At 64.3% G+C, this 115,343-nt stretch carries 98 protein-coding genes and 7 tRNA genes (2 of these 105 running past the window's edge); 37 read left to right on the top strand and 68 right to left on the bottom strand.

Annotated features, from left to right (window positions below):
• The 4 genes from L1F06_RS09425 to arcD form a co-directional block, all read right to left on the bottom strand.
• Positions 1-1,072, bottom strand: partial view of a TolC family protein gene (locus L1F06_RS09425; protein WP_129483356.1) — the 5' portion only. 329 nt of this gene lie to the left of the window's left edge; the window shows 1,072 of its 1,401 coding nt (coding positions 1-1,072); it begins with the start codon at positions 1,070-1,072; its stop codon lies off the left edge, out of view.
• On the bottom strand, positions 1,059-1,358 hold the full coding sequence (locus tag L1F06_RS09420) for a hypothetical protein (protein ID WP_003243744.1): 300 nt from the start codon (positions 1,356-1,358) through the stop codon (positions 1,059-1,061). The genes L1F06_RS09425 and L1F06_RS09420 overlap by 14 nt, the downstream gene beginning before the upstream one ends.
• 74 nt (positions 1,359-1,432) lie before the next feature.
• A complete protein-coding gene (locus L1F06_RS09415) occupies positions 1,433-1,837 on the bottom strand; it encodes a hypothetical protein (protein ID WP_129483355.1) in 405 nt (134 codons plus the stop codon).
• Between the two features lie 68 nt (positions 1,838-1,905).
• On the bottom strand, positions 1,906-3,333 hold the full coding sequence (gene arcD / locus L1F06_RS09410; RefSeq protein ID WP_129483354.1) for an arginine-ornithine antiporter: 1,428 nt from the start codon (positions 3,331-3,333) through the stop codon (positions 1,906-1,908).
• A 163-nt stretch (positions 3,334-3,496) separates the two neighbouring features.
• Here arcD and L1F06_RS09405 point away from each other — a divergent pair, with 163 nt between their 5' ends.
• From L1F06_RS09405 to L1F06_RS09365, 9 genes are all read left to right on the top strand, one after another.
• Positions 3,497-4,474 carry an alpha/beta hydrolase gene (locus tag L1F06_RS09405; protein ID WP_129483353.1) on the top strand — a complete coding sequence of 326 codons (978 nt, stop codon included), beginning with the start codon at positions 3,497-3,499 and terminating at the stop codon, positions 4,472-4,474.
• Positions 4,475-4,612: 138 nt separating this feature from the next.
• Complete coding sequence (locus tag L1F06_RS09400) at positions 4,613-5,299, top strand: hydrolase (RefSeq protein ID WP_003243736.1); 687 nt, start codon at positions 4,613-4,615, stop codon at positions 5,297-5,299.
• 97 nt (positions 5,300-5,396) lie between these two features.
• Positions 5,397-5,975: an antibiotic biosynthesis monooxygenase gene (locus tag L1F06_RS09395; protein ID WP_041773087.1), complete on the top strand. Its 579-nt coding sequence runs from the start codon at positions 5,397-5,399 to the stop codon at positions 5,973-5,975.
• Complete coding sequence (locus L1F06_RS09390; RefSeq protein ID WP_129483352.1) at positions 5,972-7,954, top strand: amidohydrolase; 1,983 nt, start codon at positions 5,972-5,974, stop codon at positions 7,952-7,954. The genes L1F06_RS09395 and L1F06_RS09390 overlap by 4 nt, the downstream gene beginning before the upstream one ends.
• Position 7,955: 1 nt before the next feature.
• Complete coding sequence (locus L1F06_RS09385) at positions 7,956-9,584, top strand: MFS transporter (RefSeq protein ID WP_129483351.1); 1,629 nt, start codon at positions 7,956-7,958, stop codon at positions 9,582-9,584.
• Positions 9,585-9,614: 30 nt separating this feature from the next.
• Positions 9,615-10,385, top strand: a complete 771-nt coding sequence (locus tag L1F06_RS09380) for an alpha/beta fold hydrolase (protein WP_129483350.1) — start codon at positions 9,615-9,617, stop codon at positions 10,383-10,385.
• Positions 10,372-13,425: a sensor histidine kinase gene (locus tag L1F06_RS09375; protein ID WP_129483349.1), complete on the top strand. Its 3,054-nt coding sequence runs from the start codon at positions 10,372-10,374 to the stop codon at positions 13,423-13,425. The genes L1F06_RS09380 and L1F06_RS09375 overlap by 14 nt, the downstream gene beginning before the upstream one ends.
• Positions 13,422-14,063 carry a response regulator transcription factor gene (locus L1F06_RS09370; protein WP_012018906.1) on the top strand — a complete coding sequence of 214 codons (642 nt, stop codon included), beginning with the start codon at positions 13,422-13,424 and terminating at the stop codon, positions 14,061-14,063. The genes L1F06_RS09375 and L1F06_RS09370 overlap by 4 nt, the downstream gene beginning before the upstream one ends.
• An 86-nt stretch (positions 14,064-14,149) precedes the next feature.
• A complete protein-coding gene (locus tag L1F06_RS09365) occupies positions 14,150-14,716 on the top strand; it encodes a helix-turn-helix transcriptional regulator (RefSeq protein WP_096826695.1) in 567 nt (188 codons plus the stop codon).
• Here L1F06_RS09365 and L1F06_RS09360 read toward each other — a convergent pair whose 3' ends face one another.
• Together L1F06_RS09360 and L1F06_RS09355 are read right to left on the bottom strand one after the other, a co-directional pair.
• Entirely contained in the window at positions 14,717-15,319 is a 603-nt protein-coding gene (locus L1F06_RS09360) for a glutathione S-transferase family protein (RefSeq protein WP_090428332.1), read from the bottom strand. It lies immediately after the preceding gene.
• Between the two features lie 105 nt (positions 15,320-15,424).
• On the bottom strand, positions 15,425-16,582 hold the full coding sequence (locus L1F06_RS09355) for an aminotransferase-like domain-containing protein (RefSeq protein ID WP_129483348.1): 1,158 nt from the start codon (positions 16,580-16,582) through the stop codon (positions 15,425-15,427).
• Positions 16,583-16,665: 83 nt separating this feature from the next.
• Between L1F06_RS09355 and L1F06_RS09350 the strand changes: the two genes are divergently transcribed.
• From L1F06_RS09350 to L1F06_RS09335, 4 genes are all read left to right on the top strand, one after another.
• Positions 16,666-17,187, top strand: coding sequence for a MarR family winged helix-turn-helix transcriptional regulator (locus L1F06_RS09350; RefSeq protein ID WP_129483347.1), 522 nt, complete (start codon positions 16,666-16,668; stop codon positions 17,185-17,187).
• Positions 17,188-17,383: 196 nt separating this feature from the next.
• Entirely contained in the window at positions 17,384-17,902 is a 519-nt protein-coding gene (locus L1F06_RS09345) for an RNA polymerase sigma factor (RefSeq protein ID WP_003243715.1), read from the top strand.
• Positions 17,899-18,855 carry a FecR domain-containing protein gene (locus L1F06_RS09340; RefSeq protein WP_129483346.1) on the top strand — a complete coding sequence of 319 codons (957 nt, stop codon included), beginning with the start codon at positions 17,899-17,901 and terminating at the stop codon, positions 18,853-18,855. The genes L1F06_RS09345 and L1F06_RS09340 overlap by 4 nt, the downstream gene beginning before the upstream one ends.
• A 78-nt stretch (positions 18,856-18,933) precedes the next feature.
• Positions 18,934-21,342, top strand: a complete 2,409-nt coding sequence (locus L1F06_RS09335) for a TonB-dependent siderophore receptor (RefSeq protein WP_129483345.1) — start codon at positions 18,934-18,936, stop codon at positions 21,340-21,342.
• A 54-nt stretch (positions 21,343-21,396) separates the two neighbouring features.
• Here L1F06_RS09335 and L1F06_RS09330 read toward each other — a convergent pair whose 3' ends face one another.
• Positions 21,397-22,044, bottom strand: coding sequence for a hypothetical protein (locus tag L1F06_RS09330; RefSeq protein WP_129483344.1), 648 nt, complete (start codon positions 22,042-22,044; stop codon positions 21,397-21,399).
• A gap of 144 nt (positions 22,045-22,188) precedes the next feature.
• Between L1F06_RS09330 and L1F06_RS09325 the strand changes: the two genes are divergently transcribed.
• Positions 22,189-22,800 (top strand): LysE family translocator, encoded by a 612-nt coding sequence (locus L1F06_RS09325; RefSeq protein WP_003243708.1) that lies wholly within the window; start codon positions 22,189-22,191, stop codon positions 22,798-22,800.
• Positions 22,800-23,990, top strand: coding sequence for a benzoate/H(+) symporter BenE family transporter (locus L1F06_RS09320; protein WP_003243705.1), 1,191 nt, complete (start codon positions 22,800-22,802; stop codon positions 23,988-23,990). The genes L1F06_RS09325 and L1F06_RS09320 overlap by 1 nt, the downstream gene beginning before the upstream one ends.
• 95 nt (positions 23,991-24,085) lie before the next feature.
• On the opposite strand, the gene L1F06_RS09315 is transcribed toward L1F06_RS09320, so the two are convergent.
• From L1F06_RS09315 to pyrF, 3 genes are all read right to left on the bottom strand, one after another.
• The gene (locus L1F06_RS09315) at positions 24,086-24,979 is read right to left on the bottom strand and encodes a bile acid:sodium symporter family protein (protein ID WP_012018916.1); all 894 of its coding nucleotides are present in this window, start codon (positions 24,977-24,979) and stop codon (positions 24,086-24,088) included.
• Positions 24,980-25,088: 109 nt separating this feature from the next.
• Positions 25,089-25,850, bottom strand: coding sequence for an SDR family oxidoreductase (locus L1F06_RS09310; RefSeq protein ID WP_129483343.1), 762 nt, complete (start codon positions 25,848-25,850; stop codon positions 25,089-25,091).
• A 218-nt stretch (positions 25,851-26,068) separates the two neighbouring features.
• A complete protein-coding gene (gene pyrF, locus L1F06_RS09305) occupies positions 26,069-26,770 on the bottom strand; it encodes an orotidine-5'-phosphate decarboxylase (protein WP_041773089.1) in 702 nt (233 codons plus the stop codon).
• A 224-nt stretch (positions 26,771-26,994) separates the two neighbouring features.
• Here pyrF and L1F06_RS09300 point away from each other — a divergent pair, with 224 nt between their 5' ends.
• The 4 genes from L1F06_RS09300 (at position 26,995) to L1F06_RS09285 (ending at position 30,221) form a co-directional block, all read left to right on the top strand.
• Complete coding sequence (locus L1F06_RS09300) at positions 26,995-28,389, top strand: ethanolamine ammonia-lyase subunit EutB (protein ID WP_129483342.1); 1,395 nt, start codon at positions 26,995-26,997, stop codon at positions 28,387-28,389.
• Complete coding sequence (eutC, locus tag L1F06_RS09295; RefSeq protein ID WP_012018919.1) at positions 28,389-29,153, top strand: ethanolamine ammonia-lyase subunit EutC; 765 nt, start codon at positions 28,389-28,391, stop codon at positions 29,151-29,153. The genes L1F06_RS09300 and eutC overlap by 1 nt, the downstream gene beginning before the upstream one ends.
• Positions 29,154-29,207: 54 nt before the next feature.
• Entirely contained in the window at positions 29,208-29,381 is a 174-nt protein-coding gene (locus L1F06_RS09290; protein ID WP_003243695.1) for a DUF2897 family protein, read from the top strand.
• Between the two features lie 81 nt (positions 29,382-29,462).
• Positions 29,463-30,221, top strand: coding sequence for a CPBP family intramembrane glutamic endopeptidase (locus tag L1F06_RS09285; RefSeq protein ID WP_129483341.1), 759 nt, complete (start codon positions 29,463-29,465; stop codon positions 30,219-30,221).
• Here L1F06_RS09285 and L1F06_RS09280 read toward each other — a convergent pair.
• From L1F06_RS09280 to L1F06_RS09270, 3 genes are all read right to left on the bottom strand, one after another.
• Positions 30,172-30,963, bottom strand: a complete 792-nt coding sequence (locus L1F06_RS09280) for a substrate-binding periplasmic protein (protein WP_012018921.1) — start codon at positions 30,961-30,963, stop codon at positions 30,172-30,174. The genes L1F06_RS09285 and L1F06_RS09280 overlap by 50 nt on opposite strands.
• A 101-nt stretch (positions 30,964-31,064) precedes the next feature.
• Complete coding sequence (locus L1F06_RS09275) at positions 31,065-31,850, bottom strand: substrate-binding periplasmic protein (protein WP_003243689.1); 786 nt, start codon at positions 31,848-31,850, stop codon at positions 31,065-31,067.
• 99 nt (positions 31,851-31,949) lie between these two features.
• A complete protein-coding gene (locus L1F06_RS09270; RefSeq protein WP_177491219.1) occupies positions 31,950-32,546 on the bottom strand; it encodes a TetR/AcrR family transcriptional regulator in 597 nt (198 codons plus the stop codon).
• A gap of 248 nt (positions 32,547-32,794) precedes the next feature.
• Here L1F06_RS09270 and L1F06_RS09265 point away from each other — a divergent pair, with 248 nt between their 5' ends.
• The 8 genes from L1F06_RS09265 (at position 32,795) to L1F06_RS09230 (ending at position 44,252) form a co-directional block, all read left to right on the top strand.
• A complete protein-coding gene (locus L1F06_RS09265; RefSeq protein WP_129483340.1) occupies positions 32,795-34,612 on the top strand; it encodes an acyclic terpene utilization AtuA family protein in 1,818 nt (605 codons plus the stop codon).
• A 42-nt stretch (positions 34,613-34,654) separates the two neighbouring features.
• On the top strand, positions 34,655-35,524 hold the full coding sequence (locus L1F06_RS09260; protein ID WP_129483339.1) for an SDR family oxidoreductase: 870 nt from the start codon (positions 34,655-34,657) through the stop codon (positions 35,522-35,524).
• A gap of 4 nt (positions 35,525-35,528) precedes the next feature.
• On the top strand, positions 35,529-37,145 hold the full coding sequence (gene atuC / locus L1F06_RS09255) for a geranyl-CoA carboxylase subunit beta (protein ID WP_129483338.1): 1,617 nt from the start codon (positions 35,529-35,531) through the stop codon (positions 37,143-37,145).
• 49 nt (positions 37,146-37,194) lie between these two features.
• Positions 37,195-38,355 carry a citronellyl-CoA dehydrogenase gene (gene atuD / locus L1F06_RS09250; protein ID WP_129483337.1) on the top strand — a complete coding sequence of 387 codons (1,161 nt, stop codon included), beginning with the start codon at positions 37,195-37,197 and terminating at the stop codon, positions 38,353-38,355.
• Positions 38,356-38,428: 73 nt separating this feature from the next.
• Positions 38,429-39,226, top strand: a complete 798-nt coding sequence (gene atuE, locus L1F06_RS09245) for an isohexenylglutaconyl-CoA hydratase (protein WP_129483336.1) — start codon at positions 38,429-38,431, stop codon at positions 39,224-39,226.
• A gap of 84 nt (positions 39,227-39,310) precedes the next feature.
• Positions 39,311-41,296 (top strand): acetyl/propionyl/methylcrotonyl-CoA carboxylase subunit alpha, encoded by a 1,986-nt coding sequence (locus L1F06_RS09240; protein ID WP_129483335.1) that lies wholly within the window; start codon positions 39,311-39,313, stop codon positions 41,294-41,296.
• A 79-nt stretch (positions 41,297-41,375) separates the two neighbouring features.
• Positions 41,376-42,203 (top strand): SDR family oxidoreductase, encoded by an 828-nt coding sequence (locus L1F06_RS09235; RefSeq protein WP_129483334.1) that lies wholly within the window; start codon positions 41,376-41,378, stop codon positions 42,201-42,203.
• A gap of 222 nt (positions 42,204-42,425) precedes the next feature.
• A complete protein-coding gene (locus tag L1F06_RS09230; protein ID WP_129483333.1) occupies positions 42,426-44,252 on the top strand; it encodes a long-chain-acyl-CoA synthetase in 1,827 nt (608 codons plus the stop codon).
• Between the two features lie 8 nt (positions 44,253-44,260).
• Here the strand turns inward: L1F06_RS09230 and L1F06_RS09225 are convergent, their stop codons facing one another.
• From L1F06_RS09225 to L1F06_RS09185, 9 genes are all read right to left on the bottom strand, one after another.
• Positions 44,261-46,354: a hypothetical protein gene (locus L1F06_RS09225; RefSeq protein WP_129483332.1), complete on the bottom strand. Its 2,094-nt coding sequence runs from the start codon at positions 46,352-46,354 to the stop codon at positions 44,261-44,263.
• Between the two features lie 123 nt (positions 46,355-46,477).
• Entirely contained in the window at positions 46,478-46,849 is a 372-nt protein-coding gene (locus tag L1F06_RS09220) for a hypothetical protein (RefSeq protein WP_252576755.1), read from the bottom strand.
• 224 nt (positions 46,850-47,073) lie between these two features.
• The gene (locus tag L1F06_RS09215) at positions 47,074-47,763 is read right to left on the bottom strand and encodes a hypothetical protein (RefSeq protein ID WP_129483331.1); all 690 of its coding nucleotides are present in this window, start codon (positions 47,761-47,763) and stop codon (positions 47,074-47,076) included.
• A complete protein-coding gene (locus tag L1F06_RS09210; RefSeq protein WP_129483330.1) occupies positions 47,760-48,332 on the bottom strand; it encodes an RNA polymerase sigma factor in 573 nt (190 codons plus the stop codon). The genes L1F06_RS09215 and L1F06_RS09210 overlap by 4 nt, the downstream gene beginning before the upstream one ends.
• Positions 48,329-50,029 (bottom strand): vWA domain-containing protein, encoded by a 1,701-nt coding sequence (locus tag L1F06_RS09205; protein ID WP_129483329.1) that lies wholly within the window; start codon positions 50,027-50,029, stop codon positions 48,329-48,331. Before L1F06_RS09205 ends, L1F06_RS09210 begins: the two co-directional genes overlap by 4 nt.
• 86 nt (positions 50,030-50,115) lie before the next feature.
• Positions 50,116-51,561, bottom strand: a complete 1,446-nt coding sequence (locus tag L1F06_RS09200) for an aminotransferase-like domain-containing protein (RefSeq protein WP_003243660.1) — start codon at positions 51,559-51,561, stop codon at positions 50,116-50,118.
• A 184-nt stretch (positions 51,562-51,745) separates the two neighbouring features.
• Entirely contained in the window at positions 51,746-52,558 is an 813-nt protein-coding gene (locus tag L1F06_RS09195; protein WP_003243659.1) for an OmpA family protein, read from the bottom strand.
• Positions 52,558-52,908, bottom strand: a complete 351-nt coding sequence (locus L1F06_RS09190; protein ID WP_003243658.1) for a DUF4398 domain-containing protein — start codon at positions 52,906-52,908, stop codon at positions 52,558-52,560. The genes L1F06_RS09195 and L1F06_RS09190 overlap by 1 nt, the downstream gene beginning before the upstream one ends.
• A gap of 9 nt (positions 52,909-52,917) precedes the next feature.
• Complete coding sequence (locus L1F06_RS09185) at positions 52,918-53,751, bottom strand: substrate-binding periplasmic protein (protein ID WP_003243656.1); 834 nt, start codon at positions 53,749-53,751, stop codon at positions 52,918-52,920.
• Between the two features lie 115 nt (positions 53,752-53,866).
• On the opposite strand from L1F06_RS09185, the gene L1F06_RS09180 reads away from it, so the two are divergent.
• The gene (locus tag L1F06_RS09180) at positions 53,867-54,796 is read left to right on the top strand and encodes an alpha/beta fold hydrolase (RefSeq protein ID WP_129483328.1); all 930 of its coding nucleotides are present in this window, start codon (positions 53,867-53,869) and stop codon (positions 54,794-54,796) included.
• 92 nt (positions 54,797-54,888) lie between these two features.
• Here L1F06_RS09180 and L1F06_RS09175 read toward each other — a convergent pair whose 3' ends face one another.
• The gene (locus tag L1F06_RS09175; protein ID WP_003243653.1) at positions 54,889-55,818 is read right to left on the bottom strand and encodes an electron transfer flavoprotein subunit alpha/FixB family protein; all 930 of its coding nucleotides are present in this window, start codon (positions 55,816-55,818) and stop codon (positions 54,889-54,891) included.
• Entirely contained in the window at positions 55,819-56,568 is a 750-nt protein-coding gene (locus L1F06_RS09170; RefSeq protein WP_024307880.1) for an electron transfer flavoprotein subunit beta/FixA family protein, read from the bottom strand.
• A gap of 323 nt (positions 56,569-56,891) precedes the next feature.
• Here L1F06_RS09170 and L1F06_RS09165 point away from each other — a divergent pair, with 323 nt between their 5' ends.
• A complete protein-coding gene (locus L1F06_RS09165; protein ID WP_252576754.1) occupies positions 56,892-58,556 on the top strand; it encodes an electron transfer flavoprotein-ubiquinone oxidoreductase in 1,665 nt (554 codons plus the stop codon).
• Positions 58,557-58,682: 126 nt separating this feature from the next.
• Here the strand turns inward: L1F06_RS09165 and L1F06_RS09160 are convergent, their stop codons facing one another.
• The 15 genes from L1F06_RS09160 to leuC all read right to left on the bottom strand — a co-directional run bounded on the left by L1F06_RS09160 (position 58,683) and on the right by leuC (position 76,221).
• Positions 58,683-59,459: an SDR family oxidoreductase gene (locus L1F06_RS09160; RefSeq protein ID WP_129483536.1), complete on the bottom strand. Its 777-nt coding sequence runs from the start codon at positions 59,457-59,459 to the stop codon at positions 58,683-58,685.
• Between the two features lie 2 nt (positions 59,460-59,461).
• On the bottom strand, positions 59,462-60,673 hold the full coding sequence (locus L1F06_RS09155; RefSeq protein ID WP_096826721.1) for an O-succinylhomoserine sulfhydrylase: 1,212 nt from the start codon (positions 60,671-60,673) through the stop codon (positions 59,462-59,464).
• Between the two features lie 103 nt (positions 60,674-60,776).
• Entirely contained in the window at positions 60,777-62,285 is a 1,509-nt protein-coding gene (gene purF, locus L1F06_RS09150) for an amidophosphoribosyltransferase (RefSeq protein ID WP_003243643.1), read from the bottom strand.
• A gap of 89 nt (positions 62,286-62,374) precedes the next feature.
• Positions 62,375-62,887, bottom strand: a complete 513-nt coding sequence (locus tag L1F06_RS09145; RefSeq protein WP_003243640.1) for a CvpA family protein — start codon at positions 62,885-62,887, stop codon at positions 62,375-62,377.
• Between the two features lie 354 nt (positions 62,888-63,241).
• Positions 63,242-63,856 carry an SPOR domain-containing protein gene (locus L1F06_RS09140; protein WP_129483537.1) on the bottom strand — a complete coding sequence of 205 codons (615 nt, stop codon included), beginning with the start codon at positions 63,854-63,856 and terminating at the stop codon, positions 63,242-63,244.
• A 15-nt stretch (positions 63,857-63,871) separates the two neighbouring features.
• Complete coding sequence (gene folC / locus L1F06_RS09135) at positions 63,872-65,149, bottom strand: bifunctional tetrahydrofolate synthase/dihydrofolate synthase (protein ID WP_129483538.1); 1,278 nt, start codon at positions 65,147-65,149, stop codon at positions 63,872-63,874.
• Positions 65,146-66,030 (bottom strand): acetyl-CoA carboxylase, carboxyltransferase subunit beta, encoded by an 885-nt coding sequence (accD, locus tag L1F06_RS09130; RefSeq protein WP_003243635.1) that lies wholly within the window; start codon positions 66,028-66,030, stop codon positions 65,146-65,148. Before accD ends, folC begins: the two co-directional genes overlap by 4 nt.
• 116 nt (positions 66,031-66,146) lie before the next feature.
• Complete coding sequence (locus tag L1F06_RS09125) at positions 66,147-66,800, bottom strand: phosphoribosylanthranilate isomerase (RefSeq protein WP_129483539.1); 654 nt, start codon at positions 66,798-66,800, stop codon at positions 66,147-66,149.
• 24 nt (positions 66,801-66,824) lie between these two features.
• Entirely contained in the window at positions 66,825-67,688 is an 864-nt protein-coding gene (gene truA / locus L1F06_RS09120; RefSeq protein WP_096827759.1) for a tRNA pseudouridine(38-40) synthase TruA, read from the bottom strand.
• Positions 67,689-67,696: 8 nt separating this feature from the next.
• Positions 67,697-70,486, bottom strand: coding sequence for a motility hub landmark protein FimV (locus L1F06_RS09115; protein WP_129483540.1), 2,790 nt, complete (start codon positions 70,484-70,486; stop codon positions 67,697-67,699).
• A 155-nt stretch (positions 70,487-70,641) separates the two neighbouring features.
• Complete coding sequence (locus L1F06_RS09110) at positions 70,642-71,652, bottom strand: aspartate-semialdehyde dehydrogenase (protein ID WP_129483541.1); 1,011 nt, start codon at positions 71,650-71,652, stop codon at positions 70,642-70,644.
• A gap of 140 nt (positions 71,653-71,792) precedes the next feature.
• Positions 71,793-72,905 carry an aspartate-semialdehyde dehydrogenase gene (gene asd / locus L1F06_RS09105; protein ID WP_012018946.1) on the bottom strand — a complete coding sequence of 371 codons (1,113 nt, stop codon included), beginning with the start codon at positions 72,903-72,905 and terminating at the stop codon, positions 71,793-71,795.
• Between the two features lie 57 nt (positions 72,906-72,962).
• A complete protein-coding gene (leuB, locus tag L1F06_RS09100; protein WP_129483542.1) occupies positions 72,963-74,045 on the bottom strand; it encodes a 3-isopropylmalate dehydrogenase in 1,083 nt (360 codons plus the stop codon).
• A gap of 89 nt (positions 74,046-74,134) precedes the next feature.
• On the bottom strand, positions 74,135-74,782 hold the full coding sequence (gene leuD / locus L1F06_RS09095; protein WP_003243622.1) for a 3-isopropylmalate dehydratase small subunit: 648 nt from the start codon (positions 74,780-74,782) through the stop codon (positions 74,135-74,137).
• A gap of 11 nt (positions 74,783-74,793) precedes the next feature.
• A complete protein-coding gene (leuC, locus tag L1F06_RS09090) occupies positions 74,794-76,221 on the bottom strand; it encodes a 3-isopropylmalate dehydratase large subunit (protein WP_129483543.1) in 1,428 nt (475 codons plus the stop codon).
• A 278-nt stretch (positions 76,222-76,499) separates the two neighbouring features.
• Between leuC and L1F06_RS09085 the strand changes: the two genes are divergently transcribed.
• A complete protein-coding gene (locus L1F06_RS09085) occupies positions 76,500-77,381 on the top strand; it encodes a LysR family transcriptional regulator (protein WP_003243618.1) in 882 nt (293 codons plus the stop codon).
• Between the two features lie 99 nt (positions 77,382-77,480).
• The gene (locus tag L1F06_RS09080) at positions 77,481-79,634 is read left to right on the top strand and encodes a putative bifunctional diguanylate cyclase/phosphodiesterase (RefSeq protein WP_003243617.1); all 2,154 of its coding nucleotides are present in this window, start codon (positions 77,481-77,483) and stop codon (positions 79,632-79,634) included.
• Positions 79,635-79,726: 92 nt separating this feature from the next.
• Here the strand turns inward: L1F06_RS09080 and L1F06_RS09075 are convergent, their stop codons facing one another.
• Together L1F06_RS09075 and L1F06_RS09070 are read right to left on the bottom strand one after the other, a co-directional pair.
• On the bottom strand, positions 79,727-80,176 hold the full coding sequence (locus tag L1F06_RS09075; protein WP_041772897.1) for an Hsp20 family protein: 450 nt from the start codon (positions 80,174-80,176) through the stop codon (positions 79,727-79,729).
• Between the two features lie 218 nt (positions 80,177-80,394).
• A complete protein-coding gene (locus L1F06_RS09070; protein WP_129483544.1) occupies positions 80,395-81,351 on the bottom strand; it encodes a tRNA dihydrouridine synthase in 957 nt (318 codons plus the stop codon).
• Between the two features lie 94 nt (positions 81,352-81,445).
• Here L1F06_RS09070 and L1F06_RS09065 point away from each other — a divergent pair, with 94 nt between their 5' ends.
• Entirely contained in the window at positions 81,446-81,841 is a 396-nt protein-coding gene (locus L1F06_RS09065) for a hypothetical protein (protein WP_003243613.1), read from the top strand.
• 6 nt (positions 81,842-81,847) lie between these two features.
• On the opposite strand, the gene L1F06_RS09060 is transcribed toward L1F06_RS09065, so the two are convergent.
• Positions 81,848-82,297, bottom strand: coding sequence for an acyl-CoA thioesterase (locus L1F06_RS09060; protein WP_003243611.1), 450 nt, complete (start codon positions 82,295-82,297; stop codon positions 81,848-81,850).
• A 229-nt stretch (positions 82,298-82,526) separates the two neighbouring features.
• Here L1F06_RS09060 and L1F06_RS09055 point away from each other — a divergent pair, with 229 nt between their 5' ends.
• Complete coding sequence (locus L1F06_RS09055; protein WP_353851033.1) at positions 82,527-84,359, top strand: sensor domain-containing diguanylate cyclase; 1,833 nt, start codon at positions 82,527-82,529, stop codon at positions 84,357-84,359.
• Here L1F06_RS09055 and L1F06_RS09050 read toward each other — a convergent pair.
• From L1F06_RS09050 to L1F06_RS09005, 10 genes are all read right to left on the bottom strand, one after another.
• On the bottom strand, positions 84,329-85,168 hold the full coding sequence (locus L1F06_RS09050; protein ID WP_036987092.1) for an alpha/beta fold hydrolase: 840 nt from the start codon (positions 85,166-85,168) through the stop codon (positions 84,329-84,331). The two genes, L1F06_RS09055 and L1F06_RS09050, sit on opposite strands and share 31 nt — an antisense overlap.
• Positions 85,169-85,189: 21 nt before the next feature.
• Positions 85,190-85,729, bottom strand: a complete 540-nt coding sequence (locus L1F06_RS09045) for a TetR/AcrR family transcriptional regulator (RefSeq protein WP_012018955.1) — start codon at positions 85,727-85,729, stop codon at positions 85,190-85,192.
• 184 nt (positions 85,730-85,913) lie between these two features.
• Positions 85,914-85,989: transfer RNA gene (locus L1F06_RS09040), tRNA-Glu, on the bottom strand.
• A gap of 48 nt (positions 85,990-86,037) precedes the next feature.
• Positions 86,038-86,113 (bottom strand) — tRNA-Ala (locus L1F06_RS09035).
• 47 nt (positions 86,114-86,160) lie between these two features.
• A tRNA-Glu gene (locus L1F06_RS09030) sits at positions 86,161-86,236 on the bottom strand.
• A gap of 48 nt (positions 86,237-86,284) precedes the next feature.
• A tRNA-Ala gene (locus tag L1F06_RS09025) sits at positions 86,285-86,360 on the bottom strand.
• A 49-nt stretch (positions 86,361-86,409) separates the two neighbouring features.
• Positions 86,410-86,485: transfer RNA gene (locus tag L1F06_RS09020), tRNA-Glu, on the bottom strand.
• Between the two features lie 60 nt (positions 86,486-86,545).
• Positions 86,546-86,621, bottom strand: a tRNA-Ala gene (locus tag L1F06_RS09015).
• 175 nt (positions 86,622-86,796) lie between these two features.
• The gene (gene gltX / locus L1F06_RS09010) at positions 86,797-88,278 is read right to left on the bottom strand and encodes a glutamate--tRNA ligase (protein WP_012018956.1); all 1,482 of its coding nucleotides are present in this window, start codon (positions 88,276-88,278) and stop codon (positions 86,797-86,799) included.
• A gap of 34 nt (positions 88,279-88,312) precedes the next feature.
• Positions 88,313-89,233 (bottom strand): LysR family transcriptional regulator, encoded by a 921-nt coding sequence (locus tag L1F06_RS09005; RefSeq protein ID WP_012018957.1) that lies wholly within the window; start codon positions 89,231-89,233, stop codon positions 88,313-88,315.
• A 107-nt stretch (positions 89,234-89,340) separates the two neighbouring features.
• On the opposite strand from L1F06_RS09005, the gene L1F06_RS09000 reads away from it, so the two are divergent.
• On the top strand, positions 89,341-90,390 hold the full coding sequence (locus L1F06_RS09000; RefSeq protein WP_129483546.1) for an HlyD family secretion protein: 1,050 nt from the start codon (positions 89,341-89,343) through the stop codon (positions 90,388-90,390).
• Positions 90,380-91,933 (top strand): MDR family MFS transporter, encoded by a 1,554-nt coding sequence (locus tag L1F06_RS08995; protein WP_129483547.1) that lies wholly within the window; start codon positions 90,380-90,382, stop codon positions 91,931-91,933. Before L1F06_RS09000 ends, L1F06_RS08995 begins: the two co-directional genes overlap by 11 nt.
• A gap of 95 nt (positions 91,934-92,028) precedes the next feature.
• Here L1F06_RS08995 and uvrB read toward each other — a convergent pair whose 3' ends face one another.
• Positions 92,029-94,044: an excinuclease ABC subunit UvrB gene (gene uvrB / locus L1F06_RS08990; protein WP_003243597.1), complete on the bottom strand. Its 2,016-nt coding sequence runs from the start codon at positions 94,042-94,044 to the stop codon at positions 92,029-92,031.
• Between the two features lie 248 nt (positions 94,045-94,292).
• Between uvrB and L1F06_RS08985 the strand changes: the two genes are divergently transcribed.
• Positions 94,293-95,489: an amino acid aminotransferase gene (locus L1F06_RS08985; protein ID WP_012018960.1), complete on the top strand. Its 1,197-nt coding sequence runs from the start codon at positions 94,293-94,295 to the stop codon at positions 95,487-95,489.
• A gap of 238 nt (positions 95,490-95,727) precedes the next feature.
• Positions 95,728-95,803, top strand: a tRNA-Asn gene (locus L1F06_RS08980).
• A 396-nt stretch (positions 95,804-96,199) separates the two neighbouring features.
• Here the strand turns inward: L1F06_RS08980 and L1F06_RS08975 are convergent.
• The 15 genes from L1F06_RS08975 to L1F06_RS08905 form a co-directional block, all read right to left on the bottom strand.
• On the bottom strand, positions 96,200-96,523 hold the full coding sequence (locus L1F06_RS08975; protein WP_129483548.1) for a ComEA family DNA-binding protein: 324 nt from the start codon (positions 96,521-96,523) through the stop codon (positions 96,200-96,202).
• 94 nt (positions 96,524-96,617) lie between these two features.
• A complete protein-coding gene (locus L1F06_RS08970; RefSeq protein ID WP_129483549.1) occupies positions 96,618-98,618 on the bottom strand; it encodes a polysaccharide biosynthesis protein in 2,001 nt (666 codons plus the stop codon).
• 104 nt (positions 98,619-98,722) lie between these two features.
• Positions 98,723-99,730, bottom strand: coding sequence for an MraY family glycosyltransferase (locus L1F06_RS08965; protein WP_129483550.1), 1,008 nt, complete (start codon positions 99,728-99,730; stop codon positions 98,723-98,725).
• A complete protein-coding gene (locus L1F06_RS08960) occupies positions 99,727-100,686 on the bottom strand; it encodes an NAD-dependent epimerase/dehydratase family protein (RefSeq protein ID WP_129483551.1) in 960 nt (319 codons plus the stop codon). The genes L1F06_RS08965 and L1F06_RS08960 overlap by 4 nt, the downstream gene beginning before the upstream one ends.
• Positions 100,686-101,876, bottom strand: coding sequence for a glycosyltransferase family 4 protein (locus L1F06_RS08955; protein WP_129483552.1), 1,191 nt, complete (start codon positions 101,874-101,876; stop codon positions 100,686-100,688). Before L1F06_RS08955 ends, L1F06_RS08960 begins: the two co-directional genes overlap by 1 nt.
• A gap of 58 nt (positions 101,877-101,934) precedes the next feature.
• Complete coding sequence (locus tag L1F06_RS08950) at positions 101,935-104,490, bottom strand: acyltransferase family protein (protein WP_129483553.1); 2,556 nt, start codon at positions 104,488-104,490, stop codon at positions 101,935-101,937.
• 26 nt (positions 104,491-104,516) lie between these two features.
• On the bottom strand, positions 104,517-105,716 hold the full coding sequence (locus tag L1F06_RS08945; RefSeq protein WP_129483554.1) for a glycosyltransferase family 4 protein: 1,200 nt from the start codon (positions 105,714-105,716) through the stop codon (positions 104,517-104,519).
• Between the two features lie 84 nt (positions 105,717-105,800).
• Positions 105,801-107,612: a hypothetical protein gene (locus L1F06_RS08940; RefSeq protein ID WP_129483555.1), complete on the bottom strand. Its 1,812-nt coding sequence runs from the start codon at positions 107,610-107,612 to the stop codon at positions 105,801-105,803.
• On the bottom strand, positions 107,600-108,232 hold the full coding sequence (cysC, locus tag L1F06_RS08935) for an adenylyl-sulfate kinase (RefSeq protein ID WP_129483556.1): 633 nt from the start codon (positions 108,230-108,232) through the stop codon (positions 107,600-107,602). Before cysC ends, L1F06_RS08940 begins: the two co-directional genes overlap by 13 nt.
• A 60-nt stretch (positions 108,233-108,292) precedes the next feature.
• On the bottom strand, positions 108,293-110,128 hold the full coding sequence (locus tag L1F06_RS08930; protein ID WP_177491248.1) for a heparinase II/III domain-containing protein: 1,836 nt from the start codon (positions 110,126-110,128) through the stop codon (positions 108,293-108,295).
• A gap of 33 nt (positions 110,129-110,161) precedes the next feature.
• A complete protein-coding gene (locus L1F06_RS08925) occupies positions 110,162-110,911 on the bottom strand; it encodes a hypothetical protein (RefSeq protein WP_129483558.1) in 750 nt (249 codons plus the stop codon).
• Positions 110,908-111,771 (bottom strand): sulfotransferase domain-containing protein, encoded by an 864-nt coding sequence (locus L1F06_RS08920; RefSeq protein ID WP_129483559.1) that lies wholly within the window; start codon positions 111,769-111,771, stop codon positions 110,908-110,910. The genes L1F06_RS08925 and L1F06_RS08920 overlap by 4 nt, the downstream gene beginning before the upstream one ends.
• Positions 111,772-111,794: 23 nt before the next feature.
• Positions 111,795-112,544 (bottom strand): hypothetical protein, encoded by a 750-nt coding sequence (locus L1F06_RS08915; protein WP_129483560.1) that lies wholly within the window; start codon positions 112,542-112,544, stop codon positions 111,795-111,797.
• A gap of 10 nt (positions 112,545-112,554) precedes the next feature.
• The gene (locus tag L1F06_RS08910; protein WP_129483561.1) at positions 112,555-113,496 is read right to left on the bottom strand and encodes a hypothetical protein; all 942 of its coding nucleotides are present in this window, start codon (positions 113,494-113,496) and stop codon (positions 112,555-112,557) included.
• Positions 113,493-115,343: the 3' portion of a glycosyltransferase family 4 protein gene (locus L1F06_RS08905; RefSeq protein ID WP_177491250.1), read on the bottom strand. 1,017 nt of this gene lie beyond the right edge of the window; 1,851 of the gene's 2,868 nt are visible here — the last part of the coding sequence; its start codon lies off the right edge, out of view; the stop codon is at positions 113,493-113,495. Before L1F06_RS08905 ends, L1F06_RS08910 begins: the two co-directional genes overlap by 4 nt.

Below are 115,343 nucleotides of genomic sequence, written 5' to 3'. Positions count from 1 at the left end.
CCGTCTCGGCGGCGCGGTTGAGCGCCTGGCGATACTGCGCCTCGGCCCGCGCCACCTTGGCCCCGCTCCAGTCGAACAGCGGCAGCTCGACGCTGATCTCGTAGCCGCGCTGGGTCGGTTCCTCGTTTGAGCGGTTGTTGACCACGCCTAGCTCCAGCACGTTGATGAAACGCGTGGTGCGGGTCAGGCCTAGGTTCTGCGCCAGGCGCTCGGCATCCAGGCGCACGGCCTGGATGTCCTGGCGCTGGTTCATGGCCAGGCGCTCCACGTCCGGCAACTCGTCCGCGTTTTTCGGCAGCGCCGGCAGGCGTTCGGGCAGGCGGTAGTCGAGCTGCTCGCCCCACAGGCCGAGCAGCCGAGTCAGCTGCTCGCGGCTACGTACTCGCGCCTGTTCGGCCTGCAACAGGCCGATGCCGGCTTCGGCGTAGAAGTTCTGCTGCTCGGCCTGCTGCAGCTTGCTGAAGTTGCCCACTGCGGCCATGCGCCGGGCCAGATCGGCGCCGGCTTCGGCGGCGTCCAGCACCTGCCGTGCGTAGACCAGGCTCTCCTCGGCGGCGACCGCCTGGTACCAGGCCTTGCGCGTCTCGCTGGCCAGGTCGAACACCGCCAGGCTGGTCTGCCGCTGCAGCTGCTCGAAGCGCCGTCCTTCCAGGCGCGAGGTCAGCGGCAGGGCGATCAGCCGCGCCAGATTCAGGTGCAGGCCGCGCTCGTATTCGACCTCGCTGCCCTTTTCCAGACGACCGTAGGAGAAGCCGGGATTGGGCAGGCGCCCGGCCTGCACGCGCTCGGCCTCGCCGATGCCCAGCTCGTCGAAGGACGCCTGCAGACCACGGTTGTTGAGCAGCGCCAGCTGCACCGCGGCATCCAGGCTCAGGGGTTCGGCCAGCAACTCGGCGACGCGCGCCTCGATCTGGCCACGGCCGGCCTCGTCGCGCGCCCACAGCAGTTGCTTGTCCAGCTGGCGCTCGGCGCTTTGCTGCACCGGGTCGAAGCCGCCGTCCTGGCTGAAGCCGGCGCAGCCGGCCAGCAGCAGCGCGGCGCAGAGCAGTACGGCGGGTTTAATGATGGTCATGGCCACCTCCCTCCACGGGCTCGGCGCCCTGCTCGGCCGGCTGCTCCCAGCCTTCCATGCTGTAGGTGCGCCAGCCGCCGATACGGCCGACCAGGTCGTTGGCCGCGCGCCAGTCCTGCAACGGCTCGTCGGCCTGGGCACGGTAGTCTTGCAGAGGGGAACGGTAATCCTGCGCCGGCACAGCGGCGTTGGCGTCCAGCGGATCGGGCTGGGCCGCCATCAGGATGCCGGGCAGCGCCAGGGCAGCGATGCCCAGCAGCCTTCCGGCAAGGGAATGCAAAGTCATGATGTGTTCTCGCGTACGGCGGCCAGGCGGCCGCGTGAGCTACAGGCGCCGCAGGACGGCGCTACCTAAGGGGCTCAGGCGAGAGAAAGACGCGGGGGGCGTTCGGGCGTGTCGGCCACGCCGACGATAAGGCGGTCGGGCCAGGCTGTAGCCGGCTCGACGGTTTGCAGGGCAGAGTCGTTCAGAAACGGCTGGCTGGGCGCGGCGACACCGACGCAGAAGGCGCACAGGGTGCAGAGGCTGCCATCGGCGGGAGCATCGCTGCTGGCCACCGGGGCGGCGTCCTGATGCGCGCCATGTGCGCTGTCGGCCGCCATGTCGTGGTGCATGCCGTGCTCGCCCTGCTGAGTCGAGCTCATCTGCAGAGCGCCGCTGCGATGCACCTGCTCGCACAACTGCATGCCGAGCGCCGCCATGGCCTGTGCCGGCAGGGCCAGCATCAGCATCCAGATCAGGGCGGTACGCAGGGATTTGCGCATGGGGTCGCGAGGCCAGGGTCAGAGGGCGATGGGGCGGATTATCCGCGCGCTGGCCGCTTTGTCCAGCCCTACAGTGTTAGGTGACCGGCATACAGGCCATAGCCGGCCAGCACGGCGGTCAGCAATACGGCGGCGAAGATCGGCCATTCGTAGCGGGTGAACAGCACCTGCCCCTGCTCGCGCTTGGCCTGGCGAAACAGCAGCGCCCCCGGCGCGTAGAGCAACGCCGACAGCAGCAGGTACTTGACCCCACCGGCATACAGCAGCCAGATCGCGTAGCCCACCGCCAGCAGGCCGACGGCCAGATCCTTGCGGCGTAGCCCGGCCTGGTCTTCGTAGGTTTCACCGCGCAGCGCCAGCAGCAGCGCATAGACCGCCGACCACAGGTAGGGCACCAGAATCATCGATGACGCCAGATAGATCAGCGACAGGTAGGTACCCTGGGAAAACAGGGTGATCAGCAGGAACAGCTGGATCATGCCGTTGGTCAGCCACAGCGCGTTGACCGGCACCTGATTGGCGTTCTCCCGGCGCAGAAAGGCCGGCATGGTGCCGTCCTTGGCAGAGACGAAGAGGATTTCGGCGCACAGCAGCGCCCAGGACAGCAGCGCACCAAGCAGCGATACCGCCAGGCCGATGCTGATCAGCACCGCCCCCCAACGCCCTACCACGTGTTCCAGCACTCCGGCCATGGACGGGTTCTGCAGCGCCGCCAGCTCGGGCTGGCTCATCACCCCCAGCGACAGCAGATTGACCAGCATCAACAGCGCCAGCACGCCGAGAAAGCCGATCACCGTGGCCTTGCCCACATCGCGGCGGCGCTCGGCACGCGACGAGTACACGCTCGCCCCTTCGATGCCGATGAACACGAACACGGTGACCAGCATCATGTTGCGCACCTGCTCCAGCACGCCGCCGAATTGCGGATTGCTGCGCCCCCAGATGTCGCGGGTGAAGATGTCGCGGTCGAAGGCCAGGCCGACGATGACGATGAACAGCAGGATCGGTACCAGCTTGGCCACGGTGGTGATCAGGTTGATCAGCGCCGCCTCCTTGATGCCGCGCAGCACCAGGGCGTGTACGCACCACAGCAACCCCGAGGCGCAGGCGATGGCCAGCGGCGTGTTGCCCTGGCCGAAGACCGGGAAGAAGTAACCCAGGGTCGAGAACAGCAGGACGAAATAGCCGACATTGCCCAGCCAGGCGCTGATCCAGTAACCCCAGGCCGAGGAAAAACCCATGTAATCGCCGAGGCCCGCCTTGGCGTAGACGTACACTCCGCCATCGAGCTGCGGCTTGCGGTTGGCCAGGCCCTGGAACACGAAGGCCAGCGCCAGCATGCCCACCGCGGTAATGCCCCAGCCGATCAGCACCGCGCCGACATCGGCCCGCGCGGCGATGTTCTGCGGCAGCGAGAAGATCCCGCCACCGACCATCGAGCCCACCACCAGCGCGGTCAGCGACCCCAGGCCCAGCTTGCGACTTTCCCCTGTCATGCCCACCTCGTGCGGACGCCAGCGACTCCGCTCTCACTCTAGCAGCCCGGCAGCAGCCTGATGCCAAAACGGCAGGCCGGTACAAGCCGGATCGACCGCAAGGGCAGAAGATGCCCGACGCAGTAGCGCTACAGCTCCTTCAGCCATCATGAGGTGAATCGCCATGCAGCCTTCCCCCAACCTGGGCGCCGGCAGTCCCGGCGTCGAACGCAACACGCAATCCTTTCTCGAAGCCCTGGCCGCCGGTGGTGGCACGCCCCTGGAACGGCTATCGCCTGCGGAAGCCCGCGCCGTGCTGGTGGGCGCGCAAGCCTCGGTCGAGGTCGATCTATCGCCCGTGGAAACCCGTGAACACAGCATCGAGGCTGCCGGCCAGACGCTCAAGCTGGTGGTGGTGCGTCCGGCGGGCAGCCAGGGCAACCTGCCGGGCTTCATGTTCTTCCACGGTGGCGGCTGGGTACTGGGCGACTATCCCACCCACGCACGGCTGATCCGCGACCTGGTGGTGCATTCCGGCGCCGCGGCGGTCTACGTCGACTACACCCCCTCGCCCGAAGCGAAATACCCGACTGCGATCAACCAGGCCTTTGCTGCGACCCAATGGGTGGCCGCCAATGGCAGCCAGATCGGTGTCGATGCCTCGCGCCTGGCCGTGGCCGGCAACAGCGTCGGCGGCAATATGGCGGCGGTGGTCGCCATCAAGGCGAAAGAGGCCGGTACACCGAAGCTGCGCTTTCAGCTGCTGCTGTGGCCGGTGACCGACGCCAACTTCAACAACGCCTCCTACAACCAGTTCGCCGAGGGGCATTTCCTCACTCGCGGCATGATGGAATGGTTCTGGGACAACTACACCACCGACCCCAAGCAGCGTAACGAGATCCACGCCTCGCCGCTGCGCGCCAGCCTGGAACAGCTCAAGGGCCTGCCGCCAGCGCTGGTGCAGACCGCCGAGATGGACGTGCTGCGCGACGAAGGCGAAGCCTATGCCCGCCGCCTGGGCGCGGCCGGCGTCGCGGTCAGCGCGGTGCGCTACAACGGCATGATCCACGACTATGGCCTGCTCAACGTGATCGCCGAGGTGCCTGCGGTGCGCACTGCCATGCAGCAGGCCGGCGCGGCGTTGCGCGAACACCTGGCCTGAACGCCACAGCCCGATACCAGAACCGCAGTTACATCCAATCCAGGCGGCGGCCGCTCTGCAATAGTCCTTTCGTCTCCCCGACGGCAACGACCGACGGGATGCGTGCATCGTCCACCGCCTCACCGACAGGTAACCGCTATGAGCAATCCCAAAACCGAAGTCCTGACCCCGCACAACAGCCAGCTGATCTTCATCGACCAGCAGCCGCAAATGGCCTTCGGCGTGCAGAGCATCGATCGGCAAACCCTGAAGAACAACACCGTGGGCCTGGCCAAGGCGGCCAAGATCTTCAACGTGCCGACCATCATCACCACGGTCGAGACCGAGAGCTTCTCCGGCCACACCTACCCCGAACTGCTCGCCGTGTTCCCCGACGCGCCGCTGCTCGAACGTACCTCGATGAACTCCTGGGACGACCAGAAGGTTCGCGACGCGCTGAAGAAGAACGGCCGCAACAAGGTCATCGTTTCCGGCCTGTGGACCGAGGTGTGCAACACCACCTTCGCCCTCTCCGCCATGCACGACGCCGGCTACGAGATCTACATGGTCGCCGACGCTTCCGGTGGCACCTCGCAGGCCGCCCACGACTACTCCATGCAGCGCATGATCCAGGCCGGCGTGGTGCCGGTGACCTGGCAGCAGGTACTGCTGGAGTGGCAGCGCGACTGGAAGAACCGCGACACCTACGACGCCGTCATGGCCCTGGTCAAGGAACACTCCGGTGCCTACGGCATGGGCGTGGACTACGCCTACACCATGGTGCACAAGGCGCCGGAGCGGGTGCAGCACGGCCCGACCCTGGCCCCGGTGGCGGCGCCCATCTGAGCCCATGACGGCGGTAACGCCCCCGACTCGACCAGTGGCGCGCATCGCTGCGCGCCGCTGGATCGACAAGACCAAGGCCACGCGCAGAGTCTCCAGCATGAGCGAGACGCAACAGGAAACCGTCACCCTGGTGGTGCGCCATCAGGTACGCCCCGACCATGTGCCGCGTTACGAGGCCTGGCTACGGCGCATCATCACCACTGCCAGCCAATGCCCCGGTCATCTGGGCGTGGATGTGGTACGCAGCCGTCAGGCCAGCCTGGCGCAATTCACCTGCGTGCTGCGCTTCGCCGGCCTGCAGCAGTTGCAGGACTGGATCGACTCGGAGCAAAGGCGTCAGCTGATCGCCGAGATCGAGCCGCTGCTGCGCGCCGGCGACCAGCTGGAGATCGCCCAGGGCAAGGAATTCTGGTTCATGCCGGAAAGCGCGCAGACGCCGCCGCCAAGGTGGAAACAGGCCTGCGTCACCTTCCTGGTGATCCTGCCGCTGAGTCTGCTGATACCGCTGCTCTGGCAACCCCTGTTCCACCTTGTTCCCTGGCTCGGCGCTTACCTGCCGAGCAACGTCGTGATCACCCTGAGCATCGTGTTGCTCGTGGTGTACCTGTTCATGCCCATGGCCACGCGTCTGTTCGCCGCCTGGCTGAGCCCAACCGCCGATGAGGATCGACCATGAGCCAGGATCCCTACGACCCGAAACGTCGCCACTTTCTCGCCACCAGCAGCGTGCTCGGCGCCGCCGGGGCGCTGTGGTCCACCCTGCCTTTCGCCGCCATGGCCGGCGACTCGTCCGCCAGCTCATCAGGAGGCAACATGAGCGCCGATCTCATTCTGTACAACGGTCGCCTGCACACGGTAGACCGCGAAAAACCTCAGGCCAGCGCCGTGGCCATCAAGGACGGACGCTTCGTCGCCGTCGGCAGCGATGCCGAGGCCATGGCCCTGCGCGGCGATGCCACACGCGTGATCGACCTGCAAAAGCGCACGGTGATCCCCGGCCTCAACGACTCGCACCTGCACCTGATTCGCGGCGGCCTCAACTACAACCTGGAGCTGCGCTGGGAGGGCGTGCCGTCGCTGGCCGATGCCCTGCGCATGCTCAAGGATCAGGCCGACCGCACGCCAACGCCGCAGTGGGTGCGCGTGGTCGGCGGCTGGACCGAATTCCAGTTCGCCGAAAAACGCCTGCCGACCCTGGATGAGCTGAACAAGGCGGCGCCCGACACCCCGGTATTCGTCCTGCACCTCTACGACCGCGCCCTGCTCAACCGCGCCGCACTGCGCGCCGTGGGCTACGACAAGAACACGCCGAACCCGCCCGGTGGCGAGATCCAGCGTGACGCCAGCGGCGAGCCCACCGGCATGCTGATCGCCCGGCCCAATGCGCTGATCCTCTACGCCACCCTGGCCAAGGGGCCGAAGCTGCCGCTGGAGTATCAGGTCAACTCCACCCGTCAGTTCATGCACGAGCTCAACCGCCTGGGCGTGACCAGCGCCATCGACGCCGGTGGCGGCTACCAGAACTACCCGGACGACTACCAGGTGATCCAGGAGCTGGCCGCCAAGGATCAGCTCACCGTGCGCATCGCCTACAACCTGTTCACCCAGAAGCCCAAGGAAGAACTGCAGGACTTCCAGGCCTGGAGCAAGATCGTCAAGCCGGGCGACGGCACCGACTTCCTGCGTCATAACGGCGCCGGCGAAATGCTGGTGTTCTCCGCCGCCGACTTCGAGGACTTTGTCGAGCCGCGCCCGGACCTGGCGCCGAGCATGGAAGCCGAGCTGGAGCCGGTGGTGCGCCATCTGGTCGAGCAGCGCTGGCCGTTCCGTCTGCACGCCACCTACGACGAATCCATCTCGCGCATGCTCGACGTGTTCGAGAAGGTCGACCGCGACATGCCGTTCAACGGCCTGCCCTGGCTGTTCGACCATGCCGAGACCATCAGCCCGCGCAACATCGAACGGGTACGGGCACTCGGCGGCGGCATCGCCATCCAGCACCGCATGGCCTTCCAGGGTGAGTACTTCATCGACCGCTACGGCGCCAAGGCCGCCGAAGCCACCCCGCCGATCCAGCGCATGCTGGCCGAAGGCGTGCCGGTCGGCGGCGGCACCGACGCCACCCGCGTGGCCAGCTACAACCCCTGGACCGCGCTGTACTGGCTGGTCAGCGGCAAGACGGTCGGCGGCACCACGCTCAACCCGCAGGGTCTGCCGCGTGACACCGCGCTGCAGCTGTTCACCCACGGCAGCGCCTGGTTCTCCAGCGAACAGGGCAAGAAGGGCCAGATCAAGGTGGGCCAGCTGGCCGACCTGGTGGCCTTGAGCGCGGACTTCTTCAGCATCGAGGAAGAGCAGATCAAGTGGCAGGAATCGGTGCTGACCATCGTCGGCGGCAAGGTGGTGCATGGCACCGGCGAGTTCGACAAGCTCGCCCCGCCGACGCTGCCGGTACTGCCGGACTGGTCACCAGTGACGATGGTGCCCGGGCACTGGAAGCCGCTCGCCGCGCCCATGGCCGCCAGCATCCATCAGTGCATCGGCGCCTGCGCGGTGCATCAGCACCAGCATGACCGTGCGCGTCGCAGCAGTGTGCCGGTGAGTGATCACCAGGGCTTCTGGGGCGCCTTCGGCTGCTCCTGCTTTGCCTTCTGACATGGCCAGCGATAAACCTTCGCCCTGGGGCGCACTCAAGCACAGCACCTTCCGCTGGCTGTGGCTGGCCAGCATCGCCTCGAACATCGGCACCTGGATGCACGAGGTGGGTGCCGGCTGGCTGATGACCAGCCTGTCGGCCAACCCCATGCACGTGGCGCTGGTACAGGTCGCCGGCTCCGCGCCGATGTTCCTCCTGGCGCTGCCGGCCGGCGCCATGGCCGATATCGTCGACAAGCGCCGCTATCTGCTCGGCGTGCAGCTGTGGATGGCGGCGGTGGCGACGCTGCTGGCCGTACTGACCCTGCTCGGCCTGACCACGGTCTGGCTGCTGCTGGGCATGACCCTGGCCATGGGCGTCGGCACCGCTTTGATGATGCCGGCCTGGTCGGCGCTGACGCCGGAGCTGGTGAGCAAGCGCGACCTGCCTTCGGCCATCGCCCTGTCCAGCCTCGGTATCAACGTCGCCCGTGCCCTCGGCCCGGCCATCGCCGGGGTACTGGTCAGCTTGAGCGGCCCCTGGGCGACCTTCGCCCTCAATGCCCTGTCGTTCTTCGCGGTGATGGCGGTGCTGCTGACCTGGAAACGCGAGCGCCAGGTGGCGACCTTCCCGGCCGAGCGCCTGCTGGGCGCCATGCGCGCCGGCTGGCGCTACAGCCGCGCCTCGAAACCGCTGCAATCGGTGCTGGTGCGCGCCGCGGCCTTCTTCGTCGGCGCCAGTGCCGGCATGTCGCTGCTGCCGCTGATCGTGCGCGGCGAGTTGCAGGGCAGCGCCAGCGACTTCGGCCTGATGCTGGGCAGCGTGGGCGTCGGCGCCGTGCTCGGCGCCACCCTGCTGCCGCGCATTCGCGAGCGCATCAGCAGCGACCGCCTGGTACTGCTGGCCAGCCTGCTCTACGCCTTGGTGCTGCTCGCCCTGGCCAGCCTGCGCCACTTCGCCGCCCTGCTGCCGGTGATGCTGCTCAGCGGCGCGGCGTGGATCGCCGTGCTGTCCAGCCTGCAGGTCGCCGCGCAGACCTCGGTACCGGACTGGGTAAGGGCGCGCGCCCTTTCCATCTATATCCTGGTGTTCTTCGGCAGCATGGCCGCCGGCGGCGCGCTGTGGGGCTTCGTCGCCAGCCAGGGGTCGATTTCCCTCGCCCTGTTCGCCGCGGCCGGCTGTCTGGCGCTGGGCGGGCTGCTGACGTCGCGTTTTCCGCTGCCGGTTACCGAAGCCGAGGATCTCGCCCCGTCGCTGCACTGGCCGGCGCCGATCCTCGCCGACGAAGCCGACCTCGAGCGCGGCCCGGTGATGGTCACCCTGCACTACGACATCGCGCCGGAGCATGCCTCGGCCTTTCGCCAGGCAATGAGCGAGGTGGCGCGCATGCGCAGACGCAACGGTGCGTTCTCCTGGGGTCTGGTGCAGAGCAGCGAGAACCCGCGCCACTGGCAGGAGTTCTTCTTCGACGAGTCCTGGCTCGAACACCTGCGCCACCACGGCCGGGTGACCCGCGCCGAGCAACGCATCGAGGCGGCGGCCAGGCAGTTCCAGAGCGCCGGGGTCGCGATACGCATCGACCACTTCCTGATGCCGGGCAAGCAGGTGCCAGAGCATTCGGACATTCAGCATGCCCACGGTCAGCCATGACGGCACAGCGGCGACTGGACGCTCACCGCCATGAGCCGCCAGGCCCTGTTCATTCACGGGACCTGGCTCACCCCGCTGATCTGGAGCCGCTTTCGCCGTCGTTTCGAGGCCTGCGGCTACAGCTGCAGCGCGCCAGCCTGGCCCTCGCTCGACACCGACCTGGCACGCCAGCGCAGCCAACCGCCGAGAGCAATGACCCGCCTGGGTGTCGCGGCCCTTCTCACCCATTACGAAGAGCACCTTCGCACCTTCGCACACCCGCCACTGCTGATCGGCCATGACCTTGGCGGCCTGCTGGTGCAGCTGCTGCTCGACCGCGGCCTGGGCAGCGCCGGTATCGCCATCGCACCGCCGGCCCAGGGCGGGCTGGAAGGGTTGCGCGACAGCGGGCCCTGGCTGCTGCGCCGGACGCTCTGCCGCGGCGTGCTGCACATGAGCCCGCAACATTTCGTGCGCAACATGGCGCAGACGCTGACGCCGGAACGGCAGGCCGCTGCTTACGCGCGGCATATCGTGCCGGCACCGGCCCGGGTATTCTTCGACAACGCGCTGGGCATCGGTAGCCGTATCGACTTCAGCAACGCCAATCGCCCGCCGCTGTTGCTGATCGCAGCGGGCGCGGACCGCACCGTCCGCGCCAGCACGGTCGCGGCGGCCTATCGACGCCACCGGGGCTCGACGGCCGTCACCACGTTCAAACATTTCAGGGGCTACAGCCACTGGCTGATTGCCGAACCGGGTTGGGAAACAATTGCCGACTACTGCATCGAATGGGCACAAGACCAGCTTGGACGCTTCTGAGTCGCCACTCGCCTCGCAGCTTCAACATCTGTACGCGGCACTGGCCCTGCTGTGCCTGCTCATCTGCGCCACCGCTCGCGCCCACGGCAGCGAACTGGAACAGCGCTTCGAACATCGCCGCTGGACCCACAACGACCACAGCCCCAGCCAGATCGGCGCACTGGCGCAGACCCGCGACGGCTATCTGTGGCTCGGCACTCATGATTCGCTGTACCGCTTCGACGGCCTCGACTTCACCCGCTACCTCGCTGCCGATGGTCAGGAACTGGGCATAGTCTCCACCCTGATGGCCAGCGACCAGGGCCTGTGGGTCGGCCTGCGCAATGGCGGCGTGCGTCTGATCGACGCCGAGGGCGAGGTCGCGGCCGCCTTCGACCTGGGCCGCGGCACCATCTACGCCCTGGCGCAGAGCGCCGACGGCCAGCTCTGGGCCGCGGCCAACGATGGCCTGCTGCGCTTCGATGGACAGAGCTGGCAACAGCTTTCCAGCGAAACCGGCTTCGTCGGCACGAACGCCTATGCCCTGCTGATCGATAGCAACGGCCGGCTATGGGTGGCCGACGAGCAGCGCCTCTATACGCTGGAGCCCGGCGCCCGGACGCTGCGCGACAGCGGCATCGCGGTCAGGCGTCCCCGCCAGATCGTCCAGGCCCCCGATGGCGCGCTGTGGCTGGCCGAACGCGACGGCGAGTCGGTACTGCGGCTGGATAGCTCGACCGGGCAGGCCATTCGCATCGAGGTCAGCGAGTCGGTCAATGCCCTGCTGTTCGACCAACGGGGCGCTCTGTGGCTGAGTACCGCCGGCCACGGCCTGCTGCATGCGGCGCAGCCGAATCGCCATGAAGCGGGCGGGTTCGGCACCCTCGAACGTTTCTCCGCCCGCGACGGGCTCAGCTCCGACCTCGTTGCGCCGCTGCATCAGGACAGCGAAGGCAGCCTTTGGGTAGGCACCCACGATGGTCTGGATCGCCTGCGCGACCGGCCGCTGCAACCGGCGGGCCTGCCCGCCAATGCACAGAACCTGGCCCTGGTGGCGGATCAGGCCGGCACGCTCTGGGCCGGCAGCAGCAACCTGCCGGTGATGCGTCTGGATCGCGACGGTCTGCAGCATCTGCCGCTGCAGACGCCGATCAGCGCCACCGCCCGCGACAGCCAGGGCAACGCCTGGCTGGCCGGCCCGCAGGGCATCTGGCGCAGCGAGGGCGCAAGCCTGCAGAAGGTCGCCGAGCTGCCGGTGCAACGCAGCCTGGACTCCGCGGTGCGCGCCATGCTGGTGGATCGCCAGGGCGAGCTGTGGCTGTCGGTCAATCGTCAGGGCCTGTTCGTCCTGCGCGACGGGCGCTGGCACGGGCTGCCGCCGCCGAGCGCCAAGCCGGCGCAGCAGATGCCGGTCAGCGCCGCCCTGGCGCCCGATGGCGGCCGCTGGTTCGGCTATCGCGACAACCTGCTGGTCAGCCACGACGACGGCGGCGAACGTCAATGGGGTGCGGCAGAAGGCCTGGATGTCGGCCATGTGACCGCCATGGCCCATCTGCCGGGGCACGCCTGGGTCGGCGGCCAGCGGGGCCTGGCACGCTTCGACGGGCAGCGCTTTCAGCGTCTGCCGCTGCCGGACAACGGTCTGTTCGACAACCTCTACGCCATCGTCCCGGTGCAGGCCGAAGCGGGCGAAGATCTCTGGCTGCAGGGCAAAGGCGGCATCTTCCAGCTGCCCGCCGCGGAGATCGCCCAGGCCCTGGAAAATCCGGCGCATCACATCCGCTACCGGACCTACGCTGCGCAGGGCGGCCTGGCCAACGATCCCCATCAGGTATTGCCGCTGCCCACAGCGGTGCGCGTCGGCGATGACCAGCTGTGGTTCGTCACCCGCAACGGCGTGGTCGGCCTCGATCCGCTGCGTACCCAGCAAGACAGTGCGCCGCCGCGCGTGCGCATCGAATCGCTGGTGGTGGATGGCGCCGCACTACCGATCAGCACAAGCCCCGTGCTGCCGTCGAGCAGCCAGCGCCTGATCATTCACTACGGCGCGCTGAGCCTGTCGGCGCCCGAAGGCCTGCACTTTCTCTATCGCCTCGACGGCTTCGATCACACCTGGCATTCCGCTGGCCGTCAGCGCCAGGCCGTCTATACCGATCTACCGGCAGGCGACTACCGCTTCCGGGTACGCGCCCTCAACCAGAGCGGCGTGCCCAGCGAACGCGACGCCGAACTCGACTTCAGCATCGGCCCGGTGTTCTACCGCCAGCCGTGGTTCCTGCTGTCGCTTGGCATCGCCCTGCTCGGCGCCCTGCATCTGATTTACCGCAGCAACATGCGGCGCGCCGCGGAGCACCTGCGCACACGCCTGGAAGAACGCCACGAGGAGCGCGAGCGCATCGCCCGCGAGCTGCACGACACCCTGCTGCAGGGTGTGCAGGGGCTGATGCTGCACGTGCAGGCCGCCGCCGACAGCCTGCCTGCCGAACAGCCCAGCCGCGGCCTGCTGGAAAAGGCACTGGACCGCGCCGACCAGGTGATCAACGAGGGACGCGAGCGGGTGCGCGACCTGCGCAACGTACGTCAGGCCTCTGCCGACCTGCCCAAGGCGCTGCGCGAGCTGGAGCATTTGCTCGATCATCCGGGCGTGGCCTATCGGGTCGAGGTGAAGGGCACGCCCCTTGCGCTGCATCCGGTGGTCCACGATGAGCTCTACCTGCTGGCACGCGAGGCCGTCGGCAACGCCTTTCGCCACGCCCACGCCAGCCTCGTGCAAGTGCAGCTGGACTATGACCCGCGTCAGTTCGAACTGCTGGTGACCGACGATGGCCGCGGCATTCGCGCCGATCAGCTGGATAGCAGCAAGGCCCTCGACCACTGGGGCCTGCAAGGCATGCACGAACGCGCCGCCAAGATGAGCGCCACCCTCGACATTCACGGCGTCCACGGGAGTGGCAGCCAGGTGCATCTGACCCTGGCCGGCGAACTGGCCTATCGATGCGAAGAGCCTCCCGCCCGCCGCCGGCTACACTGGAAAAGATTCACGAGGAGCCCGCGACCATGAGCATCGCCACCCCCATCCGCGTGCTGGTCGCCGATGACCACCCGCTGCTGCGCGAGGGCATCGCCGCCGTACTGACGGCGCAGGCGGATATCGAACTGGTGGGCGAGGCCGGCGATGGACAGGAGGCGCTGGACTGCTTCCGCCGCCTGCGCCCGGACGTCACCCTGATGGACCTGCAGATGCCGCGCATGAACGGCATCGAGAGCATCCAGGCCATCCGCAGCGAATGCCCGAGCGCACGCATCGCCATCCTCACCACCTACCGCGGCGACGTACGCGCCCTGCATGCCATCCAGGCCGGCGCCCAGGCCTACCTGTTGAAAAGCAGCCTGCGCAAGGAGCTGGTCGAGACCATTCGCCTGGTAGCCGCGGGCAAGCGCCACATTCCAGCGGAGATCGCCGCCGAACTGGCCGAGCATATCGGCCAGCAGTGCCTCAGCCCCCGCGAGGTCGAGGTACTGCAGGCGGCGGCGCTGGGCTATTCCAACCGCGACATCGCCCTGCAACTGCGTATCACCGAGGACACGGTAAAGGGGCATATGCGCCTGATCATGGACAAACTCGGCGCCAACAATCGCACCCACGCCGTGGCCATTGCCGTGCAGCGCGGCGTTCTCGAGGTCGGCCCCCCACTTTAGTGTTCCCCCTCTTCCCCTCCTTGTGAGCTGGGCGCCGACAGCTCCACCGCGCATGCTCTGTCTCTGACCAGACAAGGAGGCTTCACATGGGCTCGCTCGGAGAAACTCAGGGCATCGCGCCCTGTCTGGCAAAGGCGCTGGACGATGCTCGGACGCTGGCACGGATCGCCGACCTGCTGGCCGATGCAGGAGCGGCCCTGCAGCACGACACCCTGCGCGCCTATGTCTACCTCGACCAGGCCATGGAGCTGCTGCGTCAGGCAAACAGCGGCGTCGAGAGCGGCCTGCGCCATGCGACGGGACTGAACCGCTGGCAAACGCGGCGTCTGGACGAATACATCAGCCGGCATCTGGATATGCCGATCCGCACCTGCCACCTGGCCGCCCAGCTCAACCTGAGCAGCAGCCACTTCTCCCATGTGTTCAAGCAGACCTTCGGCATCACGCCGCTGGCCTACGTGGCGCGCAAGCGCATAGAAGCGGCCCGGGCGATGATGCTGACCACCGATCAGCCACTGACGCAGATTGCCCATGCCCATGGCTTCTGCGATCAGTCGCACTTCACCCGCACCTTTCGCCGCGAGACCGGAGTCAGCCCCTTGCTGTGGCGGCAGCGCTGCGCCGCGAAGGCGCAGGCTGCCTCCGAGGGTTGATCAGCCCAGCATGGTCACATGACGCGGATGGCTGGCCACACGCTCGAGCCAGGCGCGCACGGCCGGGAAGGCTTCGAGGCTGAAACCGCCCTCATCGGCCACGTGGGTGTAGGCATACAGGGCGATATCGGCGATGGAGTAATGCTCGCCGACCAGATAGGGCGTGCGTTCGAGCTGTTTTTCCATCACCTTCAGGGCCTTGTAGCCGAGCTTCAGGCAGCGCGCGTGTTCCTCGCGGCGCTCCTCGGGCATGCCCTGGTAGAGCTGGATGAAACGCGCCACGGCAACATAGGGCTCATGGCTGTACTGCTCGAAGAACTGCCATTGCAGCACCTGGGTGCGCAGGCGCGGCTCGCGGGGCAGGAAGTCGCTACCATCGGCGAGGTAGTTGAGGATGGCGTTGGACTCCCACAGGCAGGTGCCGTCGTCCAGCTCCAGCACCGGAATCTTGCCGTTGGGGTTCTTGGCCAGGAAGGCTTCGCTCTGCGTTTCGCCCTTGAGAATGTCGATAGGCACCCACTCGTAGGGTTTGCCGAGCAGATGCAGCATCAGCTTGACCTTGTAGCAGTTGCCCGACCGGTAATCGCCGTAGACCTTGTACATCGCATTGCCCTCCCCGTGTTTCCTTGTGTTTTCGAAGGAGCCGACTCGCCGGCGATCCGCCGCAGCGAGAGCGTCGCCAGCTAGCTGCTCCTACGCTACAAACCTCTACTTCACCTGCGCCTCTCGAATCACCGCCGCCAGTCGGCGCAGCCCCTCACCCAGGCGCTCCGGCGCCACATGGCTGAAGTTCAGGCGCAGGTGGCCAGGGTTGGCATCCGGGTCGATGAAGAACGGCTCGCCCGGCATGAAGGCGACGTTCTGCGCCAGCGCCGCATCGAGCAGGGTGCGGGTGTCCAGCGGCTGCTTGAGGGTCAGCCAGAAGAACAGGCCGCCCTGCGGGATCTGCCAGTCGGCCAGTTCGCCGAAGTGTTCCAGCAGCGCGGCCTGCATGGCGTCGCGGCGGATGCGGTAGAAATCGCGCAGCTCGGCCAGGTGGCCACTGTACTGCTCGCTGCCCAGCCACTGCAGCGCCTGCCACTGACCGATGCGGTTGGTGTGCAGGTCGGCCGACTGCTTCAGGCGCAGCAGGTGCGGGTACAGGTCCTTGGTGGCGATCAGGTAGCCGACGCGCAGGCCCGGCAGCAGGGTCTTGGATACGGTGCCGGTGTAGATCCAGCTGGCCTTCTGCAGGCGGCTGACGATGGGCGTGGCGCTGCCGGCGTCGAACACCAGCTCGCGGTACGGCTCGTCCTCGATCAGGGTCACGCCGAACTCGTCGAGCAGCGCCGCCACCGCTTCGCGCTTGGCTTCGCTGTAACGGGTGCCGGACGGGTTCTGGAAGGTCGGAATCAGGTAGGCGAAAGCCGGCTTGTGCGTTTCCAGACGCTGGCGCAGCGCGGCCAGCTCGGGGCCATCGGCCTCCTGCGGCACGCTGATGCAGTCGGCGCCGAACAGCTGGAAGGCCTGCAGCGCGGCCAGGTACGTCGGCGCCTCGAGCAGCACCTCGGTGCCCGGATCGATGAACAGCTTGGAGGCCAGATCCAGCGTCTGCTGCGAGCCGCTGACGATCAGCACCTGGCTGGCCTCGCAGGGCACGCCCAGAGCCCGCGCCTCGGCGGCGATGGCTTCACGCAGCGCCGGCTCGCCCTCGCTCATGCCGTACTGGCCCATGCTCGCCGGCATCTCGGCCCAGTCCACCTTCGGCAGCATCGGCTCGGCCGGCAGCCCACCGGCGAAGGACATCACCTCCGGACGCTGCGCCGCGGCGAGAATTTCACGGATCAGGGAGCTTTTCAGGCGGGCGATGCGTTCGGAGAAGGCCATGGGATGTCCTGGGGTGCAAATGTCATTGGAATTAAGTCAAACTGCTTGACCGAAACTACGACGCCGCCCAGAGATACGTCAATATGACTGACCTAAAAAATTTCCCCGAGAAATTTTTGACCGCGCCCAGCGACGGCCCGCAGGGTGGCCGCACCGGGTGGCAGGCGATGAAGAACCCCGCCGTGCAGCAGGCGGCCATGGAGGCCTTCTTCTTCGGCTACCAGGCCTTCACCGCCAAGCCCGACGAGATGCTGGCCAGGCGCGGCCTGTCACGGGTGCACCACCGCATCCTGTTCTTCATCGCCAAGTATCCCGGGCTGAGCATGAAGGAGCTGCTGGGCTATCTGGGCGTGAGCAAGCAGGCGCTGAACACGCCGCTGCGCCAGCTGATGGAAATGCACCTGGTGCAGAGCGAGGCGGCAGCAGACGACAAGCGCAAACGCCTGCTCGGCTTCACCGCCGAAGGCGCCAAGCTGGAACAGGCCCTGCGTCGCGAGCAGGCGCGACTGCTGCAGCGGGTGTTCAGCGAAATGGGAGAAGAAGCCGTACAGGGCTGGCTGGCCGTCAATCACGCCCTGGCCCGCAGCCGCCACGAACGTACGTAGCCACCGCGGCCATGTCCCACTCCTAGCAGCGTTGCTGGCGAAGCCTCTTGTTCGCGAGCAACGCTGCTCCTACCGATTCAGCCTCCCCCCTTCCATTCCCCTGCACCGCCGGTCATTTCGGCAATTGCGCGCAACCATGACCTCTGCAATCATATGCGAATCATTATCACCTTAACTTAGATATCGCGAGGTGCGCGTGTCGGTTCAGGATTCCAGCAATCAGCAGTTGGTCGGCCTGCTTTACCGCGACCATCGCGACTGGCTGTTCGGCTGGCTGCGCAAAAGTCTGAATTGCACGCAGCGCGCCGAAGACCTGAGTCAGGACACCTTCGTGCGCCTGCTCGGCCGCCCGGACCTGCACAGCCCGCGTGAACCTCGTGCCTTGCTCACCACCATCGCCAGGGGCCTGCTGATCGACCAGTTCCGCCGCAGTGCGCTGGAGCGCGCCTATCTCGAAGAACTCGCTCTGGCCCCCGAGGCCCTGCAACCGAGCCCCGAGGAACAGGCGCTGGCGCTGGAACAGCTGAGCGAGATCGATCGTCTGCTCGGACACCTGTCGAGCAAGGCGCGCGCCGCCTTCCTCTACAACCGCCTGGACGGTCTCGGCCATGCCGAGATCGCCGAGCGTCTGGGCGTATCGCCCTCGCGGGTGCGCCAGTACCTCGCCCAGGGCCTGCGCCAGTGCTACATCGCGCTGTATGGAGCGCCGCAATGAACCGGGTATCGGCGCGCGCCCTGGATGAGGCCATTGCCTGGCAGCTGTGCCTGGACTCCGGCGAGGCCAGCGAACAGCAACGCCAGGATTTCGCCCGCTGGCTGGCGGCCCATCCCGAGCATGGCCTCGTCTGGCGCAGGCTCGGCGGCATCGACCAGCAACTCGCCGCGGCCACCCCTGCGCCGGCCCGCCGCGCCCTGCTGCAAGGCGGCCAGCGGCGTCGCAGCCTGCGACGCCTGGGGGGCAATGCCCTGGCCCTGCTGCTGGCAAGCGGCATCGCCCTGGCCTTGCTGGCTCAGCAGCGCCCGCTGGGCGACTACCTTGCCGACTATCGCACCGCCGCCGGGGAGCAGCGCGACCTGCTGCTCGCCGACCGCAGCCAGATCCGCCTCAACAGCCGCAGTGCGCTGAACGTTGCGTTCGACGACGACGAGCGCCGCCTGGTGCTGCTCAGCGGTGAAATCCTGATCCAGACCGCCAAGGGCGATGCGCGTCCGTTCGTCGTGGAGACGGCGCAGGGCCGCCTGCGTGCCCTGGGAACGCGCTTTCTGGTGCGTCGCGATGGCGACGCCACCGAGCTGATCGTCCTGCAGTCGGCCGTGGCTGCGCGGCCGCTCTCCGGTACGCAGGAGCGCATCATCCAGAGTGGCGAGCAGGTGCGCATGGACAGCCGGCACCTCGGCGACAGCAGCCCCGCTCCCATCGGCGCCGATGCCTGGAGTCGCGGCATGCTGGTGGCGGACAACCTGCCGCTGCAGCGCCTTATCGATCAACTCGGCGAATACCGTAGCGGCTACCTGGGCCTCGACCCGAGCCTGGCCGGCTTGCGTATCAGCGGCAGCTTCCCGCTGCACGACAGCGACAAGGCCCTGGCCGCGCTGCCACCGAGCCTGCCGGTGCGCATCGAGCAGATCGGCCCCTGGTGGACGCGCGTCGTGCCGGCAGAAAAATAATCTGCCGCCCCTGTCATTTTTGATTTCTGCTTCGGCAAAAGGACATTGAGATACATTACCTCTTAGGAGAAGTTCGCAATGTCCTCCACCGCCGCTCCCTTCCGCCGCACTCTGCTGGCGCTGACCATCGCCTTCGCCGGCCAGGTGGGGCTGGCTCATGCCGAGCCCTATCAGCTGCCCGCCGGCCCCCTGGCCGCCACGCTCAACCAGATCGCCAGCCAGGCCGGCGTGACCCTGAGCATCGACCCGGCGCTGACCGAGGGCAAACGCTCGGCGCCGGTAGAAGGTGATCTGCAAGCCGTCGACGCGCTCAACCAGGCCCTGCGCGGCACCGGTCTGCAACTGCAGAGCAACGGCGCTGGCGTCTACAGCCTGGTGCCTGCCGCCGAATCGGCGGTGGCGCTGCCCGACGTAACCGTTACCGCCAGCGAACAGGCCGCCGAAACGGCCTGGGGCCCGACCCGCGGCTACCTGGCCAGCCGCACGGCAACCGGCACCAAGACCGACACGCCGCTTCTGGAGACGCCACGCTCCATCTCGGTTGCCACCCGTGAGCAGATGCAGGATCGCAAGGTGCAGAACCTGGACGATGCCGTGCGCTACATGCCCGGCGTGATCGCCAGCAGCTACGGCAGCGACAGCCGCGCCGACTGGATGAAGATCCGCGGCTTCGAACCGATTCAGCTGCTCGACGGCCTGCCGCTGCCCAAGGGCAGCTACACCATGCCCAAACTGGAGACCTGGAACCTGGAGCGCGTCGCCGTGCTGCGCGGCCCGGCCTCCTCGGTCTATGGCCAGACCCCGCCCGGCGGCCTGGTTGACGCCGTCAGCCGTCGCCCACAGGCCGAAAGCAGCCATGAAGTGCAGGTGCAAGTCGGTAACTACCAGCACAAGCAGATCAGCTTCGACAGCACCGGCAAGATCGATGACGAGGGCCGTTTTCTCTACCGGTTCAGTGGCGTGGGTCGTGACAGCGGCACGGTCATCGAGCATATGGATGACCAGCGCTTCAACCTGGCGCCCAGCCTGACCTGGAACATAGCAGGCGACACCAGGCTGACCTTCCTCGGACAGTTCAATCGCGACGATACCGGCGGCACCAGCCAGTTCCTGCCTCTGCAAGGCACCAAGCTGGGCACGCCGGCCGGCAAGATCGACTACAACAAGAACCTCGGCGACCCCGACTGGGAGTTCTACGACAAGACCTTCTATGCCCTCGGCTACGCCTTCGAGCACCGCATCAACGATGTCTGGCAGTTCAATCAGAACCTTCGCTACAGCAAGCTCGAGCTGGATAACCAGATCATCACGGCTGGGGGTTGGGCTACCGCGGTCGCTGACGACGGCACGGTTGCGCGCGGCGCCAACGTGTACGACGAGAACATCAGCCACTTCGCCATGGACAACAATTTCCAGGCTGACTTCCGTACGGGCGCGCTGACCCATACCTTGCTGCTGGGCGTGGATTATCTGCGCGTCAACACCGATTACCGCTGGCTGTATGGCAGCGCCCCGAGCAGCAATATCATCAACCCGATCTATGGCCAGGACTTCAGTGGTGTCGCCTACACCGCCTTCCAGGACTACAACCAGAAGCGCAGGAACGCAGGCCTCTACCTGCAGGATCAGATCGCCCTCGACGCCTGGCGCCTGACCCTGGGTGGCCGCTGGGATCGGCTGGATACCGACTCGGTGTTCTACAACGCCAATGACGCCGAGGACAGCCGCCGCGACAGCCAGTTCAGCGGCAACGCCGCGCTGAGCTACGTCTTCGACTCCGGCTTCACACCCTACCTGTCCTACGCCGAATCCTTCCAGGCCGAAGCGGGCGGCAATGGCGGCGCCGCGTTCAAACCCAGTACCGGCAAGCAGTACGAGCTGGGCATCAAGTACCAACCGCCGGGCAGCGACATGCTGTTCACTGCCGCGGTCTATGACCTGAAGCGGCAGAACATCGTGACCACCAATATCGCCGGCGCCAGCGAACCGGTGAGCGAGGTAGAGGTACGCGGCCTGGAGCTGGAGGCCACCGGCAACCTCACCGAGAACCTCAGCCTGACGGCCTCCTACACCTACACCAACAGCAAGATGACCAAGGTTGGCGACCCGCGCGACAAGAACCGCGCCCTGCCTCTCACGCCGGAACACCAGGCTTCGATCTGGGCCGACTATGACTGGAATCAGGGCATGCTGGCCGGATTCGGCGTTGGCTTCGGCGCCCGCTTCGTCGGCTCCACCGACAACATCGCCGTCGGCAACCTGGGTTTCGTGCGGGATGCCTCCGACGGCCACAGCAGCGCCTACACCGTCTACGACGCTGCCGTGCGCTACGACCTCGGTCAGCTCGATGCCAGCCTGCGTGGTGCCAGCGTATCGCTCAACGCCAACAACCTGTTCGACAAGGAATACCTGGCCACCTGCGACGGCTTCTACTGCTATGCCGGCGACCCGCGCCGGGTCACCGCGAGTATCGACTACAAGTGGTAACAGGCTGAAAAACAGGAGCCGCCCGATGGGCGGCTCCTGCCATTTACGCCACAGTCAGCCCGCCGTCTCCTGCAACTCGGCAGCACCCTTGAAGAACACCAGCATCAGCGCCACGCCCGCCCCTAGCAACGGCAGCAACGCCACCAGCATCAACAGCACGCTGGCCAACATCAGCCCACCGACGATATCGAGCCAGGCCATCACTTTCAGCGCCGGATAGGGACCTTGCAACTTGAGCAGCCGTATCCCCAGCCAGGTAGTGCAGATGCCCATAAGACACAACAGCGCCATATAGCCGATGGTCTGCCAGTCCAATCCGGCGAACAGTTGGTCACTGAAAAGCATGTCCACTGCCTCCAGCAGCAGCGTCACCGCCAGCAGCAACCAGATCGGTACGCTGAGGTTGCGCGCGAAAAAACGCACCTCGGCAAAGGCTTTGAAACGCAGCAGCAGGTAGCAGCCGAGTAACGCCAGCACCAGGCTAAGCCAGTCGGTGTAGGTAAACAGCAGTTCAGCTTCATCTGCCTCCAGCAGGGCTCCGGCAAATGTAAGCCCGACCACCATAGCGTTGGCTACCACCGAGACCAGCGCCAGCCAGCCGAGCACCCGCAGCTGGCGAGCGCTCCAGCCTGGCAGGCGGTGAACGGGAGCGGCGTCGAGCAGCTCCACCTGTGGCGCACTGTAGGGATTGTCCGGTTGCATCGCACGTCCGCCTTGTTCGGCAAAAACCCGAGGCTAACCAGCCGCGCGGCGCTTGACCAGACTGTACGGTTCAACCCAGCGGTGGCTGTACCGCGACGCCACCGCAGCCGCGCAATAGGCTTTGCCAGTCACCGGAGAACGACCATGTCCACCGAACTGCTGCTCGCCTTCATTGCCTTCGCCTTCGTCACCTCGGTGACGCCCGGCCCCAACAACATGATGCTGCTCGCCTCGGGCGTGAATTTCGGCGTGCGCCGCAGCATCCCGCACATGCTCGGCATCAGCCTGGGCTTCATGCTGCTGGTGGCCTCGGTAGGCCTGGGCCTCGGCCAGCTGTTCGAACGCCTGCCGGTGCTGCATGACGTGCTGCGTTACGTCGGCGCGGCCTACCTGCTCTACCTGGCCTGGAAGATCGCCCAGGCCGGCGCTCCGCAAGGCCGTGACAACCCCGCCGCCAAGCCGTTTACCTTTCTCCAGGCCGCGGCCTTCCAATGGGTCAACCCCAAGGCCTGGATCATGGCCATCGGCGCCATTACCACCTATACCCCGCAGGACGGCTTCGTCAGCAACGTGCTGCTGATCGCTGCACTGTTCGCCCTGGTCAACTGCCCCAGCGTCGGCCTGTGGACCGTCGCCGGCAGCCTGCTGCGCAGCTGGCTGGACAACCCGCGCGCCCTGCGCGCCTTCAATATCGGCATGGCGCTACTGTTGGTCGCCTCGCTCTACCCCATCTTCGTCGACACGGGACTGCTCTGATGCAAGACGTCGCCCCTACCCGCCTGCGCCCACTGGCCGATACCTCCACCTCGGCCGTGGTGGCTGGCTTCATCGCCATGCTCACCGGCTACACCAGCTCCCTGGTGCTGATGTTCCAGGCCGGCCAGGCGGCCGGCCTCAGCGCCGGGCAGATTTCCTCGTGGATCTGGGCACTGTCGATCGGCATGGCACTGTGCTGCATCGTGCTCTCGCTGCGCTACCGCGCGCCGGTGATGATCGCCTGGTCGACGCCCGGTGCGGCGCTGCTGATCACCAGTCTGCCGCAGGTCTCTTATGGCGAGGCGATTGGCGCCTATATCCTGGCTTCGGGCCTGATCGTGCTGATCGGCCTGACCGGAACCTTCGACCGCCTGATGCGCCGCATACCCGCCTCCATCGCCGCTGCGCTGCTGGCCGGTGTGCTGTTCAAGATCGGTCTGGAAATCTGCGTGGCCGCCGAGCAGCAGCCCTTCCTGGTGATCGCCATGCTGCTGGCCTATCTGCTCGGCAAACGTCTTTGGCCGCGCTACTCGGTGCTCTCCGCGCTGATCGTGGGCAGTGTGCTGGCCGGGGTCTTCGGCCTGCTGGACTTCAGCGATTTCCAGCTGCAGCTGGCCACGCCTGAATGGACTACGCCCAGCTTCTCGCTGGCCGCGGCGATCAGCATCGGCATTCCGCTGTTCATCGTCGCCATGGCCTCGCAGAACCTGCCCGGCATGGCCGTGCTGCGCGCCAACGGCTATGACGTGCCGGCCTCACCGCTGCTGACCAGCACCGGCCTGGTATCGATCCTGATGGCGCCGTTCGGCAGCCACGGCATACACATGGCCGCCATCAGCGCCGCCATCTGCGCCGGCCCGGAAGCCCATGAAGACCCGCGCAAGCGCTACACAGCGGCGGTCTGGTGCGGGGTGTTCTACGCCATCGCCGGCATCTTCGGCGCCACCCTGGCCTCGCTGTTCGCCGCGTTGCCGGCCGCACTGATCCTCTCCATCGCCGCGCTGGCGCTGTTCGCCTCGATCATTGGCGGCCTGACCCAGGCCATGAGCGAGCCCAACGAGCGCGAAGCGGCGCTGATCACCTTCCTGGTCACGGCGTCGGGGATGACCCTGGCCGGCGTCGGCTCGGCCTTCTGGGGCATAGTCGCCGGCCTGTTGACCCTGGCCGTGCTGAACTGGGGCAAGCGGTAGCCCCCGCAGCCCGGATGCAATCCGGGCTACGAGCGGTAGGGTGCGCCGTGCGCACCACTGGCTAACAGCCTGTTCAACGGTGCGCGCAGCGCACCCTACCGTCCGGGCGCCGGCTCGGCCAGTTCTGCGCCATGCACGCGGTTGACCCACAGGCCGAACAGCGCCGCCGTGATGAACATGATCAGGCTGTAGATGGCTGCGGGAATGGCCATGGTCGGGTTGTTCAGCAGCGCCGGGCTGAGCGCCAGGGCGATGGCCAGGGTGCCGTTGTGGATGCCGATCTCCATGGCGATGGCGATCGCCTGGCGCAGATTGAGCTTGAGCAGCCTGGGTACGCAGTAGCCCACCGCCATGCTCAGCAGGTTGAAGGCCAGCGCCGCGCCGCCGACCGACGGCGCGTAATCGACGAAGGTGCGCCAGTCCTTGGCCACCGCCAGCAGGATGATCAGCAACAGGAACAGCGCCGAAACGATCTTCACCGGTTTCTGCATGCGCTCGGCGAAACCGGGAAAGCGGCTGCGCAGCCACATGCCGATGGCCACCGGGCCGAGAACGATGGCGAACACCTGCACCACCTTGGCGAACTGCAGCGGTATGGCCTGATCGTCCGCCATGAAGTACATCAGCGACAGGTTGACGATCAGCGGCATGGTCAGAATCGCGATCACCGAATTCACCGCGGTCAGGGTGATGTTCAGCGCCACGTCGCCATGGGCCAGGTGGCTGTACAGGTTGGCCGTGGTGCCGCCCGGCGAGGCGGCCAGCAGCATCAGGCCGACGGCCAGTGCCGGTGCCAGGCCGAAGGCCTTGGCCAGGAAGAAGCAGGCCAGCGGCAGCAGCAACAGCTGGCAGGCCAGGCCGATCAGCACGGGTTTGGGAAATTTCACCACCCGGGCGAAATCGGCCAGGGTCAGCGACAGGCCGAGGCCGAGCATGATGATGCCCAGCGCGGCGGGAAGGAAAAACGTCAGCAAGGGATCGGCGGTCATTATTGTTATCGCTCCAGGGGAACCTGGCAGGATTTTGCGCAGTCAGGGCCACCGCTGACAGTGGCCCTGCGAGCCAACCTTCGTCCGCTGAGCTAGCGGGATAGAGCCGTCAGATCGCCGTGGCCCCACCGTCCACCGCCAGCGCCTGGCCGGTGGTGAACGCGGCGTGATCGCTGCACAGATAGAGTACGGCGGCGGCGATCTCCTCGACCTTGCCGATGCGCCCGACCGGGTGCATGGCGGCGGCGAACTCGGCCTTCTTCGGATCGGCTTCATAGGCGCGGCGGAACATGTCGGTGTCGATCACCGCCGGGCACACCGCATTGACGCGGATTTTCTTCTTCGCGTATTCCACCGCCGCGGACTTGGTCAGGCCGATCACCGCATGCTTGGAAGCGGCGTAGATGCTCATCTTCGGCGCCGCGCCGAGGCCTGCCACCGATGCGGTGTTGACGATGGCGCCAGCGCCCTGAGCCAGCATCAGCGGGATCTGATGCTTCATGCACAGCCACACACCCTTGACGTTGACGCCCATGATGGCGTCGAACTCGGCCTCGTTGCCGTCGGCCAGCTTGCCCTGCTCGATCTCGATACCGGCGTTGTTGAAGGCGTAATCCAGACGGCCGTATTGCGCCATGGTGGCGTCCATCAGCGCCTTGACCTCGGCGTCGCAGGTCACGTCGCAACGCACGAAGCAGGCCTCGCCACCGGCCGCGCGAATCAGCTCGACGGTACCCTCGCCGCCTGCCACGTCCACGTCGGAAACCACCACCTTCAGCCCTTCGGCAGCGAACGCCTGGGCGGTGGCGCGGCCAATACCGGCGGCAGCGCCGGTGACCAGGGCGACCTGGCCGGAAAACGTCATGCTCATGTCTGCTTCCTCGCAGCGATTCTCGTTGAATTGGCGAGGAGTCTAGCCAGACGGCGAAGCGCGCAGCAGCACTATCAGGCTCTGGAGTGAAGGGTCATGCAGGGCGCTGATGGCGACTCCACCAGCGCGGTGCCGCGATCAGCGGGTAGCCCGGATGAAATCCGGGAAAGATCGGACGGCATGCCAGACCGCCCCGGATTTCATCCGGGCTACAGGGCTCAGGCGCGCAGTTCGGCGACCACCGCAGCCAGCGCCTGCGCCGGGTCGGCGGCCTGGCTGATCGGGCGACCGATCACCAGATAGTCGGAGCCGGCCTCCAGCGCCTGACGCGGGGTAAGGATGCGCTTCTGGTCATCGGCATTGCTGCCGGCAGGACGAATGCCCGGCGTCACCAGCTGCAGACGCGGCTGCGCGACCTTCAGCGCCTGCGCCTCCTGCGCCGAGCAGACCAGACCATCGAGCCCGGCATCGGCCGCCAGGCCGGCCAGGCGCAGTACCTGCTCCTGCGGCGGTACGTCCAGGCCGATGCCGGCCAGGTCCTGCTGCTCCATGCTGGTCAGCACGGTCACGCCGATCAGCAGCGGCTTGGCGCCAGTCAGCTTGTCCAGCTCGTTGCGGCAGGCCGCCATCATGCGCAGGCCGCCGGAGCAGTGCACGTTGACCATCCACACGCCCAGCTCGGCCGCAGCCTTGACCGCCATGGCCGTGGTGTTGGGGATGTCGTGGAATTTCAGATCGAGAAACAGCTCGAAGCCCTTGGCCTGCAGCGCCTCGACCACCTGCGGGCCGCTGCGGGTGAACAGCTCCTTGCCAACCTTGACCCGGCACAGCGCCGGATCGAGGCGATCGGCCAGGGCCAGGGCGGCGTCACGGCTGGGAAAGTCGAGGGCGACGATGATCGGGGTTTGGCAGGCGGGCATGAGGCGGGTCTCGGACAGGACAAAAACGCCGCGCATTGTAGCCTAAAGGCAGCGCGCAGTGCCTGCCGCAGGCGCAGCTGCCGCGACGCACAACGGTGCACGAGTGCACGCGTCTGCACCAGCCTGGCCCTCTCGCCCCACCGCTGCTGGCCGTAATGGGCGCCTGAGCGTGCTGGCATGAGCACTGCACGGCAAGTCCATCCTCTGTGCAACGGGTCGCAGCCATGCCCTACCAAACCACCATCGGCAACTTGGTCTATCGCTTCGCCGACCTCAAGACGCTGCTGGCCAAGGCCAGCCCGGCGCGCTCCGGCGATTACCTGGCGGGGCTGGCCGCCGCCACCTACGAGGAGCGCATGGCAGCCAAGCTGGCCATGGCCGAGGTGCCCCTCAAGCGTTTTCTCGACGAGGCGCTTATCCCCTACGAACAGGACGAAGTCACCCGCCTGATCATCGACCGCCACGATGCCGCTGCCTTCGCCCCGATCAGCCACCTGACCGTGGGTGACCTGCGCGACTGGCTGCTGCTGGAAAAGACCGACAGTGTGCGCCTGGCGGCCGTGGCCGCCGGCCTGACGCCGGAGATGGTCGCCGCCGTGAGCAAGCTGATGCGCAATCAGGATCTGATCCTGGTGGCGCGCAAATGCCAGGTGATCAGCCGTTTTCGCAATACCCTGGGCCTGCCCGGCCATCTGGCCGTGCGCCTACAACCCAATCACCCCACCGACGACGTGCGCGGCATCGCCGCCAGCATGCTCGATGGCCTGCTCTACGGCTCGGGCGACGCCACGGTCGGCATCAACCCGGCCAGCGATTCGCTGCCGACGCTGATGCGCCTGTGGCAGATGATGGACGAGGTGCGCCAGCACTTCGAAATCCCCATGCAGAGCTGCGTGCTGACCCACGTGACCACGCAGATCCAGGCCATCGAGGCCGGCGCGCCGATCGATCTGGTGTTCCAGTCCATTGCCGGCACCGAGGCCACCAACGCCGGCTTCGGCGTCTCCCTGGCGATCCTGCGCGAGGCTCACGAAGCCTCGCTGTCGCTCGGTCGCGGCACCCTGGGCGATAACCTCATGTACTTCGAGACCGGCCAGGGCAGCGCGCTGTCGGCCGGCGGCCACCATGGCGTCGACCAGCAGACCTGCGAAGCCCGCGCCTACGCCGTGGCCCGCGAGTTCCGCCCGCTGCTGGTCAACACCGTGGTCGGCTTCATCGGCCCGGAATACCTCTACGACGGCAAGCAGATCATCCGCGCCGGCCTGGAGGATCACTTCTGCGCCAAGCTGCTCGGCCTGCCGATGGGCTGTGACGTCTGCTACACCAACCACGCAGAAGCCGATCAGGACGACATGGACAGCCTGCTCACCCTGCTCGGCGCGGCCGGCATCAACTTCATCATGGGCATCCCGGGCGCCGACGACATCATGCTCAACTACCAGAGCACCTCGTTCCACGATGCGCTGTACCTGCGCAGCGTGCTGGGCCTGAAACGCGCCCCGGAGTTCGACGCCTGGCTGGCGCGCATGGCCATTACCGAACCGACCGGCCGCCTGCGCGAGATCGGCCGCGGCCACCACCTGCTCAAGCAACTGCCACACATCTCGGGAGCCGCGTGATGGCCAACGATCTGATCCAGCACAACCCCTGGGACGAACTGCGCGCGCACACCTCGGCGCGCATCGCCCTCGGCCGCGTCGGCTGCAGCCTGCCCACCCGCGAGGTGCTCAAGTTCGGCCTGGCCCATGCCCAGGCGCGCGACGCCGTGCATCGTCCGCTGGACTTCGCCGAACTCAAGCATCAGCTGCATGCAGCCGGTTTTCGCGCCCTGAAGGTGCGCAGCAATGCCGAGGACCGCCAGACCTACCTGCTGCGCCCGGATCACGGCCGCCACCTGCATGGCGACTGCCGGCTGCAGTTGCAACACGAGCTGCCGGCACCGGAACTGGCCATCGTGCTGGCCGATGGCTTGTCGGCCGTCGCCGTGCAGCGCCATGCCCTGCCGCTGCTGCAGGCCTTTCGCGAACGCTTCGCTACCGACTGGGCCAACACCCCGGTGGTGCTGGCCGAACAGGGCCGCGTGGCGATTGGCGACGGCATCGGCGAAGCGCTGCGCGCCCGTTTGGTGATCGTGATGATCGGCGAACGCCCGGGCCTGACTTCGCCGGACAGCCTGGGCCTGTACCTGACCTACGCGCCGCGAGTGGGCTGCCCGGACAGCGCACGCAACTGCATCTCCAACGTGCGTCCCGAGGGCCTGCCTTACGAACTGGCGGCGCACAAACTCGACTACCTGACGCGCCAGGCGCTGCGCCTGCAACTGAGCGGCGTGCAGCTCAAGGACGACAGCAGCCTGCAGCAGGTCGCGGCACAGCCAGACTGACAAGTGCCCCTGTGCGGGTTATGGTGGTACCTCAGCCATCCCTGAGGAATCGACATGCCCTGGTACGTTTGGCTGCTACTGGTCCTAGTCTTCGGCTCGGTGATCGGTAGCCTGCTGTTGCTGCGCAGCAGCGCCAAGAAGATGCCCCTGAGCGAGGACCAGCTCGAGCGCATGCGCAAGCGCGCCATCGAGCAGGAGGCCAAGGACGCGCGCGAGCGTCAGCGCTAGACCGAGCGTCCCCTCAGGTCACTCCGAGACTGCCCACGATGCAGCCTGCTAGACTGCGCGCCTTCTCAAGGAGGAGGTGCCATGCCCCTGCATCTGCGCTTGCTGCTCCCCGCGCTCACCCTGGCCCTGGGCACGGGCCTGGGTTTCATCCAGCCCGTCGGCTTGCTGCTGGGCAGCCTGTTCGTCATGGTCCTGCTGGTCGGCGAGCGGCATCTGCCGAGCTGGCTGTGGCTGCCACTGGTCCTGCTCGGCGGCATTGCCCTGGCGGCGCACCTCGTGCCCGGCTTCCGGCCCTGGCAGCTGTGGCAGCCGCGCCTCATCAGCGCCGATGCTGCGCCCTACGGTCTGCGTCTTTCCTGGGACAAGCTGCTGCTGGGCACCGCCCTGCTGGCCTGGTGGCTGGGGCAACCCCACCGACCGGCCATATCGCTGCAACGGACCTGGCTCGTATGCCTTGCCACCCTGCTGCTGGTGCCGGTGCTGGCCATCGCGCTGGGCCTGGTCGCCTGGCAACCCAAATGGCCGCAAGGGCTGCTGCTGTGGCTGGCGGTCAACCTCGGCGTGGCGGTGCTGGCCGAGGAGCTGCTGTTTCGCGGCGTGCTGCAACCGGCGCTGGTCAAACGCCTGGGTACCTGGCCTGGTTTGCTGCTGACAGCGGGCCTGTTCGGCGCGGCGCACCTGCCCTTCAGTCCGCTATTTGCCGTGGTGGCCACCTGTGCAGGGCTCGGTTACGGCCTAGCCTTTCACTACAGCGGGCGTATGAGCCTGGCCATCGCCCTGCATGGTGCCGTCAATCTGCTGCATATTCTGCTGCTGAGCTATCCGCTGCGACTGGCATGACGGCGATTCGGTAAGGCGAGAAAATGCGCGCCAGCTCGCCATTGGCACGCAGCTGCTCGAGCAGCGCAGCGAAGCGTTCGGGACTGATCGGCGCGCCGGCGCGGATCATCGCATGGTGGCGATAGACCTGATCGATACGATCGGAAATCAGCAACTGCCGCCCATGCTCGCGGTTGCGCTCGAGAAAATCATAGAGATTGGAACGGGTCACCAGAGCGATGTCGGCGCGACCGCGCAGCACCATCAGCAGATTGCTGTCATGGGAGTGGCCGAGGTTGGCATTGAAGGTGCGGGTGAGGTATTCCGGGTCGCTGTTGAAGCCGGCGAAGCCATAGTGATAACCACGGTACAGGGCCAGACGCTTACCCTGCAGCTGCTCGAAATATTGCTGATCACGCAGCTCCTCGTTCCTGGTAACGAACAGCTCCGCATCCTCCAGGCCCATGTCGACGGCATCGGCATCGATATCCTGCCAGCCCCAACCGGGGTTCTCGAAGATCGCCATATCGATACGCCCGCGCTGCAGATCGCTGAAGCGGCGCACGATGGCGGTGGGCAACATGATGAAGTGGTATTCGCTCTGCTCGCGATTGAGCGCCTCGAGCAGCTGTGGCAGCAGGCCGCTGGATTCCTGCAGATTGGACTTGACCACGTAAGGCGGGAAATGCGCGCCGCCTACCTTGACGACTTCCGCGGCGGACAGCGAGCCGGCGAGCACCAGACAGATAGCGCCCACCCACATGTGACTCCAGCGCCACGCATGCCGCATATCGACCCCCAAAAAATCCTTCTTCTAGTGCGAAGCAGCCTACTCCAGTCTTCCCTGACCGACCAGATGGTTTTTCAGTCTGGCGCGACTTTCCCACCCAGTGCCAGACGATAGCGGCTCAAAAGCCTCTGCAACTGCCCGTCGGCCTGCAGCTTGTCCAACAATTCGCTCATCTGCGCCGGCGTCAGCGGGCCGTCGGGACGCAGCAGCACCTGATGCTGATAGAGCTGATCGAAGTGCTCGGATACCAGCATATCGGCCGCCGCCTCGGGATGGCGCTGCAGGTACATTTCCAGATAGGAACGGGTAATCACCACTACGTCCACCCGGCGCGCCTGCAGCATGCGCAGGTTGCTGTCATGGGAATAGGTGATCAGCGCGTTGAAGGTGCGCGCGAGGTAGCTCTGGTCGGCATTGAACCCGGCGAAACCATAGTGATAGCCACCGTACAGCGCCATGCGCTTGTCGCTGAAATCCTGGAAGTACTCCTGTCCGCGCCCCGGCTCCGCGGCCGCCACGTAGACCTCGGCATCCTCGATGTCCAGCGGCAGGGCAAGATGGGGCGTGTTCTGCCACCCCCAGTGGCTGGATTCGAAGAACATCAGATCGAAACGCTCGCCCTGCATGTCGCGATAGCGCCGGGTAGCGGAGGTCGGCACCAGCACGAAGCGATAGTGCTCCTGCATGAGATTGAGCGCCTGCAGCAACTCCGGCACCAGGCCTTGCGGTTGCGGGTCTTCGGGTCGGTTCAGGTAGGGCGGGAAGTGATAGCCACCGACGCGCACCTCCTGCGCCGCGAGACTGCCGGGCACATGCAGGAAGACGAAACACGACAGCAGGCAAAGGATTAACCCACGCAAACTCGACCTCTCATCACGGAGCACAATGCAGGAGCTTGGTGAACATCCCGTGTTCGAGCCAATACAGCGGCGGTTGCAGGAAATCTTAGCCGAATTTCGTCATGCGTCCTTGCATACCAGGGAAAGAGCTTCTTCGGCCAGCTGATCCAGGCTCATCGGTCCCTGCGACCGGAACCAGGTGGTGGTCCAGCTCAACGCACCGGTAAGGAAACGCCGCTGAATGAACGGGTCGCCCTGGAAATAGCCGGCCTCGCGGGCCTCGCCCAGCACCGCCAACCAGATCTGCTCGTAGGTGTCGCGCAGCGCCAGGACCTGCGCCTGGCCGTCGGCCGACAGCGAGCGCCATTCATAGACCAGCACCGCCATCGCCTCGCCGGTACCGCCCATGATCGATTGCAGCTCGCAGCGGATCAGCGCCAGCAGCCGCTCGCGGGTCCCCTGCGCTTCGGCCAGTGCGGCACGCATCAGGGCGGTGTTGTAGACGATGGTTTCCTCCATCACCGAACGCAGGATTTCATCCTTGCTCTTGAAGTGATGGAAGATGCTGCCGGACTGAATACCGATGGCGGCGGCCAGATCACGCACTGTGGTGCGCTCGTAACCCTTGCTGCGGAACAGGTGGGCGGCCATCTGCAACAGCTTGCCGCGGGCGCTTTCCGGATCGGTCACCTGGCCGCTGGCGACCAGTTCCTGCATCACGGCCTGGGCTCTGTGTTCATCCACGCTGACTTCTCCCCTGATTGCCCTGCTCGGCGATTGTTCTGATGAATTCTTGTTGCAGCCGGCAAGTGCTTGTCTTGCTTGATGAAATGTATGCGGCGTCAGCTGACCAAGCAAGCGCTCGGCCGTACTTTTGGCCGATTTGCCCTGCCCCAACGCTTTTCAACCAAGCGCTTGCTTGGTAATGTCGACTTACCTTCTCAATGTGTGACGGGCCAATTCTAATGAGCAAAACCGTACGCATCGGCTGCGCCTCGGCGTTCTGGGGCGATACCTCCACCGCTGCCGCCCAGCTGGTGCGCGGTGCCGAGCTGGATTACCTGGTGTTCGACTACCTGGCCGAGATCACCATGTCGATCATGGCCGGCGCCCGCATGAAGAAGCCCGACGAGGGTTACGCCCGCGACTTCGTCGAGGTGCTCGCGCCGCTGCTGGGCGATATCGCCGCGAAGAATATCCGCGTGATCAGCAACGCCGGCGGGGTCAACCCGATGGCCTGCGCCGCGGCCCTGAGCGCAGCGTGCGAGCAGGCCGGCGTGAAACTCAAGATCGCCGTGCTGCACGGCGACAACCTGCAGCCCAAGCTCGGCGAACTGGTCAAGGCCGGCACCCGCGAGATGTTCACCGATGCGCCGCTGCCGCCCTTCTGCGTCTCGGTCAACGCCTATCTGGGCGCACCGGGCATAGTCGCTGCATTGGATGCCGGTGCCGACATCGTCATCACCGGCCGCGTGGTCGACAGCGCGGTGGTCAGCGCTGCCCTGGTGCACGAGTTCGGCTGGGCCTGGAGCGATCACGACAAGCTGGCCCAGGCAGCACTGGCCGGGCACATCATCGAATGCGGCGCGCAGTGCACCGGTGGCAACTTCACCGACTGGCGCGACGTGCCGGACTACGAACACATCGGTTTCCCCATCGTCGAGGTTGAAGACGATGGCCGTTTCGTCGTGACCAAGCCGGAGGGTTCCGGCGGCCTGGTCACGCCCTTTACCGTCGGCGAGCAGATGCTCTACGAGATCGGCGACCCGCGCGCCTATCTGCTGCCGGATGTGGTCTGCGATTTCACCCAGGTCGAGCTGAGCCAGGTTGGCGCCGACCGCGTCGAGCTCAAGGGTGCGCGCGGCCTGCCGCCCACCGCGCACTACAAGGTCAGCGCCACCCACCCGGACGGTTTTCGCTGCACCGCCAGCTGCGTGCTCGCCGGTATCGATGCCGTGGCCAAGGCCGAGCGGGTCAGCCAGGCGATCATCAACAAGACCGAAGAAATGTTCGCCGAACGTGGCTGGGGCCGTTACCAGGAGGTCAGCATCGAGCTGCTGGGTAGCGAGGCCACCTATGGTGCCCACGCTCGTCGCCAGGACAGCCGCGAGCTGGTGGTGAAGATCGCCGTGCGTCATGCCAAGAAGGAGGCGCTGATCCTCTTCTCCCGCGAGATTGCCCAGGCCGCCACCGGCATGGCACCGGGCCTGACCGGCATCGTCGGTGGTCGTCCCACCGTCTACCCGGTGATCCGTCTGTTCAGCTTCCTGGTGGACAAGAGCGCCTGCGCGCTGGAGGTAGAAATCGGCGGCGAGCGCCAGCCGGTCACCCTGCCCCAGGTCGATGCCTTCGACCCCGAGCGACTGCACGCGCCGGCCGCCCTGCCCGTACCGATGGGCGAAGCCGACGCTGCCGTGCCACTGATCCGCCTGGCCGTGGCGCGCTCCGGCGACAAGGGCAACCACAGCAACATCGGCGTGATGGCGAGAAAACCCGAGTACCTGGCGTGGATAGCCGCTGCGCTGACGCCCGAAGCCGTGGCCAACTGGATGGCGCATACCCTGGACGCCGAGCAGGGTCGCGTCAGCCGCTGGTACCTGCCGGGCAGCCACAGCCTCAACTTCCTGCTGGAAAACGCTTTGGGCGGTGGCGGCGTCGCCAGCCTGCGCATCGACCCGCAGGGCAAGGCCTTCGCTCAACAGCTGCTGGAATTTCCGGTGCCGGTGCCCAGGGCGCTGGCGCAAACCTTGAATGGTGCGCACGGCGCACCCTACACCCCGTAGGGTGCGCCGCGCGCACCGGCATCAGTCAGGACAACAATAAAAATGCCATATGACTCAGTCTTTAAACCCGGCCTGTTTAGCGGCCAGACCATTATGGTCACCGGCGGTGGCAGCGGCATCGGCCGCTGCGTGGCCCACGAACTAGCCCACCTGGGCGCCCACGTGGTGCTAGTCGGGCGCAAGCAGGAAAAGCTGGAAAAGACCTGCGCCGAAATCATCGAGGATGGCGGCAGCGCCAGCTTCCAGGCCTGCGACATCCGTGATGAAGAGGCGGTAAAGGCCATGGTCGCCGCGGTGCTCGCGCAACGCGGACGCATCCATCACCTGGTCAACAACGCCGGCGGCCAGTTCCCCGCGCCGTTGATCGGCATCAACCAGAAAGGCTTCGAGACCGTGGTGCGCACCAACCTGGTGGGCGGTTTTCTGGTGGCCAAGGAAGTCTTCCTGCAGAGCCTGAGCAAACACGGCGGCAGCATCGTCAACATGCTCGCCGACATGTGGGGCGGTATGCCCGGCATGGGCCATTCCGGCGCTGCGCGCGCTGGCATGGAGAACTTCACCAAGACCGCCGCCTACGAGTGGGGCCACGCCGGCGTGCGGGTCAACGCCGTGGCGCCGGGCTGGATCGCCTCCAGCGGCATGGACACCTACCCCGAGTCGATGAAGAACATGATCCGCAACCTCAAGGATCACGTGCCGCTGCAACGCATCGGCAGCGAGTCCGAGGTGGCCGCCGCCATCGTCTTTCTGCTCAGCCCCGGCGCCAACTTCATCAGCGGCAACACCATCCGCATCGACGGTGCGGCCAGCCAGGGCACCCGTGCCTGGACCCTGGGCAAGGCAAAAAACAGCGAGCCCTACAACGGTTTCCACCGGGCCTACCTGCCCGATGTACTGAAAGATCAGGAGTAAGGCGATGGCCGTGATCCAATCGGAAATCGATGTGCATGGCGAAGCCTTCGCGCAGAACCGCGCGGCCATGCTGGCGGCCATCGCGGCCTTCCGCGACGTCGAGCAGAAGGTGCTGGACAAGGCGCAGGAGGCCAAGGCCAAGTTCGACAAGCGCGGCCAGTTGCTGCCGCGCGAACGCCTCAACCTGCTGCTCGATGCCGGCGCGCCCTTTCTCGAACTGGCCTCGCTGGCCGGCTACAAGCTGCACGACGACAAGGACGGTAGCCAGGCCGGCGGCGGCCTGATCGCCGGCATCGGCTACATCGCCGGTGTACGCTGCCTGGTGATCGCCAACAACAGCGCGATCAAGGGCGGCACCATCTCCCCCACGGGCCTGAAGAAATCCCTACGCCTGCAGCAGATCGCCTTCGAGAACAAGCTGCCGGTGGTGACCCTGGCCGAGAGCGGCGGCGCCAACCTCAACTACGCCGCCGACATCTTCGTCGAAGGCGCGCGCGGCTTTGCCAACCAGGCGCGCATGTCCGCCATGGGCCTGCCGCAGATCACCGTGGTGCACGGCTCCAGCACCGCCGGCGGGGCCTACCAGCCCGGCCTGTCGGACTACGTGGTGGTGGTGCGCGGCAAGGCCAAGATGTTCCTTGCAGGCCCGCCATTGCTCAAGGCCGCCACCGGCGAGATCGCCACCGACGAGCAACTGGGTGGCGCCGAGATGCACGCTCAGGTCGCCGGCACCGCCGAGTACCTGGCCGAGAACGACGCCGACGGCGTGCGCCTGGCGCGCGAAATAGTCGGCATGCTGCCGTGGAACCAGCAGCTGCCGGCACGTGAGAAACGCACCTGGCGCGAGCCGCTGTACCCGGCCGAGGAACTGCTCGGCCTGGTGCCGGCCGATGCCAAGAAGCCCTACGACGTGCGCGAGGTAATCGCGCGCATCGCCGATGGCTCGGCGTTTCTCGACTTCAAGAACGAGTTCGACAGCCAGACCGTCTGCGGCCACTTGCAGATCGAAGGCCAGGCCTGCGGTTTCATCGGCAACAACGGCCCGATCACCCCGCAAGGCGCGGCCAAGGCGGCGCAGTTCATCCAGCTGTGCGAGCAGAGCAATACGCCGATCCTGTTCTTTCACAACACCACCGGTTTCATGGTCGGCACGGAATCGGAACAGAACGGCGTGATCAAGCACGGCTCGAAGATGATCCAGGCCGTGGCCAACGCCACCGTGCCCAAGCTCACCATCGTCGTCGGCGGCTCCTACGGCGCCGGCAACTACGCCATGTGCGGCCGCGGCCTCGACCCGCGCTTTATCTTCGCCTGGCCCAACAGCCGCACCGCCGTGATGGGCGGCGCCCAGGCCGGCAAGGTGCTGCGCATCGTCACCGAGGACAAGCACGCCAAGGAGGGCAAGGAGCCTGACCCGAAGATGCTCGACATGCTGGAGATGGCCACCGCGCAAAAGCTCGATAGCCAGTCCACTGCCCTCTATGGCACCGCCAGCCTGTGGGACGACGGCCTGATCGACCCGCGTGACACGCGCAAGCTGCTGGGCTTTCTGCTGGATATCTGCGCCGAAGCCAATCTGCGACCGCTGAAGAAGAACAGCTTCGGCGTCGCGCGTTTCTGACCTCGATAAAAAGATTCGGTGCGCACAGCGCACCCTACGGAGAACAACAATGATCTTCACCCAGGAACACGAAGAACTCCGCCGTACCGTCCGTAACTTCGTCGACAAGGAAATCAATCCGCACGTCGACGCCTGGGAGAAGGAAGGCCGCTTCCCGATCCACGACATCTTCAAGAAGGCCGGCGAGCTGGGCTTGCTGGGCATCTCCAAGCCGGAGAAATTCGGTGGCATGGGCCTGGACTACAGCTACTCCATCGTCGCCGCCGAAGAGTTCGGCACCATCCATTGCGGCGGCATCCCCATGTCCATCGGCGTGCAGACCGACATGTGCACCCCGGCCCTGGCGCGCTTCGGCTCCGATGAGCTGCGCGAGGAGTTCCTGCGCCCGGCCATCACCGGCGAGATGGTCGGCTGCATCGGCGTCTCCGAGGTCGGTGCCGGCTCCGACGTGGCAGGCCTGAAGACCACCGCGCGCAAGGACGGCGACGACTATGTGATCAACGGCAGCAAGATGTGGATCACCAACTCGCCATCGGCCGATTTCATCTGCCTGCTGGCCAACACCTCGGACGACAAGCCGCACGTCAACAAGTCGCTGATCATGGTGCCGATGAAGACCCCGGGCATCAGCGTCAGCCCGCACCTGGACAAGCTGGGCATGCGCAGCTCGGAGACCGCCCAGGTGTTCTTCGACAACGTGCGCGTGCCGCAGCGCTACCGCATCGGCGCAGAGGGCGCCGGCTTCATGATGCAGATGCTGCAGTTCCAGGAAGAGCGTCTGTTCGGCGCGGCCAACATGATCAAGGGCCTGGAGCACTGCGTCGACAGCACGATCGACTACTGCAAGCAGCGCCACACCTTCGGCCAACCGTTGATCGACAACCAGGTCATCCACTTCCGCATGGCCGAGCTGCAGACCGAGATCGAGTGTCTGCGCGCGCTGGTCTACCAGGCCACCGAGCAGTACGTGAAGGGCCGCGACGTGACCAAGCTGGCGTCCATGGCCAAGCTCAAGGCCGGCCGCCTGGGCCGCGAGGTGTCCGACGCCTGCCTGCAGTACTGGGGCGGCATGGGCTTTATGTGGGATAACCCGGTGTCGCGCGCCTACCGCGACGTGCGCCTGGTCAGCATCGGCGGCGGCGCCGACGAAATCATGCTCGGCATCATCTGCAAGCTGATGGGCATTCTGCCGGGGAAGAAGAAAGGCTGACCCGTAGGGCGGATGAAACCCGCCACTCACACCGTTGCGGCGGGTTTCACCCGCCCTACACCGAGGCTATGCGATGAACAAGCTGCCCCACTGCGAAACCCTGCTGCTGAACCTCGACGGAGGCGTGCTGCACGTCACCCTCAATCGCCCGGAAAGCCGCAACGCCATGAGCCTGGCCATGGTCGGCGAACTGCGCGCCACCCTGGAAGCCGTGCGCCATGAGCCGAACGTGCGCGCCCTCGTCCTGCGCGGCGCGGGCGGCCACTTTTGCTCCGGCGGCGATATCAAGGATATGGCCGGCGCCAGAGCCCGCGGCGGCGACGCCTACCGCGAGCTGAACCGCGCCTTCGGTGCGCTGCTGGAAGAGGCCCAGGCCGCACCGCAGGTACTGGTGGCGGTGCTGGAAGGCGCCGTGCTCGGCGGTGGTTTCGGCCTGGCTTGCGTGTCCGACGTGGCCATCGCCGCCAGCGGCGCCAGGTTCGGCCTGCCGGAAACCACCCTGGGCATCCTCCCGGCGCAGATCGCCCCCTTCGTGGTGCGGCGCATCGGCCTGACTCAGGCGCGGCGCCTGGCGCTGACCGCCGCCCGCTTCGACGGCTTTGATGCCCTGCGCCTGGGTCTGGTGCACTACTGCGAGCACGATGACGCCGCCCTGCAGCAGCGCCTGGACGAGACCCTGGCGCAGATTCGCCAGTGTGCGCCGCAGGCCAACGCCCAGACCAAGGCCCTGCTGCTGGCCAGCGAACGCGAGGCCCTCGGCCCGCTGCTCGACCGCGCCGCCGAACAGTTCGCCGCCGCCGTGACCGGCGCCGAGGGCGTCGAAGGCACCATGGCCTTCGTGCAGAAGCGCAAGCCGAAGTGGGCCCAGTAGTAGCTCCCCTCTCCCCAAGGGGAGAGGGAACGAATAGACCGTAGCCCGGATGCAATCCGGAGTTCGCCCCACAGGAGCACGAAGATGCCCGCATTCAACAAGATCCTGATCGCCAACCGTGGCGAGATCGCCTGCCGGGTGATGCGCACCGCCATCGAACTCGGCTACCGCACAGTGGCGGTCTACTCCGAGGCCGATGCCGACGCCCGCCATGTACAGATCGCCGACGAAGCCGTATGCATCGGCCCGGCTCAGGTCAGCCAGTCCTACCTGCGCATCGACGCCATCATCGAGGCCGCGCGCAAGACCGGCGCCGACGCCATCCACCCCGGCTATGGCTTCCTCTCCGAGAACGCCGACTTCGCCCGCGCCTGTGAAGCGGCCGGCATCATCTTTATCGGCCCGACCGTAGACGCCATCCACCTGATGGGCAGCAAGCGCCTGTCCAAGATCGCCATGCTGGAGGCCGGCGTGCCCTGCATCCCCGGCTATGAAGGCGCCGCCCAGGATGACGAGACCCTGGCCAGCGAAGCCGAGCGCATCGGCTACCCGCTGATGATCAAGGCCAGCGCCGGCGGTGGCGGCCGCGGCATGCGCCTGGTGCACGAATCCGCCGAACTGCTGGGACAGATCCGCACCGCCCGCTCGGAGGCGCAGAACGCCTTCGGCTCCGGCGAGCTGATCCTCGAGCGCGCGGTGATCCGCCCGCGCCATGTGGAGATCCAGGTGTTCGGCGATGCGCACGGCAATATCCTCTACCTCGGCGAGCGCGACTGCTCGGTGCAGCGTCGCCACCAGAAGGTGGTCGAGGAAGCGCCCTGCCCGGTGATGAGGCCCGAGCTGCGCCGCGCCATGGGCGAGGCGGCGGTGAAGGCGGCGGCCTCGGTCAACTACGTCGGCGCCGGCACCGTGGAGTTCCTGCTCGACGCCAGCGGCGAGTTCTTCTTCCTGGAAATGAACACCCGCCTGCAGGTGGAGCACCCGGTCACCGAGCTGATCACCGGACAGGATCTGGTGGCCTGGCAGATACGAGTCGCCGAGGGTCAACCCCTGCCGCTTCGACAGGACGAAATCCGCCTCACCGGCCATGCCATGGAAGTGCGCCTGTACGCCGAGGATTCGGCCGCCGGCTTCCTGCCGCAAACCGGCCAGGTGTTGCGCTGGGAGCCGGAATTGCTGAGCGGCGTGCGCATCGATCACGGCCTGGTCGAGGGGCAGGCCGTCACCCCCTTCTACGACCCGATGCTGGCCAAGGTCATCGCCTACGGCGCAACCCGCGACGAAGCCCGGCGCAAGCTGGTGCGCGCGGTCGATCAGTGTGTGCTGCTGGGTGTGAACGGCAACCAGCGCTTTCTCGCCAACCTGCTCAAGCACCCGGAGTTCGCCGCTGGCAACGCCACCACGGCGTTTATCGCCGAACACTTCGCTCATGACCCCAGCCTGCAGCCGCATACCGCCAGCCTGGCCGAGCTGGCCATGGCCGCCGCCCTGCTCTACCAGGCCTCGGCCGAGGCCCGCGCGCACCAGCCCGGCCTGTCCGGCTGGCGCAGCGCCGGCAGCGCGCCCTGGCGCTTCGTCCTCAAGCAGGGCGAACACAAGCACGCCGTGGAGCTGGATTTGCTCGCCAGCGGTACGCAAGCACACCTTTGCGTGCGCCGGGGTGAGGAACAACTGCCTGTGCGCCTGCTGGCCAGCGACGGTCGCTGGCTGACCCTGGAACTGGACGGCGTGCGCCGCCGCCAGGCCTACCACCTCGAAGGTGAGCGCCTGTGGCTGTACGGTGAGCATGGCAACCTGGAACTGCTGGATGTCACCCACGAGCCGGCTGGCGGGCAGAACGCCGCCAGCAGCGGCGCGGTGAAGGCACCGATGGATGGTGCCATCGTCGAGGTGCTGATCGCCGAGGGCGCCAGCGTCAGCAAGGGGCAACTGCTGGTGGTGCTGGAAGCGATGAAGATGGAGCACCCGCTCAAGGCCGGCGTCGACGGCATCGTCCGCCGCGTTGGCGTGAGCCAGGGCGACCAGGTGAAGAACCGTCAGTTGCTGGTGGAAATCGAAGCTGATTCGTAGGTGTCGCGGGGCCGCCTAGGCCGTGCGCACCAAAACCCCGGCGGTGCGCATGGCGCACCCTACGACAAGAGGAACGCCCATGTCACTTTACGGCAAGACCCTGTTTATCACCGGCGCCAGCCGTGGCATCGGCCGCGAGATCGCCCTCAAGGCCGCCGCCGATGGTGCCAATATCGTCATCGCGGCCAAGAGCGCCGAGCCGCATCCCAAGCTCGAAGGCACCATCTTCAGCGTCGCCACCGAGGTCGAAGCCGTAGGCGGCAAGGCGCTGGCCCTGCAGCTGGACGTGCGTGACGAACAGGCCGTGGCGGCGGCCATGGCCCAGGCCGCCGAGCATTTCGGCGGCATCGACGCGCTGGTCAACAACGCTGGGGCCATCAAACTGGTCGGCGTGGAAAAACTCGAACCCAAGCGCTTCGACCTGATGTATCAGATCAACACTCGCGCGGTAATGGTCTGCAGCCAGGCGGCCTTGCCCTATCTCAAGAAAAGCGCGGGCGGGCATATCCTCAACCTCTCCCCGCCGCTCAACCTCGACGCCAAGTGGTTCGCCCAGCACGGCCCCTACACCGTCACCAAGTACGGTATGAGCATGCTCACCCTGGGCATGAGCGAGGAGTTCAAGAAGTACGGCATCAGCGTCAATTCGCTGTGGCCAAAGACCATGATCGCCACCGCGGCCATCGAGTTCGAACTGGGCAGCCGCGACGCCTTCAAGCGGGCGCGCACGCCGGCGATCATGGCCGATGCGGCCCACGCCATCCTCAGCAGCGGAGGCCGCAGCCTCACCGGGCGCCTGCTGATCGACGAGGACATCCTGCGCGAACAGGGCGTCAGCGACTTCGAGCAGTACCGCTTCGATCCCGCTGGCGGCAGCCTGGTGCCCGATCTGTTCGTCGATCCGTAGGGCGGGTGCCACCCGCCACCATCGCCTTCATAACCCGGATGCAATCCGGGGATCCCGTGCGCGGATTTACCCGGATTGCATCCGGGCTCCAGGCGCCGCCCCGTAGGGTGCGTATTTGCCGATCTGCCCACCGCTGAACGCACCTGGGCCATGGCTGGTGCGCGCCAGGCTGACTAGAGTCAGGACTCGCCTCCAATTCATAACAGCCCAAGTGCGAGCCCCATGAGCCAAGCCGATCTGATTTCGCCCTTCCGCTTCCTGGCCCACCTGCCGCAGCACCTGCCGCGTGTGCCGCGCATGCTGCGCGGCCTGTACTACGCCGGCATCCGCAACCGCGAGAAGAACCTGTCGCTGGCCTGGGCGCTGCAACGCGCCGCCGAACGCCATCCTGAACGCCCGGCGCTGATGGACGAAAACCGCCAGCTCAGCTACCGCGCGTTCAATGCCTGGGCCAACCGCCTGGCCTGGGCGTTCAAGGCCGAAGGCGTCCGCCATGGCGACGTGGTGGCGGTGATGCTGGAGAACCGCCTGGAGCTGCTGGCGATCCTCGCCGCCCTGAGCAAGCTCGGCGCCGTGGGCGCGCTGATCAACACCACCCAGCGCGGCAAGGTGCTGGCGCACAGCTTCAACCTAGTCGAACCCGGCTTTCTGGTGATCGGCGACGAACTGCTCGGCGCCTTCGAGGAAATCGCCGCGCAACTGCACAATCAGCAAGCCAAACGCTACTGGATCGCCGACCAGGACTGCCTGGGCGATCCCGGCCAGGCGCCAGATGGCTGGCTCAACCTGATGCACCTGGCCGCCGGCCAGGCCCAGGACAACCCTCCGGACAGCCAGCACGTACGCATGAAGGATGCCTGCTTCCTGATCTACACCTCCGGCACCACCGGCCTGCCCAAGGCCTCGATCATGAGTCATGGCAAGTGGATCAAGGCCTATGGCGGCTTCGGCCATTCCGGCCTGACCCTGAACGAGCACGACGTGCTCTACCTCACCCTGCCCTGCTACCACAACAACGCCGTCACCGTATGCTGGAGCGCGGCCCTGGCCGGCGGCGCGGCCATCGCCCTGCGCCGCAAGTTCTCCGCCAGCGCCTTCTGGAGCGACGTGGCGCGTTACCAGGCCACCTGCTTCGGTTACATCGGTGAACTGTGCCGCTACCTGCTCAACCAGCCGGAGACCGATAGCGAAAGGAACAACAGCCTGCGCTGCATGATCGGCAACGGCCTGCGCCCGTCGATCTGGGCCGAGTTCAAGCAGCGCTTCGGCGTCGAGCAGATCACCGAGTTCTATGCCTCCAGCGAAGGCAATATCGGCTTCACCAACGTCTTCAACTTCGACAATACCGTCGGTTACACCCCGGCGACCTACGCCATCGTCCGTTACGACCTGGAAAACGACCGCCCCGTGCGCGGCAAGAAAGGCTTTCTGCAAAAGGCCGACAAGGGCGAAGCAGGCCTGCTGATCAGCGAAATCAGCGCCAAGTGGCCTTTCGACGGCTACACCGATCCGGCCAAGAGCGAGGCGGCGATCCTGCGCGACGTGTTCAAGAAGGGCGATGCCTGGTTCAACACAGGCGATCTGATGCGCGACATCGGCTGCAAGCACGCGCAGTTCGTCGACCGCCTCGGCGACACCTTCCGTTGGAAGGGCGAGAACGTCTCCACGACCGAGGTGGAAAACGTGCTCGGCGCCTTCCCCGGGGTGGAGGATGCGGTGGTCTACGGTGTGGAGATTCCTGGCACCAATGGCCGCTGCGGCATGGCAGCACTACGTCTGGCGCCAGGCTGCATGCTAGATGGCGCGGCGCTGGCCGCTCACCTCGATGCCGAACTGCCCGCCTACGCCGCGCCGCTGTTCGTACGCCTACTCGGCGAAGTCGAAACCACGGGGACCTTCAAGTACAAGAAAACCGACCTCAAGCAGGCCGGCTACGACCCGAGCAAAGTCGATGGCCCGCTCTACGTGCGCCTGCCCGGCTCGGACAGCTTCCAGCCGCTCGATGGCGAACTGCACGCGGCCATCGCACGGCAGGCCTATCGTTTCTGAGCGAAACGCTACGCCCGAGATGGCTCGACCTCAGGCGAGCGCCAGCTTTGCAAGTGTGCGCTGTCCAGGCGCTGCCAGTGCACCGCATCGCTAAGCTGTTCGGCAGGCAGCCAGACATCGCCACTGCGGATCAGCATCTGTCGGGGCAGTGCCAGCAACCTCTCCATCGTGATCAACTGCACCTCGTGCTCGACACCACTGACGTGCAGGCCGTTAGCATCGAACGCCTCGAAGCACGGCATCGTAGGCAGGGGCCGGACGCTGTAGCGCAGCGTATGCTCCCAGATATCCAGCAGCAACAGGTGCCACTGTATGGTCTCCTCGCTGATCACCCGGCGACTCAACGCCAGATAGCGGCCGTCCGCCGACCAGGCCATCGAGGGTGCCAGATCCGCGATACCACAACCGGAGGCGGTCAGGACGCAGGCACCACCCGGCACAAGCCCACTGCCTTCATGCATTTTTCTGTCCAGTCCGAACAGCCAGGCGGCATCGCCTGCACCGGGTGCAGCGAGCAGGTAATCGCCCTGAGCACTGGCAGGCACAGGGCGCCATTCCAGACGCCAATTTGGCAGCAGACGCAACGACCAGGCATCGACCGCCACCTGCACGGTCCGATGATGCAAGCGGCCAACCGCAACGAAGGCGTCGGCCTGTTGCGCTGCCGGCGCCAGCGCCTCGAGGCGCGGCAAGGGACCGGCACCAAGGGCAGTTGCCTGCCTGCCGACTATCTGCTGCAGGCTGATGACGCCGTCTTCGAACGCCTGCAGCCCGGCGATCAGCAGCGGCTCGTCGAGCCTCAGCAGGCGCCGCGCCAGCACATCAGCCACAACCAGTTGATGCGGAACGGCGGGCGCCTCGGCAAAGGCGATCAAGGCCAGATAACGCCCGCAGTCCGAAACGCGGTGATCGAGACACCATTGCCCCGGCAACCGCCAGGCGCCGACATGGCAGGCAAAGGCATGACGACGGCCATCGCGGCTCTTGCGCAGCAGGGTCAGGCAGGGTTGCGCGCCACCTTGCATCGACGGCAGCTGCAGCGACACGACGCCCGCATGCTCCCCATCCAGCTCGATGCACAGTGTCAGAGCCATAGGCTTTTCCGTTTCCGCCCCATGCATCAGCGCCTCGTAGAAGAGACGCTCATCCTCCAGACGACAGGGCGTGCTCCACTCCAGTACGGGTTCATCGACGAGCGATTGCCAGGGCTCCTCCAGCGGACGCCAACCGGAGGCTACTCGCCACAGCCAGGTAGCGCTTTCCTCCACCGACTGGCTCTCGGCTCGCGCGCGACAGACAAGCGCCTGATCGTCTTCACTCCATAGTACCGAAGCGCCCTGATTGAGCAGCAGTCCGGTGGGCTGCTCATCCAGCCAAAGGCTATGACCGGACTCGCCTTGGCCACCCACCGTGCTGAACGGCTCGCCCCGCAGAGTGCGGCTGCCCTGCGGTGCACTGAAGATCAAGTGACCGCTGGCATCGACTTGGCCCTGACAACTGCGCCCCGGCGCAGGGATGCTGACGACCGCGGGCGGCTCGATTGGCGCAGGCGAAGACGCCATTACCTGGACGATGGGGCGGGACCACTGATCGATTCCAGCCTGTGGCTGCTTGGCCACCCGGCCATCAACCGCCCAGGCAAAGCCAGCTATGGTTCTGGCCAGCCAGGCGGTGCCATATTTGGGTAGGTAGCCCGAATGGGGGGCAATTTGCAGCGAGAGAGCAACTCCCTGAAAGCGCAGAGTGACGTCCTGACGTTTGACGACAAGTCCCAGAAACCGCATCCAGACGTACAGATGTACCCAGCTGAAAATCAGGATGAACAGTCCGACAGCGAACCCGAGAAAGCCGGAAGTAGTTCCCCATAACTGAAAGCTGAGCCCCAAGACCATGCTCATCAGAGGGACTGGGAGGCGTTTGACGAACTCAGGGTGTCCGGCAACCACGATGATTGTGGTCGCGATCAAGATGGCTTGCACGATCCCCCACGAGTACCACCAAGGGACAAAGATCCCAACAGCCAGTGGAATAACGAAACTCAGCAGGGTGAGCAGGACTTTAGCTTGCGTAGAGCTTTCGTGCTCATCGAGCATCAACGACATTCGGCACTCCTTTGCCAGTGACTCAGATAGAGGCTGCGATGATAGCAGCGCCCCGCACGCGCAGGATTGAGCCAGCCCGCACTCTGCCTCGATCGTGCATAGCCAAATATGACGAACGGAAGCCTACCGCCTGAACTCGAACTGCACCTCGGCGCCTTCGATGGAATCCCAGTAGTCGTCCACCCGCTCGTTGTTGATCAGCCGACCGCTGATCTGGAACGGGCTTTGGACTTCGGGTTTCTCACCGAACATCGGCGGCAACAGGGGCGAGATATCCTCGCTGGTTTCGCTTTCCAGCGCCTGCTCGAACACCTCCTGCGGCACGCTCAGATCCAGCGCCAACCGGGGTTCTGGCTGGGGAGCGATGGCGGGTTTGGCCTTGGCCGGGGGCTTGGCCCGCGCTTGCGGTTTGTCCGCGGTCTTGGGCTTGGCGGGCTCCGCCGGCTCGGGCTTGGGCGCAATGACCGGAGCCGGCGCCTCGTCCGGCTCGCTCACCGTCACATCCGCCGGTGCCGCGGGGGCTGGCGAAACGACAGCGGGAGCGGCGCTTTCGGGCTTCTCCGCAGCGGGCTCCGGGGCGGGCTCGCAGCCGCTCAGCAAAGCCAGGCATACGAGCGTTAGACAGGTTCTACGCATCATGGGGACAGCAGCAACTCGATCAACATACTGCCCCATGCTCCCCTGCTTGGCGCCAACTGGCAAGCCGACTTACACGACATTTACCGGTCCTCGCCCACCTCGCCGCTTTCAGACGCCAGATGCGCGAGCTCGGCTTCGATATCCAGTTGCGGATGGTCGGCCTGGAGCTGCTCCAACAGCCGCTGCGCCTGCTCCTGATCGCCAGCCCTGCGCAGCTCAAGCAAACGCAGCAACGCCTCGCGCGGTTCGCTCTGCATCACCAGCTCAGCCATCGGAGCGATTGCGGCGGCGCTGGCCATCGGTGCCTCGGCCATATCGGCAGACGGCGCCTGGCGTGCCATGGCCTGGCTCTTCATGCGCTCCTGCGGCGCCGCCATGGGAGCAACCGCCTCCTGCTCTGCCGCACGCTTGGCCGCCATCGGAGCCGGTGCAGCCGGGCTCATCAGCACGCTGGGCGGGACTGCATCGAAGGTATCCGGCGCCTGCTCCAGGGTGCGCCAGGTCAGGCTGACACCGATGCCGACGCAGGCCAGCCCGGCTACCGCCACCGACCAGCGCTGCCGGCCGCTGCCGAACAGCCACTGGTGCAAACGCTGCGCCCAGCCAACCTTGTTGCTGGCGGCTTCGGCCTGCTGCGCCTCGCGGGCAGCCGCACTAGCCGCTGCCAGAATGCGTGCATCCAGCTCGGCCGAGGGTTCGCCGCTGCCATGGGCACGGAAATGCGCCAGCAGCGCCTGTTCGTGATCCAGCGGTTCTCGTTCATGGGTCATGCGGACAACTCCTCGGTGGCCAGCAGCCGGCGCAGTTTCTGCAGGGCATAGCGCAGACGGCTCTTGACCGTCTCGGCCGGCGTGCGGGTCAACTCGGCAATCTCGTTCAGTTCCAGGTCGCCATGGGCGCGCAGCAGAAAGACTTCGCGCTGATCTTCCGGCAGGTCGGCCAGCGCCGCCTGCAGCCGTTCGCTGTCGCGGCTCAGGCCCCACTGCTGCTCCGGGCCGGGCTGCGGGTCAGCCTGGGCATGCTGGCGCTCGTCGTATTCGTCGTGCCCGGCCTGATGCCGGCCCGTCTTGCGCCAATGGTCGATCAGACGGTTGCGCGCGATCTGGTACAGCCAGGTCTTGAACAGCACCGCCTCGCGCTGTTCGCTCTGGCTGCGCACCAGGCTCATCCAGGTTTCCTGAAACACTTCCTCGGCCAGGGCGTGATCGCCGCACAGGCCGAGCAGGAAGCGGAACAGACCCAGCCTGTGGCGCTGGTACAGCGCATTGAAGGCCGCCGCGTCGCCGCGGCGGTAACGCCGCAGCAAGGCGGCGTCGTCATCCGTGAGAGGTGCGTTCACTGCTGAACTCGTACTGGAGTGGAGCCGGAAGTGTGCAGGCTCTGGGCAATTTCGGCCAGCTGGATGAACTCGCCGCGCAGGCCGAAGCGATCCTCACCCTTGCCCGAGCGGGCCAGCGCGATGCTCTGCGCCAGGTCGAAGTCGCCGGTGTAGCGGCCGTCCTTGAGCTGCTGGGCGAAGGCTGCCACCGCGGCGGCGAAACGCAGATCCTCGCTGGCGGCCGCAACCGGTTTCGCCTCGTTGCGCGCAATGGGTCGTTCCAGCAGGCGACTGCTCGCCTCCCCCGGCGCCTTGTAGCGAATCCGCAGCCAGGCCAGCTCGCCGCTCTTGCCCGCTGGCTGAGCGCTGCTCTGATAGCGCAGCGGCTCCAGCCAGCCCTTGCCTCCGGCCGGGACGACCTCGTACAGCGCGGTGACGGTGTGCCCGGCACCGATCTCGCCGGCATCGACCTTGTCGTTGCTGAAATCCTCGCGCTTGAGTGCGCGGTTCTCGTAGCCCAGCAAGCGGTACTCGCTGACCTCGCTCGGGTTGAACTCCAGTTGCAGCTTCACGTCGCTGGCCACGGTGGCGAGGGTCGACGCGAGCTGATCCACCAGCACCTTGCGCGCCTCGCGCAGGTTGTCGATGTAGGCGTAGTTGCCGTTGCCGGCATCGGCCAACTGCTCCATCAGGCGCTCGTTGTAGTTGTCCACGCCGAAGCCCAGGGTGGTGAGGGAAACGCCCGTCTTGCGCTTGTCCGCTGCCAGTTGCTTGAGGCTTTCGAAGTCGCTGATGCCGACGTTGAAGTCACCATCGGTGGCCAGCAGGATGCGATTGATGCCGCCCTCGATCAGGTGCTTGCTCGCCTGCTGATAGGCCAGCTGGATGCCCGACTCACCGGCAGTGGAGCCGCCTGCCGTCAGTTGATCGATGGCCGCACGGATCTTCGCCTTGTCGCTGCCGGGCGTGGAGTCCAGCACCACCTGAGTGGCGCCGGCGTAGGTAACCAGCGATACGCGGTCCTGCGGACGCAACTGGTCGACCAGCAGCTTCAGGGTGCCCTGCACCATCGGCAGGCCTTCGCGGCGGTGCATCGAGCCGGAGACATCCACCAGAAACACCAGGTTGGCCGGCGGCAGCTCCTCGACGCTGCGGTCCGACGCCTTGATGGCGATGCGCAGCAGGCGGGTCTGCGGGTTCCACGGCGTCACCGCCAGTTCGGTGCTGACGCCGAAGGGCGCATCGCCCTGCGGCAAGGGATAGGCATAGGGGAAGTAGTTGACCAGTTCCTCCAGACGCACCGCGTCCTTCGGCGGCAGCTGGCCGCCATTGAGAAAGCGCCTCACGTTGGCGTAGCTGCCGGTATCGACATCGATGCTGAAGGTGGACACCGGCGTCTCGCTGACAGCGAAGACCGGATTGTCGGGGTAGTTTTGATACTGCTCGCGCGGCACGTCGCGATAGCCGGGCAGCGCAGCATCGGCCACAGAACTGGGCATGGGGGCCAGCTGACCGGCCAGCGGCGCCGCACGCTTGCGGGTCAGCTCGGCGGGTGTGGCGGCGACCAGCTCATCCGCCAAAATGGGCTGCGGCGGCACGGAACTGGCCGCTTTCTCGGCCTCCGGTGCCGAGGCGCTGCAGGCAGCCAGTGCCAGCAGGGCACCGGCCGAGAATCCAACGGCGAGCGGGCGAACGAGCAGCAGGGAATAAGCGGACATGGTGCACCTCCTGAGCAATGGCATGAGACCTTCGCTCAGGTAGACGCAGCCCTGCGATCGTTCGGGTTAAACCATCAGGCGGTTTTTCAGCCTTCCCACGAACCGCCTGCCTCCTGACACAGCTGGGTGGCCAGCATGCCCAGGGTCATCAGCGCCCTTTCGGCCTCGCGATTCCACGGGATGCCGCAGTTGAGCCGCACGCAGTGGTTGAACTGCTCGGTATTGCTGAAGATCAGCCCCGGTGCGATCGAGATGCCCTGCTGCAGCGCGCGCACGTGCAGGTCCTTGGTGTTGACCCGCGCCGGCAGACTGACCCAGAGAATGAAGCCGCCCTTGGGTCGGGTCATCTGCGTGCCGGCCGGGAAGTACTGCTGCACCGCCAGCTGGAAGGCGCTGAGGTTCTTGCGGTACTCCTGACGGATATGCCGCAGGTGGCGGTCATAGCCGCCGTTCTCCAGATAGGCCGCCACCGCCATCTGGGTGACGCTGCACGCCGAATGGGTGGAGAAGGTCTGCAGACGCTGGATCTCGTCCTGATACTTGCCAGCGACGATCCAGCCGATGCGCACGCCCGGCGACAGCGTCTTGGAGAAGCTCGAGCAATAGATCACCCGGCTGTCGCGATCATGCGACTTGAGCGCCTTGGTCGGGCCCTGCTCGAACATCAGCTCGCCGTAGATGTCGTCCTCGACGATCTGGAAATCGTAATCGCCGGCCAGGCGCAGCAACTGGCGCTGACGCTCCTCGGGGATGGTGCCGCCCAGCGGGTTGGACAGCCGCGCGGTCAGCACCAGGGCCTTGATCGGCCACTGATTGGCGGCCAGTTGCAGGGCTTCGAGGCTGATACCGGTGGTCGGATCGCACGGGATCTCGATGACCTTGAGCCCCAGCAGATCGGCCAGCTGCAGCAGGCCGTAGTAGGTCGGCGACTCCACCGCGATCAGATCGCCCGGCTTGGTCAGCACCCGCAGGCTCATCTGCAGCGCATCGACGCAGCCGTGGGTGACCACCACCTCGGAGGGGTCGACCACCACGCCCGCATCGCGCATGCGGATCGCCACCTGGCGGCGCAGCGGCTCGAAGCCGGGGCTGAACATGTAGCTGAAGGCGCGCGGACTGTGGAACCGCGTGACCTTGGCCAGTTGCTGGTGCAGCGCGCGCACCGGCAGGTAATCGACATGCGGCACCGCCGCCCCGAGCGGGAATACGCCTTCGCGACGCGACTCGGTGAGCACCTGATTGATGATGCTGGCACGGGTGACCAGACCTGGCCGCTCAACCTTGGCGATATCCGGGGTCGGTGCGGTCAGCGCCGGTGTCTGGTGCACGTAGAAGCCGGACTGCGGCCGCGCGCGGATCAGTCCCTGGTCCTCGAGGTTGGCGTAGGCCTGCAGCACGGTGGCGTGGCTGACATTGAGCTGCGCGCTCATCTTGCGCACCGAAGGCACGCGCTCGCCCGGCTGGTAGACGCCGCGACGGATATCTTCGGCCAACTGCTGGGCGATGCGTTGGTAGAGCAACAGGTTGGTCACGACGATTTCCTCCAGAGCACTGAACCATAACAGTAGCCGATTGTTACAGAAGTGTACTGGCACAGTTCATAACAGTCTTGACCATACAGCGCAGCGTGGGGCGCTGTACCTCCTACGTCGTGCGGCGCCATACCTGTAAAAAACAAAAACCCCGGACACTGCCGGGGTTATCTGCGTATTGCTCTCAGCGTTCCGCGCCGAGCCGCCCTCGCTCGTCGGAAAACACGATCTCGACCCGGCGGTTCTGCGCGCGGCCGCGTGCCGAGGCGTTTTCCGCCACGGGGAAATCCACCCCATAGCCCACTACCTGAATGCGCTTGGCGTCGATCCCCAGATCGACCAGCAGGTCGGCCACGGCCTGGGCGCGTGCGCGCGACAGTTCGAGGTTCTCCTCGGCACTGCCGGTGTTGTCGGTATAGCCCTCGATGCGCACCCGCCGCTGCGGGTTGATCTGCAGGAACTGCACGAGCTTGAGCACGGTGCGGTTGGCTGCGGGCTGCAGGTCGGCGCGCCCGGCGTCGAACAGCATGTCGCCCAGGGTCATCACCAGGCCGCGCTCGGTCTCGCTGGTGGCGAGGCTGACCATCTGCTCTTCCAGCCAGCCATTGTGCTGCTGCACGCTAAGCAGCTTGGCTTCGCGCAGGGTCAGCTGCAGGCGCTGACGCTCCAGTTCCAGCTTGGCGGCCCGCTCCTGATTGAGGCTGCTGTCGCTGTGCTGGCGTGCAATCTCGGCGTAACGCTGGCTGAGATAGGCGTAATGACGTACGTCGGCGCCGCTGCCCCAGTAGCTCGACAGACGCTCGGCGCGCGCCAGCGACTCACCGGCGCGGATCACGTCCTTCGGAGCGGCGCGCAGCACGTTGGGATCTTCCTTCACCGACTGGAAGGAGGCTCGCGCCGCCTCCAGTGCCTGCTCGCTGCCCGGTTGACCGCTGGCACAGCCGCCCAGCACGACACTCGCCAGCAATAACGCAGCAATAGGCTTCACGCTGGTCATCACATGGCCCCCAGTTGCTGGCGCAAACGGCTTATACGCTGGCTCAGTTCCGCCAGCTGTTCGCGCCCCTTGGCATTGAGGTGCTCGGCCTCGGCCAGGCGCGCATCGAGCTCGGCCTGTTCGGCCAGATGTCGGGCCTGCTTGTTCTCGCCGTCCAGTATGGCGGCCTGGGCCTGGGCAAACTTTTCCTCGGCCAGACGCAGAGATTCCGATTGCTCGCCGAGCACACCGAGCGAGCGGGTCTGCGCCAGCGCCTGCTCGGTCAGGCGCAGTTGCTCGGTGGGTGCAGGATCACTGGCGCAGGCGCTCAGGCCCAGCACCAGCAGCACGGGAAGGGTTCGATTGATCACGAAAGTATCCTACTGAGTGACGTCGCCAACCGGGTCAGGCTGCATCTGCTGCGCCTTCCACAGTTCCAGGTTGCGTTGCAGGAACTGCTCCGGCAGCCCGGCGGCGACCAGTTCTGTCATTTTCCGCGCCAGCTGGCCACGCAGCCAGGGCTCGTTGCACGCCGAATTGTGCGACAGGGTGAGGTAGAGGCCTTCGCTGGAAATCGGCGGGTCCAGCACCTCCAGATCGTCGTCCATACCCAGGGTTTCGGCCAGCGCCAGCCCAGGATAGCGTTCGTAGAGCACGTAGTCGGTACGCCCGAGCAAAAGCTTCTGGAACGCCTGGGTCAGGCTGGATACACCCTCGAGGGTCAGGTTCTGCTTGGCGAAGGAATCGAACTGCTGGCCAAAGCTGTTGCCGACCAGCGTGTCGCCGGTCAGGCCCTTGAGATCGACCCAGCTGCCATAGGGGAAGGCCTCGCCCTTGCGCACCCAGACCACGCTGGGGGTAAAGAAGAATGCCGGGTGCACATAATCCATATGTTCCAGGCGCGGCAGGGTGATGAAGGCCCCCGCGATCAGGTCGACGCGACCGGTGCGCACCTCGTCCTGGGCTCGCGACCAGGGGCCGGTGTAGATCACGTCGACCACCACACCGAGTTCCTTGGCCAGGTGTTTGAGCAGATCGGCATTGGCGCCGATCAACTGCTGCGGGTTCTGCGGATCGCGCCACAGGTAGGGGGGATACTCGGGGTTGCCGGTCGCCACCAGACGCTCGCACTTTCCGCTGGCCAAGGCGCCTGCAGGCACCAGCGCAAGCGCGCACCACAGCAACAGGGACTTCAACAGACAACGCTCGGGCATTGGCTACTCTCGGTTCAAGCAGAGATCGGTCAGGATGGGCAGAGCCTTCCGAAAACCTTCCGTGTTCATGCTAGCTTAACGACGCCGCAATAATAATTCGCGATAAGGACGCGCCATGAAAAAACTGCTGCTCGCTTTGCTGCTACTGCTTATCGCCGCCACAGCAATGCTGTACTTCTTTCCCGCCACTCAATTGGCCAGTCTCCGGCTGATAGAGCAACAGCGCGCCGGCCTCAGCCACCAGCAGATACGTGTCCGCGATCTTAACATCCATTACTACCGCGGAGGACCGGCGGACGGCGAAACCCTGGTACTGATCCACGGATTCGCTGCAGACAAGGATAACTGGCTGCGCTTTTCCCGCCACCTTACGGATCGCTATCAGGTCATCGCGCTCGACCTCCCAGGCTTCGGCGACAGCGACCGCCCCGCCGGCAGCTACGACGTCGGCACGCAAGCCGAGCGCCTGGCGAGCATCCTCGAAGCGCTGGGCATCGAACGCGCCCACCTGCTGGGCAATTCCATGGGCGGACATATTGCCGCACTCTACGCTGCGCGCTATCCGCAGCGCACCCAGTCGCTGGCGCTGTTCGATAACGCAGGGGTCGAGGCACCGATCAAGAGCGAGTTCTTCACGCTTCTCGAGCGCGGGCAGGCCAACCCGCTGGTGGTACGCCAAGCCGAGGACTTCCAGCGCCTGCTGCAGTTCGTCTTCGTCGAGCCGCCTTACCTGCCCGAGTCCCTCAAGCGCCATCTGGCCGAACGCTCCATGGCCAACCGCGAGCATTACGAGCAGGTGTTCCAGCAGCTGGTCGAGCGCTACATTCCGCTGGAGCCGGAACTGCCGAAAATCGAGGTGCCGACGCTGCTGCTCTGGGGCGAGCAGGATCGCGTGCTGCACGTATCCAGCATCGAGGTGATGCGTCCGCTGCTACGCCATTCGAGCGTCGCGGTGATGCCCGGCGTGGGCCATGCGCCGATGCTCGAGCGGCCGCAGGAAAGCGCCCTGCTCTACCGGCGTTTTCTGCAGGGGCTGACGCCGTAAGCAAGCGGAGCCTTGCACGCGGCGAAATTTGACCAAGCGCCAATAAAAAACCCGCTCCGAGGAGCGGGTTCTTCTTGTAGCGGAAAAAGTGGTTAGACCAGCTTTTCCAGCTCCGGTACGGCTTCGAACAGGTCGGCGACCAGGCCGTAGTCGGCCACCTGGAAGATCGGCGCCTCCTCGTCCTTGTTGATCGCAACGATCACCTTGGAGTCTTTCATACCGGCCAGGTGCTGGATCGCGCCGGAGATACCAACGGCGATGTACAGCTGCGGCGCAACGATCTTGCCGGTCTGACCGACCTGCATGTCGTTCGGTACGAAGCCAGCGTCGACGGCAGCGCGGGAAGCGCCAACGGCAGCGCCCAGCTTGTCCGCCAGGGCGTACAGGTGCTTGAAGTTGTCGCCATTGCCCATGCCACGGCCGCCGGAAACGACGATCTTGGCAGCGGTCAGTTCCGGACGGTCGGACTTGGCCAGTTCTTCGCCAACGAAGGCGGACTTGCCGGCATCGGCCGGGCCGGAAACGGCTTCAACGGCAGCGCTGCCGCCTTCGGCAGCCGCGGCGTCGAAACCGGTGCTACGCACGGTGATCACTTTGATGGCAGCCGAGGACTGCACGGTGGCGATGGCGTTGCCGGCATAGATCGGACGCTTGAAGGTGTCGGCGCTTTCGACGGCGATGATCTCGGAGATCTGATCGACGTCCAGGGCAGCGGCGACGCGCGGCAGGATGTTCTTGCCGTTGCTGGTGGCGGCAGCCAGGATGTGGCTGTAGCCCTTACCCAGCTCGGCTACCAGCGGCGCGACGTTTTCCGGCAGCTGGTTGGCATAGGCAGCGTTGTCGGCCAGCAGAACCTTGGCCACGCCGGCGATCTTGGCAGCGGCTTCGGCGGCAGCGCCAGCATTGGCACCGGCTACCAGAACGTGAATGTCACCACCGATCTTCTGCGCAGCAGCAACGGTGTTCAGGGTAGCGGCAGCCAGAGCGGCATTGGTGTGTTCAGCGATAACCAGGATAGTCATTTAGATTACCTTCGCCTCGTTCTTCAGTTTCTCGACCAGTTCAGCCACGGACTTGACCTTGATGCCAGCGCTGCGAGCAGCCGGCGCTTCGACTTTCAGGGTCTTGACGGTGGAGGCGGTGGAAACGCCCAGAGCGTCCGGAGTGACGGTTTCCAGCGGCTTCTTCTTGGCCTTCATGATGTTCGGCAGCGACGCGTAGCGCGGCTCGTTCAGACGCAGGTCGGTGGTGACGATCGCCGGCAGGTTCAGCGCAACGGTCTGCAGACCGCCATCGATCTCGCGGGTAACGTTGACCTTGTCGCCAGCGACTTCGACCTTGGAGGCGAAGGTGCCTTGGCCGAAGCCGGTCAGGGCGCCCAGCATCTGGCCGGTCTGGTTGTTGTCGCTGTCGATGGCCTGCTTGCCCATGATCACCAGCTGCGGCTGCTCCTTGTCGACCACTGCCTTGAGCAGCTTGGCCACGGCCAGGGAGTTCAGCTCGTCATTGGACTCGACCAGGATGGCACGGTCGGCACCCAGAGCCAGCGCGGTGCGCAGTTGCTCCTGGGCGGTAGCCGGGCCGATGGTGACGACGACGATTTCGCTCGCCACGCCTTTCTCCTTCAGGCGTACGGCTTCTTCCACGGCGATTTCGCAGAAGGGGTTCATGGACATCTTGACGTTGGCGAGGTCGACGCCGCTGTTGTCCGCCTTGACGCGAACCTTGACGTTGTAGTCAACCACTCGTTTGACAGCTACAAGAACCTTCATGGATTCCTCGTTACTCTCCGGTGAATAAGAATGTCGCCAAGGCGAGCCTGGCCGGTGATGCAAAATCGGCCGCAACCAACCTTTTAGCTCAGACGGCGAGCGCAAAACCGCCCGTATCTTGACCCCGCGGCCTGGCCCGGTCAATACAGCGAACTGGCCGGTCATCCGCGATGTAGTACGATTCTAACAGGCCTACAGAAAATTCAAACAAACGTTTGTATTGGCCCGTCGAGAGGGTGTAGATATAATGCCCACGCCGTGCTTAGGGAGCGAGCCGCGCCTCCCCTATAAAACATCGAAGAGCCTTGAGTAGGAGATAGCCTGTGGAACGCGAATTTATGGAGTTCGACGTCGTCATCGTCGGCGCCGGCCCGTCCGGACTGTCCGCCGCCTGCCGACTGAAGCAGAAAGCCGCAGAAGCGGGCCAGGAGATCAGCGTCTGCGTGGTCGAGAAAGGCTCCGAAGTTGGCGCTCACATCCTCTCCGGTGCGGTGTTCGAACCGCGTGCCCTGACCGAACTCTTCCCCGACTGGAAAGAGCTGGGTGCACCACTCAATACCCCGGTCAAGCGCGATGACATCTACCTGCTGCGCGACGCCGACAAGGCTACCCGAATTCCTGACTTCTTTGTGCCGAAAACCATGCACAACGAAGGCAATTACATCATTTCCCTGGGCAACCTGTGCCGCTGGCTGGCCCAGCAGGCCGAGAACCTGGGCGTGGAGATCTACCCGGGCTTCGCCGCTCAGGAAGCGCTGATCGACGAAAACGGCGTGGTGCGCGGCATCATCACCGGTGATCTGGGCGTCGACCGCGAAGGCAACCCCAAGGAAGGCTACTACACCCCCGGCATGGAACTGCGTGCCAAGTACACCCTGTTCGCCGAAGGCTGCCGTGGCCACATCGGCAAGCAGTTGATCAAGAAGTACAACCTCGACAGCGAAGCCGACGCCCAGCACTACGGCATCGGCATCAAGGAAATCTGGGACATCGACCCGGCCAAGCACGAGCAGGGCTTGGTGGTGCACACCGCCGGCTGGCCGATGGACATCATGGGCACCGAGAACACCGGCGGCTCCTTCCTCTACCACCTGGAGAACAACCAGGTCGTGGTGGGTCTGATCATCGACCTGTCCTACGCCAACCCGCACCTGTCGCCGTTCGACGAGTTCCAGCGCTACAAGCACCATCCGGTGATTGCCCAGTATCTGGAAGGCGGCAAGCGCGTCGCCTATGGCGCTCGCGCCATCTGCAAGGGCGGCATCAACTCGCTGCCGAAGATGGTCTTCCCCGGTGGCGCGCTGATCGGCTGCGACCTCGGTACCCTGAACTTCGCCAAGATCAAGGGCAGCCACACCGCGATGAAGTCCGGCATGCTGGCTGCCGATGCCATCGCCGAAGCCCTGGCGGCCGGCCGCGAAGGTGGCGACGAGCTGACCAACTACGTCGATGGCTTCAAGGCCAGCTGGCTGTACGACGAACTGTTCCGCAGCCGCAACTTCGGTGCGGCCATCCACAAGTACGGCGCCATCATCGGCGGCGGCATCAACTGGCTGGATCAGAACATCTTCGGCGGCAAGGCGCCCTTCACCCTGCACGACAACAAGCCGGATTACGCCTGCCTGAAGCCGGCGGCCGAGTGCGCGAAGATCGCCTACCCGAAACCGGACGGCAAACTGAGCTTCGACAAGCTCTCCTCGGTGTTCCTCTCCAACACCAACCATGAAGAAGAGCAGCCCTGCCACCTGAAGCTCACCGACCCGAGCATCCCGCTGGCGAAGAACCTGCCGCTGTACGACGAACCGGCGCAGCGGTACTGCCCGGCTGGCGTGTACGAAGTGGTGACACAGGAAGACGGCGAGAAGAAGTTCCAGATCAACGCGCAGAACTGCGTGCACTGCAAGACCTGCGACATCAAGGACCCGGCCCAGAACATCACCTGGGTGGCGCCGGAAGGCACCGGTGGCCCGAATTACCCCAACATGTAATTCGGCCACGCATGAAAAAGGCTCCCCCGGGAGCCTTTTTCATTTCTGTTGAATCAGCAGGAGCGAGCTGGGCTAGCGAAGGTTTCAAGACCGCGCTCCGCGAGCAGAGCTCGCTCTCACAGGCATTCAATCCTGATAGATCATCTTGCGGCTCATGCCGCCATCGATGACGAACTCCTGGCCGGTGACGAAACCCGCCGCATCGGACAGCAGCCAGGCGACCTGAGCCGCCACATCTTCCACCGTGCCGACACGGCCGACCGGATGCTGCGCATGATCGAACACCGATAGCGGCTCCAGACGCTGCTGCACAGGATCGCGAGCATCGATCCAGCCCGGGCTGACGCAGTTCACGCGCACCTCCGGCCCGAGACTGACCGCCAGCGCATGAGTGAGCGCAACCAGCCCGCCCTTGCTCGCGGCGTAGGCCTCGCAATTGGCCTCGGACTGACTGGCGCGGGTCGAGGCAATATTGACGATGGCCCCACGATGACCGCGCAGATACGGCGCGCAGTGCTTGGCCAGCAGCATGGCGCCGGTCAAGTTGACCGCCAGCAGACGATTCCAGCGCTTGAGATCGAGCGACTCCAGCGGCGGCGTGTGCGGGTCGGCGATGGCCGCATTGCACACCAGCGCATCGAGGCGGCCGAACTGACCGAGCACCTCGGCGACACCGACGCTTACCTGGTCCTCCTTGGCCACATCCATGGCCACAAACCAGGCGTTATCACCCAGCGCGCGCGCCACTTTCGAGCCACGCTCACGGTCAATATCGGCCAGCACCACCTGCCAGCCTTCGGTGATCAGCCAGGCGCTGATACCCAGACCGATCCCGCGCGCGGCACCGGTGACCAGTGCGACACGCCCGTTGTTGGGCGCACTGTCGTTACCCCACTCGAGCATGCTCAGAGTGCGGCCAGGCCGCGAGCCAGGTCTGCCTTGAGGTCTTCCAGCTCTTCCAGCCCCACGGCAACGCGGATCAGGTTGTCGCGGATACCGGCATTGGCCCGCTCCTGCGGCGTCAGACGACCATGGGAGGTGGTGGCCGGATGAGCGATGGTGGTCTTGGTATCACCCAGGTTGGTGGTGATGGAAATGACACGCGTGGCATCGATCACCTGCCAGGCGGCGTCACGCCCACCCTTGACCTCGAAGCTGACCACCGCACCGAAGGCGCTCTGCTGCCTTTTCGCCAGCTCGTGCTGCGGATGGCTGGGCAGGCCGGCGTAATACACGCGCTCGACCTGCGGCTGCTGCTCCAGCCACAGCGCCAGCTGCAGGGCACTCTCGCTCTGCGCGCGCATGCGGATGCGCAGGGTTTCCAGCCCCTTGAGAAACAGCCAGGCATTGAACGGGCTGAGGGTCGGGCCTGCGGTGCGCAGAAAGCCCACCACTTCCTTCATCTGCTCGCTGCGCCCCGCCACCACGCCGCCGAGGCCGCGGCCCTGACCGTCGATGTACTTGGTGGCCGAGTGCATGACGATATCGGCGCCCAGCTTCAGCGGCTGCTGCAGGGCCGGCGTACAGAAGCAGTTGTCCACCGCCAGCAGCGCACCGCGTGCGTGAGCGATCTGCGCCAGCGCGGCGATATCCACCAGCTCGGCCAGCGGGTTGGACGGCGACTCGACGAACAGCAGCTTGGTATTGGGCTTGAAGGCCGCCTGCCAGGCGTCGAGATCGGCCAGCGGCACGTAATCCACCTCGATGCCGAAGCGCTTGAGGTACTTCTCGAACAGGCTGATGGTGGAGCCGAACACGCTGCGCGACACCAGTACGTGGTCGCCGCCGCTGCACAGGCTCATGACGATGGCGAGGATCGCCGACATGCCGGAAGCGGTCGCCACTGCCTGCTCGGCGCCTTCCAGAGCGGCGATGCGCTCCTCGAAGGTGCGTACGGTGGGGTTGGTGTAGCGCGAGTAGACGTTGCCCGGCACCTCGCCGCCAAAGCGAGCGGCGGCATCGGCGGCGGTGCGGAACACGTAGCTGGAAGTGAGGAACAGCGCCTCGCCGTGCTCGCCCTCGGGCGAGCGGCGCTGGCCGGCGCGCACCGCCAGGGTGTCGAAGCCCACGCCATCCAGATCACTGTCGAGCCGACCGGCATCCCATTCCAGAGTCATATCGCTACCTCACGAAAAGTAGCCCGGATGCAATCCGGGCTACGGACCGGGTGCGCCGTGCGCACCGCCGAAACGGGCAGGACTGCCGCCCTGCCCGCTCGAATCAATTGTTGTACAGATCGATGATCGCGCTGACCGCCTGCGACTTGGCCTTGCTGGCGTCGTTGCGCGCCTGCTCGATCTTGTCCAGATAGGCCTCGTCGACGTCTCCGGTGACGTATTTGCCGTCGAATACCGCGCAGTCGAAGTTGTCGATCTTGATCTTCTTGCTGCCACTGACCGCCTCGATCAGGTCCGGCAGATCCTGGTACACCAGCCAGTCGGCACCGATCAGTTCGCAGACTTCCTCGGTGCTGCGGCCATGGGCGATCAGCTCGTGGGCGCTGGGCATGTCGATGCCGTAGACGTTGGGGTAGCGCACCGCCGGTGCCGCGGAGCAGAAGTAGACGTTCTTCGCCCCGGCCTCGCGAGCCATCTGGATGATCTGCTTGCAGGTGGTGCCGCGCACGATGGAGTCGTCCACCAGCATCACGTTCTTGCCACGGAACTCCAGCTCGATGGCGTTGAGCTTCTGCCGTACGGATTTCTTGCGCGCCGCCTGGCCGGGCATGATGAAGGTACGACCGATGTAGCGGTTCTTCACGAAGCCTTCGCGGAACTTCACGCCCAGGCGGTTGGCCAGCTCCAGCGCGGCGGTACGGCTGGTATCGGGAATCGGGATGACCACGTCGATGTCGTGATCCGGACGCTCGCGCTGGATCTTGTCGGCCAGCTTCTCGCCCATGCGCAGGCGCGCCTTGTACACCGAGATACCGTCCATGATCGAGTCCGGACGCGCCAGGTAGACATGCTCGAAGATGCACGGCGCGTACTTGGGATTCTGTGCGCACTGACGGGTGAACAGCTTGCCTTCCTCGGTGATGTACACCGCCTCACCCGGCGCCAGGTCGCGGATCAGGGTGAAGCCGAGCACGTCCAGCGACACGCTCTCCGAAGCGATCATGTACTCCACGCCTTCGTCGGTGTGGCGCTGACCGAAGACGATCGGGCGAATGCCGTTGGGATCGCGGAAGCCGACGATACCGTAACCGGTGATCATCGCCACCACCGCATAACCGCCCAGGCAGCGTTCGTGCACATGGGTGACCGCGGCAAACACGTCTTCCTCGGTGGGCTGCAGCTTGCCGCGCTGGGCCAGCTCGTGGGCGAACACGTTGAGCAGCACCTCCGAGTCGGAGTTGGTGTTCACGTGACGCAGGTCGGACTCGTAGATTTCCTTGGCCAGGCGCTCGACGTTGGTCAGGTTGCCGTTGTGCGCCAGGGTGATGCCGTAGGGCGAGTTGACGTAAAACGGCTGGGCTTCGGCCGAGCTGGAGCTGCCGGCGGTGGGATAGCGCACGTGGCCGATACCCATGTTGCCCACCAGGCGCTGCATGTGGCGCTGCTGGAACACATCGCGCACCAGGCCGTTGTCCTTGCGCAGGAACAGCCGGCCGTCATGGCTGGTGACGATGCCGGCAGCGTCCTGGCCGCGATGCTGAAGGACGGTGAGCGCGTCATACAGCGCCTGATTGACGTTCGACTTGCCGACGATACCGACGATGCCACACATGTGCCACGACCCCTGCTAGATAGTTCAGGCTAACTTCAGCGCCTGCCACGGCGGTTTGGGCCATGGCGGGCGCTCTGTAATGAGGCGGATCAGCTGGGTGAGCCGATCCCGCCTGGAAACCACTGGCCGGACCACCCCAGAATGAGGTTCTTCGACCAATCGGCGACCATCAGAAAATGCGGCACCAGTTGCGACTGCTGCCACCATGCATCCTGTTCCACCGGCGCCAGGCTGATCAGCCCCACCAGCAGCACCACCAGCAAACCGCCACGAGCGGCGCCGAACACCATGCCGAGAAAACGGTCGGTGCCCGACAAGCCTGTCACGCGGATCAGCTCGCCGATGAGAAAATTGACCAGAGCGCCGACCAGCAAGGTGGCGACGAAAAGAATGGCACAGGCCGCGATCACCCGTGCGGACGGGGTCTCGATGAATTCGACGAGATGCTGGGCCAGCGCGCCGCCGAACATCCAGGCGACGATGCCTGCGATGATCCAGGTCAGCAGCGACAGGGCTTCCTTGACGAAGCCGCGCTTGAGGCTGATCAAACTCGAGACGGCGATGACGGCGATGATCGCCCAATCGACCCAGGTGAATACCACGATGCGGCCTACCAGCGGAAAAGGCGGAGCATTTTAGCAGAGCCCGGCGCATCGGGTAACCGGCCATTGAAAAACGTCGGCGACGACTGCATGGATGCAGGAGGTAGAGCGAAGCAGGAAGCCCGAGCCGAGGCAGCCAGTGCAATACCGATGGTGCCCCGCAAAAACAGGCGAGGAACGGCCGGGTCGCGGGCGACTTTACGAGCTGTAAATGAGCAGTACTCGCTTCGCTCGCCCTCCGGGCCGTACTGAAGCGTTGGCCGCAAGCGGCCTGCCAAAGCTGTCTTGAATGCAGCACTGGCAGCGCAGGTAGTTTTTCGCCGGCTGGTAACCGGGTGTTGCAACGTCCCGCTGTTAACCGGCCTCGGGCTGGAAGCGCACGACGAAACCGTTGAGCTTGTGCTGGCGATTGAGCTGGTCGCGCAGCCGCTCGGCCTCGGCACGCTCGATCAGCGGCCCGACGAATACCCGGTTCATGCCATCGAACGTGCGGATGTAGGCGTTGTAGCCCTGACTACGCAGCGTTTTTTGCAGATTCTCAGCACCGCCACGACTGGACAGGCTGGCCAACTGCACCGACCAACTGATCGGCAGGCTGTTGGGGTCAAGGCGACTTTCGGGTTTGGCCGGCGCACTGGTGACAGCCTGCTCGACCTTGGCCGGCTCAGGCTTGGGCGCCGCGACAGGTGGCGGCTGCACCTTGGTCGGCTCGGGAATCTCCACCAGCTGCGGAGCCTCTTCCCCGACTGGCAGCGGCTCCTCGGGCAGCTCTTCGGGCTCGACGACCTCTGCCGGCTGCACCACTATCTGCGCAGCGGCCGGGGCCTGCGGCATGGGCGGCGCATCGACAACCACACGACGCATCTCGTCCTCGCGCGACAGCAGCATCGGCAGGAAAATCACCGCCAGCGCCACCAGCACCAAAGCACCGACCATGCGCTGCTTGAGTCCCTTGTCCAGCAATGCCATCCCTCTACTCCCCTTTCAAGCTGGGCGGGCCAGCCAGTCCAGGGCCTCGGCCACGCAAAAAAACGATCCGAACAACAGAATCTCGTCACCCGCCGCGGCCTGCTCGCACTGGGCCTCCAGCGCTGCCCGCACGTCAGCATGCTGCGTCACTGCCGCGCCGTAACTCTGCAGATGCGCGGCCAGCTCGCCGGCCGGCCGCGAACGAGGCGTTGCCAGCGGCGCCACGGCCCAGCCGGCAACCTGACTCAACAGTGGCGCGACCACTCCAGGCAGGTCCTTGTCGGCCAGCAAGCCGAACACGGCCCAACGCTTCCCGGCCGGAGGACGCGCCTCCAGACGCTGCGCCAGATAGTCGGCGGCATGGGGATTATGCCCAACATCGAGCAACAGTGTGAGTGACTTGCCTCGCCAATCCAGAGCGCGACGATCCAGACGCCCGGTCACTCGCGTCGCCAGCAGCGCCTGAATGATCTGCTGACGGTCCCAGGGCAACTGCAACAGTGCGTAAGCCTGCAAGGCCAGCGCAGCGTTCTCCATCGGCAGATCGAGCAGCGGTAGCTGCTCCAGCTGCAACACCTGGCCATGGGCATCCAGGCCATACCAGGACCACTGCTGCCCCTGAATGCTCAGGTCGTAGTCGCGCCCGCGCAGGAAGAATGGGGCATCCAGCAACGCGACCTGCTCGAGCAGTGGCTGCGGCGGGTCGAGATCACCACACAGCGCCGGCTTGCCCGCGCGCATGATGCCAGCCTTCTCGAAGGCCACCGACTCGCGGGTATCGCCCAGCCAATCGGCATGATCCAGACCGATACTGGTGATCAGCGCCAGGTCGGCATCCACCAGATTGACCGCATCCAGTCGCCCGCCCAGACCGACCTCCAGCACCACGGCATTCAGGGCCGCGCGCTCGAACAGCCAGAAGGCAGCCAGGGTGCCCATCTCGAAATAGGTCAGGGACGTTTCGCCGCGCGCCGCTTCCACCGCGGCGAAGGCCAGACACAGCTCGGCATCGTCGACTTCGCGGCCATCGATGACCACGCGCTCGTTGTAGCGCAGCAGATGTGGCGAGCTGTAAACGCCAACCTTGCGCCCCTGCGAGCGCAGCAGACTGGCAAGAAAGGCACAGGTAGAGCCCTTGCCGTTGGTGCCGGTAACCGTGATGACCAGCGGCGCCGGCTTGCCCAGGCCGAGGCGCTGCGCCACCTCGCGCGAGCGCTCCAACCCCATGTCGATGGCAGAGGGATGCAACTGCTCGAGGTAGGCGAGCCACTCGCCCAGGCTACGGGTGGTCATGCAGTGACCGGCAGGGCGACCGGAGACGGGCGATTCATCAGCTGCGCCAGCAGGCGCGCCAAACGCGGACGCAGTTCGTTACGCGGGATGATCATGTCAATGGCGCCGTGCTCGAGCAGGAACTCGCTGCGCTGGAAGCCTTCCGGCAGCTTCTCGCGCACGGTCTGCTCGATCACGCGCGGGCCGGCGAAGCCGATCAGTGCCTTCGGCTCGGCCACGATCACGTCGCCGAGCATCGCCAGGCTGGCAGAAACGCCGCCGTAGACCGGGTCGGTCAGCACGGAGATGAAAGGCAGCCCTTCCTCGCGCAGACGCGCCAGGGCGGCCGAGGTCTTGGCCATCTGCATCAGCGAGATCAGCGCCTCCTGCATGCGCGCGCCACCGGAAGCGGAGAAGCACACCAGCGGGCAGCGCTGCTCCAGCGCAACGTTGGCCGCCTGGACGAAACGCTCACCGACGATGGCACCCATGGAGCCGCCCATGAAGGAGAATTCGAAGGCGCAAACGGCGATCGGCATGCCTTCGAGGGTGCCGCTCATGGCGATCAACGCATCCTTCTCGCCGGTCTGCTTCTGCGCGGCTGCCAGACGGTCCTTGTACTTCTTGCTGTCACGGAACTTCAGGCGATCGACCGGCTCGAGATCGGCGCCGATCTCTTCACGGCCGTCCTGGTCGAGGAAGATATCTAGGCGCGCACGCGCGCCGATGCGCATGTGGTGATTGCACTTGGGGCAGACGTCGAGGGTCTTTTCCAGCTCGGGACGATAGAGCACGGCATCGCAGGACGGACACTTGTGCCACAGCCCCTCGGGCACAGAGCTCTTCTTCACCTCGGAACGCATGATCGAGGGAATGAGTTTGTCTACCAACCAGTTGCTCATGCTGTCATTTCTCCATAACCGTTGGTTCGGGCGGGCTGCTCGGCAATCGGCCCCCGCCTCCAGCAATTCAATTCCACCGCTCTCAGCGGCGTGACAGGCTAATGGACGGTCGCGCCTCAGGCGTCGTCACATCCGGCTCTACGCACCGCCCGCACGAACGCGCGAATCTTCTCTGCATCCTTTATGCCCTTGCTGAGCTCGACGCCACCGCTTACGTCCACCGCATAAGGTCGGACCTGGCCAATGGCAGCTGTGACGTTGCCGGCATCCAGGCCGCCGGCGAGGATGATCGGCTTACCCGCCCGCTGCGGCACCAGCGACCAGTCGAACGCCGCCCCGGTGCCACCCGGAATCCCTTCGACAAAGGTATCGAGAAGAATCCCTCGCGCACCGACATAGGGCGCCATCGACGCCGCGACGTCCTCGCCAGGGCGCACCCGCAAGGCCTTGATGTAGGGACGACCGTGGCCCTCGCAGTCTGCCGGCGACTCGTCACCATGAAACTGCAACAGGTCCAGCGGCACCCGCTGCAACAGCTGCTGCAGCTCGGCGCGCGGCATGTCGACGAACAGGCCCACCGTAGTCACGAAGGGCGGCAATGCCTGGATGATCGCCAGCGCCTGCTCGACGCTGATCGCTCGCGGACTTTTCGCGTAGAACACCAGGCCGATGGCATCCGCCCCCGCCTCCACCGCTGCCAGAGCATCCTCGATGCGAGTGATGCCGCAAATCTTGCTGCGCACGACTGTCACGTTCACGCCCCTTGCCATGAAGCAACGGATGGTAGCAAAGGCCTAGCCCTGTCGCACGTCGGCCAGCGCAGAGAGAAAATGCGGCCCCAGGTAACGCTGCGGCAACTCGAACTCCTCCGGGTACTCCACCTGCACCAGATAAAGCCCGTAAGGATGGGCTGTCACCCCACCGCTGCGCCGGTCTGCGCGCTCGAGCACCTCGCGCGCCCACTCGACCGGTCGCTCACCGGCGCCAATGGCCATCAGCACGCCGGCAATATTGCGCACCATGTGATGGAGGAAGGCATTGGCGCGGATATCCAGCACGATGAAGCAGCCATGCTCGATCACCTGCAGATGGTGCACGGTCTTGATCGGCGACTTGGCCTGGCACTGGGTGGCGCGAAAAGCGCTGAAATCATGCGTCCCCACCAGCGCGCGCGCTGCTTCGCGCATTCGCGTCACGTCCAGCGGACGGTGATTCCAGGTCACCTCTTCGGCCATGTGCGCCGGGCGGATCGGATCGTTGTAGATCACATAGCGATAGCGGCGCGCCATGGCGCTGAAACGGGCATGGAAGTGCGCGGGCATGACCCTGGCCCAGGTCACGCTGATGTCCTTGGGCAGGTTCATGTTGGCGCCCATGATCCAGGCATGCAGCGGCCGCTCGACGGCGGTATCGAAATGCACCACCTGGCCACTGGCGTGCACCGATGCGTCGGTGCGGCCGGCGCACATGATGTTGATCGGCTCACCGCCAGCAACCTTGGACAGCGCGCTTTCCAGGCAACCCTGAATAGAAGAGACATTGCCGGCCTGGCGCTGGAAGCCACGGTAACGCGCGCCCTTGTACTCGAGACCCAGGGCGATTCTGGAAAAGCCAGCGGCCGCCATTTCGGCGGCCGCTACAGGTACTACGTCAGACATGGAATCGATCAAACCAGCTTGGCAATCATCTCGCGTGCTTCCTGCTGCTGGGCTTCACTGCCCTCGGCGATCACCTCATCGAGAATGTCGCGTGCACCTTCGGTGTCGCCCATGTCGATGTAGGCACGCGCCAGATCCAGCTTGGTCGCGGTTTCGTCGGTCCCGGAGAGGAAATCGAAGTCGTCGTCACCCTCCAGATCGCTGCCCAGGTCGCCACCCGATGCCAGCGGGGCCACTTCCGGCTCCGGCTGCTCGAGATCGCCAGCCAACTGGTCCAATTCCGCGGTCACTTCGTCCAGCTGCGCAGCGAAACTGTCGGGCTCAGCGACCGGCTGCGCCGGCGCCTCGTCATCCAGCGACAGATCGAAGTCGGCCGGCAGGTCGAGGTCGGCGGCCGGAGCTTCCGACAGATCGAGACCAAGGTCGGCCAGCTCGTCAGCCGGCTGGGCTGCAGGCGTCACATCGTCATCGAGGCTGAGCAGGAAGTCGTCGGACTCTTCGGATGCAGCAGCCGGCTCGTCCAGATCGAGGCTGAAGCCGGAAAGATCCTCAGTCGGCTGAGACAGCTCGACCTTGTCATCATCCAGCGCCAGATCGAAGTCCAGATCGTCGGCAGTGGTGGCTGCCGGGGCGATGGGCTCGTCGACCAGGCCAAAGTCCAGATCGTCATCCAGCGACAGCGCAGCGCTGTCACCCTGTGCGGCCTGCACGTCCCGATCCAGATCGGCCTCGAGATCGTCCAGACTCAGGTCGAAGGCATCGTCCAGATCACCACCGGTTGCCGCCGGCGCTTCGGCGCTCGGCTCATCCAGGCTCAGATCGTCCAGGCTGAACTCACCCAGATCATCGGCAGCTGCTGCAGCAGCAACGCTGCCAGCGCCGACGAAGGCCGCCATGGCCGGATACTTGGACTTCAGCTGCTCGGCCTCGGCATTGACCCCACCGATTTCGCGCAGCTCGTTGTCCTGGCGCGCAAAGCCTTCGCGGTCGCCCAGCTCGGCATAGACTTCCATCAGTTTCAGGCGCAGGTCGCTGCGCTGCGGCTCGTCATTGATGGCGTTCTGCAGCAGCTCGGCAGCCTGATTGAAGCGGCCGTAGGCAATGTAGATGTCCGCCTCGCCGAGGGCGTCGCCGGTCTGGGCGGTAACGCGCTCTTCGCCAGCCGGTGCGGCGGTGGTCGACTCGTCCTCGAGACCAGCGAAACTGTCTTCCGGCATGTCCAGATCGGATGCGAAGGCTTCGTCCTGAGACATCTCCTCCGCCAGCTCTTCCTGCAACTCGGCTTCCTTCATCGCATTACGACGCGACAGGGCCATCAGGCCAACCAGCAACAGCAGCAAAGCGCCGCCACCGGCCAGGCCCAGGGTCATGGGATTGGCCAGCAGATCGTCGATGAAGCTCTGCGGAGCCGGAGCCGGAGCGGGCGCCGGAGCAGCAGGCTTGGCGGGCTCGGCCGGAGCGGACGGTGCAACGACATCAGCCGGCTCATTGGCCGGCTGTTGGGGGGCGGCAGCGGCGCTGTCTTCGACAGGCGCCGCCGGTTCATCGGAGTAGTTGTAGTCCGGAGCCGCCGCCTCTTCGGGCGGCGACACAGGCGGCGTCGGGGTCTGCGCCGCAGGCGGCGCAGTTTCCGGCTCGGCGACTGGAGCCGCGGGCTCCGCAGGCGCTTCGGGCGCAGCGGGCGCAGCTGCCATATCGGCCTGCAACTTGGCCAACTGGCTGTCCTTGAGCTCGATCAGTCGCTGCAGCTTGTCCAGCTGGCTCTGCAGATCGCTGACACGGCTCTGCAGCTCGGCATTTTCACGACGGGTCGAGTCGAGGCTTTCCTGAGTCACCGCCAGCTTGTCGGCCAGGGCCTTGCTGCCTGCTGCTCCGGTATCGCTGCCGCGGGTAGCCTGGCCAGAATCGGCGGCAACCAGCTTCAGGTTGTCGCCCGTCTCGGCAGTTGCCGGCGCGGCGCCCGCAGTAGTGCGGCGGGTGGCATCCAGTTGACGCGAGGCAACGGCGCGACCTTCACGCCAGGCGGCGTTCTGCTCGGCGACCTGGGCGACAGCTTCGGCATTGCTACGACGGCGAATCTGCTGCTCGTCCGGCAGACGCAGCACTTGGCCGCTCTTCATGCGGTTGATGTTGCCGTCAATAAAGGCATCCGGATTCAGATCCTGGATAGCCAGCATGGTCTGATTGACCGAGCCGCCACCAACGCGCTGGGCAATTTCCCACAGGGTGTCGTTGGCCGTGGTTCTGTATTCATTGCCAGCGATGGCACGAGAGGCTGGCGCCGGGGCGGCCGGGCGCGGGGCGGCGGCCGGTGCAGCCGCAGGAGCGGCGGCAGGACGCGGAGCCGGGGCAGCGATCGGCAGTTGCGGCGCAGCGGCCACGGTGGTCTGCGGGGAATAGAGCGGCGGGTCGAGCAGCAGGGTGTATTCGCGCAGCAAGCGACCATTCGGCCAGAGCACTTCCACCAGGAAGTTAAGGTAGGGTTCGCGTACAACCTTGCTCGAAGTGACACGAATCACACTCTTGCCATTGGGCTTGAGTACCGGCGTGAACTTCAGGTCAGTCAGGAAGTACTGACGATCAACCCCTGCCTTGACGAATTCTTCAGGAGACGCGAGGCTGGGAATCACCTCATTGGAGGCCAGGTCGCGCACCTCCAGCAATTCAATTTCCGCTACCAACGGCTGATTCAGCGAGGACTGCAGGGTGACTTCACCCAACCCCAGCGCATGCGCCATACCGGAAGACAGCGCCGAAGCCGCTGCAATTGCCAGCACCAGTTTGCGAACCCGAACCATAGCGTTATCCCTTGTTTTATCTTTTTTCTCGGCATGCGAGAGGGTGTTGATAATTGCTGCCTGCATCCACTCCAAGAGCGGCTCCCCATTCAGCAATCAACTCAGCCAGTATTGCCAAGCTAGAAAGATTCTTCAAATTTCTAGGTAAGTATCTTTTACAGATAGTGTTTTATCAATAACTCCGCTATTTGCACAGCGTTCAGGGCGGCGCCTTTTCGTACATTATCAGACGCAATCCACAAATTGAGTTGCCTTGGATCGCTGATACCCGCACGAACTCGCCCGACGTAGACCTGATCCTGCCCCACCGCATCACCCACTGCTGTCGGGTAGTCGCCCGCCTCCACCAGTTCGATACCCTGAGCACCGTCCAGCAACTGCTGCACTGCAGTGATATCGATATCCGCATCGCCCTGCACGCTGAGCGCCAGGCTGTCGCCGAAGAAAACCGGCACCAGGGCGCAAGTCGCCGCCACCGACAGCGCAGGCAGCCCCAGCAGCTGTCGAATCTCGGCGGCCAGGCGCCTTTCCAGCTCCGCATGCCCCTGTTCATCCACCGCGCCGACCTGCGCCAGCACATTGAAGGCGACCTGCCGGTCCACACCCTTGGGTTCCAGCGGTCGTGCATTGAGCAGTTCGGCCGTCTGCCGCGCCAGTTCCTGCACACCACTGCGCCCCAGCGTCGACATCGACAGCATGGCGGTCAGCTGTAGCTGCTGCGGTTGCAACAAAGGCTTCAACGTGGCGAGCACCAGCGCGCAGGCAACCGCCGAAGGCGTGGGAGCACTGACCTTCCAAGGTTTGGCCAATGCCGGCAGGCCCTCAATGCCAAGCTCGGGCAATACGCAGGGCGCCTGCTCCAGCGGCAGGGCCGAGCTCAGATCGATGAGCGAACAGCCGGCCGCCAGCACAGTCTCGTGATAGGCGCGGGTGACCTCCGCGCCAGCGGCAAAGAACGCCAGTTGCACCTGGGTGAAATCGAAGGCCTCGAGCGACCTGACCCGCACCTGACGACCGCGGAAGGAAAGGCTCTGCCCCGCCGACTCGCTACTGGCCAGCAGATGCAGATCCTTTACCGGAAAGTCGCGCTCTTCGAGCAATTCGACCAGCGCTTCACCGACATTACCGGTGGCGCCGATCAGGGCGATATTGATGGACTGACTCATGGACGAACCTGTGACGCATAGGGAGCGGCACTGTAACTGCGCCCTCTCGCCCAGGCAATCGGCTTGCTCGGGCCATAAAAGACAAAGCCCCTCTGCCGAAGCAGAAGGGCCCTGTTTGACTCCCAATGCCAGCCTCGCGCTTAGCGCTCCAGCAGGATCCGCAGCATGCGACGCAGCGGCTCGGCGGCGCCCCACAGCAGTTGGTCACCGACGGTGAAGGCGCCGAGGTACTGCGAGCCCATGTTGAGCTTGCGCAGGCGGCCGACCGGCACGCTCAGGGTACCGGTAACGGCAGTCGGGCCGAGATCGCGGATGGAGTCTTCGCGGTGGTTCGGCACCAGCTTCACCCAGGGGTTGTGCTGGCTGATCAGGCCTTCGATGTCGGCCATCGGCACATCCTTGTTCAGCTTGATGGTCAGCGCCTGGCTGTGGCAACGCATGGCGCCGATACGCACGCAGATGCCATCGACCGGGATCGGGCTCTTGAAGCGGCCGAGGATCTTGTTGGTTTCGGCCTGGGCCTTCCACTCCTCACGGCTCTGCCCGTTGGGCAGCTCCTTGTCGATGTAGGGGATCAGGCTGCCGGCCAGCGGCACGCCGAAGTTGTCCACCGGGAAGGCCTCGCCGCGCATGGCTTCGGCCACCTTGCGGTCGATGTCGAGAATGGCGCTGGCCGGATCGGCCAGTTCATCGGCGACGGCACCGTTGATCGCGCCCATCTGCTTGATCAGCTCGCGCATGTTCTGCGCACCAGCACCCGAGGCAGCCTGGTAGGTCATGGCGCTCATCCACTCGACCAGACCGGCTTCGTACAGACCGCCGAGGGCCATCAGCATCAGGCTGACGGTGCAGTTGCCGCCGATGTAGTTCTTGGTGCCGGCGTCCAGCGCCTGATCGATGACCTTGCGGTTGACCGGGTCGAGCACGATCACCGCACCATCGTCCATGCGCAGCGACGAGGCGGCATCGATCCAGTAGCCCTGCCAGCCGGCTTCGCGCAGCTTGGGGAAGACTTCGTTGGTGTAGTCGCCGCCCTGACAGGTCAGGATCACGTCCAGGCCTTTCAGGTCTTCGATGCTGTAGGCGTCCTTCAGCGGGGCAATGTCCTTGCCAATGGCAGGACCCTGGCCACCGACATTGGAGGTGGTGAAGAACACCGGCTCGATCAGGTCGAAGTCCCGCTCTTCCAGCATGCGCTGCATGAGCACGGAACCGACCATGCCACGCCAACCGATCAGACCTACACGTTTCATAACGACTACACCTATATAAACAGCCCGCCGGACCCACCCCGGCGCAGCCGTGGAAGATTACAGACTACGCAGCGCTTCGACTACTGCATCACCCATCGCAGCGGTACCGACCTTGGTCTTGCCCTCGGACCAGATGTCGCCGGTACGCAGGCCCTGATCCAGCACCAGGCTCACCGCTTTTTCGATGGCATCGGCTGCGGCCACCTGGCCGAAGCTGTAACGCAGCATCATGGACACCGAGAGAATGGTGGCCAGCGGGTTGGCGATGCCCTTGCCGGCGATATCCGGCGCAGAGCCATGGCACGGCTCGTACATGCCCTTGTTGTTGGCATCCAGGGATGCCGACGGCAGCATGCCGATGGAGCCGGTGAGCATCGAAGCCTCATCGGACAAAATGTCACCAAACATGTTGTCGGTGACGATCACGTCGAACTGCTTGGGCGCACGCACCAGCTGCATGGCGGCGTTGTCGACGTACATGTGGCTCAGCTCGACGTCCGGATAGTCCTTGGCCACTTCCTCGACCACCGCGCGCCACAGCTGGCTGGAGGCCAGGACGTTGGCCTTGTCCACCGAGCACAGCTTCTTGCCGCGCACGCGGGCCATGTCGAAGCCGACCTTGGCAATGCGGCGGATTTCGCTCTCGCTGTACGGCAGGGTGTCGTAGGCCATGCGCTCGCCGTTTTCCAGCACCTTGCTCTCGCGCGGCTGGCCGAAGTAGATGCCGCCGGTCAGCTCACGGACAATGAGGATATCCAGGCCGGCAACCACTTCCGGCTTGAGGCTGGAAGCCTCGGCCAGTTGCGGATAGAGGATGGCCGGACGCAGGTTGCCGAACAGGCCCAGTTGCGAACGGATCTTCAGCAGGCCGCGCTCCGGACGGATGGCCGGATCGATGGTGTCCCACTTCGGCCCGCCAACGGCGCCGAGCAGCACGGCGTCGGCGGCCTTGGCACGCACCAGGGTCTCGTCGGCCAGCGGCACGCCGTAACGGTCGATGGCGGCGCCGCCCAGGTCATCGAAGCTCAGTTCGAAACCCAGGGCGTACTTGTCGTTGGCCAGGTTCAGCACCTTGACCGCTTCGGCCATGATTTCCGGGCCGATACCGTCGCCAGGGAGAACCAGAATCTGTTTGCTCATTGCATCCTCATCAAACCGTAGGGTGCGCCGTGCGCACCATTCAAATAGTGAGTCAGTCGGTGTGCACAGCCTAGGCGGCCCCGCACACCCTACTTGATCGCGCCGAACAGCCAGGGGCTGCTCTGCTGGTGTTTGGCTTCAAAGGCCCTGATCGCGTCCTGATCCTGCAGGGTCAGGCCGATGTCGTCCAGGCCGTTGAGCAGGCAGTGCTTGCGGAAGGCATCGACCTCGAAGCTGTACTGCACACCATCGGGACGGGTTACGGTTTGCGCATCGAGGTCGACGGTCAGTTGATAGCCCTCGGTGGCCTCGGCCTGTTCGAACAGCGCATCGACCTCCTCATCCTTGAGAACAATCGGCAACAGGCCGTTCTTGAAGCTGTTGTTGAAGAAGATGTCGGCGAAGCTCGGCGCGATCACGGTGCGAAAACCGTACTCGTCCAGCGCCCAGGGCGCGTGTTCGCGCGAGGAACCGCAACCGAAGTTCTCACGGGCCAGCAGCACGCTGGCGCCCTGATAGCGCGGGAAGTTCAGCACAAAATCCTTGTTGATCGGGCGCTTGGAGTTGTCCTGGTTCGGCTGGCCGACATCCAGGTAGCGCCACTCGTCGAACAGATTGGGGCCGAAGCCGGTGCGCTTGATCGACTTCAGAAACTGCTTGGGAATGATCTGGTCGGTGTCGACGTTGGCACGATCGAGCGGGCAGACCAGGCCGGTATGTTGGGTAAAGGCTTTCATCAAAACTCTCCTCAGGCCTGGATCAATTCGCGAACGTCGATGAAGCGGCCGGTCACCGCCGCAGCGGCAGCCATGGCCGGGCTCACCAGGTGGGTACGGCCACCGGCGCCCTGACGACCTTCGAAGTTGCGGTTGGAGGTGGACGCGCAATGCTCGCCGCTGCCCAGCTTGTCCGGGTTCATCGCCAGGCACATGGAGCAGCCCGGCTCACGCCATTCGAAACCGGCCTCGATAAAGATCTTGTCCAGCCCTTCCGCTTCGGCCTGCGCCTTGACCAGGCCGGAGCCCGGTACCACCAGCGCCTGCTTGACGGTGCTGGCGACCTTGCGACCCTTGGCCACCTCGGCGGCGGCGCGCAGGTCTTCGATGCGCGAGTTGGTGCAGGAACCAATGAACACGCGATCGAGCTGGATATCGGTGATCGGCTGGTTGGCGCTCAGGCCCATGTACTTGAGTGCACGAGTGATCGAATCCTTCTTCACCGGGTCAGTTTCGACGGCCGGATCCGGCACGTTCTGGTCGACGGCCAGGACCATCTCCGGCGAGGTGCCCCAGCTGACCTGCGGCTTGATGTCTTCAGCCTTGAGTTCCACCACTGTGTCGAACACCGCATCGGCGTCGGACACCAGGTTCTGCCACTGTGCCACGGCCTTGTCCCAGTCGCTGCCCTTGGGCGCGAACGGACGGTCCTTGACGTAGGCGATGGTTTTCTCGTCCACCGCCACCAGGCCCACACGGGCGCCAGCCTCGATGGACATGTTGCAGATGGTCATGCGCCCTTCCAGCGACAGATCGCGAATGGCACTGCCGGCGAATTCCAGCGCATGGCCGTTGCCGCCTGCGGTGCCGATCTTGCCGATCACGGCCAGCACAATGTCCTTGGCGGTGACGCCGAACGGCAGCTTGCCTTCGACGCGCACCTGCATGTTCTTCATCTTCTTGGCCACCAGGCACTGGGTGGCGAGCACGTGCTCGACCTCGGAAGTGCCGATGCCGTGGGCCAGCGCGCCGAAGGCGCCATGGGTGGAGGTGTGCGAGTCGCCGCAGACCACGGTCATGCCCGGCAGCGTGGCGCCCTGCTCCGGCCCGACCACGTGCACGATGCCCTGACGCACGTCGTTCATCTTGAATTCGAGGATGCCGAAGTCATCGCAGTTCTCGTCCAAGGTCTGCACCTGGATGCGCGAAACTTCGTCGGCGATGGCTTCGAGGCCGCCCTGGCGCTCGGCCTTGGTGGTCGGCACGTTGTGATCGGGGGTGGCGATGTTGGCGTCGATGCGCCACGGCTTGCGCCCGGCCAGACGCAGACCTTCGAAGGCCTGCGGCGAGGTCACTTCGTGGAGAATGTGACGGTCGATGTAGATCAGCGAGGAACCGTCGTCGCGACGTTTCACTTCGTGCATTTCCCAGAGCTTGTCGTAGAGCGTCTTGCCAGTCATCAGCCTTACCTCATCAGCGCCTTGTGAGCACATCCGGAAACTGCCTGCGTTATCACCGCCCGGCGTCAGAAGTGCACTTTTCTATGCCCGGGCGAAAAGGCCCTTTGGCTTATGGGGTGAAATGCTATGATCGCGGGACGAATAACTCAAATTCATATTTTTCATCCAGAAGATTCCACAAAGGAATCGATCTGAAGCTGCAATCCGCGAGCTGCTAGCTGCCGACAAAAGACGCAGCGGCCAGCCTGCCTTGCAGCCTGTCGCCCGGAGCTGCCTCTATGGATCTGGCCAACCTCAACGCCTTTATCGCCATTGCCGAAACCGGCAGTTTTTCTGAAGCCGGCGAGCGCCTGCACCTGACCCAACCGGCCGTGAGCAAGCGTATCGCCGGCCTGGAACAGCAGCTGGGCGTGCGCCTGTTCGATCGCCTCGGTCGCGAGATCGGCCTGACCCAGGCCGGCCGCGCATTGCTGCCGCGCGCCTACCAGATCCTCAACGTGCTGGACGACACGCGCCGGGCGCTGACCAACCTGTCCGGCGAAGTCAGCGGCCGCCTGACGCTCGCCACCAGCCACCATATTGGCCTGCACCGCCTCCCTGCCCTGCTGCGCGCCTTTACCCGTGCCCACCCGCAGGTGGCGCTGGATATCCAGTTTCTCGATTCGGAAGTGGCCTACGAAGAAGTCCTGCACGGTCGCGCCGAACTGGCGGTGATCACCCTCGCCCCGGAAACCCGCGAGCCGATCCGCGCCGTGGCGGTGTGGGACGACCCGCTGGACTTCGTCGCCGCCCCGGAGCACCCGCTGGCCCGCGCCGAGGCGATCAGCCTGGCCGACGTGGCGCGCCACCCGGCGGTCTTTCCCGGCGGCAACACCTTTACCCACCATATCGTGCAACGCCTGTTCGAAGCAGGCGGTCTAACCCCCAACATCGCCATGAGCACCAACTACCTGGAAACCATCAAGATGATGGTCTCCATCGGCCTGGCCTGGAGCGTGCTACCGCGCACCATGCTCGACGAACAAGTGGCGCGCCTGCCCGTGCCGGGAATCCAGCTCACGCGTCAACTGGGCTACATCCTGCATACCGAGCGCACCCTGTCCAACGCTGCGCGGGCCTTCATGGCCCTGCTGGATGCGCAGCGCGACGATCTTGCATAGCCGGCCGGGCTTTGACTAACGTGGTGTTACCCCTATCGCATAGGCTCTGCATGACAGCATCAGGTGTCCTCCCCATCGCGCCTCGCAGAAGGACCGGCCATGGCCAGATCCACTGACCTGCCCCCACGCCTGCCGCACATCCCGGCCAAGGATCCTGCCGAGTTCGAGCAGACCTGGCGCGATGCGCCGCGACTGCTGGCGGCGCTCAACGGGGCCCGGCTGGGAGCCTGGTACTGGGACATCGACAGCGGCCAGGTCAGCTGGTCGCGCGGGGCTCAGGCCCTGTTTGGCCTGGATCCCGAACGCCCGCTGAGCAGCAGCGTCGAGTACATCGAACTGATCCCCGACGAAGAGCGGGGTGCGGTGCTGCGCCAGTTCAATGCCATTCTCGCCGGCAACGACGAAGGCCGCGCGCTGCGCCACCGCATCCGCTGGCCGGACGGCAGCCTGCACTGGCTGGAGATCAGCGGCAGCCTGCAGCGCGAGGCAGACGGTCGAAGGCGCATGTTCGGGGTGATTCGCGACATCACCCAGCAGCAGGTTCGCGCCGATGCCTTGCGCGCCTCCGAGGAGAAGTTCGCCAAGGCATTCCACTCCAGCCCGGACGCCATCACCATCACCGAGCGCGACACCGCGCGCTACATAGAGGTCAACGAGGGCTTCACCCGCCTCACCGGCTACAGCTCGGCCGAAGTGATCGGGCGCACGGCCTTCGAGCTCAACATCTGGGCCTTCCCTGAGGAGCGCGCAGTGATGCTCGATCACCTGGCCAAGAACGGCCAGGTGCTGCACATGGAAATGCATGGGCAACACCGCAATGGCGATGTGCGCCTGGTGGAGGTTTCGGTTCAGCCGCTGGATCTCAATGGCAGCTCCTGCCTGCTGCTCACCGCCCGCGACATCAGCGAGCTGAAACAGGCGCAGGCTCAGGTCCAGCACCTGGCCTATCACGATGCACTGACCAACCTGCCCAACCGCGCCATGCTGATCAATCGCCTGACCCAGCAGATCGCGCTGCTCAAGCGTCACGACATGCGCAGCGCCCTGCTGTTCATCGACCTGGATCACTTCAAACACATCAACGACTCGCTCGGCCACCCGGTCGGCGATGCGGTACTGCGCCTGGTAACCGCCCGCCTGGAAGCCACCGTGCGCCTCGAAGACACCGTGGCGCGCCTGGGGGGCGACGAGTTCGTGGTGCTGCTCTGCGGCCTGCAGGGCAAGCGCTCGGAAGTCACCCGTCAGGTCCGCCAGGTCGCCGAGAAACTGCGCCACTTGCTGGCCGAGCCCATGCTGCTGGACGGGCACCATCTGCAGGTCACACCGAGCATCGGCATCGCCCTGATTCCCGACCACGGCGAAACCCCCGCCGACCTGCTCAAGCGCGCCGACATCGCCCTGTATCGGGCCAAGGATTCGGGCCGCAATGCCATTCAGCTGTTTCGCAGCACCATGCAGGACGCCGTCAGCGCCCGTCTGCGTCTGGAGAACGACCTGCGCCTGGCACTGGCACGCGGCGAGTTCGAACTGCATTTCCAGCCCCAGGTCGATGCCCGCGATGGCCAGGTGGTCGGCGCCGAAGCCCTGCTGCGCTGGCAGCACCCTCAGCACGGTCCGCAGTCGCCGGCGCAGTTCATTCAGGTGTTGGAAGAAAGCGGGCTGATCATCGAGGTCGGTGGCTGGGTGCTGACCGAAGCCTGTCACCTCTGCGCCCGCCTGCTGGCCGACGAGCTGATCGACGCCGAGCGCTTCAGCCTGTGCGTCAACATCAGCCCCAGGCAGTTCCGCCAGCACGATTTCGTCGAGCGCGTGGCCGGCTGCCTGCGTACCAGCCAGCTGCCCCACGCCATGCTCAAACTGGAAATCACCGAAGGCATCGTGATCCAGAACATCGACGACACCGTCGGCAAGATGCTGCGCCTGAAGAAGCACGGGGTCAGCTTCGCCATGGACGATTTCGGCACCGGCTACAGCTCGCTGACCTACCTCAAGCGTCTGCCGGTGGACATGCTGAAAATCGATCAGTCGTTCGTGCGCGATGCCACCAGCGACCCCAACGACGCCGGCATCATTCGCGCCATCGTCGCCATGGCGCGCAGCCTGGGCCTGGGGCTGATCGCCGAGGGCGTCGAGCAGCAGGAACAGCTGGACTTCCTGCAAGCGCAGGACTGTCACCTTTATCAGGGCTACCTGTTCAGCAAGCCGGTGCCGGAGGACGCCTTCCGCGCCCTGCTCGGCCAACATCGCAGCTGAGCCGGCCACAGGACCGGCAGCTCCGCTTCATTCATGGCAAAAACGCAGAAGGCGCCCCGCGGGGCGCCTTCTTCTTTCGGCATCGACCGGACTCAGTTTTCCAGCGCCGGACGCTGTTCACCGATAGGGATGCGCTTGGGCTTGGCCTCTTCCGGGACGATACGTTCCAGCTCGATATTGAGCAGGCCGTTGACCAGATCGGCACCTTTGACCTCGATATGGTCGGCCAGGCGGAAGGACAGCTTGAAGGCGCGCTGGGCAATGCCCTGGTGCAGGTAGCTGACGCTCTCGGCACTGCGGTCACGCTTGTTGCCGACCACGCTCAGCACGCCACGCTCGACCTGCAGTTCCAGGTCCTCCTCCTGGAAACCGGCTGCCGCGACCACGATGCGGTAGTGGTCCTCGCCGTGCTTCTCGACGTTGTAGGGAGGATAGGAACTGCCGGCGTCGTTGCTGCGCAGCGCGGACTCGAACAGGTCGTTGAAACGGTCGAAACCGACGGACTGGCGGAACAGGGGGGCCAGGGACAGTACGTTGCTCATGAGTATTCTCCTGAAAATTTCAGCAAGGGTCATATCGCGGAACCCGACTTCGGCATCCCGCATCCCCTTAACTGAGGTCAGGTGGAGAATTTTCAAGCGCCTGAAAAATTCGTTTACAGGTCAGGCTCGCCAGCCTCGGCGATAGGGTTTTGCGAGCGCCTAGGCCGAGTGCCCCCACTACCCGTGCGGATTGACCGCCCGGGCACGCGCGTTGCGTCCTATGCAGGCGCTGCAACCGTCCCGAGCAGCCGGTCGATGCGCTCGCAATCCTGCTCGCGGCGAACCTCGGCAAACAACGTCACGGCTTCGGGATAGGTGCGCGTAAGCATCGCCAGCCACTGTTTCAGGCGCCCCGGCGCATAACGCGGTGCCAGCTTGCGCCGCGCCTGCCGCCAGAAGTCCTGCAGCAGCGGCTGCAGTTCCTCCCAACTCATTTCCTGCGGCTGCTCACCCGCCCTGACCGCTGCGATCTGTCGCGCCAGGCCTGGGCGCGAGACCAGCCCGCGCCCGAGCATGATGTCGTCCACGCCGCTGATCTCCCGGCAACGACGCCAGTCCTGCAGCGTCCACACCTCGCCATTGGCAAACACCGGCACGGCCACCACCTCCTGCACCCGCGCCACCCACTCCCAGTGCGCCGGCGGCTTGTACCCTTCGACCTTGGTACGCGCATGCACCACGATCTGGCTCGCGCCGCCCTCGGCGAGCGCCCGCGCACAGTCCAGCGCGACGCTCTTGTCCTCGAAGCCCAGGCGCATCTTCGCCGTTACCGGAATCTCGGCCGGCACGGTGCGCCGCACCTCGCGCACGATCGCGTGCAGCAGCTCCGGCTCCTTGAGCAGCACGGCACCACCGCGCGACTTGTTCACCGTCTTGGCCGGACAGCCGAAGTTGAGGTCGATCACCGGCGCGCCCAGGCCACAGGCAAAGGCGGCGTTGTCGGCCAGACACTGCGGATCGGAGCCGAGGAACTGCACGCGCATCGGTGTGCCCGCCTGGGTGCGGGCACCGGCGAACAGCTCGGGGGCGAGCTTGTGGTAGGTGGCGGCCGGCAGCAGGCGGTCGCTGACGCGAATGAATTCGGTGACGCACCAGTCGATACCGCCGATGCGGGTCAGTACGTCGCGCAGGATCTCGTCGACCAGCCCCTCCATGGGTGCCAGGGCGATTTGCATGGAGTCGTCCGAAAAAATGGGGCGCACAGTTTAAGGGGTCGCCGGCCATACGCAAGATGATCCACACTGCTGGGGCCACCAACGGAGGACATCCATGCTTCGCATCATGCTCATGGTTTTCGGCCTGCTCGCTAGCGGCGCACTGGCCGCCGATCCCCTGCCGCGCGGCGTCGAACACATGCCCGCCGACGCTGCGAGCGATGCCCCGGCGCGCCTGATCTTCAGCCGCGACAGCAATGCACCCAACGCCTGCGACGTCGAGCTCTACGTCAACCAGCAGGTGGTCGCCACGCTGGGGCCGGGAGAGCGCACCAGCCTCGACCTGCCCAGCGGCGAGCTGAGCCTCGCGGTAGCCCTGTCGCCAAGCGGCTATTGCGGCGGCCGCGGCCCGGACGCCATGCAATCGATCCTGCTGCGCCCCGGCGAAACCAGGCAGTTCGCGATCATGGTGGAGCCTGAGCAGGTCTTTCTCGCACCACTGCTCAACTGACCGGCGCTACAGCTCCAGCGGATAGGGTTGCAGCAGCGCCTTGCCGTAGCCGTCGACGAACTCCGCGGGCATGCGCTTTGGCCGGCCACTGGAGAGCTCGATACAGACGAAGGTGGTCTTGGCCCGCAACAGCGTCACCGCATCCTCGGGACGCAGCAGCTGAAAGCGCCGGTCCATCTTCAGCCGCTGGTCGGATTCGACGATCCAGGTCGCCATTTGCAGATGCTGCCCTTCGTAGGCGCTGGCCAGGTAATCGATCTCATGCCGGACCACGGCCATGGCGCGATCCAGGCGGCGGTACTCCACCAGATCCAGCCCGAGAAACTGCGAATGACGCCAGGCGCAGCGCTCCAGCCAACTGACGTATACCGCATTGTTGGCATGGCCGAGACCGTCGATGTCCTCGGCAGACACCTGGATGTCGATGACGAAGGGGCTGGGAAGATCCCAGTTCATGGCTTTACCTCCGGGCTTGCAGCCAGCGCGGAATGTGCGTGGCGAGCTGGGTGATCGGTCGCAGGCGCAGTGGCGGCCACGCCCTCGAAGCCCCGCATGATACGCCGCTGCCCAGCCAGGTGCAGCGCCATGCTTTCATCGCACCGTGCCATCACGCCATAATGCGGCGAACTCGCCTGCCAGCACGAGAACCGAGCAATTGACTGCCACCCTGCGCCTCCTGTTGCTGATGCTGCTGCCAGTCCTGGCCTGGGCGGAGAGCCTGCCTCTGCCGATCGGCCAGACGCCGGTGCTGCCAGGCCCCTACATGCAGGTCTGGCAAGATCCGCAGGGCCAGACGGATTTTGCCCAGGTCAGCGCCCTGCCCGACTCGGCATGGCGCGACGTGGGCCGGCGCGATGCCAGCTTCGGCTATGGCGGCAGCGCCTACTGGCTGCGCCTTGACCTGCACAACCCCCACTCCCGATCGTTCGGCTGGGTGCTGCTGATCGGCAACCCGCTGCTCGACCAGCTCGACGCCTACGGACTGGACGGCGAGCGCGTATACCGCGCCGGCGATCAGCGCCCCTTCGACTGGCGCTGGGTGGAGCACCGCCAGTTGGTGCTACCGCTGAACCTGGAAACGGGAGAGACGCGGCGCATCTGGCTGCGCATGCAGACCGACGGCTCGGCCAACCTCAGCGCCAGCCTGATGACGCGCGAGGCGTTCGACCATCAGGAGCAACGCAGCCTGCTGCTGCAGGGCCTGTTCTTCGGTGCGCTGCTGGCGATGTTCATCTACAACCTGAGCATCTTCTGCATCACCCGCGACCGCAATTACCTCTGGTACAGCCTGTTCGTCGCCGGTTTCAGCCTCTATCAGTTCATCCAGCTCGGCTTCGCCCTGCAGTGGCTGTGGCCCAACGCCATGGTCTGGCATCAACTGAGCTTTCCGCTCAGCTCGGCCCTGGCCACCCTGTTCGGCATTCACTTCACCCAGGGCGTGCTGGAACTGGACAAGGCGCCGGCGCCTTATCGCTGGGTCGTGCAATCGCTCAAGGCCTGCACCTGGCTGGTCGTGGCCATGGCCCTGTTCGGCCCCTACACGCCGGCATTGTTCGGCAGCTTCCTCCTGCTGGTGGCCTGCGCCGTGGCTGCCTTCCTGATCACCCTGCTGCGCTGGCGCGCCGGCTTTGCGGCTGCGCGCCTGTTCGCCCTCGGCTGGTTCGTGCTGATAGCCGCAAGCCTGGCCAGCATCCTCAGCGGCACCGGCCTGCTGCCTTATTCGCTGCTGACCCTGCATGCCCAGCAGATCGGCGGGCTGATCGAGATGACGGTCTTCTCCATCGCCCTGGCCGCCCGCATCCGCCATATCCAGGAAGCCAAGCGCCAGGCCCAGACTCAGCTGATCGCTCAGGAGCGTCATCTGCGCGCCGAACAGGCCAGGCACCTGGAACTGCAGACGCAGATCAGCGAAAGCCTGGAGCAACGCGTGCAGGAGCGTACCGCCACGCTGCAGGAAACCCTGCACCAACTGTCCAACGCCAACCTGCGCCTGGCAGAACTCAATCGCCGTGACGGCCTGACCGGTCTGTTCAACCGCCAGACCCTCAGCGAAGAGCTAACCCGGGCCTGTGCCCGCGCCGAACGCGGCAAACAGTCAGTGGCCATCCTGATGCTGGATCTGGACCACTTCAAACAGGTCAACGACCGCTATGGCCACCTCGCCGGGGACGCCTGCCTACGCCATGCGGCGCAACGCATCCAGCAGCGCCTGCGCAGCAGCGATCTGCTGGCCCGCTTCGGCGGCGAGGAGTTCGTCGCCCTGCTCGACAACACCAGCCTGGACGGCGCGCTCGATCTGGCCGAGCAATTGCGCGACGACCTGGCCCGGCATCCCTGCCCGTACCAGCAGCATTCGATACCGCTGAGCCTGAGCATCGGCCTGCACGCCGGCGTACCGCATGACCCGAGCTGCGGCGAGCACTGGCTCGACCTGGCCGATCGCGCGCTGTATCGCGCCAAGGCAGGCGGCCGCAACCAGGTCGTCAGCTACGAAGCCAAGGCCTTCGACGGCGCCTGACGCACCTCGCCGAGCAGCCCCAGCACCGCCTGCAGAAGCAGCGGATCACCCAGCACCCGCTGATGCCCGCCGGCCGGCAAACGCAGCAACTGGCTGTCGAACCAGGCGCCGTGAATCAGCTCAGCTTCGCTCACGGGCACCACCTGATCATCCTCGGCATGCACGACCAGCCCCGGCAGCTCCAGTTGATAGCGCTGCACGTCGAGATGCGCCGCCGGAATGCCAGCAGTCCTCTCCACCTGGCGCACGAAATGCGAACGCGCCACCGCCGGCAGGCCCATGAAGCGGGCGAAGCCGCGCAACACGGTAAGTATCCGGCTTGGTGCGGAGATGCTCACCAGCGCCTCGGTACGTAGCCCCATCTGCGTTGCCAACAGCGCGCTGGCACCGCCCATGGAATGACCGATCACGGCCTTCAGCGGCGGCAGCTCGCTGGCGGCTTCGAGCAATGCCCGTGCGAACAGCGCCAGGTTGGCCTCGCGACCAGGCGAGCGTCCATGGGCCGGGGCGTCCAGCGCCACGACCCCGTAGCCGGCATCGACCAGGCCACGAATCAAGTAGGCGAACTGGGTCGGCCGCCCCTCCCAGCCATGCATCAGCAGCACGGTTGGGCCGCTGCCCCAGCGCAGCGCGGAGAGACCGAAGCGCAGCGTGATGCGCTCGGCACTGGTCAGCAGCGGCAGCTCCCAGTCCCGCGGAGGCAGATTGCGCGGCGTCATGAAACGCTCGCGCAGACGGCTGGCGACCATTTGCGGAGCTACTCTGCCCAGGGTTGCATTGACACCACGTACCCATGTCATCTGGTTCATCACCTTCTCCTTCGAGCCTGATCACACCACTGCCGACTTGGCAGCACGTAACACACGGTCGGACAACTCGCCGGGGCCCAGCGCCCGGGCCAGAGCCAGACCACCCACCATCAGCGCCAGGTCAGCCAGCGCCGCATTCGCCTCTTCCGGCGCACTGCTCATCTGCGCCACCATCAATTCAATGTGTTCGGCCAGGACCTGACGAAAGCCGTCCGGCATGCGCGCGATTTCCGCCAGCGAGCTGGGCAGCGGGCAACAGGCTTCAGGCGTGTCGCGATGCCGACGCGACAGGTAGAACGCCGCCATCAGGGCCCTGCGGTCCACGCCGGCGAGTTTCGGATCGACCGCTGCCACCCCCTCGCGCCGTGCGCTGAGCAACTGACGGAAGGCCTCGAGCATCAGGGCGTCCTTGCTGGGGAAATGGGCGTAGAAGCCCCCCACCGTCAGCCCTGCAGCGGCCATCACCTCCGCGACCGCGGGATCGCTGGGGCCGCGCTCTGCAAGCACGCGCTGCGCAGCAGCGAGAATGCGTTTGCGGGTTTGAATCTTGCCGTCGCTCATGGCCAAGTCCTTTCATATGACGGACACAATATTACGATCGTCATATTAATTTGCAAGTTGCCGCAGCGACCGTTGGTCCGCCGGCAACGCGACGGCGCACAGACCCGAGAAAGAGAAGGCAGAAACAAAAAGGGGCCGCCTCTGAAGAGGCAGCCCCTGGGTTCCGCAAATGCGGCAAGAAAATTGGCGTCCCCTAGGGGACTCGAACCCCTGTTACCGCCGTGAAAGGGCGGTGTCCTAGGCCACTAGACGAAGGGGACGAAACCTTCGAACGACAAGGCCAGCACTAGGCTGGCCTTGAGTGTGATTGGTGGAGCTAAACGGGATCGAACCGTTGACCTCTTGCATGCCATGCAAGCGCTCTCCCAGCTGAGCTATAGCCCCGAAACCTTGCGGTCGGCTCGCAGCGCCTGCGCGCTGCGACTGGAAAGTGGCGTCCCCTAGGGGACTCGAACCCCTGTTACCGCCGTGAAAGGGCGGTGTCCTAGGCCACTAGACGAAGGGGACAGAACCTTCGAAGAACAAGGCCAGCACTAAGCTGGCCTTGTCAGTGTTTGGTGGAGCTAAACGGGATCGAACCGTTGACCTCTTGCATGCCATGCAAGCGCTCTCCCAGCTGAGCTATAGCCCCGAAACCTTGCGGTCTGGCTGCAGCGCCTGAGCACTGCGGCTGGAATAAGTGGCGTCCCCTAGGGGACTCGAACCCCTGTTACCGCCGTGAAAGGGCGGTGTCCTAGGCCACTAGACGAAGGGGACGCAAGACCCTGATCGTGAATCGACTCACATCGATTCTGGCACTCCCGAAGGAGTCGAGATTGGTGGAGCTAAACGGGATCGAACCGTTGACCTCTTGCATGCCATGCAAGCGCTCTCCCAGCTGAGCTATAGCCCCATCTCGAGGACGGGGCGCATGTTAAGAGCGCCCCGATTGGCTGTCAACAACATTTTTCCTGCTAGCCAAAAGTTTTTGCCACTAGAACAATTACTTAGGGTCGTACGACACCCGTAGGGTGCGCCGCGCGCAGCACGGCAATGAAGATACCCCGGTGCGCGTGGCGCACCCTACGTCAGGCGATGCTCGCCAGCAGCTTCTCCCACTCCTTGGTCTCTTTCTTCGAGGTGCCGCCGAGCAGCTCCAGCGCCTGGCGCAGGCGGAAGCGGGTCAGATCCGGGCCGAGGATTTCCATGGCATCGAGCACCGACACCGAGCTGGCCTGGCCGGTGATGGCGGCGAACATCAGCGGCATGGCGTCACGCAGCTTCAGCTCCAGGTGCTCGACCACCGCCTGGATGCAGCCGGTGATGCGCTCCTTTTCCCACTGGCGCAGCGACTCGAGCTTCCACAGGATCAGCTGCATCAGCTGGCGCACCTGGTCGGGCGACAGCTTCTTGTGCTCGAACAGCTTGGCGTCCAGGTTCAGCGCGCCGGAGAAGAAGAAGCCGGCCAGCGGTGCGATCTGGCTGAAGGTTTCCACCCTGCCCTGCACGTGCGGCGCGATCTTCATCAGGTACTCGGGGTTGAGCGCCCATTTCTGCACTTCCGCGGCGAAGGTTTCCACCGGCAGCTCGCGCAGCCACTGGCCGTTGAGCCAGGACAGCTTCTCCAGATCGAAGATCGGCCCGCCCAGCGACACGCGGTTGATGTCGAAGTGCTCGATCATCTCGTTCAGGGAGAATTTCTCGCGCTCGTCCGGCATCGACCAGCCCATGCGGCCGAGGTAGTTGAGCATGGCCTGCGGCAGGTAGCCCATGCGCTCGTAGAAGGTGATGCTGGTGGGGTTCTTGCGCTTGGACAGCTTGCTCTTGTCCGGATTGCGCAGCAGCGGCATATAGCACAGCGCCGGCTGTTCCCAGCCGAAGTACTCGTACAGCTTGATCAGCTTGGGCGCCGACGGCAGCCATTCCTCGCCGCGCAGTACATGGGTGATGCCCATCAGGTGGTCATCGACCACGTTGGCCAGGAAGTAGGTCGGTAGGCCATCGGCCTTCATCAGCACCTGCATGTCCATGCGATCCCAGGGGATCTCGACATCGCCACGCAGCATGTCCGGCACCACGCAGACGCCTTCGCTCGGCACCTTCATGCGCACCACGTGCGACTCGCCTGCGGCGATGCGGCGCTGCGCCTCGGCCGGATCGAGGTGCATGCAGTGGCCGTCGTAACGCGGGGTTTCCTTGTTGGCCATCTGCTGCGCACGCACTTCATCGAGGCGCTCGGCGGAGCAGAAGCACGGGAAGGCATGGCCCTTGGCGACCAGTTCGTCCGAATACTGCTTGTAGATCTCGCCGCGCTCGCTCTGCCGATACGGGCCATGCGGGCCGCCAACGTCCGGGCCCTCGTCCCACTCGATGCCCAGCCAGCGCAGGGCGTCGAAGATCTGCTGCTCGGACTCGCGGGTCGAACGCAGCTGGTCGGTGTCTTCGATACGCAGGATGAACTGACCGCCGTGCTGGCGAGCGAAGCACAGGTTGAACAGTGCGATGTAGGCAGTGCCGACATGGGGATCGCCAGTCGGCGAAGGCGCGATACGGGTACGGACGGTGGTCATGAATGCTCTCGGAAGGAAGACACGAGGTTTTGAATCAAGCGGGCGATGTTAGCAGGCCGGCGCCCCCCGGCTCCAGCAGCCCGCCGCGGGTGATGGGCAAGCTGGCGATGAGAAAGTCGAGGAAGGTCTTGACCTTCATCGCCTGGAAGCGCCGCGACGGGTAGATGGCATAGACCTCCCCCACCGGCAGGCGCGCCTCGGGCAGCAGCTCGACCAGGCGCCCACTGCGCACCGCCTCCTCGCTGATCATTACCGGCAGCCCGGAGATACCTGCACCGGCCAGGGTCGCCTCGCGGGCGAAGGTGATGTTGTTGCAGGTCATCACCCGCTGGCAGGGCAGATGCTCGCCCAGCAGCGGCCAGTAGCGGGGGGCATCGTGCTGCAGGAGGATCGCGCGATGCCCCTCCAGCTCGGCGACACTGCGCGGCGTACCGTGCGCCGCCAGGTAGGCAGGGCTCGCGCACAGGCGCCGGCCACTTTCGAACAACTTGCGCGCGATCAGCGTGGAATCCTGCGGCTGGCCGACCTGGATGGCGATGTCCACACCCTCCTCCAGCGGGTCCACGGATCGCGAGGTCAGCTCTACCTCGGCGTCGATCTGCGGGTACTGGCGCATGAACTCACCCAGCACTCGCCCGAGAAAAAGCTGGCCGAACTCGATGGGTGAGGTGATGCGCAACAGCCCCGACGGCTCGCGCTGCAGCTGCATCACCGCCTGCTCGGCCTCGGCGAAGTCGAGCATGATCTGCCGACAGCGCTCGTAGTAGGCCTGCCCTACCTCGGTGAGGCGCAACTTGCGCGTCGTCCGGTTGAGCAGGCGCACACCCAGACGCTCTTCGAGCAGCGCGATGCGTCGGCTTACCGTGGACTTCTGCATGCCCAGGCTGGTCGCAGCCTGGGTGAAACTGTGGCACTCCACCACTCGGGTAAAGATCAGCGCGTCATCCAGCCCCATCATTGTTCCCCAGAAGCAACAAAGCATGCCAAGTCTAGCGCCTACTAGCGCAAAGGGAACACTGTTAAATTTGCTTACATTTTCCCGAGCACACCCGAGCCGCAAGCATGCCCGCCAAACTGCAACGCCGTCTTCTCGTCTTCCTGATCCTGCTGGCGCTGATCGTCGGCGCCCTGCTCGCCCAGTGGCTGATGGTCGGCCGCTACCACGAGAGCACCGACAACGCCTACGTACAGGGCGAGATCACCCGCGTCTCCAGCCAGTTGAATGCGCGCATCGACAAGGTGCTGGTGCGCGACAACCAGCACGTGGCGGCTGGTCAGTTGCTGGCGGTACTTGAGGACGCCGACTTCCGCCTGGCTCGCCAGCGCGCCCTCGCCGCCTTGCAGACCCATCAAGCCGAGCGCGCCCAGGCGCAGAGCAAGCTCGACCAGCAGGCCAGCCTGATCGCGGCCAGCCAGGCCGAGGTTGCCGCCAGCCAGGCCACGCTCGAACGCGCCAAGCTCGATCTCGGCCGCGCCCAGACCCTGCGCAAGCCGGGTTACGTCTCCGAAGAACGCGTCACCACACTGGCCGCCGACAACCGCGTGGCCCGCTCGCAAGTGGCCAAGGCCCAGGCCGATCTGCAGGCTCAGCGTCAGCAGGTCGCCAGCCTGGAAGCCGAGCTCAAGCGTCTGGATGCGCTGATTCTTTCCGCCCAGGCCGACCTGGAGCAGGCCGACCTCAATCTCTCGCGCACGCAAATTCACGCGCCGATCAGCGGCATGGTCGGCCAGCGCTCGGCGCGTGAAGGCCAGGTGGTGCAAAGCGGCGCCTACCTGCTGTCGCTGGTACCGGATCAGGACATCTGGATCCAGGCCAACTTCAAGGAAACTCAGATCGGCCGCATGTATCCGGGGCAGACGGCCGAGTTGCTGTTCGACAGCTATCCCGACACGCCCATCGAAGGCCGCATCGACAGCCTGTTCGCCGCCTCCGGCGCGCAATTCAGCCTGCTGCCGCCGGACAACGCCACTGGCAACTTCACCAAGGTGGTGCAGCGCATCCCGGTCAAGCTGACCTTCGCTGCCGACAATCCGTTGCGTGGACTGATCCGCCCCGGCATGTCGGTGGAAGTCACGGTGGATCTGCGCAGCGACGAAAGCCATGGCGGGTGATGCGCTGATCCGCCCCACGGCGGAGCCCAGCCGCCGCGACTGGATTGCGGTGATGAGCGCTATGCTCGGCGCCTTCATGGCAGTACTGGATATCCAGATCACCAACTCGTCGCTGAAGGATATCCAGGGCGCGCTGTCCGCCACCCTGGAGGAAGGCTCGTGGATTTCCACCTCCTACCTGGTGGCCGAGATCATCATGATCCCGCTGACCGCCTGGCTGGTGCAGCTGCTCTCGGCGCGGCGCCTGGCGGTATGGGTATCGGTGGGCTTTCTGATCGCCTCGCTGCTGTGCTCCCTGGCCTGGAGCCTGGAAAGCATGATCGTGTTCCGTGCTTTGCAGGGTTTCACCGGCGGCGCGCTGATCCCGCTGGCGTTCACCATGACGCTGATCAAGCTACCCGAGCACCACCGCGCCAAGGGCATGGCCCTGTTCGCCATCACCGCCACCTTCGCCCCCTCCATCGGTCCCACCCTCGGCGGCTGGCTGACGGAGAACTGGGGCTGGGAATACATCTTCTATATCAACGTACCGCCAGGCCTGATCATGATCGCCGGGCTGCTCTATGGCCTGGAGAAAAAGGCGCCGCACTGGGAGCTGCTGAAGACCACCGACTACGCCGGCATCGTCACCCTCGGCCTGGGCCTGGGCTGCCTGCAGGTATTTCTCGAGGAAGGCCATCGCAAGGACTGGCTGGAGTCGCACCTGATCGTCGGCCTCGGCAGCGTGGCGCTGGTCAGCCTGATCCTGTTCGTGATCCTGCAGCTGTCGCGGCCCAACCCGCTGATCAACCTCGGCGTACTGCGCGAGCGCAATTTCGGCCTGGCCAGTATTTCCAGCCTGGGCCTCGGTGTCGGCCTGTATGGTTCGATCTACGTGCTGCCGCTTTACCTGGCGCAGATCCAGGGCTACAACGCCATGCAGATCGGCGAAGTGATCATGTGGATGGGCGTGCCGCAGCTGTTCCTGATTCCGCTGGTGCCCAAGCTGATGAAGGTCATCTCGCCGAAATGGCTGTGCGCCCTGGGTTTCGCCCTGTTCGGCGCGGCGAGCTTCTTCTCCGGTGTGCTCAACCCGGACTTCGCCGGCGAGCAGTTCCAGCACATCCAGATCATCCGCGCACTTGGCCAGCCGCTGGTGATGGTCACCGTGTCGCTGATCGCCACCGCCTACATCCTGCCGCAGGATGCCGGCTCGGCCTCCAGCCTGTTCAACATCCTGCGCAACCTCGGCGGCGCCATTGGCATCGCGCTGCTCGCGACCCTGCTGGATGCCCGCGCCAAGGTCTATTTCGACTACCTGCGCGAATCCATCGTGCCAACCAACCCGCAGGTCGAGGAGCGTCTGCAGCTGCTGACCCGGACATTGGGCAGCGAGCAGGCAGCTTTGGCCAGGCTCAGCCAGATCGTCCATGAGCAGGCGACCATCATGGCCTACAACGATGCCTTCCACTTCATCGGCATCGCCCTGGGCGTGAGCATGCTGGCGATCCTGCTGACGCGAAAGCTGCCGCAGAACATGGCCAGTGGTGGCGCGGCGCATTGACACCACTCGAATGTAGGAGCCTGCTCGAGTCCGGCAGATCGCCCGCAAGCGGGCTCCTACGAAGCCACAAGCAGGATGTAGCCGGACGGACGGCGCTACACCTGCAACAAGCGATCGCGCAGCTTCTGGATCTCGTCACGCAATTGCGCCGCGGCCTCGAACTCCAGATCACGCGCCAGGGCGTACATCTTCTCTTCCAGCTGACGAATGCGCTTGGTGATCTCGCTCGGCGAGCGCAGCTCGCTCTCGTAGCGAGCGCTCTCCTCCGCCGCCTTGGCCATGCCCTTGCGCTTGTTGCTGCGCGCGCCCGGCACCACGGCGCCTTCGAGGATGTCCTTGACGTCCTTCTGCACGCCCTTGGGCACGATGCCGTTGGCCTCGTTGAAGGCGATCTGCTTGGCGCGGCGCCGCTCGGTCTCGCCAATGGCGCGCTGCATCGAGCCGGTCATGTTGTCGGCGTACAGAATCGCTCGGCCGTTGAGGTTACGCGCCGCGCGACCAATGGTCTGGATCAGCGAACGCTCGCTACGCAGGAAGCCCTCCTTGTCCGCATCGAGTATCGCCACCAGCGACACCTCGGGCATATCCAGGCCCTCGCGCAGCAGGTTGATGCCCACCAGCACGTCGAAAGTGCCCAGGCGCAGGTCGCGGATGATCTCCACCCGCTCCACCGTGTCGATGTCCGAGTGCAGGTAGCGCACCTTGACGTCGTGGTCACCCAGGTAGTCGGTCAGGTCTTCGGCCATGCGCTTGGTCAGGGTGGTGACCAGCACGCGATCCCCTGCCGCCACACGCAGACGAATTTCCGAGAGCAGGTCGTCGACCTGAGTGCGCGCCGGTCGCACCTCCACTGCCGGGTCGACCAGACCGGTGGGGCGCACCACCTGCTCGATCACGCGCCCGGCATGCTCGGCCTCGTAAGGCCCCGGCGTGGCGGAGACGAAGATGGTCTGCGGGCTGGCGGCCTCCCATTCCTCGAAACGCATCGGCCGGTTGTCCAGCGCAGAGGGCAGACGGAAGCCGTATTCGACCAGGGTTTCCTTGCGCGAACGGTCGCCCTTGTACATGGCGCCGACCTGTGGCACCGAAACGTGGGATTCGTCGATCACCAGCAGCGCATCGTCCGGCAGGTAGTCGTACAGCGTCGGTGGCGGCGCACCGGCCGGACGCCCCGACAGGTAGCGTGAGTAGTTCTCGATGCCGTTGCAGTAGCCCAGTTCGAGGATCATCTCCAGGTCGAAGCGCGTGCGCTGCTCAAGGCGCTGCGCCTCCACCAGCTTGTTCGCCCCGCGCAGGTACTCCAGGCGCTGCTGCAACTCGACCTTGATCTGCTCCACCGCCTCCAGCAGGGTTTCGCGCGGAGTGACGTAGTGGCTCTTGGGGTAGAAGGTGAAGCGCGGCAGCTTCTGGATCACCTCGCCGGTCAGCGGATCAAAAGCGCTGATGCTCTCCACCTCGTCGTCGAACAGCTCGACGCGAATGGCCTCCAGATCCGATTCCGCCGGAAAGATATCGATCACGTCGCCGCGCACGCGGAAGGTGGCGCGGGCGAAATCCATGTCGTTGCGCGTGTACTGCAGCTCGGCCAGGCGGCGCAGCAGCGCGCGCTGGTCCATCTTGTCGCCACGGTCGAGGTGCAGCACCATTTTCAGGTACTCCTCGGGGCTGCCCAGGCCGTAGATCGACGACACGGTGCAGACCACGATGACGTCCTTGCGCTCGATCAGCGCCTTGGTCGCCGACAGGCGCATCTGCTCGATGTGATCGTTGATCGAGGCATCCTTCTCGATGAAGGTGTCCGACGACGGTACATAGGCTTCCGGCTGGTAGTAGTCGTAGTAGGAGACGAAATACTCCACCGCGTTGTTCGGGAAGAACGCCTTGAACTCGCCATACAGCTGCGCCGCCAGGGTCTTGTTCGGCGCCAGCACCAGAGTCGGCCGCTGCACCTGGGCAATCACGTTGGCCACGGAAAAGGTCTTGCCCGAGCCGGTCACGCCCAGCAAGGTCTGGTGCGAAAGCCCGGCTTCCAGCCCCTCGATCATCTGCCGGATCGCCTCGGGCTGATCGCCGGCCGGTTTGAAGCGGGTCACCAACTGAAATTCGGACATGCAGCACCTCGACAAATGGCTGTGACGCATCCCTTCGGACTGCGTCAAAAGCCATGAATTGCGGGGCGATCTGGCGATAGGTCCAAGTAGAGTCGAATTACCTGGCAAAAGGCCTTAATTCAGGGCTTTGCGCTGTCGCCCCCTGAGTTCAGGGTCGTTATACTAACGCCCCGTTTACGCGCCCCCTAGCGCTTTGTTTACGCGGGGCGTCTGGCCACCCACCCCTCACTCGAGCTGCCGCACCCATCATGAGTCTCTTCTCTGCCGTCGAAATGGCTCCGCGCGATCCCATCCTGGGCCTCAACGAAGCATTCAACGCGGACACCCGCACCACCAAGGTCAACCTTGGCGTGGGCGTCTACTACAACGAGGAGGGGCGAATTCCGCTGCTGCGCGCCGTCGCAGAAGCCGAAAAGGCTCGCATCGAGGCCCATGCTCCGCGTGGCTACCTGCCGATCGAGGGCATCGCCGCCTACGACAAGGCCGTGCAGGAACTGCTGTTCGGCAAGGGCGCAGCCCTGATCGAAGCCGGCCGCGTGATCACCACCCAGGCCCTGGGCGGCACCGGCGCACTGAAGATCGGTGCCGACTTCCTCAAGCGCCTGCTGCCGGACGCCACCGTGGCCATCAGCGACCCGAGCTGGGAAAACCACCGCGCCCTATTCGAATCCGCCGGTTTCCCGGTGCAGAACTACCGCTACTACGATCCGTTCAGCAATGGCGTGAACCGTGGCGGCATGCTCGAAGACCTGCGCAACCTGCCGGCCCGCTCCATCGTTGTGCTGCACGCCTGCTGCCACAACCCCACCGGCGTCGACCTACAGCTGGAAGACTGGAAAGCCGTGCTGGAAGTACTGCGCGAGCGCGAGCACGTGCCTTTCCTCGACATCGCCTATCAGGGTTTCGGTGATGGCATCGACCAGGACGCCGAAGCCGTGCGCCTGTTCGCCGAGTCGGGCCTGGAGTTCTTCGTCTCCAGTTCCTTCTCCAAGTCGTTCTCGCTGTACGGCGAACGTGTCGGCGCCCTGTCGCTGGTCACCAGCAGCCGCGAAGAGTCGACCCGCGTGCTCTCGCAGCTCAAGCGCGTGATCCGCACCAACTACTCCAACCCGCCGACCCACGGCGCCACCGTGGTCGCCAGCGTGCTCAACAGCCCCGAGCTGCGCGCCATGTGGGAAGCCGAGCTGGGTGAAATGCGCGAGCGCATTCGCAGCATGCGCCTGGCCATGGTCGAGCAGCTGGCGGCCCTGGGCGCCAAGCGCGACTTCGGCTTCGTCGCCGAGCAGCGCGGCATGTTCTCCTACTCCGGTCTCACCGTTGAGCAGGTCGAGCGCCTCAAGGAAGAGTTCGGCATCTACGCCGTCGGCACCGGCCGTATCTGCGTCGCCGCGCTGAACAACGGCAACCTGGACAGCGTCACCCGCGCAATTCACGCCGTTCTTTAAGTTTCAGCGACACCCAAGAAAACGCCGGCTTACAGCCGGCGTTTTTTTATGAGCACTATTAAGTGGGTAGTCCAAGCATAGCGGGGGATGTCTATCAGAGCGGGGTATTCCAGTAGGGGCTCAAGAAAGCCTAACCACCAAGGGTCGATGCACTCGGTGCGCACAGCGCACCCTGCACACGAAAGTCCCAGCAGAGTGTTGACTTCTCTTTTTTAATCAGTAACATACGCGCCGTTGTTCCGCGATAGCTCAGTCGGTAGAGCAAATGACTGTTAATCATTGGGTCCCTGGTTCGAGTCCAGGTCGCGGAGCCAAATTCAAAAGCCTCGGTTGATCCGGGGCTTTTTTGTATGCGTTGGACTCTCACCAGGGACTACGCCCCAGGTTATTCGCTCCCCCCTTTGGGGCTGCGCTAAAGCGCGCTCAGCTTCGCTGTCGAGTCCAAGCCGCGGAGCCAAATTCAAGAACCCAGCCTAGCGCTGGTTTTTATTGCCTGCGGATTCTAATCAGGAATCCCGTCCCAGCTCATGCCCTCCCCACCGTTCTGGAGCTGCGTCCCGGGCAACTAGCAGCATCGGATCACGCATAATCCCTGGCTTTCGCACCAAGATAGCCCCAGCAGATCTGAAAAATCGTAATAACTCGTGTAACTATTCCCAAAACGAAAAAGGCCGGTCAAAGACCGGCCTCAATAGCAACACCACTTGGTGTCAGTTCACGCTCAACTTGTCGCGGTTCTTCTCCAGCGTTGCCGGGCCAATTCCCTTGACCTCCAGCAACTCGTCAACCGAAGTGAAGTTGCCATGCTCCTCACGGTAGGCAACGATCGCCTGCGCCTTGGTCGCACCTATACCTGCCAGCTCCTTCTGCAGGGTCGCTGCATCGGCAGTGTTCAGATTGACGGTGGCCACCTGTGCAGACTGCACTGCTGCAGGCTTGGCACTTTCGGTTTTGGGAGACTCAGCCGCGGTGGCAGCCATGGAGAGAGAAGCGAGAACAGCGAACAGCAGGGAAGAAAGACGGGCTTTCAGCATGATGTGCTTTCCTTGTCGTAAGTTGATCCATGTGGGACTTCCAAGCTCCACGAGGGAAAAATTAGACGCTACTCTCAGATTGTCAAACTACCTCTCATGCATCGGTTCGGCGCTGGATGTAAATGTGATCGACAATTTCGCCGTCTGGCACGTACCCATTCACGGTTTCACGCAGCAACTGACGGACCCGATCATAATCATCACACTCCACAGATATCAGCAGCTCCTTCAGAACACCTTTGTAGATATCCCAAGGCAACATTTCCTCGTCGGCCCTCATAATCATCGGGTGCTCGGTTTCGCTGACGTTATCGCCGATCAGCAGCTCCTCGTAGAGCTTCTCCCCAGGCCTTAGACCGGTGAACTCGATGGCGATATCACCGTGCGGGTTACGCTCCGAGCGTACACTCAAGCCACTCAAGTGAATCATTTTCTCAGCCAAATCAAGAATCTTGACCGGCGCCCCCATATCCAGCACGAACACATCCCCCCCCTGCCCCATGGCTCCTGCCTGGATCACCAACTGCGCAGCCTCAGGGATAGTCATGAAATAGCGGGTGATATTGGGATGTGTAACCGTAACCGGACCGCCACGGCGAATCTGATCATGAAAACGCGGAATTACCGAGCCGGACGACCCCAACACATTGCCGAAACGCACCATGTTGAATCGCGTCTTGTTGACTCGATGCACCCCGTCCTCGCCAAAAAGCATCGGAGCAGTTTCGCGGCTTAGCGCCTGCAGAATCATCTCTGCCAAACGCTTGCTGCTGCCCATCACGTTGGTCGGCCGCACCGCCTTGTCCGTGGAAATCAGCACGAAATGCTCGACTCCGGCCTGTATCGCCGCCTGCGCGGCATACAACGTGCCCATCACGTTGTTCAGCACCCCCTCGGCGATGTTGTGCTCGACCATCGGCACATGCTTGTAAGCCGCCGCGTGGTAGACCGTATCGACACTCCAGGTGCGCATCACGTCCAGCAAACGCCCGGAATTGCGCACCGACCCCAGAATGGGCACCAGTTGCTGGGACAGAAATTCACGCTGAATACGCTGCTCCAGCTCAGTGTGAATGCTGTAGAGGTTGTATTCCGAGTGCTCGAACAACACCAGAACCTTGGGGCCAGTGGCGATTATCTGCCGGCACAGCTCGGAACCAATTGACCCGCCGGCACCGGTGACCATCACCACCTGGCCGCGAACACAGCGCTCCAATAGGGTCTGATTCGGCGGCACCGGATCGCGTCCGAGCAAGTCGGCGATATCGACCTCCTGCAGATCGTCGACCTTCACCCGACCACTGGCCAGATCCATGAACCCCGGCACCGACCGAACATGTAACGGATAGCGCTCGAGATCTTCGAGGATTTCGCGACGACGAGCACGTGACAACGAGGGCACCGCCAGCAAGATTTCCTGCGCCCCGGTCTCCTCAATCATCTGCTGGATATGTTTGGGCTTGTAGACCTGCAGGCCGGCGATGATACGCGTGGCGATATTGTCGTCGTCATCGACGAATGCCACCGGCTGCATGGAACGGCCCATACGCAAGGCAGCAACCAACTGATTGCCGGCCGCACCGGCACCGTAGACGGCCACTTTCACCAGCGACTGAGGCGGCAGAGCGTTGATGAACGGCATCCGCCGAGCCGCCACGTACCAGTCGCCCATAAAGTACTGGCGCATCAGCAGGCGCAGCCCGCCGATCATGAATAGGCTCAGCCACCAGTAGTTGAACACCAGCGAACGTGGCACTAGCGCAGGCGGTTCGCGGTACCAATAGACCGCCAGGGCCAAGGTCAGAGCAGAAAGAGAAACCGCCTTGAATATCGCGAACAGCGCATCGTTGCCGAAATAACGCATCACCGCACGATACATACCCAGGCGGATGAAACAGGGGATGGCGATCAGCGGAGCCGCCGCGAACAACCAGAGGTGATCGCCCCAGGGCTCGATACGCTTGTCGAAACCGAGGCGCACCACGAACGCCAGCCACAATGCCAGCCAGACCAGGCCGATATCCACCATTACCTGTAACAGGCGCTTGTAGCGTCGCGGCAATTTGACCAACGCCTTGCGCAGCTTATCTGTCATCCATTCCTCTCAATAGTCCAATGGTAGGCCATAGACCCTATATCGCCCCACTTAACACCCTAACGCCAGAACCACGCATACAGCTGCGATAAACGGCGTAGAAGCTACTCCGCCGCCCCCGCCTCGAATCGTCGAGCCAGCCAAGCTAACGGACTATAGGCCAGAAGCAGCCCGACGACGCCATTCAGATAACCGAGCGCTACACAAACGGCCAAGGGTAGCAGCCAGAACAGATTCAGCAGCGCCACGGCAAGCGTGACCGGCAGATGCCGTCCGCAACGACGCGAGGCGAACTGATAGGCATGGCTACGATGCGCTTCGTACACCCGCTCGCGCCTCAGCAGACGGTGCAGCAGGGTCCAGGTGGCATCCACCACGAATACCCCCAACAGGATCAGCCAGCCCCAGAGCAGCTCGCTCGCCACCCAGGCTGCCTGCAATGCCAGCCCGCCGAGGACCAGCCCGAGAAAACCACTGCCGGCATCGCCCATGAAGATACGCGCTGGCGGAAAGTTCCAGTACAGGAAACCCAACACCGCCAGCGCCAGTGCCAACGGCGTCCAGACCAACGCCGGATACCCGAGCAGTACATAGAGCAGCGCCCCCCCCAGGCACACGCAAATCGCCTCCACCGCGGCGATACCGTCTATCCCGTCCATGAAGTTGTAGAGATTGAGCAACCATACCAGGCCGACCAACGCCAGCCCTTGCCCCAACCAACCAAGCTCCAGGGTCACATCGCCCGCCTGCAATGGCGGCAAACCACCCAGCCAGAGCAACACCCAACCGGCGGCGATGAAATGCCCGAGCAGACGCCAGCGCGCGGCGACATGGCCGTGATCGTCGAGAAAGCCCAGTGCCGCCACCCAGGCGCCACCGCCCAGCAGCGCCCACATCCCCGACCAGGCCAGCACGCCCTCCAGCGCCAGCAGCGGCAGCGCAACGAGAAACGCCAGCACGATGGCCAGCCCGCCCCCGCGTGGCGTGGGCACCGCATGCGAGCTGCGCGCATTGGGCACATCCAGCAGACTGCGCGCCAGGGCATAACGACGCACCTCCCCGGTCAGCACCCAGGACACCAGCAGCACACCCAGCAGCCATAACGGCATCATCGGCTGCACTCCCGAACGAAATCCCTCACGGTGGCGGCTAATGCGTCATCTACGCCCTGCGGCGCCTGCCAATTCAGCAGGGAGCACGCCTTGCTGCTATTCACCCATAACTCACCGCACAGACGTTGTGCCGCAGCCCCACGCCCCAGCAGATGCAGGCCGGCACTCAGCCAGGCGCGCGGGACCGGCACCAGCCAGGAACGCGAGTCGAGCGCGGCAGCGAGCTTTCGACTCAGCTCGGTAACGGACAGATCCTGGCCATCGCTGACCAGGAACCGCTGATTGGCTGCCAACGGGTGGCTCACGCAGCAGACGAGAAAATCGGCCAGGTTCTCCAGCGCCACCAGACTGCGCTTGTTATGCAGCCCCCCCAGCGGCAGCGGCAAGCCACGGGCGAGCGCCTGGAGCATACGCCGAAAGTTGGCCCGCACCCCGGGCCCGTATACCAGTGGCGGGCGGACCACCACCCACTCCATGCCATGCTGCTCGCAGAATGCCTGCACCAGCTGCTCCGCCTCCCATTTGGAGCACGCATAGGCGTCCTGAGGGCTGGCCTCATCAGCCTCGGAAAAAGGCCTGCCCGGCGCGTTGGCCTCGCCGTTGACCTTGATCGAACTGACCAAGACGAAGCGCCGGACACCGGCCTGGGCCGACGCCTCAAGCAGGGCTCGCGTACCCTCCACGTTGACCGCCCTGAAAGCCGCCAGCGGATCCTGCGCACGCTCCTGCATCACATGCACCCGCGCCGCGGCGTGCACCACCACGTCGATCCCACGCAGCAGCTCGGCATCGACCGGCCCCTTGGCTAGATCGCCCAGCGCCCGTTGCTCGCAATCAACATTGCCCGCCGTCGGCGCACGCACACCTGCAATCGCCTGCAGACCACTTTCGCGCCCCAAACGGCGCAGAACGGCCATGCCGACCAGGCCATTAGCTCCTGTGACCAACACCCGCATCAGACCGGCTCCAGCAATTGCAAAATGTCCTGCGCCATCTCGTCCATGATTCGCTCGCGGGCATAGCGCTGAACAAAAGCCGAACGATCGGTTAAGCCGATATCTAGCTGCTCGAAACACTCGAGTGCCGCCTCCGGGTCGCAGGGTGCGAATACCGAGGTATTGGCGACCTCGGCAGCGATAAACTCCGCCGCATAGCCCGCCACACCTGCCCATATGGGCTTACCGGTTGCAGCGTACTCGAACAGCTTCGACGGCAGCACGCGCTTGAAGGCGGGGTAATCATTCAAGTGCAGAAAGAGCACATCAGCTTCCCGATAGAGCTCCAACAACTGCTCCCTTGCCACGGGAGGAATCAGCTCGACATTATCCAGAGCCATCGATCGCAACGCCTCACGTAGTGGTTCAAGACGCCCGCCTGCCCCCACGACGCGGAAGTGAGCACGCCCGCGTAGGCGCCGGGCCAGCTCCGGCAGAATCAGGTGCATCCCCTGCCCGTCGCCGAGGTTGCCGGCATACAGAACCTGTAGCGGCTCGGCAGCCGGGCGCGGAAACGACTTCTCGACACCCGCCGCGAACGTCACAAAGGCCTCGTCCACGCCATTGGAAAACACGGGAAAGCGCAGCGCCGGATAGCGCGGCTGGAAATACCCGAGAAAACCTTGAGAAACCAGGTTCACTCGCTGTGCACGCCCTATCGCCCAGCGTTCGAGCGCACCAAAGATCCAGCCCAGGGGCATGGCCAGCAATGCCGGAAAGAGCACCTTCAGGTTCTCGACGAAGATGTCTCTGATATCCAAATAGAGGCGCGCCCTGTGGCGGTAAGCGACCCAGCCCCCCAGCACGGCGGTCATCAGTCGCGAAGAGGTGGCCACCACCAGGTCATAGTCCTGACCAGCGGTCAGACGACGCACCTTGCGCGTATATCGCCAGAACGCCACCGCCTGACCGAGGAAACCCTCGCGCATCTGTGGCAAGTGCACGCGCCGCACATACAAGCCGGGCGACTCCTCGACAGAGTCGACTTCGAATGCCTGACTGGCATAGCGATTGGGCTGGGTTGTCAGTACGTCGATCTTTACCGCTCCGGCACGGCGCCGAAGAGCGTCAACAAGCGCCCGCGCACGGAAGGAGCCCGCCGACAAATCGGGCGGGTAAAAGAAGGTCAGCAGCAATATTCGTTTAGACATAAAGACTTAGGTCCCCCGCCCGCACATCGGAAGCCGATCGCCCCCCTAGCATCGCCAATCAGTTCCGACCGGACCCTATGGCCCAAGCGACATCACGAACGACTACCACCCCAGTTGCGGCCGCGTCGTAGCGCCCCAGCTCCTTGCCCACCGCCGGATAGATGGACACCTCCAGTGCATCCAACTCACCAGGAAAAACATATTGGACCTGTAATCGCCACTCACCGTCAGCGGCACTCACATCGGCCTTGACGGCGCCGCTGTCGCCGCGCTTCGCCAACTGGGCCGATGCGCAGTCCAGCATCACATCGTACTGGTTCAGGCGCTCGCCCTGCCGGGCCCTCAGGCGCAACAGAGGCAGCGCATCCGTACAAGAGGCCAGCGTCATCTGCAAGCGAACCGGAGCATCCTTCTGCAACTCCCACAGTTCGTCTACCGCAAAGCTGTAGCGATAGGCCGAAAACTCCCTCGGGCTGGCATCAGCCAGGCGCATACCGGCGGCATGCTGCTCACGCTGGGCATTTCCGCGCCATTGCCGGGACGAATCACCAAGCATCAGTGAATTCCAGCTCTTTACCGGGACATTGAAGACTGCCTTATCACGCTCAAGCAGAGTCTTATCAAGAGGGGCTGCGCCTACACTGAATACTCCGCCGCCGAGTTGAGCAAAGAAGTCCGGCACACCTTTTGCGCGCACGATCTGCCGACCTATGACCCAGGAACCTTCCATGCTCAGATGGCTGGCATCGAAATACACCAGCCTCCCATCGAGATAGGCGCTGCACTGTCCGTTGGGACACAGCTGCCCGCGCGGATCGAAGAAATGCACATTGGCTCGCCTTGCCGCCAGCGCGGACAACCGGGCATTGTTTTGCACCACACCGGGGCGTTCGAGACCACTCTCGTTGCATGTCAGCATCGGCAACTTCAGCGCCTTCTGCAGACACTTGCGATTGACCACCTCGAAATTCGGCACCTGGGCCAGAATGATCACCTCCTTGCCCTGTCCAACCAGGAAGTCGACCGTAGCCTCCAAGTCCGTGAAGAAGTTGTCACTCCTGCGCGCGTGAACAGTCCAGGCCGCACCCAGAATCACGGTAGAGTAGTTACCCAGATGCCGGCGAACCACCTCGATTGAGGCCAGGCATCGTTCCAGTATCTCCAGCTTCTGAGTGGCCGCAGCCCCTTCCAGCAGAGGCGGACAGCTGCTGTGTACCGCATTGCGGAAAGCAAATCCGCTCGCTTCGGCGAAGGCCCCCAACATGCCGACGTAGTGCGCCGCATTGGAGTCGCCCCACAGCAGCACCGAGGGTTCCCGCTCGGGATTTATGATGCAGGCCTTGCTCTGCAAATCCGCTTCGCTCAAGCGGGCACGCTGGCACACATAGGGAAAGGAATAGGCGGCCGGCGCGGGGCTCAGTCGCTTCAAGTCCACCCTATACTGTGCATCTAGGCCATAGAGGCCGAACCCGCCGCTCAACAGAAGTGCACCGCACAGCAGCGACAAAACCGCGGCGTTGACCGCGACAACCCGCATCATAACCCGGGGAAAGTCCCAACGCAGTTGGCGGCAGGGCTTTTCGACCCAACGATAGCTGGCTACCGATAGCAGCAGCATCAAGCCGAACAGCAACACGCCGGCCAGCGGCCCAACGACACCGTAGATGTAGCGATAGAACGCCAGCACCGGCCAGTGCCACAGGTACAGGGAGTAGGAAATCAAGCCGATCAGCACCAGCGGGCGCAAGGCCAATACCCTACTCACCCCCACGGCCCTTCCGCTGCCGGCCCATATCAGTAAGGCCGCGCCCAAAGTAGACGGCAAGGCATTGATCCCGGGGAAGCCCATATCCTCGGTGATCCAGCCCAGGGTGGCGACGATCAACCCAGCCCCGACCAGCCCGAGCAAAAGCCTTGCCCAGTTGGTAATGACCGTATGTCCACGACTTATCCAGATCGCCAGCAAGGCCCCAACCAGCAACTCGCCGGCACGGGTCGGCAACATGTAATAAGCAAACATCGGCTTCTTGGGAATCAACACCTCCGCCAGAATGAAGGAAGCGAGCGTCAGCAGCAGAGTGACCGGCAGAAGCCAGCGCCGGGTAAAGCGCGTCAGCAGGGCGAGCAGGATGATGGGCCAGAACAGGTAGAACTGCTCCTCCACCCCCAGCGACCAGAGATGCAACAGCGGCTGCAGGTTGCTGTCATCGGCGAAATAGCTGGTATCGAGAAAATAAGTGAAATAGACGTTGGCGGCAGAAAACACCGCGGCCAGGGACGAGTAACCCAGCCCGCTCAGATCCTCGGGCAGCAGAATGAGTTGCCCAATCAGCAAGGTCGTCAGCAGTACGACGAACAACACCGGCAAGATGCGCAGCGCACGCCGCCGATAGAACTCAGCCCAGGAGAAGCCCCGAGCCGAGCCGGCATCCTTGATGATGTTACCGGTGATCAGGAAACCAGAAATAACGAAGAAGATGTCGACCCCAGCAAAGCCTCCCGGCAGCAGGGTAGCCTCGATATGAAATAGCACCACCGCCAGTACCGCGATAGCACGCAGGCCATCGATATCGGGACGGTAGTTGGCCTTGGCGTCGTGAGCAAGAATCGTCATGTTCGCTTATCTACAGAAGATTTCGATTAACCGAGAATCCGGCGGTACAGCTCGACCAGCAGGTGTTCCTGCACCTCCCAGCTCAGCGCAGCCGCGGCAGCACGAGCCCGCTGCGCATGATGCTGGCGAAGTCGGACATCTGCGACCATGCGCCGTAGCGCGTCGGCAAGCGCCTCGCTATCGCCGGCCGGCACCAGCAGGCCAAGATCGTGCTGCCTAACGATGCGGCGGATCTCCGGCAGGTCGGAAGCGACCACCGGCAATCCTGCCTGCACGTACTCGAACAGCTTGTTGGAATCCGTCGTGTAGTGATTGAGGCAGGTATTCTCGATGGGTTGCACGCCGATATCGGCCGAGGCGGTATAGGACGGCAGGTCGGCCAGCGCGACAGTTGGGATGAAGCGCACCCGGTTCTCGAGCCGAAGCTCCTGAGCGATCTGCCGCAGGCTGGCATCCAGGCGCCCGCCACCAATGAAAACGAAGTAGGCCTCCGGCACCAGGGCGGCAACCCGCACCAGGCGCTCCAGCCCACGCCCCTGCTGCACTCCACCCTGATAGAGCACGATGGGCCAGGGTTCGCTGAGCCCAAGCTCCTGGCGGATTCGCTCGGAAGCCAGGAGTTGCTGCTCGCGCGGCCGGTTCTGCAGCACCAGAGGACGGGCGATGCCGTAGGCGCGGGCGAAGAACTTGGCGCGCGCTTCGGTGGTGGTGATGGTCCCGTCAGCACTGGGCATCAGGGCCCGCTCAACTATCGCCACCAGTTTCCTAAAGCTGGAATAGCCTTCGCGGCTGGTGCTGATCTCATGGGCGTCGTAGACCAGCCGCGCGCCCGACAGTCGCGCCGCCAACCACGCCGTGGGCAGGGTATTCACATCGTGCGCATGCACCACGTCGGCACGCAGTCGCATCATGCGCCAGAGCAATACCAGGTGGGTCCAGGCACGCGCGGCGATGCGCAGTGCCTGCGCGAAGGAACCCATACGGCCAATACGCCCGGCACTCACCGGATTTGCAACAGCGGCCGCACCAGCCGGACGCTGGCCCAGGCGCCAGAACGGACTGCGAGGGACACGCACCACCTCGATGCCCGTGGAAACGACCTCGCGCTCCTGCGTGATGCCGGGCGCATGCAGCGCATGCACGATCACGGCATGCCCCGCGGCCGTCAGGCTCTCCGCTTCCTTTAGCACACGAGCGTCATTGCGAAACTCGTTCCAGACAATCATTGCAATACACGCCACACAGCCCCCTATGCCATGGCCCGCGGGCCATGGCTGAAATCCAAAATTCTGCTAGCCAAAACCGCCCGGTCACCGCTCCAAAGCATCGAGGGTGTCACTGAGCTCCCTGAGCAGAGTGAAGGCACTGAGATACCGCCCTTGAGCGCAGCGCTCTTCGAATGCGAAGGCCAGTGCCGCCAGTCGCACCTGCAACGGAGACAGGTGCCGCAATGCCTCACTGCTCTCACAGGCGCGCGCAAAGGCCTGATCCAGCCGCTCCAGTCCAAGCTCGACCGGCCAGCCACTGCCTACCGGTTCAAGGCTCCAACGCTCCCATCTGACGGCCCGCAGGGAGGAGCCAAGCGCGTAGACATTGCCAGTGACGATGTCAGGGTTGTAAAGGCACTTAGGCAGTGCTTCGAGTTTTTTTTGTAAACGCTGGGGCGATGTCACAAAGGCGTCCACCAAGTGTCGAACATCTGCACCAGCCCACCTTGAAAAGACGTTACAGCGCGCCCACAACACCGGACCACATCGTTCGACCAAACTGCCCGACTGGTGCCGAGCAGTCAGCGTATCCGGCACCGGCCAAACGCAAGATTCGATAAAAACCTGCTCGCGGCACTCATAAACAGTTTGATCATCCAGTATCTGTCGCGCCTGCTCAGCCCACTCATACAGATGGGCTGCGAAACCGTCGTGCTCGGAAACCTTCAGAAGTCTCGGCGCTGAGCTTCCCGGATATACAGCCAAGAGTGGCACGGCGCGCGCCATCCGCTTCGTCTCTTGGCGATTGAAAGCCCTAAACAGAAAATGCTCGGCAGCTCGCTCAGGTACCTGACAGGTCAGATGCAAAGCGAGCTCACCTCTACGGCCCGCTTCGACCTGCTCGATTCCTGGCTCTACGCCAGACGCACCTGCCTCTGCCAAAACTTCCCTCACCCAACCTAGGCACTGCGGTGACGCGATCAGACGCAAAAATGACGGTATTACCGGTTCGCGCTGATCTTGAATGATTGCATCAGTCTCGCCATCAAGAAGTTCCGGCTGGTCTTCAGATTCATCGAGAAAGCCGCTGGAATCCTCGTCATCGAACGCACCAGTTTGCAACTCACCAAGCACCCTGAGGATTCGCTCGCGTCGGCTATACAACCGGTCAATACCTTTCACCGCCTGGGCAAGCCTACTGAACATCTGCCGACACAGCAGCAACGCCAGAATACCCAGCAGCAAGCCCTGGGCATTGCCATAGAGGTAGTCGAAGACCAAGTAGCCGAAAACCAGCAAGAAGCCGCTGGCGGACACCACATCGATGAGGCGCGACAGTTGCCCCTGGGCCGCCTCCAACAGCAGTGGCGACCAGGCAAACACCAGCGCTCCGATCAAGAAGACAGCAGTGAAATACCCCAACACGACGGCAAGCAGCACTGGCTTGTATAAGCCAAGAAAACCCAGCACGGCGACGGCGAGTACCATACCGCTGGCGATGGTTACCATCCCTTGATAGGAGCTCAGTGCGACCTTCCGCTGCCTGGCAAATGCTTCACCCTCCTCACGCAACAGGATAAGCCGGTCACTTGCTGCTCGGGCCAAGGCTCCGCCAATGAAATCCATGAACAAGTGCGCCAGATAGAGCATCAGTGCACTAGCGGCGAGAAGCAGGATCAGACGTTCGCGCTCAATGCCGATCATGACCGGGGGGAAGTACCCCGGCACCCCCGTTGAACCGAGGAGGATCATGACCTTTAGCGGCAACAAGAAGGCCGCTATCTGGAAGAGCTGCGAGCACAGCGAGGCCAGAATCGAGGCAGGCACCTGCAGCGGAGCAACCCGCAACAGTCGGAAAGCGAAAGCCACCAACCAGGCTAGAGCACTCTTACAACCTGCGATCAAGAAGGCCACCGCTCCGGGAAAACCTCACCCAGCAACTGAGCCACAAGCGCATCGACGTCTTGGACCGCAGTATCCAGCGTCACCTCTGGATTTTCAGGCACCTCGTAGGGACTATCGATACCGGTGAAATCGGTAATCTTTCCACTACGCGCCATACGATAGAGCCCCTTTGGGTCGCGCGCCTCGCACACCGCCAACGAGGTGTCAAGGTAGACTTCGAAGAACTGTTCCTCCGCAAACAGCTCACGAGCGCGGGCGCGGTCCTCACGAAAAGGCGAGATGAACGCAGCTACCACGACCAGCCCAGCGTCGACCATAAGCTTGGCGGCCTCTGCCACGCGCCTAATGTTTTCGCTGCGATCTGCAGCACTCATGCCCAGATCCTTGCACAGACCGTGGCGAACGTTGTCGCCGTCCAGCAGCATGGTTTTCAGACCTGCGCGCTGCAACGCCACCTCCAAGGCATTGGCCAAGGTTGACTTGCCGGAACCCGACAAACCGGTAAACCAGATGCAGCGCGGTTGCTGGCCGAGACGTTGCGCCCGCACTTCCGGTGTGACACTGGTGTGATTCCAGACTACCAACGACGCACTGTCGTTTTGTTTCAGTTCATAGGGCGGTTCGGCCACGCTCAGACCTCGAAAACTTACTAAAAAGTGCCAGTGTACAAGGCGATATGGGGAACGACATCAGCTTCGGTTATGCCGCGAGTAATCCACCAATAGCTCCCCCTCAGCCGGCCTTGCGATCTCCAGACGGTGCGAGGCAAGGTTATCCTGCCATTTCAAGCGAATCTGCCTGCCGGACACATTGGCCTTCGAATGGACAAAATCGGTTTCAATGCCGTCGATGAAGCTGAACAGCGTGGCGAAACTACCGGACACCGTGCCGGTCTGCTCATAGCAGAACGCAAAATTCGGCAGCAGCTGTCGCTCGGACGGCGACCACCACCCCTGCAGCTGCGGTTCGGACTCGCCATAGTAAGTCCTGGAAGCGGCGCTACCGGATATCAAGGGTGCGACCTGCAGCCCCTGCCCGGTCTTGCCCGAGACAGCCTTATATCCATTGCCTTGGCTCTCAAGCTGCCAATCTTCCGCCAAATGGAACCACTGCCGTACGTCGTGGGCAGACGCCAGATTGTCGTGGAACCAGTCAAAAACAATCAGCCACTCACCCGGCATCAACAACAGCAAGCGTGCATGGCGGTTGCCCTTGAAGTGGCGGCACTCGGTTTCCATCGCCACCAGTCCACAGGGCAACTCAAGGCTGCGTCCCAGGGCGACACCGTAAGGTTTGATCCCTCTACGCGGGTAGTTGCTCGCATCGAATTCCAGGCAGTTATGCGCCCGCGTGGACTCGCAGTAGACGCGCTTGGGATCCGAGTACCAGTGGCCGTCGAGCCAAAGATCGGAGTCCTGCTCAGTCTTACCTAGATAGCCATAGCGCCCGGCATCGACCAGCACCTCGCTGCCGCGGTCGTACCAGAAGAACGACAAGTCGTCGGCATGCTTGTGGGTGCGTGAATGGAAAGCTGCGGTCTGGGCCAGATAGGCCGCCTGCTCTGTGAAACCTGCTACAGGTTGTCGGTAAACGAAGTAGCCGCCCTGCTCGAAACGCTTGAGACCACTGCCCGGACTTTTCCCGACCATACCAGCGGAGGCCTGCCACCGCATAGCCGGGGCACGCCATTCGCTCTCAGCCTGCTTTGTGCTCCGAGAGATGTCCCGATAGTCAGAATCGCCGAAGTTGACCAGGCGCCGATTGGGCAACACGAACCAGGCCAACGCCTGCTCCACCTGCTCGGACAACTCGATCAAATCGGGGTCTGCCACTAGGCCGCTGCCGATCAACCCGCTTAGAGTGTCATAGACCATGCGGTGATAGTCCGGCGAATGCTCCCGGTGCACCCCATCGGCGGCGAATTGCTGTTCCAGCATGAGTCGAAGGCGCGCCTTGCCCTGAGCATGAGCCTGCGCCATAAGCGGCGACTGAGCGCTAAAGCGCCGCCCCATGGCCAGCTGTCCAGCCACCTGGTAATAACCATGGTTGCTATGGAAGGCGATATTCGCATCCTCGACTAGGTAAGCCTGATGAGCCAGCAAAGCCTCCCAAAGCAGCGCATCTTCCTGGGCTGACAGCACCTGCGCCGCACGGGCCGCGTCAAGCAGATAGGCCAGACGATAGGCACGCAGACCTACCGCCATGTCGTACCAAGCGAAGGGCGTATCCGACTTGGGCCCAGAGCCATAACGAGCAGACCAGTCTAAAGCGATGTTCACACAAAGAATGAGTAGCTCGGGCTGTTGCTCAGCTGAATAGGCTGCTAACGGAGCATCTAGCATGTCCCAGCTATGTATGTGAAAATTCCATGAGCGCTGCGCATTATCGAGCTGCGCCCAAGGAATGTTTGAGTCAAGAAAAACAGTGGGGTAATTGCCACATCGCCATCCAGATATCAGTATTTCTTGCACACGAGTTCTCAAGACACCCGTCGAAATCCCCGTTAACAGCTCATAGCTCAGCATCATCAGAATCCGTACATCGGTAAAAAATGACCCTTAGCGTTCATAGCCAGCTAACTGCAGTACTGGTTCGGCTTTACGACGCAGCAGCTCTAAGGTCTTCACATCGAATACATCTGTTGGCGACAAGTGTTGAGCATTCTTTTTAAGGAAGGGGAACTCGCTCATATCAGGTGTTCCAACCAGTGGTGTTAGCATGCGGGCTAGATCCTCCTGAAGGTTCTCGTAGCGCATCACGTCCTTCACCAGAAGACGCCCCTCTTCCGTATACAAGTTGCTATTCAAGCGTTGCAGGAAGCCCTCACTCTCGATAAACGCTCTAGCCCTTTCATTAATATCGTTCAGGTCTATCTCGCAAGCACCGCGCTCGTGGTACGCCGAGTTGTTGTACAGCAACACGAACAACAGCCAGCTGTAGGGGTGACGCTCAACAGTGAAGAAGTGAAAGTCTTCCCAGCGATAGCCATTACCTTCCAGCAGTCGTTTAATCTTGCTGGCCGGCATATGCCCAACGTAGAGGCGCTTGGCTGATCTGATATATCGCATTGCCTCATCAAAGCAGTCATCCATGCACAGTTGCATGTACGCTCGCTCAACTTCGGGGTCAGCCGCGTAGTTGCAACTGCACCAGCCACGCTCGACGCACCACTTTTCATCTCGCGGCGTCAACTGGGTAACCACGTCGCCCGCAACGGTATAGCGCCGCAGAAAGGCTTCGAGCGAGGTGCTGGCGGTCTTTCTGGTTTTAACGAAGACAAAACGATGTTCGAAACTGATGATGGTCATTGCCGTTCCACCTGTTCACTTGGAGCCGGGCATCCTTGCCATAGCCCCTCGACCTGCGCAGCAAAACGCTCATACACCGGCCGATAAAAACGCTGCACCTCACTGCGCAATGCCTGCCCCACCGTAATCTCGTTGCTCGAAGCATTCACTCTGAGCTCATACTTGGCGGGCATAAGTGACAATCCCAGAAAGTTGCACACTTGCTTGGTCGTCGCCTCCTTGAACAACGTCTCGTAGAAAAAGAGGCCGATGTCTTCAGGATCGAATACTTGTTCAAGGCGCTCCAGAGTCTGGTCATAGCGGCCCCGCATGACGAAAGCTGGTGATGCGTAGAGCTCACGGAGAACGGTCTCCCCATCTCCGCCAAAATGACAACGCCCGGTATAGGACTCGCCCGGTTGCCGCAAGACATGCTGGACCGCCGAGATACAGCGTTCGACCGGATCACGCATCAGTAATATCACCCTCACCCTAATACCGCGGCGGGCGAACTCGTCACGAATCTCGATCAGTGCCGACACTGGCAGGGCGGAATAGGACGGCGTGATATCCCCAGTCACATTGATTGCGTCCTGCTCCAGCAGGGCAGTGAAGTAATCGTAGTATCTCTGCGTATCGCCGAGAAAGCCGGCCACTAGCCGATCGATAGGTTTGAGCCGCTCCACACCCTGCAAAAGTTGATTGATCCGACGTTGCAGAAACTTCCTGCGAATTCCCTCATCCGCAACATGCAAGGCATCGAATACATGGTATTCCTTTGCTGCCCCCATGTTCGCCTGCGGGTGCCCGGACAAATACGAATGCAGCCAGGTAGTACCACTTTTCTGCGCCCCCACCCCTAGCAAGAAAACCTTTTCCACGGCACATCACCTGCGTGAATTTATTAATCTATGAGCGCGTATCCATAGCGCCTTACCAGGCGCTTATCCAACTGCCGGTTTATAATTTCTATGTCCTGCTCGGCTAGGCCGGAACGCCAACTCTCACCCAAGTAATAGTCCCGATAATAGTTAAAGTCCTTACTACCGTCCTTGGTCGATGCCAGCACGTTGCGGAACTCGCTGGGGCGAACCATACCCGCCACCTGCGCTATTCGCTCAATCACCTGCTGCGGATCGATCAGCGTATCCTCCGCCCGTAGGTGGAGCGCTCGGTCCTCATCGGCATCGCGTAGGTAACTGGCGTTCTTGGCATTCCACAGATGTACCGGACTTTCCATCCAGCGCGGCATGCCCTCACGCCAGACCGTTTTCCAAGGACGCGTAAGAAATTCGCTAAAGCTCGGCTTCTTTGCGTAGTACTGGTGATAGGGACGCTTATAGAGCGACAGCAGCCAGGCGTACGGATTCTTGGTCAGCGTCACCACCGTCACGCTATTCCGCTTATAGAGACCAGTTCTCTTCAGGCGCGGCCAATTTACCGCTGCATGTTTCCACCCTAGGTTACGACCATAACTACTCATGAAATAAAGATCGCGCAACCACTCATTGCCCGGCCACTTGTCCTGATAGCGCTTTATATTGGCGGGCACCACGCTCGGTAGTTCTTCCAGATCCAGATTCAGCCGGATCAGTTCACTAAGATAATTGGTATTGGTATTGCGTTCGCCGTACAGCTTGACCAACTTCTTCATTCTATTGGCTCTATTTATCCTTCAGCGCAGCCAACTGCTGCCGAAGGCCAGATACGATTGCATTAAACTCTTCCTCGCGTACGCCCGGCGTCACCTTATGATCGTGACGCAAATCCGCAAGCTTCTTACCCTCCAGAGCGGTAAGCCCATTGGGCGTGGCCCGCCCCGCCAGAGTGTTCAGCACATCGTGGCAAGCTCCACAGGCCTGCACCAGCAGGTAAGACCAAGAATACTTCTCCTCCAGCGTCTCGATCTGCGCATTGAGCTGGCGCATCACCTCCACGGCCGCATCGGATACGCTCTCGTTATGCCGCCGCTCGAGAGAATAGGTTATGCCCGGTAGCTCGGTGCAGTACTCGAGCAACTGACGCACGGGCACCTCCTCATAGCGCATGACCCTGACCGGAGCCTGAAAGGCGGCGCTGACATCCTGAATCAGCTCACCCTGATCGAGCAGGCGCCGAACCGGCTCCAACTCACGGAAGGCCGCCAGTGGCAGGCTGTTCTGGTAATGCGGCTTGCCCTTGACCGGCTGATTAATCACCGCCTGCTTGTAATAGGAGCGCAGCCATTCGCTCTCCCGACGCAGCACCATGCAGATTTCCAGCTCGCCGTGGGCGCGCAGCAGCTCAGCCAATTGTCGGTTGCGCTCCAGCCCATGGAAATAGAAATCGTTGGACAGGGCCTCATTGGAAAGCACGATGCGACTGGCAGCCTTGTAGCCCCGCTCGCTACCTATGTCGTAACCCTGCCCCTTGCGTACTAGGTCGAGCACGAAGTTGTGCTTGGGGTCATCCTGTCGATACACCTGCGCCGGATACAGCACCCCCTGCCGCAGCAGAACCTCGCGCGACTGATAAAACGCCTGCTGCAAGGCAGTGGAGCCCGTCTTCGGCAGACCGATATGCAGGATTATTTTTTTCTTGTGCGAATTACGGAAAAACATCGTCATCGCTCGATCAAGGCCCGCTCGACAGCGTACCGATAGCCTGCCGCCACCTGCTGCGCACCGTAGCGCCCGGCCACGACGTCGCGCAGGCGCTGTGGGTCATAAGGCGTTCGCAGCACCGTGCGAAGAGCCTCGATCAGTTCGGGTAACCCGGCATCGCCATCCACACCAGCACCGATGGGCACCCCTAACTCGGCCGCAATTTCCGACAGCGTTGGCGCGAAGCCCACAACCGGAACTCCGCAGGCCAGCGCCTCTAAGTACACGATGCCAAAGGATTCACTCGTACTGGGTACACACAACAAAGACGATTGGGCTATCTCGGCAGCTATGCGAGACGGCGGGCACCGCCCCAAGAATCGAATCGACTCAGGCGCCGTGCTTGCCTTCGCCAACAGCTCCAATTCGGTGCGTTCCTCTCCATCTCCTATGACCAGCAGCTCGATACCCAAAGTGGATGCCGCACTTATCAGCAGATCCACGCGCTTGCGCGCGATCAGAGAGCCCACGAATACGATACGGACGTTAGCGTTTTCAACTCGCAATGGCTCATTGAAAAACTCGCTACCGATCGCATTGGGAATAACAACCGGCACAGTACTGTAATCGAAGCCCAAGATCCTGCCTTCGCCAGCACAGTGGGCGCTAGGGAATATCAGCGCGGTGAACTGAGGCAACGCCTGCCGAATCTTTTCTCGCACCTGCGCCGCCTGATCTTGATCAGCCTGCATGGTCACGGCATGCCAAGAATGGACGGCGCCGACTGACCGCACATCGCTGCATAGTTGGGCATGCCAGTAAGCCCAGCGATGGGCGATATGGAAAAACAGCACGCAGTCGATACGCTCACGCTGCAACAAGTCGCAATACCACTGACGGTGCTCTTCCGGGGCTTTGGGCGGCTCGAATACGCATAACTCAGAGGGCATCTCCGAACCAATCTGACCCGACCAGTTGTTGGCCAGCACCCCCACCAGCTCGATAGAGCTATCGCCCTGTTCGGCCAGCCACTGTTCCAGTACAACCTTATGGATGCTGGCCACGCCACCGCCGGTGCCGCCACCCCATTCGGGAGGCAGCGAGCCGACCGATAAAACGCGGATAACCGGTTTGCCAAGAGACTTGCTGCTCGAGTGCACACCGTTGGCGGCATAGAACTCGCCGAGCGGACGAATCACCTGGCTCCACTGACCGTGCCGGCTGACTTGGGTAAAAGCATTGTCCGCCAGGCGCTGGCGCAGGGCCGGGCTCTCGGCCAAGCGGATCATGGCCTCGGCCAGGGAGTTGGCATCACCAGCCCGGTGCAGCAGCGCGGTTTCACCCTGTTCGAAGATCTCGCCGAGGGCATCCACATCGGAGACCACCAGTGGCACGCGCATGGCCATGGCTTCGAAGGGCTTGAGCGGAGACACTAACTTGCACACGGTGTAGGGCTTGCGCGGCAAAGCAATGGCACTGAGCAGAGAAAAGTAGCGGGTGACTTCGGCATGGGAAACCCGCCCGGTGAAGATCACCTGGGCGGACACGCCCAGACGGGCGGCCTGTTCGCGCAGGTTAGCCAGTTCATCGCCATCACCCACCACAAGCAGCCGACTGTCAGGCACACGCCGGAGCAGCGCCGGCATAGCCGTGATTAGGTCGTCCAGCCCCTCGTACTTGACCACCGAGCCGACATAGCCACAGACGAAGGTGTCCGGGCCGAGCCCAAGCTGTTGAGCCAGAGCCCGGTCTGGCTCCAGCGGCTTGAAGAACTCGAGATTGACTGCGTTGGGCAGCAGCTCGATGCGCTCCTCGGCCACGCCGCGGCGTACCAGTTCGGTCGCCAGCGCCTTGGTCAGGGTGAATACCTT

The organism is Pseudomonas hydrolytica (genome assembly GCF_021495345.1).
Taxonomy (GTDB): domain Bacteria; phylum Pseudomonadota; class Gammaproteobacteria; order Pseudomonadales; family Pseudomonadaceae; genus Aquipseudomonas; species Aquipseudomonas hydrolytica.
Note: the sequence above shows the minus strand (reverse complement) of the source record. Positions and strands in the feature narration are given on the sequence as shown.

What these genes read in the sequence shown, in the direction of transcription:
- L1F06_RS09060 (WP_003243611.1), bottom strand. Translation starts at nt 82,297, where the DNA reads ATGAACTGGGATCTTCCCAGCCCCTTCGTCATCGACATCCAGGTGTCT.
- L1F06_RS09225 (WP_129483332.1), bottom strand. Translation starts at nt 46,354, where the DNA reads ATGTCGTTGATGCTCGATGAGCACGAAAGCTCTACGCAAGCTAAAGTC.
- L1F06_RS08955 (WP_129483552.1), bottom strand. Translation starts at nt 101,876, where the DNA reads ATGTCTAAACGAATATTGCTGCTGACCTTCTTTTACCCGCCCGATTTG.
- L1F06_RS08975 (WP_129483548.1), bottom strand. Translation starts at nt 96,523, where the DNA reads ATGCTGAAAGCCCGTCTTTCTTCCCTGCTGTTCGCTGTTCTCGCTTCT.
- L1F06_RS09280 (WP_012018921.1), bottom strand. Translation starts at nt 30,963, where the DNA reads ATGTGGGTGGGCGCTATCTGTCTGGTGCTCGCCGGCTCGCTGTCCGCC.
- L1F06_RS09085 (WP_003243618.1), top strand. Translation starts at nt 76,500, where the DNA reads ATGGATCTGGCCAACCTCAACGCCTTTATCGCCATTGCCGAAACCGGC.
- L1F06_RS09000 (WP_129483546.1), top strand. Translation starts at nt 89,341, where the DNA reads ATGCCCGCCAAACTGCAACGCCGTCTTCTCGTCTTCCTGATCCTGCTG.
- asd (WP_012018946.1), bottom strand. Translation starts at nt 72,905, where the DNA reads ATGAAACGTGTAGGTCTGATCGGTTGGCGTGGCATGGTCGGTTCCGTG.
- atuC (WP_129483338.1), top strand. Translation starts at nt 35,529, where the DNA reads ATGGCCGTGATCCAATCGGAAATCGATGTGCATGGCGAAGCCTTCGCG.
- L1F06_RS09395 (WP_041773087.1), top strand. Translation starts at nt 5,397, where the DNA reads ATGAGCGAGACGCAACAGGAAACCGTCACCCTGGTGGTGCGCCATCAG.
- L1F06_RS09380 (WP_129483350.1), top strand. Translation starts at nt 9,615, where the DNA reads ATGAGCCGCCAGGCCCTGTTCATTCACGGGACCTGGCTCACCCCGCTG.
- L1F06_RS09340 (WP_129483346.1), top strand. Translation starts at nt 17,899, where the DNA reads ATGAACCGGGTATCGGCGCGCGCCCTGGATGAGGCCATTGCCTGGCAG.
- L1F06_RS09005 (WP_012018957.1), bottom strand. Translation starts at nt 89,233, where the DNA reads ATGGGGCTGGATGACGCGCTGATCTTTACCCGAGTGGTGGAGTGCCAC.
- leuC (WP_129483543.1), bottom strand. Translation starts at nt 76,221, where the DNA reads ATGACTGGCAAGACGCTCTACGACAAGCTCTGGGAAATGCACGAAGTG.
- L1F06_RS09330 (WP_129483344.1), bottom strand. Translation starts at nt 22,044, where the DNA reads ATGCAACCGGACAATCCCTACAGTGCGCCACAGGTGGAGCTGCTCGAC.
- accD (WP_003243635.1), bottom strand. Translation starts at nt 66,030, where the DNA reads ATGAGCAACTGGTTGGTAGACAAACTCATTCCCTCGATCATGCGTTCC.
- L1F06_RS08950 (WP_129483553.1), bottom strand. Translation starts at nt 104,490, where the DNA reads ATGACGATTCTTGCTCACGACGCCAAGGCCAACTACCGTCCCGATATC.
- L1F06_RS09240 (WP_129483335.1), top strand. Translation starts at nt 39,311, where the DNA reads ATGCCCGCATTCAACAAGATCCTGATCGCCAACCGTGGCGAGATCGCC.
- L1F06_RS09355 (WP_129483348.1), bottom strand. Translation starts at nt 16,582, where the DNA reads ATGGCCTTCTCCGAACGCATCGCCCGCCTGAAAAGCTCCCTGATCCGT.
- L1F06_RS09170 (WP_024307880.1), bottom strand. Translation starts at nt 56,568, where the DNA reads ATGAAGGTTCTTGTAGCTGTCAAACGAGTGGTTGACTACAACGTCAAG.
- leuD (WP_003243622.1), bottom strand. Translation starts at nt 74,782, where the DNA reads ATGAAAGCCTTTACCCAACATACCGGCCTGGTCTGCCCGCTCGATCGT.
- leuB (WP_129483542.1), bottom strand. Translation starts at nt 74,045, where the DNA reads ATGAGCAAACAGATTCTGGTTCTCCCTGGCGACGGTATCGGCCCGGAA.
- L1F06_RS09050 (WP_036987092.1), bottom strand. Translation starts at nt 85,168, where the DNA reads ATGAACCAGATGACATGGGTACGTGGTGTCAATGCAACCCTGGGCAGA.
- L1F06_RS09185 (WP_003243656.1), bottom strand. Translation starts at nt 53,751, where the DNA reads ATGCCCGAGCGTTGTCTGTTGAAGTCCCTGTTGCTGTGGTGCGCGCTT.
- L1F06_RS08965 (WP_129483550.1), bottom strand. Translation starts at nt 99,730, where the DNA reads ATGATGCCGTTATGGCTGCTGGGTGTGCTGCTGGTGTCCTGGGTGCTG.
- L1F06_RS09180 (WP_129483328.1), top strand. Translation starts at nt 53,867, where the DNA reads ATGAAAAAACTGCTGCTCGCTTTGCTGCTACTGCTTATCGCCGCCACA.
- L1F06_RS09385 (WP_129483351.1), top strand. Translation starts at nt 7,956, where the DNA reads ATGGCCAGCGATAAACCTTCGCCCTGGGGCGCACTCAAGCACAGCACC.
- L1F06_RS09175 (WP_003243653.1), bottom strand. Translation starts at nt 55,818, where the DNA reads ATGACTATCCTGGTTATCGCTGAACACACCAATGCCGCTCTGGCTGCC.
- L1F06_RS08925 (WP_129483558.1), bottom strand. Translation starts at nt 110,911, where the DNA reads ATGACCATCATCAGTTTCGAACATCGTTTTGTCTTCGTTAAAACCAGA.
- L1F06_RS08910 (WP_129483561.1), bottom strand. Translation starts at nt 113,496, where the DNA reads ATGACGATGTTTTTCCGTAATTCGCACAAGAAAAAAATAATCCTGCAT.
- L1F06_RS08995 (WP_129483547.1), top strand. Translation starts at nt 90,380, where the DNA reads ATGGCGGGTGATGCGCTGATCCGCCCCACGGCGGAGCCCAGCCGCCGC.
- L1F06_RS09260 (WP_129483339.1), top strand. Translation starts at nt 34,655, where the DNA reads ATGCCATATGACTCAGTCTTTAAACCCGGCCTGTTTAGCGGCCAGACC.
- L1F06_RS09065 (WP_003243613.1), top strand. Translation starts at nt 81,446, where the DNA reads ATGCTTCGCATCATGCTCATGGTTTTCGGCCTGCTCGCTAGCGGCGCA.
- L1F06_RS09335 (WP_129483345.1), top strand. Translation starts at nt 18,934, where the DNA reads ATGTCCTCCACCGCCGCTCCCTTCCGCCGCACTCTGCTGGCGCTGACC.
- L1F06_RS08960 (WP_129483551.1), bottom strand. Translation starts at nt 100,686, where the DNA reads ATGCGGGTGTTGGTCACAGGAGCTAATGGCCTGGTCGGCATGGCCGTT.
- L1F06_RS09350 (WP_129483347.1), top strand. Translation starts at nt 16,666, where the DNA reads ATGACTGACCTAAAAAATTTCCCCGAGAAATTTTTGACCGCGCCCAGC.
- L1F06_RS09315 (WP_012018916.1), bottom strand. Translation starts at nt 24,979, where the DNA reads ATGACCGCCGATCCCTTGCTGACGTTTTTCCTTCCCGCCGCGCTGGGC.
- L1F06_RS08915 (WP_129483560.1), bottom strand. Translation starts at nt 112,544, where the DNA reads ATGAAGAAGTTGGTCAAGCTGTACGGCGAACGCAATACCAATACCAAT.
- pyrF (WP_041773089.1), bottom strand. Translation starts at nt 26,770, where the DNA reads ATGCCCGCCTGCCAAACCCCGATCATCGTCGCCCTCGACTTTCCCAGC.
- L1F06_RS09155 (WP_096826721.1), bottom strand. Translation starts at nt 60,673, where the DNA reads ATGACTCTGGAATGGGATGCCGGTCGGCTCGACAGTGATCTGGATGGC.
- L1F06_RS09420 (WP_003243744.1), bottom strand. Translation starts at nt 1,358, where the DNA reads ATGACTTTGCATTCCCTTGCCGGAAGGCTGCTGGGCATCGCTGCCCTG.
- L1F06_RS09080 (WP_003243617.1), top strand. Translation starts at nt 77,481, where the DNA reads ATGGCCAGATCCACTGACCTGCCCCCACGCCTGCCGCACATCCCGGCC.
- L1F06_RS08945 (WP_129483554.1), bottom strand. Translation starts at nt 105,716, where the DNA reads ATGATTGTCTGGAACGAGTTTCGCAATGACGCTCGTGTGCTAAAGGAA.
- L1F06_RS09325 (WP_003243708.1), top strand. Translation starts at nt 22,189, where the DNA reads ATGTCCACCGAACTGCTGCTCGCCTTCATTGCCTTCGCCTTCGTCACC.
- L1F06_RS09230 (WP_129483333.1), top strand. Translation starts at nt 42,426, where the DNA reads ATGAGCCAAGCCGATCTGATTTCGCCCTTCCGCTTCCTGGCCCACCTG.
- L1F06_RS09235 (WP_129483334.1), top strand. Translation starts at nt 41,376, where the DNA reads ATGTCACTTTACGGCAAGACCCTGTTTATCACCGGCGCCAGCCGTGGC.
- L1F06_RS09070 (WP_129483544.1), bottom strand. Translation starts at nt 81,351, where the DNA reads ATGCAAATCGCCCTGGCACCCATGGAGGGGCTGGTCGACGAGATCCTG.
- L1F06_RS09215 (WP_129483331.1), bottom strand. Translation starts at nt 47,763, where the DNA reads ATGACCCATGAACGAGAACCGCTGGATCACGAACAGGCGCTGCTGGCG.
- L1F06_RS09285 (WP_129483341.1), top strand. Translation starts at nt 29,463, where the DNA reads ATGCCCCTGCATCTGCGCTTGCTGCTCCCCGCGCTCACCCTGGCCCTG.
- L1F06_RS09320 (WP_003243705.1), top strand. Translation starts at nt 22,800, where the DNA reads ATGCAAGACGTCGCCCCTACCCGCCTGCGCCCACTGGCCGATACCTCC.
- L1F06_RS09405 (WP_129483353.1), top strand. Translation starts at nt 3,497, where the DNA reads ATGCAGCCTTCCCCCAACCTGGGCGCCGGCAGTCCCGGCGTCGAACGC.
- folC (WP_129483538.1), bottom strand. Translation starts at nt 65,149, where the DNA reads ATGACCACCCGTAGCCTGGGCGAGTGGCTCGCCTACCTCGAGCAGTTG.
- L1F06_RS09075 (WP_041772897.1), bottom strand. Translation starts at nt 80,176, where the DNA reads ATGAGCAACGTACTGTCCCTGGCCCCCCTGTTCCGCCAGTCCGTCGGT.
- L1F06_RS09115 (WP_129483540.1), bottom strand. Translation starts at nt 70,486, where the DNA reads ATGGTTCGGGTTCGCAAACTGGTGCTGGCAATTGCAGCGGCTTCGGCG.
- L1F06_RS09360 (WP_090428332.1), bottom strand. Translation starts at nt 15,319, where the DNA reads ATGTACAAGGTCTACGGCGATTACCGGTCGGGCAACTGCTACAAGGTC.
- L1F06_RS09195 (WP_003243659.1), bottom strand. Translation starts at nt 52,558, where the DNA reads ATGACCAGCGTGAAGCCTATTGCTGCGTTATTGCTGGCGAGTGTCGTG.
- L1F06_RS09390 (WP_129483352.1), top strand. Translation starts at nt 5,972, where the DNA reads ATGAGCCAGGATCCCTACGACCCGAAACGTCGCCACTTTCTCGCCACC.
- purF (WP_003243643.1), bottom strand. Translation starts at nt 62,285, where the DNA reads ATGTGTGGCATCGTCGGTATCGTCGGCAAGTCGAACGTCAATCAGGCG.
- uvrB (WP_003243597.1), bottom strand. Translation starts at nt 94,044, where the DNA reads ATGTCCGAATTTCAGTTGGTGACCCGCTTCAAACCGGCCGGCGATCAG.
- arcD (WP_129483354.1), bottom strand. Translation starts at nt 3,333, where the DNA reads ATGACAGGGGAAAGTCGCAAGCTGGGCCTGGGGTCGCTGACCGCGCTG.
- L1F06_RS09365 (WP_096826695.1), top strand. Translation starts at nt 14,150, where the DNA reads ATGGGCTCGCTCGGAGAAACTCAGGGCATCGCGCCCTGTCTGGCAAAG.
- L1F06_RS08930 (WP_177491248.1), bottom strand. Translation starts at nt 110,128, where the DNA reads ATGCTGAGCTATGAGCTGTTAACGGGGATTTCGACGGGTGTCTTGAGA.
- L1F06_RS08970 (WP_129483549.1), bottom strand. Translation starts at nt 98,618, where the DNA reads ATGACAGATAAGCTGCGCAAGGCGTTGGTCAAATTGCCGCGACGCTAC.
- truA (WP_096827759.1), bottom strand. Translation starts at nt 67,688, where the DNA reads ATGTCTGACGTAGTACCTGTAGCGGCCGCCGAAATGGCGGCCGCTGGC.
- L1F06_RS09205 (WP_129483329.1), bottom strand. Translation starts at nt 50,029, where the DNA reads ATGTCCGCTTATTCCCTGCTGCTCGTTCGCCCGCTCGCCGTTGGATTC.
- L1F06_RS09265 (WP_129483340.1), top strand. Translation starts at nt 32,795, where the DNA reads ATGAGCAAAACCGTACGCATCGGCTGCGCCTCGGCGTTCTGGGGCGAT.
- L1F06_RS09055 (WP_353851033.1), top strand. Translation starts at nt 82,527, where the DNA reads ATGCTGCTGCCAGTCCTGGCCTGGGCGGAGAGCCTGCCTCTGCCGATC.
- atuE (WP_129483336.1), top strand. Translation starts at nt 38,429, where the DNA reads ATGAACAAGCTGCCCCACTGCGAAACCCTGCTGCTGAACCTCGACGGA.
- L1F06_RS09415 (WP_129483355.1), bottom strand. Translation starts at nt 1,837, where the DNA reads ATGCGCAAATCCCTGCGTACCGCCCTGATCTGGATGCTGATGCTGGCC.
- eutC (WP_012018919.1), top strand. Translation starts at nt 28,389, where the DNA reads ATGGCCAACGATCTGATCCAGCACAACCCCTGGGACGAACTGCGCGCG.
- L1F06_RS09370 (WP_012018906.1), top strand. Translation starts at nt 13,422, where the DNA reads ATGAGCATCGCCACCCCCATCCGCGTGCTGGTCGCCGATGACCACCCG.
- L1F06_RS09290 (WP_003243695.1), top strand. Translation starts at nt 29,208, where the DNA reads ATGCCCTGGTACGTTTGGCTGCTACTGGTCCTAGTCTTCGGCTCGGTG.
- atuD (WP_129483337.1), top strand. Translation starts at nt 37,195, where the DNA reads ATGATCTTCACCCAGGAACACGAAGAACTCCGCCGTACCGTCCGTAAC.
- L1F06_RS09160 (WP_129483536.1), bottom strand. Translation starts at nt 59,459, where the DNA reads ATGCTCGAGTGGGGTAACGACAGTGCGCCCAACAACGGGCGTGTCGCA.
- L1F06_RS09140 (WP_129483537.1), bottom strand. Translation starts at nt 63,856, where the DNA reads ATGGCATTGCTGGACAAGGGACTCAAGCAGCGCATGGTCGGTGCTTTG.
- gltX (WP_012018956.1), bottom strand. Translation starts at nt 88,278, where the DNA reads ATGACCACCGTCCGTACCCGTATCGCGCCTTCGCCGACTGGCGATCCC.
- L1F06_RS09270 (WP_177491219.1), bottom strand. Translation starts at nt 32,546, where the DNA reads ATGCAGGAACTGGTCGCCAGCGGCCAGGTGACCGATCCGGAAAGCGCC.
- L1F06_RS09400 (WP_003243736.1), top strand. Translation starts at nt 4,613, where the DNA reads ATGAGCAATCCCAAAACCGAAGTCCTGACCCCGCACAACAGCCAGCTG.
- L1F06_RS09125 (WP_129483539.1), bottom strand. Translation starts at nt 66,800, where the DNA reads ATGGCAAGGGGCGTGAACGTGACAGTCGTGCGCAGCAAGATTTGCGGC.
- L1F06_RS09045 (WP_012018955.1), bottom strand. Translation starts at nt 85,729, where the DNA reads ATGAGCGACGGCAAGATTCAAACCCGCAAACGCATTCTCGCTGCTGCG.
- L1F06_RS09310 (WP_129483343.1), bottom strand. Translation starts at nt 25,850, where the DNA reads ATGAGCATGACGTTTTCCGGCCAGGTCGCCCTGGTCACCGGCGCTGCC.
- L1F06_RS09110 (WP_129483541.1), bottom strand. Translation starts at nt 71,652, where the DNA reads ATGAGTCAGTCCATCAATATCGCCCTGATCGGCGCCACCGGTAATGTC.
- L1F06_RS09300 (WP_129483342.1), top strand. Translation starts at nt 26,995, where the DNA reads ATGCCCTACCAAACCACCATCGGCAACTTGGTCTATCGCTTCGCCGAC.
- L1F06_RS08985 (WP_012018960.1), top strand. Translation starts at nt 94,293, where the DNA reads ATGAGTCTCTTCTCTGCCGTCGAAATGGCTCCGCGCGATCCCATCCTG.